The 115,343-nt window shown below is 67.8% G+C and carries 99 protein-coding genes (2 of these 99 cut by a window edge); 48 read left to right on the forward strand and 51 right to left on the reverse strand.

The genetic code is table 11. The features are described 5' to 3' along the window. Together KXD98_RS00875 and KXD98_RS00880 are read left to right on the forward strand one after the other, a co-directional pair. Positions 1–410, forward strand: the 3' portion of a protein-coding gene (locus KXD98_RS00875; RefSeq protein WP_260761434.1) for a hypothetical protein. Its footprint begins 175 nt before the window's first position; only the last 410 of its 585 coding nucleotides appear in the window; the start codon falls outside the window, past its left edge; it ends in the stop codon at positions 408–410. Continuing rightward, on the forward strand, positions 407–1,096 hold the full coding sequence (locus KXD98_RS00880) for a hypothetical protein (protein ID WP_260761435.1): 690 nt from the start codon (positions 407–409) through the stop codon (positions 1,094–1,096). The genes KXD98_RS00875 and KXD98_RS00880 overlap by 4 nt, the downstream gene beginning before the upstream one ends. Before the next feature lie 10 nt (positions 1,097–1,106). Here KXD98_RS00880 and KXD98_RS00885 read toward each other — a convergent pair whose 3' ends face one another. After that, the gene (locus tag KXD98_RS00885; RefSeq protein ID WP_260765472.1) at positions 1,107–1,538 is read right to left on the reverse strand and encodes an XRE family transcriptional regulator; all 432 of its coding nucleotides are present in this window, start codon (positions 1,536–1,538) and stop codon (positions 1,107–1,109) included. 92 nt (positions 1,539–1,630) lie between these two features. Further along, complete coding sequence (locus KXD98_RS00890) at positions 1,631–4,543, reverse strand: MMPL family transporter (protein WP_260761436.1); 2,913 nt, start codon at positions 4,541–4,543, stop codon at positions 1,631–1,633. A gap of 257 nt (positions 4,544–4,800) precedes the next feature. Here KXD98_RS00890 and KXD98_RS00895 point away from each other — a divergent pair, with 257 nt between their 5' ends. The 4 genes from KXD98_RS00895 to KXD98_RS00910 all read left to right on the forward strand — a co-directional run bounded on the left by KXD98_RS00895 (position 4,801) and on the right by KXD98_RS00910 (position 7,928). Continuing rightward, a complete protein-coding gene (locus tag KXD98_RS00895; RefSeq protein ID WP_260761437.1) occupies positions 4,801–5,283 on the forward strand; it encodes a hemophore in 483 nt (160 codons plus the stop codon). A 125-nt stretch (positions 5,284–5,408) separates the two neighbouring features. After that, entirely contained in the window at positions 5,409–5,801 is a 393-nt protein-coding gene (locus KXD98_RS00900) for a heme-binding protein (protein WP_260761438.1), read from the forward strand. Positions 5,802–5,887: 86 nt separating this feature from the next. Next, entirely contained in the window at positions 5,888–6,556 is a 669-nt protein-coding gene (locus tag KXD98_RS00905) for a response regulator transcription factor (protein ID WP_260761439.1), read from the forward strand. A gap of 22 nt (positions 6,557–6,578) precedes the next feature. After that, entirely contained in the window at positions 6,579–7,928 is a 1,350-nt protein-coding gene (locus tag KXD98_RS00910) for a HAMP domain-containing sensor histidine kinase (RefSeq protein ID WP_260761440.1), read from the forward strand. Here the strand turns inward: KXD98_RS00910 and KXD98_RS00915 are convergent. Further along, positions 7,905–8,291, reverse strand: coding sequence for a DUF3054 domain-containing protein (locus KXD98_RS00915; protein ID WP_260761441.1), 387 nt, complete (start codon positions 8,289–8,291; stop codon positions 7,905–7,907). The genes KXD98_RS00910 and KXD98_RS00915 overlap by 24 nt on opposite strands. 10 nt (positions 8,292–8,301) lie before the next feature. Then, on the reverse strand, positions 8,302–9,432 hold the full coding sequence (locus tag KXD98_RS00920) for a YbhN family protein (RefSeq protein WP_260761442.1): 1,131 nt from the start codon (positions 9,430–9,432) through the stop codon (positions 8,302–8,304). Positions 9,433–9,509: 77 nt separating this feature from the next. Here KXD98_RS00920 and KXD98_RS00925 point away from each other — a divergent pair, with 77 nt between their 5' ends. Continuing rightward, a complete protein-coding gene (locus KXD98_RS00925) occupies positions 9,510–10,667 on the forward strand; it encodes an AI-2E family transporter (protein WP_260761443.1) in 1,158 nt (385 codons plus the stop codon). 18 nt (positions 10,668–10,685) lie between these two features. Here KXD98_RS00925 and KXD98_RS00930 read toward each other — a convergent pair whose 3' ends face one another. From KXD98_RS00930 to trmB, 3 genes are all read right to left on the reverse strand, one after another. Then, on the reverse strand, positions 10,686–13,655 hold the full coding sequence (locus tag KXD98_RS00930; protein ID WP_260761444.1) for an MMPL family transporter: 2,970 nt from the start codon (positions 13,653–13,655) through the stop codon (positions 10,686–10,688). Positions 13,656–13,728: 73 nt separating this feature from the next. Then, positions 13,729–14,478, reverse strand: a complete 750-nt coding sequence (locus KXD98_RS00935; RefSeq protein WP_260761445.1) for an NYN domain-containing protein — start codon at positions 14,476–14,478, stop codon at positions 13,729–13,731. Then, positions 14,475–15,245 carry a tRNA (guanosine(46)-N7)-methyltransferase TrmB gene (gene trmB / locus KXD98_RS00940; RefSeq protein WP_260761446.1) on the reverse strand — a complete coding sequence of 257 codons (771 nt, stop codon included), beginning with the start codon at positions 15,243–15,245 and terminating at the stop codon, positions 14,475–14,477. The genes KXD98_RS00935 and trmB overlap by 4 nt, the downstream gene beginning before the upstream one ends. 111 nt (positions 15,246–15,356) lie before the next feature. Here trmB and KXD98_RS00945 point away from each other — a divergent pair, with 111 nt between their 5' ends. From KXD98_RS00945 to KXD98_RS00955, 3 genes are all read left to right on the forward strand, one after another. After that, positions 15,357–16,397 (forward strand): hypothetical protein, encoded by a 1,041-nt coding sequence (locus KXD98_RS00945; protein WP_260761447.1) that lies wholly within the window; start codon positions 15,357–15,359, stop codon positions 16,395–16,397. After that, positions 16,394–17,773 (forward strand): hypothetical protein, encoded by a 1,380-nt coding sequence (locus KXD98_RS00950; RefSeq protein WP_260761448.1) that lies wholly within the window; start codon positions 16,394–16,396, stop codon positions 17,771–17,773. Before KXD98_RS00945 ends, KXD98_RS00950 begins: the two co-directional genes overlap by 4 nt. Before the next feature lie 212 nt (positions 17,774–17,985). Then, positions 17,986–19,806, forward strand: coding sequence for a phosphoenolpyruvate carboxykinase (GTP) (locus tag KXD98_RS00955; RefSeq protein WP_260761449.1), 1,821 nt, complete (start codon positions 17,986–17,988; stop codon positions 19,804–19,806). 16 nt (positions 19,807–19,822) lie between these two features. Here KXD98_RS00955 and KXD98_RS00960 read toward each other — a convergent pair whose 3' ends face one another. Continuing rightward, complete coding sequence (locus tag KXD98_RS00960) at positions 19,823–20,371, reverse strand: TetR/AcrR family transcriptional regulator (protein WP_260761450.1); 549 nt, start codon at positions 20,369–20,371, stop codon at positions 19,823–19,825. Between the two features lie 99 nt (positions 20,372–20,470). On the opposite strand from KXD98_RS00960, the gene KXD98_RS00965 reads away from it, so the two are divergent. Genes KXD98_RS00965 through KXD98_RS00975 form a run of 3 tightly spaced genes read left to right on the forward strand, consistent with a single transcriptional unit; the run spans position 20,471 to position 24,423 of the window. Continuing rightward, complete coding sequence (locus KXD98_RS00965; RefSeq protein ID WP_260761451.1) at positions 20,471–21,988, forward strand: carotenoid oxygenase family protein; 1,518 nt, start codon at positions 20,471–20,473, stop codon at positions 21,986–21,988. 33 nt (positions 21,989–22,021) lie between these two features. After that, positions 22,022–23,542, forward strand: a complete 1,521-nt coding sequence (gene fadD4, locus KXD98_RS00970) for a fatty-acid--CoA ligase FadD4 (RefSeq protein WP_260761452.1) — start codon at positions 22,022–22,024, stop codon at positions 23,540–23,542. Beyond that, positions 23,539–24,423 carry an enoyl-CoA hydratase/isomerase family protein gene (locus KXD98_RS00975; protein ID WP_260761453.1) on the forward strand — a complete coding sequence of 295 codons (885 nt, stop codon included), beginning with the start codon at positions 23,539–23,541 and terminating at the stop codon, positions 24,421–24,423. The genes fadD4 and KXD98_RS00975 overlap by 4 nt, the downstream gene beginning before the upstream one ends. A 56-nt stretch (positions 24,424–24,479) precedes the next feature. On the opposite strand, the gene KXD98_RS00980 is transcribed toward KXD98_RS00975, so the two are convergent. Continuing rightward, positions 24,480–25,208 carry an SDR family oxidoreductase gene (locus KXD98_RS00980; protein WP_260761454.1) on the reverse strand — a complete coding sequence of 243 codons (729 nt, stop codon included), beginning with the start codon at positions 25,206–25,208 and terminating at the stop codon, positions 24,480–24,482. 84 nt (positions 25,209–25,292) lie between these two features. Between KXD98_RS00980 and KXD98_RS00985 the strand changes: the two genes are divergently transcribed. Next, complete coding sequence (locus tag KXD98_RS00985; protein ID WP_260761455.1) at positions 25,293–26,135, forward strand: helix-turn-helix transcriptional regulator; 843 nt, start codon at positions 25,293–25,295, stop codon at positions 26,133–26,135. Here the strand turns inward: KXD98_RS00985 and KXD98_RS00990 are convergent. Together KXD98_RS00990 and KXD98_RS00995 are read right to left on the reverse strand one after the other, a co-directional pair. Further along, on the reverse strand, positions 26,105–26,833 hold the full coding sequence (locus tag KXD98_RS00990) for a GntR family transcriptional regulator (protein WP_260761456.1): 729 nt from the start codon (positions 26,831–26,833) through the stop codon (positions 26,105–26,107). The two genes, KXD98_RS00985 and KXD98_RS00990, sit on opposite strands and share 31 nt — an antisense overlap. Continuing rightward, the gene (locus KXD98_RS00995; RefSeq protein WP_260765473.1) at positions 26,833–27,963 is read right to left on the reverse strand and encodes an acyl-CoA dehydrogenase family protein; all 1,131 of its coding nucleotides are present in this window, start codon (positions 27,961–27,963) and stop codon (positions 26,833–26,835) included. The genes KXD98_RS00990 and KXD98_RS00995 overlap by 1 nt, the downstream gene beginning before the upstream one ends. A gap of 199 nt (positions 27,964–28,162) precedes the next feature. On the opposite strand from KXD98_RS00995, the gene KXD98_RS01000 reads away from it, so the two are divergent. From KXD98_RS01000 to KXD98_RS01010, 3 genes are read left to right on the forward strand one after another with little or no spacing between them, the layout of a single operon-like run. Beyond that, a complete protein-coding gene (locus KXD98_RS01000; protein ID WP_260765474.1) occupies positions 28,163–29,092 on the forward strand; it encodes an acyl dehydratase in 930 nt (309 codons plus the stop codon). A gap of 25 nt (positions 29,093–29,117) precedes the next feature. Beyond that, on the forward strand, positions 29,118–30,227 hold the full coding sequence (locus KXD98_RS01005) for a CoA transferase (RefSeq protein WP_260761457.1): 1,110 nt from the start codon (positions 29,118–29,120) through the stop codon (positions 30,225–30,227). Next, entirely contained in the window at positions 30,221–31,525 is a 1,305-nt protein-coding gene (locus KXD98_RS01010; RefSeq protein ID WP_260761458.1) for an amidohydrolase family protein, read from the forward strand. Before KXD98_RS01005 ends, KXD98_RS01010 begins: the two co-directional genes overlap by 7 nt. 6 nt (positions 31,526–31,531) lie before the next feature. Here KXD98_RS01010 and KXD98_RS01015 read toward each other — a convergent pair whose 3' ends face one another. Both KXD98_RS01015 and KXD98_RS01020 read right to left on the reverse strand, forming a co-directional pair. Further along, positions 31,532–32,434 (reverse strand): alpha/beta hydrolase, encoded by a 903-nt coding sequence (locus tag KXD98_RS01015; protein WP_260761459.1) that lies wholly within the window; start codon positions 32,432–32,434, stop codon positions 31,532–31,534. Positions 32,435–32,469: 35 nt separating this feature from the next. Beyond that, positions 32,470–34,632 carry an acyl-CoA dehydrogenase gene (locus tag KXD98_RS01020; protein ID WP_260761460.1) on the reverse strand — a complete coding sequence of 721 codons (2,163 nt, stop codon included), beginning with the start codon at positions 34,630–34,632 and terminating at the stop codon, positions 32,470–32,472. Positions 34,633–34,801: 169 nt separating this feature from the next. Here KXD98_RS01020 and KXD98_RS01025 point away from each other — a divergent pair, with 169 nt between their 5' ends. Both KXD98_RS01025 and KXD98_RS01030 read left to right on the forward strand, forming a co-directional pair. Further along, positions 34,802–36,025 (forward strand): alpha/beta hydrolase, encoded by a 1,224-nt coding sequence (locus KXD98_RS01025; protein ID WP_260761461.1) that lies wholly within the window; start codon positions 34,802–34,804, stop codon positions 36,023–36,025. Between the two features lie 26 nt (positions 36,026–36,051). Next, positions 36,052–37,470 carry a wax ester/triacylglycerol synthase family O-acyltransferase gene (locus KXD98_RS01030; RefSeq protein ID WP_260761462.1) on the forward strand — a complete coding sequence of 473 codons (1,419 nt, stop codon included), beginning with the start codon at positions 36,052–36,054 and terminating at the stop codon, positions 37,468–37,470. Between the two features lie 65 nt (positions 37,471–37,535). Here the strand turns inward: KXD98_RS01030 and KXD98_RS01035 are convergent, their stop codons facing one another. After that, on the reverse strand, positions 37,536–37,898 hold the full coding sequence (locus tag KXD98_RS01035; RefSeq protein WP_260761463.1) for a hypothetical protein: 363 nt from the start codon (positions 37,896–37,898) through the stop codon (positions 37,536–37,538). Positions 37,899–38,005: 107 nt separating this feature from the next. Here KXD98_RS01035 and KXD98_RS01040 point away from each other — a divergent pair, with 107 nt between their 5' ends. Further along, positions 38,006–38,536, forward strand: a complete 531-nt coding sequence (locus KXD98_RS01040; RefSeq protein ID WP_260761464.1) for a TetR/AcrR family transcriptional regulator — start codon at positions 38,006–38,008, stop codon at positions 38,534–38,536. Here the strand turns inward: KXD98_RS01040 and KXD98_RS01045 are convergent. Genes KXD98_RS01045 through KXD98_RS01055 form a run of 3 tightly spaced genes read right to left on the reverse strand, consistent with a single transcriptional unit; the run spans position 38,522 to position 42,158 of the window. Next, positions 38,522–39,796 (reverse strand): alpha/beta hydrolase, encoded by a 1,275-nt coding sequence (locus KXD98_RS01045; RefSeq protein ID WP_260765475.1) that lies wholly within the window; start codon positions 39,794–39,796, stop codon positions 38,522–38,524. The genes KXD98_RS01040 and KXD98_RS01045 overlap by 15 nt on opposite strands. Beyond that, positions 39,777–41,411: an acyl-CoA ligase FadD12 gene (fadD12, locus tag KXD98_RS01050; RefSeq protein WP_260761465.1), complete on the reverse strand. Its 1,635-nt coding sequence runs from the start codon at positions 41,409–41,411 to the stop codon at positions 39,777–39,779. Before fadD12 ends, KXD98_RS01045 begins: the two co-directional genes overlap by 20 nt. A gap of 3 nt (positions 41,412–41,414) precedes the next feature. Further along, positions 41,415–42,158 (reverse strand): 1-acyl-sn-glycerol-3-phosphate acyltransferase, encoded by a 744-nt coding sequence (locus KXD98_RS01055; protein WP_396883325.1) that lies wholly within the window; start codon positions 42,156–42,158, stop codon positions 41,415–41,417. Positions 42,159–42,316: 158 nt separating this feature from the next. On the opposite strand from KXD98_RS01055, the gene KXD98_RS01060 reads away from it, so the two are divergent. The 5 genes from KXD98_RS01060 to KXD98_RS01080 all read left to right on the forward strand — a co-directional run bounded on the left by KXD98_RS01060 (position 42,317) and on the right by KXD98_RS01080 (position 46,362). After that, on the forward strand, positions 42,317–42,466 hold the full coding sequence (locus KXD98_RS01060; RefSeq protein WP_260761467.1) for a hypothetical protein: 150 nt from the start codon (positions 42,317–42,319) through the stop codon (positions 42,464–42,466). A gap of 132 nt (positions 42,467–42,598) precedes the next feature. Then, entirely contained in the window at positions 42,599–43,516 is a 918-nt protein-coding gene (locus KXD98_RS01065; protein ID WP_260761468.1) for a helix-turn-helix domain-containing protein, read from the forward strand. A 1-nt stretch (position 43,517) separates the two neighbouring features. Further along, on the forward strand, positions 43,518–44,048 hold the full coding sequence (locus KXD98_RS01070) for a dihydrofolate reductase family protein (RefSeq protein WP_260761469.1): 531 nt from the start codon (positions 43,518–43,520) through the stop codon (positions 44,046–44,048). 35 nt (positions 44,049–44,083) lie between these two features. Next, positions 44,084–45,919, forward strand: coding sequence for an acyl-CoA dehydrogenase (locus KXD98_RS01075; protein WP_260761470.1), 1,836 nt, complete (start codon positions 44,084–44,086; stop codon positions 45,917–45,919). A gap of 47 nt (positions 45,920–45,966) precedes the next feature. Beyond that, positions 45,967–46,362 carry an SgcJ/EcaC family oxidoreductase gene (locus KXD98_RS01080; RefSeq protein ID WP_260761471.1) on the forward strand — a complete coding sequence of 132 codons (396 nt, stop codon included), beginning with the start codon at positions 45,967–45,969 and terminating at the stop codon, positions 46,360–46,362. An 80-nt stretch (positions 46,363–46,442) separates the two neighbouring features. On the opposite strand, the gene KXD98_RS01085 is transcribed toward KXD98_RS01080, so the two are convergent. Together KXD98_RS01085 and KXD98_RS01090 are read right to left on the reverse strand one after the other, a co-directional pair. After that, positions 46,443–47,921, reverse strand: coding sequence for an aldehyde dehydrogenase (locus KXD98_RS01085; protein ID WP_260761472.1), 1,479 nt, complete (start codon positions 47,919–47,921; stop codon positions 46,443–46,445). 54 nt (positions 47,922–47,975) lie between these two features. Beyond that, the gene (locus KXD98_RS01090) at positions 47,976–48,743 is read right to left on the reverse strand and encodes a class I SAM-dependent methyltransferase (protein ID WP_260761473.1); all 768 of its coding nucleotides are present in this window, start codon (positions 48,741–48,743) and stop codon (positions 47,976–47,978) included. Positions 48,744–48,779: 36 nt separating this feature from the next. Here KXD98_RS01090 and KXD98_RS01095 point away from each other — a divergent pair, with 36 nt between their 5' ends. The 4 genes from KXD98_RS01095 to KXD98_RS01110 are packed head-to-tail and all read left to right on the forward strand — an operon-like array spanning position 48,780 to position 51,345. Next, on the forward strand, positions 48,780–49,955 hold the full coding sequence (locus tag KXD98_RS01095) for a glycosyltransferase family 4 protein (protein WP_260761474.1): 1,176 nt from the start codon (positions 48,780–48,782) through the stop codon (positions 49,953–49,955). A 51-nt stretch (positions 49,956–50,006) separates the two neighbouring features. Beyond that, entirely contained in the window at positions 50,007–50,231 is a 225-nt protein-coding gene (locus tag KXD98_RS01100; protein WP_260761475.1) for a hypothetical protein, read from the forward strand. After that, entirely contained in the window at positions 50,228–51,088 is an 861-nt protein-coding gene (locus KXD98_RS01105) for an oxygenase MpaB family protein (RefSeq protein ID WP_260761476.1), read from the forward strand. The genes KXD98_RS01100 and KXD98_RS01105 overlap by 4 nt, the downstream gene beginning before the upstream one ends. A gap of 11 nt (positions 51,089–51,099) precedes the next feature. Then, positions 51,100–51,345, forward strand: coding sequence for a hypothetical protein (locus tag KXD98_RS01110; protein ID WP_260761477.1), 246 nt, complete (start codon positions 51,100–51,102; stop codon positions 51,343–51,345). Here the strand turns inward: KXD98_RS01110 and KXD98_RS01115 are convergent. Continuing rightward, positions 51,256–52,989 (reverse strand): hypothetical protein, encoded by a 1,734-nt coding sequence (locus KXD98_RS01115; RefSeq protein WP_260765476.1) that lies wholly within the window; start codon positions 52,987–52,989, stop codon positions 51,256–51,258. The two genes, KXD98_RS01110 and KXD98_RS01115, sit on opposite strands and share 90 nt — an antisense overlap. Before the next feature lie 14 nt (positions 52,990–53,003). After that, entirely contained in the window at positions 53,004–54,209 is a 1,206-nt protein-coding gene (locus KXD98_RS01120; protein WP_260761478.1) for a DUF3068 domain-containing protein, read from the reverse strand. Positions 54,210–54,428: 219 nt separating this feature from the next. Between KXD98_RS01120 and KXD98_RS01125 the strand changes: the two genes are divergently transcribed. After that, on the forward strand, positions 54,429–55,601 hold the full coding sequence (locus KXD98_RS01125; protein WP_260761479.1) for an acyltransferase: 1,173 nt from the start codon (positions 54,429–54,431) through the stop codon (positions 55,599–55,601). Here the strand turns inward: KXD98_RS01125 and KXD98_RS01130 are convergent. Both KXD98_RS01130 and KXD98_RS01135 read right to left on the reverse strand, forming a co-directional pair. Next, positions 55,484–59,818, reverse strand: a complete 4,335-nt coding sequence (locus KXD98_RS01130) for a DUF3367 domain-containing protein (protein WP_260761480.1) — start codon at positions 59,816–59,818, stop codon at positions 55,484–55,486. The two genes, KXD98_RS01125 and KXD98_RS01130, sit on opposite strands and share 118 nt — an antisense overlap. Next, positions 59,796–59,969 carry a DUF2613 domain-containing protein gene (locus KXD98_RS01135; protein ID WP_260761481.1) on the reverse strand — a complete coding sequence of 58 codons (174 nt, stop codon included), beginning with the start codon at positions 59,967–59,969 and terminating at the stop codon, positions 59,796–59,798. The genes KXD98_RS01130 and KXD98_RS01135 overlap by 23 nt, the downstream gene beginning before the upstream one ends. 205 nt (positions 59,970–60,174) lie before the next feature. Here KXD98_RS01135 and KXD98_RS01140 point away from each other — a divergent pair, with 205 nt between their 5' ends. Together KXD98_RS01140 and KXD98_RS01145 are read left to right on the forward strand one after the other, a co-directional pair. After that, positions 60,175–61,377: a glycoside hydrolase family 3 N-terminal domain-containing protein gene (locus tag KXD98_RS01140; RefSeq protein ID WP_260761482.1), complete on the forward strand. Its 1,203-nt coding sequence runs from the start codon at positions 60,175–60,177 to the stop codon at positions 61,375–61,377. A gap of 76 nt (positions 61,378–61,453) precedes the next feature. Next, positions 61,454–62,083 (forward strand): TetR/AcrR family transcriptional regulator, encoded by a 630-nt coding sequence (locus tag KXD98_RS01145; RefSeq protein ID WP_260761483.1) that lies wholly within the window; start codon positions 61,454–61,456, stop codon positions 62,081–62,083. A gap of 76 nt (positions 62,084–62,159) precedes the next feature. Here the strand turns inward: KXD98_RS01145 and KXD98_RS01150 are convergent, their stop codons facing one another. Then, on the reverse strand, positions 62,160–63,017 hold the full coding sequence (locus tag KXD98_RS01150; protein WP_260761484.1) for a MaoC/PaaZ C-terminal domain-containing protein: 858 nt from the start codon (positions 63,015–63,017) through the stop codon (positions 62,160–62,162). 95 nt (positions 63,018–63,112) lie between these two features. Then, positions 63,113–64,465 (reverse strand): 3-oxoacyl-ACP reductase, encoded by a 1,353-nt coding sequence (locus KXD98_RS01155; RefSeq protein ID WP_260761485.1) that lies wholly within the window; start codon positions 64,463–64,465, stop codon positions 63,113–63,115. A 162-nt stretch (positions 64,466–64,627) separates the two neighbouring features. Here KXD98_RS01155 and KXD98_RS01160 point away from each other — a divergent pair, with 162 nt between their 5' ends. After that, entirely contained in the window at positions 64,628–65,929 is a 1,302-nt protein-coding gene (locus KXD98_RS01160; protein WP_260761486.1) for an acetyl-CoA C-acetyltransferase, read from the forward strand. A 259-nt stretch (positions 65,930–66,188) separates the two neighbouring features. Continuing rightward, complete coding sequence (locus KXD98_RS01165; RefSeq protein WP_260761487.1) at positions 66,189–67,115, forward strand: TIGR03564 family F420-dependent LLM class oxidoreductase; 927 nt, start codon at positions 66,189–66,191, stop codon at positions 67,113–67,115. A gap of 318 nt (positions 67,116–67,433) precedes the next feature. On the opposite strand, the gene KXD98_RS01170 is transcribed toward KXD98_RS01165, so the two are convergent. Beyond that, positions 67,434–69,269, reverse strand: coding sequence for an acyl-CoA dehydrogenase (locus KXD98_RS01170; RefSeq protein WP_260765477.1), 1,836 nt, complete (start codon positions 69,267–69,269; stop codon positions 67,434–67,436). Positions 69,270–69,513: 244 nt separating this feature from the next. On the opposite strand from KXD98_RS01170, the gene KXD98_RS01175 reads away from it, so the two are divergent. Continuing rightward, on the forward strand, positions 69,514–70,602 hold the full coding sequence (locus KXD98_RS01175) for a dihydrodipicolinate reductase (RefSeq protein WP_260761488.1): 1,089 nt from the start codon (positions 69,514–69,516) through the stop codon (positions 70,600–70,602). Here KXD98_RS01175 and KXD98_RS01180 read toward each other — a convergent pair. Genes KXD98_RS01180 through KXD98_RS01190 form a run of 3 tightly spaced genes read right to left on the reverse strand, consistent with a single transcriptional unit; the run spans position 70,599 to position 83,035 of the window. After that, entirely contained in the window at positions 70,599–71,390 is a 792-nt protein-coding gene (locus KXD98_RS01180) for an SDR family oxidoreductase (RefSeq protein ID WP_260761489.1), read from the reverse strand. The two genes, KXD98_RS01175 and KXD98_RS01180, sit on opposite strands and share 4 nt — an antisense overlap. Before the next feature lie 19 nt (positions 71,391–71,409). Continuing rightward, a complete protein-coding gene (locus tag KXD98_RS01185; RefSeq protein WP_260761490.1) occupies positions 71,410–71,901 on the reverse strand; it encodes a TspO/MBR family protein in 492 nt (163 codons plus the stop codon). A gap of 10 nt (positions 71,902–71,911) precedes the next feature. Next, a complete protein-coding gene (locus KXD98_RS01190; protein WP_260761491.1) occupies positions 71,912–83,035 on the reverse strand; it encodes a type I polyketide synthase in 11,124 nt (3,707 codons plus the stop codon). A 262-nt stretch (positions 83,036–83,297) separates the two neighbouring features. Here KXD98_RS01190 and KXD98_RS01195 point away from each other — a divergent pair, with 262 nt between their 5' ends. From KXD98_RS01195 to pe, 4 genes are all read left to right on the forward strand, one after another. Next, positions 83,298–84,719: a condensation domain-containing protein gene (locus KXD98_RS01195; RefSeq protein WP_260761492.1), complete on the forward strand. Its 1,422-nt coding sequence runs from the start codon at positions 83,298–83,300 to the stop codon at positions 84,717–84,719. Between the two features lie 62 nt (positions 84,720–84,781). Further along, positions 84,782–87,820 carry an RND family transporter gene (locus KXD98_RS01200; RefSeq protein ID WP_260761493.1) on the forward strand — a complete coding sequence of 1,013 codons (3,039 nt, stop codon included), beginning with the start codon at positions 84,782–84,784 and terminating at the stop codon, positions 87,818–87,820. Between the two features lie 109 nt (positions 87,821–87,929). Further along, positions 87,930–89,669 carry an AMP-binding protein gene (locus KXD98_RS01205; RefSeq protein ID WP_260765478.1) on the forward strand — a complete coding sequence of 580 codons (1,740 nt, stop codon included), beginning with the start codon at positions 87,930–87,932 and terminating at the stop codon, positions 89,667–89,669. A gap of 87 nt (positions 89,670–89,756) precedes the next feature. Continuing rightward, entirely contained in the window at positions 89,757–90,884 is a 1,128-nt protein-coding gene (gene pe, locus KXD98_RS01210; protein WP_260765479.1) for an acyltransferase PE, read from the forward strand. Between the two features lie 10 nt (positions 90,885–90,894). Here pe and KXD98_RS01215 read toward each other — a convergent pair whose 3' ends face one another. Continuing rightward, entirely contained in the window at positions 90,895–91,569 is a 675-nt protein-coding gene (locus tag KXD98_RS01215; protein ID WP_260761494.1) for a GAP family protein, read from the reverse strand. A gap of 232 nt (positions 91,570–91,801) precedes the next feature. On the opposite strand from KXD98_RS01215, the gene KXD98_RS01220 reads away from it, so the two are divergent. After that, positions 91,802–92,293, forward strand: a complete 492-nt coding sequence (locus KXD98_RS01220; RefSeq protein WP_260761495.1) for a flavin reductase family protein — start codon at positions 91,802–91,804, stop codon at positions 92,291–92,293. A gap of 3 nt (positions 92,294–92,296) precedes the next feature. Here KXD98_RS01220 and KXD98_RS01225 read toward each other — a convergent pair whose 3' ends face one another. The 5 genes from KXD98_RS01225 to KXD98_RS01245 all read right to left on the reverse strand — a co-directional run bounded on the left by KXD98_RS01225 (position 92,297) and on the right by KXD98_RS01245 (position 96,530). Next, positions 92,297–92,443: a hypothetical protein gene (locus tag KXD98_RS01225; RefSeq protein ID WP_260765509.1), complete on the reverse strand. Its 147-nt coding sequence runs from the start codon at positions 92,441–92,443 to the stop codon at positions 92,297–92,299. A 153-nt stretch (positions 92,444–92,596) separates the two neighbouring features. Then, on the reverse strand, positions 92,597–93,352 hold the full coding sequence (locus KXD98_RS01230) for a succinate dehydrogenase/fumarate reductase iron-sulfur subunit (RefSeq protein ID WP_260761496.1): 756 nt from the start codon (positions 93,350–93,352) through the stop codon (positions 92,597–92,599). A gap of 4 nt (positions 93,353–93,356) precedes the next feature. Continuing rightward, positions 93,357–95,276 (reverse strand): fumarate reductase/succinate dehydrogenase flavoprotein subunit, encoded by a 1,920-nt coding sequence (locus tag KXD98_RS01235; RefSeq protein ID WP_260761497.1) that lies wholly within the window; start codon positions 95,274–95,276, stop codon positions 93,357–93,359. Positions 95,277–95,332: 56 nt separating this feature from the next. After that, positions 95,333–96,172, reverse strand: a complete 840-nt coding sequence (locus KXD98_RS01240) for a hypothetical protein (RefSeq protein WP_260761498.1) — start codon at positions 96,170–96,172, stop codon at positions 95,333–95,335. Between the two features lie 61 nt (positions 96,173–96,233). Further along, positions 96,234–96,530 carry a hypothetical protein gene (locus KXD98_RS01245; RefSeq protein ID WP_098000397.1) on the reverse strand — a complete coding sequence of 99 codons (297 nt, stop codon included), beginning with the start codon at positions 96,528–96,530 and terminating at the stop codon, positions 96,234–96,236. Between the two features lie 107 nt (positions 96,531–96,637). Here KXD98_RS01245 and KXD98_RS01250 point away from each other — a divergent pair, with 107 nt between their 5' ends. Further along, the gene (locus tag KXD98_RS01250; RefSeq protein WP_260761499.1) at positions 96,638–97,396 is read left to right on the forward strand and encodes an isocitrate lyase/phosphoenolpyruvate mutase family protein; all 759 of its coding nucleotides are present in this window, start codon (positions 96,638–96,640) and stop codon (positions 97,394–97,396) included. A 12-nt stretch (positions 97,397–97,408) separates the two neighbouring features. Here KXD98_RS01250 and KXD98_RS01255 read toward each other — a convergent pair whose 3' ends face one another. Then, positions 97,409–97,840: a hypothetical protein gene (locus KXD98_RS01255; protein WP_260761500.1), complete on the reverse strand. Its 432-nt coding sequence runs from the start codon at positions 97,838–97,840 to the stop codon at positions 97,409–97,411. Between the two features lie 51 nt (positions 97,841–97,891). Continuing rightward, positions 97,892–98,332, reverse strand: a complete 441-nt coding sequence (locus KXD98_RS01260) for an Hsp20/alpha crystallin family protein (RefSeq protein WP_260761501.1) — start codon at positions 98,330–98,332, stop codon at positions 97,892–97,894. Positions 98,333–98,537: 205 nt separating this feature from the next. On the opposite strand from KXD98_RS01260, the gene nirB reads away from it, so the two are divergent. The 3 genes from nirB to fdxA all read left to right on the forward strand — a co-directional run bounded on the left by nirB (position 98,538) and on the right by fdxA (position 101,945). Then, positions 98,538–101,120, forward strand: a complete 2,583-nt coding sequence (gene nirB, locus KXD98_RS01265) for a nitrite reductase large subunit NirB (RefSeq protein ID WP_260761502.1) — start codon at positions 98,538–98,540, stop codon at positions 101,118–101,120. Beyond that, positions 101,117–101,464, forward strand: a complete 348-nt coding sequence (nirD, locus tag KXD98_RS01270; RefSeq protein ID WP_260761503.1) for a nitrite reductase small subunit NirD — start codon at positions 101,117–101,119, stop codon at positions 101,462–101,464. The genes nirB and nirD overlap by 4 nt, the downstream gene beginning before the upstream one ends. 127 nt (positions 101,465–101,591) lie before the next feature. After that, positions 101,592–101,945 (forward strand): ferredoxin, encoded by a 354-nt coding sequence (gene fdxA / locus KXD98_RS01275; protein ID WP_260761504.1) that lies wholly within the window; start codon positions 101,592–101,594, stop codon positions 101,943–101,945. Here fdxA and KXD98_RS01280 read toward each other — a convergent pair. From KXD98_RS01280 to KXD98_RS01320, 9 genes are all read right to left on the reverse strand, one after another. Next, positions 101,925–102,620: a sirohydrochlorin chelatase gene (locus KXD98_RS01280; protein WP_260761505.1), complete on the reverse strand. Its 696-nt coding sequence runs from the start codon at positions 102,618–102,620 to the stop codon at positions 101,925–101,927. The genes fdxA and KXD98_RS01280 overlap by 21 nt on opposite strands. After that, positions 102,617–103,759, reverse strand: a complete 1,143-nt coding sequence (locus KXD98_RS01285; protein WP_260761506.1) for a uroporphyrinogen-III synthase — start codon at positions 103,757–103,759, stop codon at positions 102,617–102,619. The genes KXD98_RS01280 and KXD98_RS01285 overlap by 4 nt, the downstream gene beginning before the upstream one ends. Before the next feature lie 115 nt (positions 103,760–103,874). Beyond that, the gene (locus tag KXD98_RS01290) at positions 103,875–104,417 is read right to left on the reverse strand and encodes a GNAT family N-acetyltransferase (RefSeq protein ID WP_260761507.1); all 543 of its coding nucleotides are present in this window, start codon (positions 104,415–104,417) and stop codon (positions 103,875–103,877) included. 10 nt (positions 104,418–104,427) lie between these two features. Further along, positions 104,428–105,345 (reverse strand): 5-oxoprolinase/urea amidolyase family protein, encoded by a 918-nt coding sequence (locus KXD98_RS01295; protein ID WP_260761508.1) that lies wholly within the window; start codon positions 105,343–105,345, stop codon positions 104,428–104,430. Continuing rightward, entirely contained in the window at positions 105,342–106,019 is a 678-nt protein-coding gene (locus KXD98_RS01300) for an allophanate hydrolase subunit 1 (RefSeq protein WP_260761509.1), read from the reverse strand. The genes KXD98_RS01295 and KXD98_RS01300 overlap by 4 nt, the downstream gene beginning before the upstream one ends. 119 nt (positions 106,020–106,138) lie before the next feature. After that, positions 106,139–106,810 (reverse strand): queuosine precursor transporter, encoded by a 672-nt coding sequence (locus KXD98_RS01305; protein WP_396883328.1) that lies wholly within the window; start codon positions 106,808–106,810, stop codon positions 106,139–106,141. Positions 106,811–106,866: 56 nt separating this feature from the next. Beyond that, positions 106,867–107,370: a hypothetical protein gene (locus KXD98_RS01310; RefSeq protein WP_260761511.1), complete on the reverse strand. Its 504-nt coding sequence runs from the start codon at positions 107,368–107,370 to the stop codon at positions 106,867–106,869. Next, the gene (locus tag KXD98_RS01315; RefSeq protein ID WP_260761512.1) at positions 107,370–108,014 is read right to left on the reverse strand and encodes a TetR/AcrR family transcriptional regulator; all 645 of its coding nucleotides are present in this window, start codon (positions 108,012–108,014) and stop codon (positions 107,370–107,372) included. Before KXD98_RS01315 ends, KXD98_RS01310 begins: the two co-directional genes overlap by 1 nt. A 72-nt stretch (positions 108,015–108,086) precedes the next feature. After that, positions 108,087–108,695 (reverse strand): LysE/ArgO family amino acid transporter, encoded by a 609-nt coding sequence (locus tag KXD98_RS01320; RefSeq protein ID WP_260761513.1) that lies wholly within the window; start codon positions 108,693–108,695, stop codon positions 108,087–108,089. 145 nt (positions 108,696–108,840) lie between these two features. Here KXD98_RS01320 and KXD98_RS01325 point away from each other — a divergent pair, with 145 nt between their 5' ends. Beyond that, positions 108,841–109,434, forward strand: coding sequence for a TetR/AcrR family transcriptional regulator (locus tag KXD98_RS01325; RefSeq protein ID WP_260761514.1), 594 nt, complete (start codon positions 108,841–108,843; stop codon positions 109,432–109,434). 5 nt (positions 109,435–109,439) lie between these two features. On the opposite strand, the gene KXD98_RS01330 is transcribed toward KXD98_RS01325, so the two are convergent. Genes KXD98_RS01330 through KXD98_RS01340 form a run of 3 tightly spaced genes read right to left on the reverse strand, consistent with a single transcriptional unit; the run spans position 109,440 to position 111,687 of the window. Next, complete coding sequence (locus tag KXD98_RS01330) at positions 109,440–110,369, reverse strand: NAD(P)/FAD-dependent oxidoreductase (protein ID WP_260761515.1); 930 nt, start codon at positions 110,367–110,369, stop codon at positions 109,440–109,442. Positions 110,370–110,408: 39 nt separating this feature from the next. Beyond that, complete coding sequence (locus tag KXD98_RS01335) at positions 110,409–111,482, reverse strand: NAD-dependent epimerase/dehydratase family protein (RefSeq protein WP_260761516.1); 1,074 nt, start codon at positions 111,480–111,482, stop codon at positions 110,409–110,411. Between the two features lie 10 nt (positions 111,483–111,492). Continuing rightward, positions 111,493–111,687 (reverse strand): hypothetical protein, encoded by a 195-nt coding sequence (locus KXD98_RS01340; RefSeq protein WP_260761517.1) that lies wholly within the window; start codon positions 111,685–111,687, stop codon positions 111,493–111,495. Between the two features lie 136 nt (positions 111,688–111,823). On the opposite strand from KXD98_RS01340, the gene KXD98_RS01345 reads away from it, so the two are divergent. The 3 genes from KXD98_RS01345 (at position 111,824) to KXD98_RS01355 (ending at position 113,367) form a co-directional block, all read left to right on the forward strand. After that, positions 111,824–112,249: a phage holin family protein gene (locus KXD98_RS01345; RefSeq protein WP_260761518.1), complete on the forward strand. Its 426-nt coding sequence runs from the start codon at positions 111,824–111,826 to the stop codon at positions 112,247–112,249. After that, positions 112,236–112,526, forward strand: a complete 291-nt coding sequence (locus KXD98_RS01350; protein WP_260761519.1) for a DUF3618 domain-containing protein — start codon at positions 112,236–112,238, stop codon at positions 112,524–112,526. The genes KXD98_RS01345 and KXD98_RS01350 overlap by 14 nt, the downstream gene beginning before the upstream one ends. 64 nt (positions 112,527–112,590) lie before the next feature. Then, positions 112,591–113,367 carry a MerR family transcriptional regulator gene (locus KXD98_RS01355; protein WP_260765480.1) on the forward strand — a complete coding sequence of 259 codons (777 nt, stop codon included), beginning with the start codon at positions 112,591–112,593 and terminating at the stop codon, positions 113,365–113,367. Here the strand turns inward: KXD98_RS01355 and KXD98_RS01360 are convergent. Both KXD98_RS01360 and KXD98_RS01365 read right to left on the reverse strand, forming a co-directional pair. Continuing rightward, positions 113,364–113,498: a hypothetical protein gene (locus KXD98_RS01360; protein WP_260761520.1), complete on the reverse strand. Its 135-nt coding sequence runs from the start codon at positions 113,496–113,498 to the stop codon at positions 113,364–113,366. The genes KXD98_RS01355 and KXD98_RS01360 overlap by 4 nt on opposite strands. A 49-nt stretch (positions 113,499–113,547) precedes the next feature. Further along, positions 113,548–115,343 carry the 3' portion of an RNA helicase gene (locus KXD98_RS01365; protein ID WP_260761521.1) on the reverse strand. The gene runs 724 nt beyond the window's last position, so 1,796 of the gene's 2,520 nt are visible here — the last part of the coding sequence; its start codon lies beyond the right edge, outside the window; the stop codon is at positions 113,548–113,550.

Below are 115,343 nucleotides of genomic sequence, written 5' to 3' on the forward strand. Positions count from 1 at the left end.
CCGCGGCCGAATGGACCGGCGTGCTGATCAACATGAACCAGGACAGCATCGCCTCCGACCTGAGCACCTTGCACGAGGGCACGGTCGGCCAGCTCAACGTCGACTTCGAAGCGTCGGTCGAACCGTTCCGCAGGCTGGTGCAGACGTTGCAATCGCGCACCACCGGCCAGGTCAACTCGGTCTCGCTGGAGGAAATCCATCACCAGCAGCCTGAGGACCGCGCCCGCGCCGAGGACGACGAGGAGCTCACCGGCTTCGCCACCCGCACCGACACCGTGCTGGTGGTCGCGACGTCGATCAGCGAGAACGTCGGCTCCGAGGCTCCGCGGACGGTGCGGTGGTCGCTGCGCCTCGACGTCGCCGACGTCGACGGCAGGCTCTTGATCTCGCGGCTGGAGCCGATTCGATGAGGAACCGGTTGCGGGTGCTGGCCTTCGACGTGCTCGCCCCGGCGGCCACCGTCGCCGCGCTGATCTACATCGGCCTCGCGCTGGCCTGGCCGCTGTGGTGGGTGGCGCTGTTCTCGGTGCTGTGCGTGCTGATCGTCGAGGGTGTCGTTGTCAACTTCGTGCTGGCTCGCCGTGACGCGGTGACGATGGGAACCGACGACGACGGTCCCGGCTTGCGGCTGGCAGTGGTCGGCACCGCCACCACAGCGCTGGTCGCCGCCGTCGTGGTCGGCTACACCCAGTGGACGGTGCCCGGCCGCGCGCTGGACGCCGATTCCGCCGAGGTCGCCGGAATCGCCAGCAGCGTCGCCGAAGCGTCGGCCACCTTCACACCGCAGAGCCCCACCGCGTCCATCGACCGGGCCGCCGGCCTGATGTCCGCGGACAGCGCCGAACGATTCCGGGCCGACTTCGCCGGCGTAGCGCAGGACTTGGCCAGCCGCAACGTGTCGGCGCAGGCGCGCACAGTGTCAGCCGGTGTCGAGGCGATCGGTCCGGCGGCGGCCAGCGTCGCGGTGGTGCTGCGCAGCACGCAGAATTCTCCGGGTAATCCAGCTGACACCGCGGTGCTGGCGTTGCGGGTGACGCTGACCAAGAGCGACGGCCGCTGGCTGGTGGTCGACGTGAGCCCGCTGCACTCCCGCTAGAGCCGAGGGTCTACTGGCGCTGCTGGCGCATTTTGGCGAAGCGCTCGGAAAGCCGGCCCATCCGGATCATCAGCGACGCCGGCGGGCTGATGCTTCCCCGCAGGAAAGCGGCGAACTGATCGGGGGGCACGCCGATGCGCGACGCGAACTCCTGCTCGCCCAGCCCGGAGCGCTCCAGCAACAGGTGCACATGACGGGCGACCTCGCCACGTTCGTTGGCCTCGAGATGTTCGCGGGTGCGCACCAGCACCTCGGCCATGGCGCGGGAGACCCCGTACGGCTGGGAGGTCTCCAGCACCTCCTCCACCTGGCGCGCAGTACGGCCGAACGGGTCGCGCTTGATGGCCACCACGATGCGCTGCCACACCGACAGATCGTCGTTCTCCAGTGCGGCCCGAATCGCAGCAGTCGGCCAGAACTCGACCGGGCGGTCATGGGGCATCGACGCATCGGACACCTCGCCGCGGCCAGCCGCAGCGAAGGCTTTGTCGGGGTCTGCGCCTCGTATGTCCCCCGTCACCTCAGGGGCCACCGTCACCTCGCTTCCTCCAGCATTGCCACCGCCACCGACAAGCAGCGCTGCCTGACCTTCGCCCACTGCGCTTCCGCGTCGGCGCCCGATGTTGCCAGGTCGGGCCCGTCGGCAGGGGCCGGGTCGGCCAGCCGGCGCACCATCTGGGTGGCCACCCAGTGGTCGCGTGCCGGTTGCCCACAGTAGTACCGGTCCATGCCCGCGAGCACTTCCGCCGCGGTCTGGACGTCCATCGAGTCGATCAAATCGGAGAACTCGGCGTAGTCGCGACTGCTGTTGCGCTGCATCATCAGGAAGCCTTTCAGCCGCAGGGTTTCCGCGCCGGTGGGAATCTGCAGGCGGTCGCCGGTGGGCAGCAGCACATGGGTGGTCTCCAGCGGGGCTCTGCGGGTCAGCAGGCGATCGGCATCGGTCGTGGTGTCGGCCACCCGCAGCGCGTCGAGCGCGACATCGAGCCGCCCGCGCCACATCGTGACCGGGTGTTTGGGCAACTTCACCGCGACGGTCTTGCCGTGGGCCCGGTTGCCGATCGTCGCCGGCACCCGGCCCTCGCTGCGCAACCGGCCGGGGACCAGCTTGCCGCACGGCTGGCAGCCGCTGAAGGCCAGCGGGTCGGCAACGGTGATTGCCTGCGGCACAAGTGTTTTGAGCTTGGCTGCGGATTTCACCACGGTACGCAGGTCGGCACCAGACGGTGCCAGGGCAGAGATGTCGTCGGGAATGATGATCAGATCGCCGATGTCGGCCTTGGGCAGCGGCTTCTCGAAATCGACCGACGGAAGTATGCGGTCCAGCCAGCGCGGCAGCCACCAGTTCCACTCGTCGAACATCGCCATCAGGGCGGGCACCAGCACCAGTCGCACCACCGTGGCGTCCACCGCGATCGCGACCGCCGAGGCCACGCCCATCTGGGCGACCAGCGGCATTCCGGCGAACGCGAACCCGACGAACACCGCGATCATGATCAGCGCCGCACTGGTGATGGTCCGCGCACTGGTCGACACGCCGTAGGCGACGGCGTCGCGGGTGTTTCCGGTCTGCAGGAACCGCTCCCGGATTCGGGTGAGCAGGAAGATCTCGTAGTCCATCGACAGCCCGAAGGTCAGCGCCAGCACCAGCGGCGGGATCGTGCTGTCCAGCGACGACAGCGGTTCGAACCCGAGGCCCGACAGCCAGCCCCACTGGAAGACGACGACCAGGCTGCCGTAGGCCGCGGCCACCGACAGCACGGTCATCAACACGCCCTTGAGCGCCAGGAACACCGACCGGATGGCGATCAGCAGCATCACGAATGCGATCAGCGCCACGAAGACGAACACCATCGGCTGGGTGGTGGAGACCCGGTCGTCGAAGTCCTTGATCAGCGCGGTCGGTCCGCCGACGTCGATCTCGGCCCGCTCACCGGCCACCGGCGGCAACTGTTCGCGCAGCCACGCCACGGTCTCGCGGGCACCCATGTCCTCCGGATCGACCGACAGCACCACCGACAGCAGCGCGATCCGGTAGTCGGTCCCGAACACCGGCGGGCTCACCGACACCGCGTTGGGGGCCTGGGCCATCCGCTGCCGGATCTCATCGAGAAGCGGCTGCTTGGCCGGCGCCGACGCTTCAGTGCCCTCCGGGAACGTCACGAGCACCCGCACCGGCCCCAGCGCGCCGGGGCCCAGCGCGTCGGCTGCCGCGTTGACACCACCGCGGATCTCATGGGTCGGCTCGAACTGCCGCTGCATGCTGTTGCCGAGTTCCATCGAGAACGCCGGTGCGGCGAACATCAGCAGCAGCGTGGTGGCGGCCAGCGCCGAAGCCCACGGCCGGCGCATCACCCAGCCGATCCAGCGGGTCCAGAACCGGGACTGGGTCGCCTCGCCGCGGCGGCTCCATTGCAGATACGACGACCGGCGGGCGGCCCGGCGGCCGAACGTGGCCAGCACCGCCGGCGTCAGCGTCGTCGAGGTCAGCACGGCGACCGCGACCGCCAGGATCGCGCCGGTGGCCATCGACTCCAGCACCGGGGTGTTGATCAGGTACAGCCCGGTGACCGACGCGATCACCGTCAGACCGGACAGTACGACAGCCAGTCCGGAGGTCGCCATCGCCGCGTCGGCGGCGTCGTCGGGTTCTCGGCCGGCGCGCAACTCCTCCCGATAGCGCATCAGGATGAACAGCGAATAGTCGATCGCCACAGCAATGCCGAACATCGAGACCGTCGACGTGACGAACACCGACATGGTCATGTACATCGACAACACGAACACCATGCCCATCGTCACCACGACGGTGCAGATGCCCAGCAGCAGCGGCATCGCCGCCGCGGCCAGCGAACCGAACACCGCCAGCAGGATCAGCAGGACGATCGGGAAGTTCCACTTCTCGGCCTGTGCGATGTCGTGTTTGGTGGCCAGCGATGCGGCGGCGCCGAGCGCTCCCTGGCCGATGACGTAGAGCCGCACCTTGCCGTTCGCGGTCTCGCCGGGCTCGTCGCCGTCGATGCCCACGCGTTCCCGCAACTGGTTGGCGATGTCGACCGCACCGGTGTTCTCGAAATCCAGCTGCAACATCACGACGTAGGGGCGGTCCGGCTGCGGCGGGGGTTGCTGAGGACTCGGCATCACGGCGACGCTGGGCACTTCCGCGGCGATGCGCTCCAGGTGCGCAACGGCGCTGTTCATGTCGTCGAACGACGCGTCGGGTCGCGGCGCCGCCACCAGGGCCAGCGCCGACGCGCCCTCTTCGGGGAATTGCGCTTCCAGCTGGTGCTGCACGTACAGCGACTGCGAACCCGCGACCTCGAACCCACCGCCGGTCAGATGACCGGAGTGGTTCATCGCCAGGTACACCGACGGCACCAGCAGCAACACCCACACCGCGAACACCGCCCAGCGGAATCTGCGCAGAGTGCTGCTCACGCGAATCATGAACTGCTGGATGGAAGGCCCCGCTTTCTGCCTGGCGATTCGTAGCGAGAGCGTACAGCAGCTTCCGGTAGGGTGTCGGCCCCCTTGAGGGCTCCCGGAATTGCCTCACCGCGCTCTGGCGAAAGACCGTCCGGCGGCCGCGCTGGTGCACTGTGCTGTGTCGATGGCAGGATGGCAACCACGGTCGGGGAGGCTTTGCTGCTGATCGCAACGGGTTCGCCGGGCAGCGTGTGTTGGCGAACCGTGAGGAGTTCGTCATGAAATCGATTCGACCTGCCCGCCGGTTGCTCTCGCGCGCGGGATTGGCCGCCGGCTGTGGTGCGGTGGTGGTGGCCGGATCGGCACTGCCGACCGCGGTGGCCGCACCGGATCCCTGCGCGGCCAGTTCGATCGCCAAGACCGTCGGCATGGTGGCCGTGCACACCGGCAACTACCTCGACGCCAACCCCGAAACCGATCAGACGTTGACTGCGATCTCGCAGCAACAGAGCGGACCGGAGTCGGTTGCCGCGCTGAAGGCCTACTTCGACGCGAACCCTGCGGTGGCCTCCGACCTGCAGAAACTGCAGCAGCCGCTGACGTCGCTGTCGGGCCGCTGCGGGCTGCCGATCAACGTGCCGCAGGTCCTGGGCCTGCTCCAGACCGCTGCGCAGAACCCCGCCGCAGGCGCGCCGGCCGAGGCGGTAGCCCACCCGGTGAGCCCGGTGACACCGCCCGGGCCGGTGGTATCGGGGCGCTGACCGGCACCGGCATTCCGGCGCAAGCCGAGAAAGTTCACTGTCGTTCTGCTTAGCTTCCCTAGGATGGTCTCGACCGGTGACCGTTCCAGGTGCCCGGCTGCCATTCCGTCGATAAAGGAGCGTGAATGTTGTTTCCGGCCTCTACTGCACGTCGACTTGCCGTTGGGGCGCTGAGCGCAGGCGCATGCGCCGGCGCCATGCTGTTCGGTGCGCTGCCCACCGCCGTCGCCCAGCCTGACCCGCCCAACTGCACGGCCGCCGACTTCTCCGGGGTCGCCGCTGGGGTGTCCGCATCTTCGTCGGCCTACCTGTTCACCCATCCTGAGGTCAACGCGTTCTTCACCGACCTGCACGGTCTGCCGCGCAACGAGATCCACGAGAAGGTCGTCGATTACATGAATGCCAACCCGCAGGTGCGGGACGAGCTGACGGCCATCCGTGCGCCCTTGCACGATCTCAAGCACCGCTGCGGCTTCACTCCCGAGACGCTTGACACGCCGGACGATTACACGTCCTAAGTCCGGTGCGAGACAGGGTGGACACTCCGCCCGCTCGCAGGGGGGAGTCGTCCACCGCTGACGGCAGTGCGAGTCGGACGGTGTTGATGGTTGACGACGACCCCGACGTTCGGACCTCGGTGGCGCGCGGTCTGCGCTTGTCGGGGTTCGACGTCCGGGTCGCCGCCACAGGTAAGGAAGCGCTGCGCCTGCTGGCCGGCGAAACCCATGACGCGTTGGTGCTCGACGTGCAGATGCCCGAACTCGACGGTGTCGCGGTGGTGACCGCGCTGCGCGCGCTGGGCAACGACATTCCGATCTGCGTGCTGTCGGCTCGCGACACCGTCAACGACCGCATCGCCGGGTTGGAAGCCGGGGCCGACGACTACCTGACCAAGCCGTTCGACCTCGGTGAGTTGGTGGCCCGGCTGCATGCACTGCTGCGCCGGGCCCACCATTCCTCTCCGAGTTCGGACAGCATCACGGTGGGTTCGTTGACCATCGACACCGCGCGGCGCCTGGTTTTCATGGCCGGGGAGCGGGTGGACCTGACCAAGCGCGAGTTCGACCTGCTGGCTGCGCTGGCCGACAATGCCGGGGTGGTGCTGTCCCGGCAGCGGCTGCTGGAGCTGGTGTGGGGCTACGACTTCGACGTCGACACCAACGTCGCCGATGTGTTCGTGTCCTATCTGCGGCGCAAACTCGAGCGCGACGGTCAGCCTCGGGTGATCCACACCGTGCGCGGTATCGGCTACGTGCTGCGCGCAGAGCCGTGACGGTCGCCTCCAGGCGGCACCGGTGAGGCTGCCGCAGTTGCTGCGCTCGGCCTCGTTGCGAACCCGCGTCGCCGTTGCCTCAGCTGCGGCGGCCGCTGCGGTGGTCGCCGCATTCACCATCCTCACCTCGGTGGTGTTGGCCAGCAACGACGCAGCGCAGCTGGACCGGCGTCTCGACGCCATCGTCGACGCCAGCATGTTCCCCGATCAGCTGGCGGATCCGCGCCGTGGCGTGCTGCAGACCGGCCGCTCGGAATCGTCGGGTCAGGTGGTGTTCCAGCGAGGTTTCCAGCTGCCGCCGCTACCGCCGGGCACCGAGAACGTGATGGTCAACGACGTCGAGTACCGGGTGCGCACCATCGAGGTCGACCGCAACGAGGGCGTGCTGATCTCGATCGGAATCCGCGCCGACAGCATCCTGCTCAACCCGGCCCGGGTTCCGCTCTACATCGGAGTCGGCGTGCTGACCGTGTTGTTCGCCGCGTTGCTGGGCTGGCTGCTGGCCGGACCGGCGATCCGGCCGCTGCGGCGGCTGACCGAACACACCAAACGACTCGGCAAGGGCGCCGAACAGATCCCGGCGGTGCACGGGGTGCGCGAGGCCGAGGAACTGTCCGAGGCGATGAGCGCGATGCTGGAACGGCTGGCCGCCGCGCAGCAGGCGACGACGAACTCGTTGCAGGCCGCGCAGGACTTCGCCGCCAATGCCGCGCACGAGCTGCGTACACCGCTGACCGCGATGCGCGCCGACCTCGACACCTTGCGCATCCACGATCTGCCCGACGACGAACGGGCCGAGGTGGTGGCTGATCTGGGGCGCGCCCAGCGCCGGGTCGAAGCCATCATCACCGCACTCGGTCAGCTGGCCTCTGGCCAGCTCGCGCAGCTCGAAGACCGTGAAGTTATCGACGTGACCGACATGCTCGACCGGGTGGCGCGGGAGAACATGAGGGTCAACCGCGACGTCGACATCGAGATCCACGCCGCCGAGGATCTCGGGACCGTCCTGGGCTGGCCCGGCGGGTTGCGCCTGGCGGTGGACAACCTGGTCCGCAACGCGATCACCCACGGACAGGCGACCCGCATCGTGCTGACCGCCCGGCGCCAGGACGTGGTGACCATCGTCGTCGACGACAACGGGCGGGGGCTGCCGGCCGACGAACACCGCACCGTGCTGGGCCGGTTCGCCCGCGGGAGCAACGCCGCCCCGGGCGGATCAGGTCTGGGGCTTGCGTTGGTCGCTCAGCAAGCCGAACTGCATGGCGGCACCGTGGAGCTCTCCGACGGCCCCCTCGGCGGCCTCAGGGTCACTCTGACCGTCACGACAAACCCTGCACCCCAACAGGATTCAGGCGCCGACTGGCCGGCGTGACCGGCGCGCGAGCAACTGTGCCACCGCCCGCCACCCCAGTAGCAGCAGCGCGGTGGACAGCGACGCCACGACGATGAAGCTCACCGCGGTGCCCGCCGAGGTGGCCTTGCGCAGCAGCATGCCCACGGCCACGGTGGCCACCCACACCACGATCCCGGTGGGGGCCAACGAGGTTGGTCGTCGCCAGCCGCGGGCGAGCAGCCATCCCACCGCGGTCCCGCACAGGAATGGCCACGCCGTTTCGGCGATGCCGCCGATACTGAGCCCTTCGGCATGGCTGCGGCGACCGATGGTGCAGAACACCACCACGCAGACCACGTCAGCGGCGAAGGCGGCAGCCGCGCTACGGCGTACAGACGACATGAGCCCGAGGCTATCGCCTCACCGGTTGGTCCGGCGGGTGCGGTGCCTCCGGGTCCGGGCTGAACAACACCGACACCGCAGTCGGCGGCGCGGCCGAACCCGAATCGGGGTCGATGGTGCTTTCGGTCCGGAACATGAAGAAGAACATCACCCAGCCGATGAGGGAGATGAAGATCCAGCTGATCAGGCGGTAGACCAGCATCGCCGAGATCGCCGCGGCCAGCGACATACCGCTGGACACCAGCCCGGGCACCAGCACTGCTTCGACCACCAGCAGACCGCCGGGCATCAACGGGATCGAGCCCACTGCGCGAGCCGCGGCGTAGGCGACTGTCACGCCGGCCAGCGAGGGGTGACCGCCGACCGCGTAGCAGGCGAACAGCAGGCATGCCACGTCGGCGACCCAGTTGAACAACGACCAACTGAACGCCTCACCGAGGTCGCGTCGGCCCAGTTGCACCGACTTGATCTGGGTCAGGATCTCCCGCCACTTCGCCAGCCCGGTGTCGGTGGCCTTGCCGCGGGCCCAATTGACCCATGCCAACACCCGCGCCCCGATACCGTCGATGAGCTCCGGGCGGCCGGCCACGGCCTGGGCAAGCAGGATCAGCGCGAGGAAACCGCCGAGCGAGAAGATCAGCGACAGCGGGTTCTCACCGGCGCCGAGCAGGAAAGCACCGCCGAGGCCGAGCAACGCCAGACCGATGATCTGCAGCACACCCGACATCACCAGCTGCCAGGACGCCACCAGCGGTGAGGCGCCCCAGAGGCGCTGCTGACGGTAGATGAACGTCGCCGAGAGCACCGGTCCGCCGGGCAGCGTCGTCGACAGTGCGTTACCGGCGTAAAACGCTGCCTCCGAACGCCATTGGCGCACCGGTACGCCTGCCGAACGCAACAGGGTCCGCTGGATCTGCGCGAAGCTGTGCATCGACGCCAGCGCGGCCAGTGCCGCAGCCAACACCCACAGCGGGTCCGCGGTGTAGAGGCTGCGCCAGGCCTTGGCGAGTTGGTCCCGCACCAGCGCGATCTCGACGGTCAGCACGATGACTGCGACCGCTATCAGAGCCCAGCGCACCCACCAGTACTTGCCCCGGGCGGGGCGGCTGGCGGTCGGCGCGACGCCGGCGTGGTCGGACACGCCCCACAGGATAAAACGCCGACGGTCCGATTCCGCGGTTACGAATCAGGATCTGAGCAGGCCGTTACGCTACCGGAATGTCTGCCGGCGCCTCGTCCGATACCCGCCGCCCCGAGGAGTCGGTGAGTCCTCTGGTGCGCAAAGCCGCGGCCTGGTCGTGGCGGCTGTTGGTGATCCTCGGTGCTGTCGTCGCACTGCTGTGGCTGATCCTGCGGCTGGAGGTGCTGACGGTTCCGTTGGTGCTGGCCACCATCCTGGCCGCGCTGTTGATGCCGGTGGTGGACTTCCTCGACCGCCGGGGCGCCCCGCGCGGCGCGGCAGTGGCGCTGGTGCTGCTCACCGGGTTCGCCGTGTTCGGCGGGCTACTGACCTTCGTGGTCAACCAGTTCATTCAAGGCGTGCCGGACCTGTTCGCCAAGGTCAGCACCAGCATCGATGGCCTGGGCGCCTGGTTGACCGACGGCCCACTCGGTGTCAGCCCGCAACAGATCAATCAGGCGCGCGAATCTGCCATCGAAGCGTTGAGCAACAACCAGGAGCGACTCACCACCGGCGCGCTGTCGACCGCAGGCACCATCACCGAGATCGTCACCGGCGCGCTGCTGATGCTGTTCACCCTGATCTTCCTGCTCCACGGCGGGCGCAACATCTTTGCCTACGTCACCCAGGTCTTTCCGGTCCACGTTCGGGCCCGGGTCCGCGACGCCGGTCGTGCCGGCTTCCGGTCACTGATCGGCTATGTGCGAGCAACATTCCTCGTCGCGCTCGTCGATGCCGTGGGCATCGGAGTCGGCCTGGCCATCATGGGGATTCCGCTGGCGCTCCCGCTGGCGTCGCTGGTGTTCCTGGGTGCGTTCGTGCCACTGGTCGGCGCGGTGGTCACCGGGTTCCTCGCGGTCATCGTCGCGTTGATCGCCAAAGGCTGGATCTATGCGCTGATCACGTTCGGGCTGATCATCGCGGTACAGCAGCTCGAGGGCCATGTCCTGCAGCCGCTGGTGATGGGCCGGGCCACGTCGATCCACCCGCTGGCGATCGTGCTGGCGATCGCCGGTGGCGCGGTGCTCGCCGGCATCGTCGGCGCGTTGCTGGCGGTGCCGGCGCTGGCCTTCATCAACAGTGTCACCCGGGTGCTGATCGCCGACGATCCGGCGCAGGAGGAAGCCGAGCAGGAAGCCGACGACGGACCCATCGTCGCAGCCGAACCCGACGTCGTGGACAAGCCCGCCGAATAGCGCTGCGCAACAGCGCCGCTACAGCCGACCTTCCCGGCGCAGCAGTTCCTGAGCGCTCAGCCCGTTACTGCCGCGGTCCTCCGAACGCGTGTTGAGCTTCTCGGTCGCGGCGTCGGCGTCGCCCTTGCGCTGGGTCGGGATGGCCCGGGTTTCCTCGGCGTCGTCGTCGGACTCACCGGGACGCGCCACCGGCATCGCGGTGGTGGGCTCGTTGGCCCCCGGCTCCGGCATGGACCGGGTGGGCTCGGCCGACGGCCGCGGCGGTGGGCTCTGGGAACCCTGCGAACCCGAGCCCCGCAGGTCACCCAACCAGGATTCGATCTCACGCTGCTCGCGCTGTTGGCGCGGCGGCGCCGGCGGTGCCGGCGCCTCGGGCGGCGTCGACTTCTGTGCCCGCTGGGAGACGCTGCTGACGGCGTTGCGCACGGTGTTGAGCGCGGCGGTCTTGGCCGCCGACAGCCGGGTCGTCTGCGGCTCCTCCTCGGCAGTCGGGCCGGGGCGAGCGGGGTCGCGGGAGATACGGGTGGTGCCGGCCGCCGACGGATCACCGCCGCCTTGGGGGATCCGGGTGGTCACCCCGCCCGGCGGCACCCGTTGGGGCATCGGCCGACCAGGGTCGTGCGGAGGTCGCGGCGGCCGCATCGCCGGCGGACCGCCGACACCGACCAGCGCCTCGGCCGGCGCCGTCTCGCGGACCGTCGGACGTTTGCGCTCGTCGGGCAGTTCGGTCTCGCCGAGGCCCAGCTTGTCCTGGACGCGCTTCATCCAGCGCGGCGCCCACCAGCAGTCGTCGCCGAGCAGGCGCATGACCGACGGCACCAGGAACATACGCACGATCGTGGCGTCCAGCAGCAGGGCGATCAGCAGACCGAACGCCAGGTACTTCATCATCACCAGGTCGGAGAACACGAACGCGCCCGCAACCACGGCCAGCACCAGCGCGGCTCCGGTGATGAGCCGGCCGGTGGTGGCGGTACCGATGCGAATGGCTTCCGCCGTCGACATCCCACGTTCGCGCGCCTCGACCATGCGAGAGACCAGGAACACCTCGTAGTCGGTCGACAGACCCCAGATCACCGCGATGATCAGGCCGATCATCGGTGCCATCAGCGGCTGGGGCGTGTAGTTCATGACCCCGGACCCGTGACCCACCACGAACATGAAGGTCAAGATGCCCATGGTCGAGCCCAAGGTCAGAGCGCTCATCAGGGCGGCCTTGATCGGCAACACGATCGACCCGAACGCCAGGAACATCAGGATTGTGGTGGTGATGATCAGCACGACCACCATCAGCGGCAGCTTGTCGAACAGGCTGTGAATACTGTCCTGTTCCAACGCGGGGGTGCCACCGACGGAGATCTCGACACCCCGGGGCGGCTGGATAGATCGGAGCTCCTCGATCTTCTGGGATGCCTCGTTGCGGTTCTCCAAGCCGTTCTGGATCACCCGGACCGCCGGATCCTCGGTGCCCCCCTCCTGGACGGAACGTTCCTGCCACATCTCGTTGGGGTCGTTGTCGGGCACGATGAACCCGGTCACCGTCATGGCCTTGGCGCGGATCTCGGCGAGCTGCTGGTCGGTGACCGGCTCACCGTCCGGGCGTTCGACCACCAGGGTCAACGGTTCGGTGCGGAACGTCGGGAAGGTGCTGTCGAATTCCTCCTGCGCGAGTCGGACGCCGTTGTCGGGCGGTAGATATTTCTCGCTGATGCCACCCAGGGACAGCTGACCCAACGGGATGATCAGCAGGATCATCAACACCAGAATCGGGGTGGCGAACGCTATCGGTCGCTTCATCACGACGTTGACGAGCTTGCCCCAGAAGCCCTTCTCGACCTCGGCACGGGTCTTGGTCTTCTGGGTCTTCTCGGCCAGCCACTCCAGGTAGACCCGCATCGGCTTCCAGTTGCGGAAGAACGGCACCCGCAGCAGCGTGCGCACCCCGAGTGCGTCGACGTTGCGGCCGAGGATGCCCAGCGCCGCGGGCAGTACGGTGACCGACAGGATCGCCGCGAGCATGACCGAGGCGATGATCGCGTAGGTGATCGACTTCAGGAAGCCCTGCGGGAACAGCAGCAGCGGAACCGAGGACGCCACCAGGATGACGGCCGAGAACATGATCGTCCGGCCCGACGTCATCACCGCCCGTCTGACCGCGGTTTCGGTGTCGTAGCCCTCGGCGATCTCCTCCCGGAAGCGGCTCACCATGAACAAGCCGTAGTCGACCGCGATGCCCAGCCCCATCAGCGTCACCACCGGCTGGGCGAAGAAGTGCACCGGCATGAACTCAGCGGTGAAACGCATGATGCCCAGCGCGCCGGCGATGGTCAGGCCGCCGATCAGGCCCGGCAACGCGGCCGCGACCACACCGCCGAACACGAAGAACAACACGACGCAGACCAGCGGGATGGCCGCCACCTCCGCACGCCGCTGGTCTTCCCCGATGGTGCCGGTGAGTTCGCTGGCCAGCGGGTTGAGCCCGGCCAATGCGATGTTGCCGTCGTTGATCTGTTTCAGGTCGGGCTCGATGGCCTGATAGTTCCTCAGGATCTCGTCGTCGCCGTCGCCCTGCAGCGGGATGCTGATGAAGGTCTTGGAACCGTCAGCAGTCTTCATCTGCTGCACTGTCTCGATCGTGCTGTCGGGTGCACGCAGCCAACCGACCCAGCTGACGATCTCGTCTTCATGGTTGGTGACCAGGGTGTTCAGCTCGTCGGTGACCTCGGCGATCCACTCCGGGTCTTCGACCGTCTGACCTTCCGGCGGCGTGAGGATCGCCACGACGTGACTCGTGCGATCGCGGCCGTAGACCTCGTCGGAAATCACTGACGCGTGGACTGACTCACTGCCGTCGTCGTAGAAACCGCTCTGCGTGACGTGCTGTCCCAGACTGATGCCGTAGACGCCGCCGCCCAGGCACAGTGCGACCATGACACCGATGACGATGTATCGGTACTGGTACACCGTTCGACCCCACCAGGCGAACACGTTTTAACTCCTAACCATCTTCGACACTTCGTGCCATCGGCCCGCGCATGTCGGGAAACCAGGCTTCACTTTTCTAGACACGCGAGGCCAATAGCGAGGACAGCGGCCGGAATGGCTGCAGCCAAGCGCCCTGCTCGGGTAGTGAGTCAAGGCCGATCCGCGGTAGCGGTTCCCGGAAGACGCCTTCGATGTCCTCCAGGTCGACGAACTCCAAGGTATCCGACGCTAACGCCCAACTGGCATGTTCACGAAATCCGAGGACCGCAACCGCGACGTCGTCGCGGGCGATGTCTTCCAGCGTCGTTCGGAAGGCCTGACCATCGGCCGAGGCCACCAGCAGCCCGGCCAGCCCCTCGCTGTAGCGCAGCGCAATGTGGTCGAGCATGTCGGAGTCGACGTCGCTGTCCTCGTCGATCTTGGGTTTGGCGAACACCGCGAAGCCGACGTTGCGCAAGGCCTCCACCCACGGACGGACCACTTCGGCACTGCCCGGCGCGATGTTGGTGAACACACACGCCTCGGGTTCCAGCGAGACGGCTTGGCCGTCGGCGCGGCGTTGCGCCGACAGTTCGGCGGTTCGGGCGAGCAGCCAGCGGCCCAGGGCGTCGAACCGCGGCCGGTGTGCGGCAGTGGGTCGTCCGCCCAGAATCGAGCCGAGACCCATGTCCAGGTTGGGGGCGTCCCAGATGAGCAGGACACGGTGCACGTGCGCGGGTGGTGGCGAGGCGCCGGTGTCGTCGACCGCACCGGGACTGGTGGACTCGTCGGGGGTCGGCAGGTCATCGACGTCGGAGATGGCCGAAAGGTTCTCGGTGATGCTCATGTTCTCTCCCAGAGCAGTTCGGCCACGGTGGGACCGGCGAGGGCCTTGCGCTCGTACTTGGTCACCGGCCGGGCCACCGAGATGGGAAGGTCCGCGATGGCTGGATCGTCCACGCTGATCCGGCGCAGCCGCGGTTCGCTGTCTCCGACCTCGGCGATGTGCTCGGCGTAACCGAGGTGATCGGTGGCCGCGTGCAGGATGCCGCCTGGCTTGAGTCGATCGGCGATCAACGCGACGGTGTCGGGCTGCAGCAACCGACGCTTGTGGTGGCGGGCCTTGGGCCACGGGTCGGGGAAGTACACGCGCACCCCGGCCAGCGACGCCGTGGTGAACATGTGGGTGAGGACATCGACCCCGTCGCCGCGGATCAGCCGGATATTGGAGGTGGAGGTCCGGTCGATCGCGCCGAGCAGCTGTGCCAGTCCCCGCCGGTACACCTCGACGGCGACCACGTCGATGTGGGGTTCAGCCTGTGCCATGGCCAACGTCGACGTGCCCGTTCCGCATCCGATCTCCAGCACCACCGGGGCGTGGCGGCCGAACCAGGCGTCGGTGTCGAGCAGACTCGCCGGCTGGTCCCCGTCGCGTGCCTGGGCGCCCAGGCTGGGCCAGAGCCGGTCCCAGGTCGCCTGCTGGTTGTCCGAGATGGTGGAACGCCGGGCACGGAAGCTGGTGACCCGGCGCGGGAAACGCGGAGAAGATTCCGACGGTGCCGGCGCAGCGGCCACCTCAGAATCCCTCACATGCATCCGTCCATCGTCGCTCATCAACGCGTCGCTCCCCGCATCGTGTTACAGATTGATACCCAACAGTTGCCTACTGCCCCTTGACCACCGGATACCCGCGGCACAACAAGTGTCGGGAGCGGTCCCGAACAGGTGTCAGGATCACAGTGGGGGACCGGGTCGGCCGGTCCCGCCCGGTCGGGTCGGAGGGCACTCATCTTCTTCGAGGTATTGGCGGAGTTCGCCGCGACGACGCAGGATCCGCGCGTCGCGGCCGTCCACCGGCGCTACGACGTTCCCGCCAGGGTAGCCGTGCGGGGACGGCCGGGGGTCGGTCGTCACACCGTCGCGGCGGCATTGGCTGCCGCGGGTGTGACGGTGGCCGGCCCGGGCCCCGCCGAGGACCCACCCGATGTGACCGTGGTGGTGGTCGCCGAAACCGCCAAACCGGAGGACCTCGCGCTGCTGCGGGACGGCGGTCCGGCGCTGATGGTGCTCAACAAGGCCGACCTCGGCGGGGCCGGGGCGGGTGGACCGGTCACTGCCGCGCAGCACCACGCTGCCGAGCTGGCCGCGCGGCTGCGGTGCGACGTCGTGGCGATGGTGGCCCATCTGGCGGTTGTCGATCTCGACGAGACGCTTCTCGCGGCGCTGCGGTCACTGATCGACGAGCCCGCTGACATGACGTCGGTCGACGCCTTCGTCGCCTCGGATCATCGGCTGGCTCCCGCCGTGCGTGCGCAGCTGCTGGCCGCGCTGGACCGGTTCGGACTCGCCCATGCCGTGCTCGGGGTGGCCGACGGCGCCACGGCGCCGACGCTCACGACCCGGCTGCGCGCACTCAGCGGTGTGCAGCAGGTTGTCGCTGCGCTGGAAACGGCTACCGCGCCGCTGCGCTACCACGCGATCTGTGCCGCGCAGCGCGAGCTGCGACTGCTCGCGGCGCGCACCGGCGACGAGGACCTCGAGCAATTCCTGCGCGGTGACGATGTCGTCATCGCGGCGATGGCAGCGGCCGTCGACGTGGTGCACGCGGCCGGAATCGACGTCGACCGGGGTACCGACCGGGCAGCGCACCTGCGCCGCGCCGTGTACTGGCGGCGCTACGCGCGCGGGCCTGTCGACCGGCTCCACGCCGCGTGCGCCGCCGACATCAGCCGCGGCTCGCTGCGTCTGCTGGCCGGGACATCATGACCGGATTCGACATGTCCGGATTCGATGACGAACCACCCAGCGTGGTGCGCCGCGATGTGGTGCTGGTGGCGGGTCCGCCACGGGCCGGGTCCAGTGCGGTGCTGAGTCGGCTGCGGGAGCGGCTACCCGGGCACCGGTTCGTCGGCGCAGCCGAGGTCGAGGCCCACCAGGCGCCCGTCGCTGTGGTGTTCGTCGTCTCGGCCGTCGCACCGGCCACCGAATCCGACCGCGCGCTGGCACGTCGCCTCACCCGGCACACCGCCGCCGTCCTCGCCGTTGTTGCCAAGATCGACGACCATCGGCACTGGGCCGCGGTGCTCGGGGCCGCTCGCGATGCGTTCCCCGACCATGTCGCGTGGGTCGGCGCGGCCGCCGCGCCCCGCCTCGGCCCGCCCCGGGTCGACGAACTGGTCGCGGCGGTGTCCGAGATGCTCGCCGACCCGGCGCTGGCCACCCGCAACCGTCTGCAGGCCTGGCATTCTCACCTCGCCGAGGAGCTGTCCCGGGGCCGGACCACAGCCGCGCAGCGGTATGCGGGTATCGAGGCGTTGCAGCAGCTGCGCCGGGATCTGGTGCGGGAGCACCGACGGGCGCGTGCTCAGCAGGTGATCAGCCATCGGGAGCAGGTGGCTCAGGCCCGGCTGACGCTGATGGCCGTCGCGCGGGCCCGGTGCGCGTCGATGCACGCCGAACTGTCCGCCCGTGCGGGGCAGGCCGCCCGGCGCGACGTCGGTGAGATCGTCGGCTGCGTCCCCGCTGCCTGCGCAGTCGTCCTCGCCGACATCGACGAACAGATCAGTGCCGAGCTGGCCGACTTAGCCGCGGCGCAGACCGACACGATGCCGCCTCCGGGGCTGGAGCTGCCCGCACCGCTGATGCAGTGCCGGCAGCTGGAAACCCGGTTGATGACGGTGCTGGGTGCCGGTTTCGGACTGGGCGTGGCCTTGGCGCTGAGTCGGCTGCTGACCGGCCTGGCCCCGCAGGCGACGGCCGCGGCACTGGTGGCCGGTCTGGTCGCGGGCGGTGCGGTCACCGTATGGGTGGTGCGCACCCGGGCCCTGCTGCACGACCGCGTGGTGCTGCAACGTTGGGTTCAGCAGGCCGCGCATGCGCTGCGCGGCGCGTCCGAGGAACGGGTGGCGGCCCGCGTGCTGGCCGTCGACACCGCGGTCGCGACGGCACTGGCTCGCCAGGATGTCGAGCGGGCCGCCCGGTGCTCCGAGATCGATGCGCAACTGCGCGACCATCGGCGCCGAGCGGAGCGGGCCGAGGCGCAAGAGCAGCGCGCGGCCGCCGCGCTGCAGTCCCGGCTGAACACGGTCGCTGGGCTGCGGTCGCGGGCCGATGCGACCACCCCACCGGTTACCCGTCGGTAGCTGTGGCCTACGCCAGGCAACTGTCGGGCATCTGAATCGGTCCTGTGAGTGATCGGACACGGTCCTGGTTTACCGCGGGTGTGTCACCCGCGTTAACCTCGTAGTCAGGGGACAGTTCGCCGATGCCGCCGATGTCGGTGTTTTCCGAAATCAATCCGGTTTCCGGCGTTCTGTCAGATGCTTCGCAGGAAAGTGCAGGGAGACGAGACAGCATGACCGCAGCGACCATTCCGGGATTGGATTCCGCACCGACCAAGCACGAAGGCCTGCTGGCCTGGGTTCGCGAAGTGGCCGAGCTGACGCAGCCCGAGCGCGTGGTGTTCACCGACGGCTCCGAGCAGGAGTGTGCCCGGCTGACCCAGCAGCTCGTCGACGCCGGCACCTTCCAGAAGCTCAACGAGGACAAGCAGCCGAACTCGTACCTGGCGTTGTCAGACCCGTCCGACGTCGCCCGCGTCGAATCGCGCACCTTCATCTGCAGCGAGCGTGAGATCGACGCCGGGCCCACCAACAACTGGATGGACCCCGCCGAGATGCGCAGCCTCATGACCGAGCTCTACCGCGGCTGTATGCGTGGCCGCACCATGTATGTGGTGCCGTTCTGCATGGGCCCGCTGGAAGCCGAGGACCCCAAGCTCGGTGTCGAGATCACCGACTCCGAGTACGTCGTGATCTCGATGCGCACCATGACCCGGATGGGTAAGGCTGCGCTGGACAAGATGGGTACCGACGGCTTCTTCGTCAAAGCCCTGCACTCGCTTGGCGCGCCCCTTGAGGACGGTGAGCAGGACGTCCCGTGGCCGTGCAACGACACCAAGTACATCACCCACTTCCCGGAGACCCGCGAGATCTGGAGTTACGGCTCCGGCTACGGCGGCAACGCGCTGCTGGGTAAGAAGTGCTACTCGCTACGCATCGCCTCGGCGATGGCCCACGACGAGGGCTGGCTGGCCGAGCACATGCTGATCCTCAAGCTGATCTCGCCGGAGAACAAGGCCTACTACATTGCCGCGGCGTTCCCGTCGGCGTGTGGCAAGACCAACCTGGCGATGCTGCAGCCGACCATCCCCGGCTGGCGCGCCGAAACCGTCGGTGACGACATCGCCTGGATGCGGTTCGGCAAGGACGGCCGGCTCTACGCGACCAACCCGGAGTTCGGGTTCTTCGGCGTCGCGCCGGGCACCAACTGGGACTCGAACCCGAACGCGATGAAGACCATCGCCAAGGGCAACACCGTGTTCACCAATGTCGCCAAGACCGATGACGGTGACGTGTGGTGGGAGGGCCTGGAGGGCGAACCCGATCACCTGATCGACTGGAAGGGCCAGGACTGGGTCCTGCGTGAGACCGAAACCAAAGCCGCACACCCGAACTCGCGCTACTGCACGCCGATCTCGCAGTGCCCGACGCTGGCTCCGGAGTGGGACGACCCGCAAGGAGTGCCGATCTCGGCGATCCTGTTCGGCGCGCGTCGCAAGACCACCGTTCCGCTGGTCACCCAGGCCAACGACTGGCAGCACGGTGTGTTTATCGGCGCCACCATGGGTTCGGAGCAGACCGCGGCCGCCGAGGGCAAGGTCGGCACCGTGCGCCGTGACCCGATGGCCATGCTGCCGTTCCTGGGCTACAACGTCGGCGACTACTTCCAGCACTGGATCGACATCGGCAAGAACGCCGACGAGTCGAAGATGCCGAAGATCTTCTTCGTCAACTGGTTCCGCCGCGGCGACGACGGCCGCTTCCTGTGGCCGGGCTTCGGCGAGAACAGCCGGGTGCTCAAGTGGGTCATCGAACGGATCGAGGGCAAAGCCAACGGCAATTCCACCCCGATCGGTGTGGTGCCCGGGGCCGCCGACCTCGACCTGGAGGGCCTGGATGTGGACTCGGCCGATGTCGACGCCGCGCTGGCGGTCAACGCTGAGGAATGGCGTCAGGAGATCCCGCAGATCGAGGAGTGGTTCGAGTTCGTCGGCGAGAAGCTGCCGACCGGAATCAAGGACGAGTTCGACGCCCTCAAGGAACGCCTGGGCTGAGGTTCTCTGGGCCCCGTCACGCGATGATCGCGCGCGCCACCGTGGCCCCGACCTCCTCGTCGCTGAGGTTGCTGAACTCGATCAAGGTGTGCGACAGCACCGTTCGTACCATCACCTCGGCGGCTTGAGCCGCGCTCACCCGCAACCGGGTCACGGCGACGGCCGGTGCGACCAGCGATGCCACGGTCTGGACGAGATCCATCCGGGAACCCCCGACCGCAAGGACAGCCTGCAGCAGCCAGTGCGGTTCGTGATCGCGGACATAACGGAACGCGGCGTGGTCGCGCAGATACCGCATCGCTGAGACCACGATCGCTGCGATCACCTCGAGCGGGTCGGCGGTCACGTCCACGCCGGACTGCACTGCGGCCAGCATCAACTCGATCTCGTGCTGGGCCAGGGCGCCGATCAACCCGTCCTTGTCGCCGAACTCCCGATACACCGTGGCGCGCGAGACACCCGCGTGTGCGGCCACCTGGCTGAGCGTCAATGCATCGACACCGCCCTCGCAGACCAGGACCAGCGCGGAGCGCAGCAGCGCGTCGAACGACCGGGTCGTAGGCATCACCGGCATTTTTACCTCAGCGGACCCGGTGAGGGCCCATTGACGGACCGGCCGGGCTGAGACTAACTTTGAATTCAGTCTCAGTAGTGGAGGAGGGTCGTGCCTGCGTCAGTCGAACCGGCGGTGGACCTGACGAGGTTGCCTGCTCTGCGCCGTTACCTCGGATCCCTGCCCGCCGCGGAGCGCAGGTCAGCCGATGCGCAGTTGTCCCGGCTGGGACCGGACGATGTGCGCAGTCTCGGTGTCAGTGAGCCGCAACCCGCCGAACACGACTACCGCGTGCAACAGATCGACGGGACGATCCCGGCCGACCTGCGCGGCACGCTCTACCGCAACGGCCCCGGGCGCTGGGAGGACCACACCGGTCGGCCGCTACGGCATCTGTTCGACGGTGACGGCCTGCTCTCGGCGTTCACGATCGACGACTTCCAGAACGGGGCCGGCGTGGGTTTCCGCAGCCGCTATGTGCGCACCCGGCATTTCCGTGGCCGCGGCACCGTCAGTCACATGGGAACCGCGGCGCCGGGTGGTTGGCGGTCCAACATCGCTCGGGTGCCACCGAACCTGGCCAACACCAACGTCGTCAAGCACGCCGGTCACCTCTACGCGCTGTGGGAGGGCGGCCCGCCCTACGAGGTCGACCCCGAAACCCTCCAGACCTTGGGCGCTCGTCGCTTCGGGGGTGAATTACGTTGGCTGGGTTCCTATTCGGCACATCCGAGTATCTGCCCCAGCAGCGGGGCGATGTTCAATTTCGGCGTCGAGTTGGCACCGCGCCCGCATCTGCGCATCTACCGCACCGACCCGACCGGACGGCTGCGGCACCTGCGCTCCGCCCGGCTGCCGTATGCGGCGATGGTCCACGATTTCGCGATCACGGAGCGGTATCTGGTGTTCATCGTCTCGCCGATCATCCCCGATGCGATGTCGGTGGCGTTGGGTCGCGCGCCCATCGGAGACACGTTGCGCTACCGCCCCGAGCGAGGCAGCGTCTTTCTGCTGGTGCCGCGCGACGGCGGCGAGATCCGACGGATCGAGGGTGAGGCGGTCCTGCACTTTCACCTGAGCAACGCCTACGAGGACGGCGACGACGTCGTCGTCGATGCGATCACCTACACCGACGGACGGCTACTCGAACGCATCGCCCGATTCCATACCAGCTCGCTGGCCGACACTCCCGGGCAGTTGTCCCGATTTCGGATCACCGGCGCGGGCCGGGTCAGCGTGCAGCCCCTCAGTGACAGTCCATGTGAGTTCCCGCGCCACCATCCGGCCCGGGAAGGCCGGCGCTACCGGTATGCATTCCTCAACACCCGCCGCACGCTCGGCGCGTTCTACGACACGGTCAGCAAGCTCGATCTGGACACGCAAACCGAGCTCAGCTACCCGGCTCCGGAGGCCGGCAACAGCTTCTGCGAACCGGTCTTCACCCCGCGACCCGGGGCCACCGCCGAGGACGACGGTTGGCTGCTCACCGTGGAATATCAGGCTTCGCAACAGGTTTCGCGACTGGTCATCCTCGACGCGAAGGACCCGTCAGCGGGACCGCTTGCGACCGCGCAGTTGACCCATCACATCCCGCAGGGCTTCCACGGGAACTTCGCACCGGCTTCTTGACACCTGTCAAGTATGGCCAAGTAAAGTCGGGCCATGCAGATCCGCGACACCGCCGTTGCCACGCCCGACAAGCCCGCCATCATCATGTATCCGTCCGGCACGGTCGTGACATTCGGCGAACTCGAAGCACGGGCGAACCGGTTGGCGCATCTGTTCCGCGAAGCCGGCCTGGTCGAGGGCGACGCCGTCGCGATCCTGATGGAAAACAACGAGCACATGCACGCGGTCATGTGGGCCGCCCGCCGCGCCGGCCTGTACTACGTGCCGATCAACACCCACCTGACCGCCGCCGAAGCTGCCTACATCATCGACAACAGCAGCGCCAAGGCCATCGTCGGCTCGGCCAAGCTCGCCGACACCCTCGCCGGGCTGTCCGCCGAGCTGCCCAACGGTCTACCCGGTCTGTTGGTGATCACTTCCGGCACTCTGGACGGCTGGCGCAGCTACCCCGACTGCGTCGCCGACCTGCCCGACACCCCGATCGCCGACGAGATCGAAGGCGACCTGCTGCAGTACTCGTCGGGCACCACCGGCCGGCCCAAGGGGATCAAACGCGAATTGCCGCATGTACCGCCGTCCGAGTCACCCGGCATGATGGCTGCGCTGGTGGAGTTCTGGATGCACCCCGATGCGGTCTATCTCAGTCCGTCCCCGCTGTATCACACCGCACCGTCGGTGTGGTCGATGCAGACCCAGGCCGGCGGCATCACCACGGTGGTCATGGAGAAGTTCGACGCCGAAGGCGCATTGGACGCGATCGCCAAACACAAAGTCACACACGGTCAATTCGTGCCGGTGATGTTCACCCGCATGCTCAAGCTGCCCGAGGACGTCCGGCTGTCCTACGATGTGTCCAGCCTCGAGCGCGTGATGCACGCCGCCGCGCCGTGTCCGGTCGAGATCAAGAATCAGATGATCGACTGGTGGGGACCGATCGTCGACGAGTACTACGCCTCCTCGGAGGCCCACGGCTCGACGCTGATCACCGCCGAGGAGTGGCTCACCCACCCGGGCTCGGTGGGCCGCCCGCTGACCGGTGCCCTGCACATCTGCGACGAAGAGGGCAATGAGGTGCCGGTCGGTCAGGCCGGCGAGATCTACTTCGAAGGCGGCTACGACTTCGAATACCTCAACGACCCGACCAAGACGCAGTCCTCGCGGCACTCCAGCGGCTGGAAGACCGTCGGCGACATCGGGTATGTCGACGAGGAGGGCTACCTGTACCTCACCGACCGCCGGCACCACATGATCATCTCCGGCGGGGTGAACATCTATCCCCAGGAAGCCGAGAACCTGCTGGTCACTCACCCCAAGGTGATGGATGCGGCGGTGTTCGGTGTGCCCGACGACGAGATGGGCCAGCAGGTCAAGGGCGTCGTGCAGACCGTGGACCCCGCCGACGCCACACCCGATTTCGCCGAGGAGCTCATCGGCTGGCTGCGTGACCGGCTTGCACACTACAAATGCCCCCGGTCGATCGCTTTCGAGGCGCAGCTGCCACGCACCGACACGGGCAAGCTCTACAAGCAGGAGCTGATAAAGAAGTACGGGTGAAACCCTTCCGAGTCGCCGAGGGTGCGCTGGTCCCGGCCGAGACCGCCGAGGACGCCACCTTCACGTTGACCGAGCAGCCCACCGACGACCCGCGCGCGGTGACCGTGGCGTCGGTGGATGCGGCGGCAACCGACATCGCGGCCCGGGTGGCGCACTGGCCACAGGCTGCTGCCGTCTGCGACGACGTGCTACGCGCCTTCGACCCGGCGGCTCCGGCCTTCGCCGGACTCATCACCGAGTCACTGGCCTATTCGACATTGCAGTCCGGCACTGAATTCGCGCGGTGGCTGGCCGATCGTGGTCCTGCGCAGGTGCCCGTGTCGGTGGAACCGGTGCTGGTGCACCGCGTCGACGACTGCCTGCGTATCACGTTCAACCGCCCGCGACGACACAACGCGTTCTCCACCGATGCCCGCGCCGCGCTGCTCGAAGCCCTTGAGATCGCGCGGGTGGATCCCTCGGTGTGTGAGGTCGTCCTCGACGGCAATGGTCCATCGTTTTGCAGTGGAGGCGATCTCGCCGAGTTCGGCACCTTCGCCGATCCGGCCAGCGCGCACCTGGCCCGCACCCGCCACAGCCCGGCCCTGGTGCTCGACGAGATCACCGGTCGGCTGGGCCGCGCCTGCCGTGCGGTGATCCACGGTCAGGTGCAGGGCAGCGGGCTGGAGATGGCGGCGTTCTGCGGCTGGGTGCAGAGTCACCCCGACGCGGTGCTCGGCCTGCCCGAGCTGGTCCTCGGCCTCATTCCGGGGGCGGGCGGCACGGTCAGCATCACCCGCCGGATCGGGCGCTGGCGCACCGCGTATCTGGTGCTTTCCGGGCAGTCGATCGACGCCGCCACCGCTGTGCAGTGGGGCCTCGTCGACGCCCTCCTCTCGTGATTTCGGCGCGGTTTTGCACCCCGGGCGTCGTCGAGCGCGCCGAAATCGCGCGAGGGTCAGCGTTGTCGGGCCGGGCGGACGATGACCTCGTTGACGTCGACGTCGTCGGGCTCGCCGAGGGCGTAGGCGATCGCCCGGGCGATGGCGTCGGGCGAGATGGCCGCGGCGCGGTAGTCGCGCATGGCAGCGGCCGCTGACGGGTCTGTGATCGTCTCGGCCAGTTCGCTTTCGACGACTCCGGGGGAGATCGTGGTGACGCGGATCGACGGATCGGCCTCCTGGCGCAGACCCTCGGTGATCGCCCACGCCGCGAACTTGGTGGCGCAGTAGACCGCGCCGGTGGGCACCACTTCGTGCGCACCGATCGACGCGACGGTGACGACGTGTCCAGCGCCCTGACGCTGGAAATGCGGCAGCGTAGCCGCGATACCGTGCAGCAGGCCGCGGACGTTGACGTCGATCATCTGGTCCCATTCGTCGACCAGCAGTGCGTCCAGTGGCGACAACGGCATCACGCCGGCGTTGTTGACGATCACGTCGACGCGGCCGTGCGCCGCCGCCGCGGCGTCGACGAACGCGGTCATGTCGGCTCGATCGGTCACGTCCAGACGGTGGACGTCGATGCTGCCGCCGTCGCGCTCGATCCGGCGGGCCAGCTCTTGGAGCCGGTCGAGCCGACGTGCGCCCGCGACCACATGGTGTCCGTCAGCGGCCAGGCGTTCGGCGGTGGCTTCTCCGATGCCGCTGCTGGCCCCGGTGATGAGAATGATCTTCGATTCGCTCATGACTCCAGCGTCGATCGGTGTCGGCGGGACAGCCAGGGTGCAGTACACCCAGGCACTGCGCTGCGATGTGCCTACGCTGAACGTATGGCTGAACTGGGGGAGTACCTCAAGAGCAGGCGCGCGGCGCTACGGCCCGCTGATGTCGGACTGTCCAGCAGCGGAGTGCGTCGGGTTCCCGGTTTGCGCCGCGAGGAGGTGGCCATGCTGGCCGGGGTGAGCGTCGACTATTACGGGCGGTTGGAGCAGGGACGCGAGCGCACCCCGTCGGTTCAGGTGCTCGACGCGCTCGCCGCGACGCTGCGCCTCGACGACGACGGCCGCGCGCACCTGTTCCGGCTGGCCGGCCTGGCGCCGCGAGCGGCGAACAACCACGTGTCCGACCGCGTCGACCCGGCGTTGCTGCGGCTGATGCAGGCATGGCCGGACAACCCCGCGCTGGTCTACAACCGCGCCTACGACATCCTGGCTGTGAATCCGTTGGCGCGGGCGCTGTTCGGCGATCTCGGTGCCGTCGGCAACCTGATGCTGATGTTGTTCACCGAGCCGCGGGCCCGCGAGTTCTACGCTGACTGGCCGACGGTGGCCCAGGACGCGGTCGCCGGATTGCGGATGGCCTACAGCGCCGCACCGGACGATCCTCGCACCCGCGCCGTGCTGACCGAACTCCTCAACGCCGGCGAGGGCTTCCGCTCACTGTGGGAGCGCGGCGATGCCCGCCGTAAATCGCTGGCCACCAAGACGTTCCGGCATCCCGAGGTCGGTACCCTGACGCTGGGCATGCAGACCTTCGATGTGCGCTCCGCACCGGGGCAGGAGCTGATCGTCTATGCCGCCGAGCCCGCCACCCCGAGCGCAGATGCGCTCACACTGCTCGGCAGCATCGCTGCCACCGGGCCTCAGCCCGAGCGTCGTAACGTCACCCGGTAGGTGTACTGCTCAGGCAGGAAATGGCTGACCGCCAACTCGACCGCGCGGCCCCGCTCGTCGGAGTACAGCCGGTCCACCCGCAGCATCGGGTGGCCTTCGGTGGTGTCGACCGCGTGCGCCGTCGCGGAGTCTGCGAAGGCCACCGTGATCGACTGGGCCGCCTCGGCGATCGGAGTGCCCAAATGGGGTTCGAGCAGCGAGATCACCGTGTGCGTGCTCGCGGCCCCGGTGCGCAGCTCGGCGCACTCGGCCAGCGAACCGGCCACCGTGGGTGGTAGATGGATAACCGTGTGGCCGAACGGTATCCCGTCGTGCAGCCGGCGCAGCACGAGGGTGTGGACGATGTCATCGTCGAGCCGTAGCCGGCTGGCGGCATCGACGTCGACGCGTCGGCGCAACCCGTCGATCACCTCCATGGTGGTGTCGTCGGACAGACTCATCAGGTCCTCGACCGACCCGAGTTGACGTAGGTAGCGTCGCGCCTGCTCGCTGGCATAGCTGCCCCGGCCGGGGATGCGGTAGACGACACCCTCGGCGACGAGGTCCTGGAAGGCCCGTCGGACGGTTTGACGGGAAAGTCGGTGCTGGGCCACGAGTTCCGACTCGGTGGGCAGTCGCCGACCGTCGGCGTAGCGGCCCTGGGTGATTTCGTCGCGAAGCCGTTCCCGCAGCACCTGGTATGCGGGTTCGGGCTTCATCAGATGCCGCCCCTGGCCACGAGTTGGGCGGCGATGACGTTGCGCTGGATCTCGTTGGTGCCCTCGCCGACGATCATCAGCGGTGCGTCGCGGAAGTAGCGTTCGACGTCGTACTCGGTGGAATACCCGTAACCGCCGTGGATGCGCACCGCATTGAGCGCGATCTCCATCGCAACCTCCGAGGCGAACAGCTTGGCCATGCCGGCCTCCATGTCGGCGCGCTGCCCGCTGTCATAGCGATCCGCTGCATACAACGTGAGTTGCCGCGCGGCAGTCAGTTTCGTCGCCATATCGGCCAGGTAGTGCCCGACCGCCTGGTGCTGCCAGATCGGCCGGCCGAAGCTTTCCCGGTCCTGGGCGTAGCGCAGCGCGTCGTCGAGAGCGGCGGTGGCGACCCCGAGTGCGCGGGAGGCCACCTGGATACGGCCGGTCTCCAGGCCTTTCATCATCTGGGCGAAGCCGCTGCCGGGCTCGCCGCCGAGGATGGCCGAGGCCGGCACCCGGCAATCCTCGAACACCAACTCGCAGCTCTCGACGCCCTTGTAGCCGAGCTTGGGCAGGTCGCGCGACACCGACATGCCGGTCATTCCCTGCTCGACCAGCACCACCGAGATCCCGCGGTGGCGCGGTGTTGCCGACGGGTCGGTCTTGCACAACAGTGCGATCAGCCCGGAGCGGCGGGCGTTGCTGATCCATGTCTTGGCGCCGTTGATGGCCAGTCCGCCGCCGTCGGACGGCAACGCGGTGGTCGTCATGTTCTGCAGATCCGATCCGCCACCCGGCTCGGTCAGCGCCATGGTCGCCCGGATCTCGCCGGTTGCCATCTGCGGCAGGAAGCGTTGCTTCTGCTCGTCACTGCCGAACAGGTCGAGCAGTTTGGCCACCACGGTGTGCCCGCCCATCGCGCCGGCCAGACTCATCCAGCCCCGGGCCAGCTCTTGGGTGACCAACACGTAGCAGCGCGTGGACACCGGAGTGCCGCCGAACTCCTCCGGAACGGCCAGACCGTAGATGCCGAGGCGCTTCATCTGGTCGATCCAGGCCTCGGGGTAGGTGTTGGCGTGTTCGACCTCGCGTACCTTCGGCCGAACGTCGCGGTCGATGAACGTCCGCACGGTGGCCACCAGCATGGCCTCTTCGTCGGTCAGCCGGTCCTCCACGACGCCTCCTCGCTGCACAGTTGAAAAGTACGGCCAAATAGACCACCACGTTGACATACTCCAGGGCCCAGTGCCAGCATGGCCCACTGTGACTTTGTACGGCCAATTCGACGGTGGCCCGCATTTCGAGGACCTGCATGTGGGACAGGTGTTCGACTCGGCGCCGTCGATGACGCTCACCCCGGGGGTCGCCGCAGCCCATCAGGCGATCCTCGGCGACCGGCTGCGTCTGCCGCTGGACGCCGAACTGACCGCAGCGGTCACCGGGGCCACCGCACCGCTGGCCCACCCGGGCCTGGTCTGCGACGTCGCGATCGGGCAGTCGACACTGGTGACCCAGCGGGTCAAAGCCAACCTCTTCTACCGGGGATTGCGGTTCCACCGCTTCCCGGTCCTCGGTGACACCCTGTTCACCCGTACCGAAGTCGTGGGTTTGAAGCAGAACGCGGCCAAACCGGGCAGAGCTCCCACCGGTTTGGCCGCGTTGCGGATGACGACGATCGACGGCCTGGGCCGGCTGGTCCTCGACTTCTACCGGTGCGCGATGCTGCCGCTGCGTTCTGCCGACCTCGACACCGGTCACCGCGATGACCTGTCCAGGATCGGCACCGACCTCGGCCCCGACCCGGACCCGACCGCCGACTGGAACTCCGATGCCTACCGGGCGCGGGTGGCCGGCCCGCATTTCGATCCGGCCCTGCTCGGTGCAGTGGGCCACAGCACCGCCGATGTGGTCACCAGTGCACCGGAGCTGGCCAGGTTGTCGCTGAACATTGCTGCCACCCATCATGATTCGCGGGTCGCCGGGCAGCGGCTGGTGTACGGCGGGCACACCATCGGTCTGGCGCTGGCACAAGCCAGCCGGCTACTGCCGAACCTGGTCACGGTGCTGGGGTGGGAGTCGTGCGAGCACACCGGTCCGGTGCATGAGGGCGACACGCTCTACAGCGAGCTGACCATCGACGGCGCCGAGCCGCTGGCGCAGAGCCGCGGTGGTGTGCTGCGGCTGCGGTCGGTGGTGCACGCCGCCGGCCGCGATCCTGCCGACGGGGCCGACCGTGCAGTGCTGGACTGGCGGTTCACCGCGCTGATGTTCTGAGCTGCCGGTCACCCACAATGGTTCTGTGACTCCCGTGGCCGTCCCTGCCGCCGTGCTTGAGCGTGCCCGCGGCGTCGCGGGGGACGTCGCCGCGATGGCCGGGATCGACATCGACGCCGCCGAGTTGCTGACCGGCCGGGCGGCATTGTTGGGCCTGCACCGCAGGGGCCGGATCTCGGCCGGAGGAGCGACACGGCTGCTCGAAGGACCGGGCGGGTGGTGTGCTGTGACGCTGTCTCGGCCCGACGACGTCGAGGCGGTACCCGCTCTGGTGGAGGCACACCGGGTCACCGACCCGTGGTGCGCGGTGGCTCAGCGGGTGGGCGACATCGGCGTCGCCGCGTTCGCACACCGGGCCCGGCTGTTGGGTCTGCCGGTCGGTGTGCACGGGGAAGCCGCAGCCGAGGACCCGGTCGTGCAGCAGACCGGTCAGCGCGCGCGTCGTCTGCTCACCGAGGCGCTCGTGGTCGATCTGTCGTCGATGTGGGCCGGCCCGTTGTGCGGTGCTCTGCTGGCCCGCGCCGGAGCCACTGTCGTCAAGGTCGAGACCAGCAACCGCCCCGACGGCACCCGCGCCGGATCCCCGGCGTTCTTCGACTGGATGAACGGTCACAAGCTCTCCTACCGCGTGGATCTCACCCATCCAGCCGTGCTGCACGCACTGTTGTCGGTGGCCGACGTCGTCATCGAGTCATCCCGTCCCCGGGCGCTGGCGCACCGCGGACTCGGCCCGCACCAGGTACCGGGCCGCCCCGGGCGGATCTGGGTGCGCATCACCGGGCACGGCGCCCGCGGACCGCAGGCGGACTGGGTGGCCTTCGGCGACGACGCCGCCGTCGCCGGCGGACTCACCTGCGGCCCAGACGATGCGCCGGAGTTCTGCGGCGACGCCATCGCCGACCCGTTGACCGGGCTGCACGCGGCGCACGCGGTGCTGATGGGGTGGCAGCGAGGCGGCGGTGAGCTCATCGACGTGGCGATGGCCGCCATCGCGGCCGGCTACGCGGATGCGCCCCGCGACGGCGATTCGGTCAGTACTGCTGCGCCGACGATTTCGCAGACCGCCGCACAGCTGGGCGCCGACAACGATGTCGTTGACCGCATCGTGGCCCGACGGTTGGCCGAGGCATGCTGATCAAAGGAGCCACCCTGCTCGACGGTGCCCGCGCCGACATCCGGCTGGCCGCGCACATCGTCGAGATCTCCACCGAGATCACGCCCGCACCAAAGGAATTCGTCCTTGATGTGGCGGGCGGCACCGTGTTGCCCGGTCTGCACGACCACCACCTGCATGTGCGTGCGGCGGCGACGGCGCGGGTGTCGGTGCGGGTCGGACCCGAGGACGTCGACGATCGTCTGACGCTGGGCCGGCGGCTGAGCGCCGCGACGCCCGACCGCGACGGGTGGGTGCGCGCCGTCGGCTACCACGAAGCGGTGGCGGGACCACTGAACCGTGTCGTGCTCGACGAGCTCTGCCCACAGACGCCGGTGCGCGTCCAGCATCGCAGCGGTGTGCTGTGGTTTCTGAACTCGGCCGGGCTGGCCAGGCTGGGTCTGACCGGCCACCCCGACGGCGCGTTGGCCAGCGCGGATGCCCGCTGGTCGGAGGCGCTGCGCCGCGCAGAGCCGGATCTGAGCGCCTTCAGCACGCTGCTGTGTTCCTACGGGATCACCGGAATCACCGATGCCACACCGGATCTCGATGACCAGGGCATTGCCGCCCTGCAGGAGGCGCAGCGCCGCGGCGAGCTGCGTCAGCGACTGCGGGTGCTGGCGCCGGGCAAACGCATCCTGCACGACGATGCGCTGGATCTCGACGAGTTGACCGAGTGGATCGCCGACCGCCACACCGACGCCGCGCCGGTCGCGCTGCACTGCGTGACCGCCGCCCAACTCGTCGTGGCGCTGGAAGCGTTGCGTGCTGCGGGCGGCAATCCCCTCGACCGGATCGAGCACGCCGCGGTGGTTCCCGATGACAGTCTGGCGCTCCTGGCGGCGCGCACGGTCACCGTGGTGACCCAGCCCAACTTCGTCGCCGAACGCGGCGACCAGTACCTGACCGATGTGCCCGCCGCCGAACTGCACGAGTTGTGGCGGGTCGCGTCCCTGCGGCGGGCAGGAGTTGGCGTCGCGTTGTCGACCGACGCGCCGTTCGGTCGGCCCGACCCGTGGGCCGCGATGCGCGCGGCCGTGCAGCGCCGTACCCCTTCCGGAGCGATTATCGGTGCTGCCGAACGGGTTTCGCCGATCGACGCGCTGACGATGTTCCTCGGCGAACCCACCCGCCCCGCCGCGGCGCGGACGGTGACCGTCGGCGCGCCGGCCGACCTGTGCATCCTGTCCAGCACGCCGCAGCAGACACTTGCCGAACTGGACGCCGGCATGGTCGCGGCCACCGTCATCGCCGGTGAGGTGGTCTACCGGCGCGACTGATCCCGTTCAGGCCGCGGCGGGTGCGAACGCGGTGCGCAGCAGCGCGCACTGGCCGGCGAAAAATTCCCGCGAGACCGAGGCTTTTGGGGCGATGCCGTCAAAGCCGTGGAACGCGCCGTGGACGATCTTGACCTCACACGGCACCCCGGCGTCACGCAGTCGTTGCGCGTAGGCCAGGTCCTCGTCGTGGAACAAGTCCAACGTCCCGACGCCGATCCAGGCAGGCCGCAACCCGGCCAGGTCGGTGCGCCGGGCCGGTACCGCGATATCGCGGTCGGCGTCCTTGAGATAGGCCGACCAGCCGAACCGGTTGCTGGACTGATTCCACAGCCGGTGGCCTGGGTTGTCGAGGTCGGCGCGGTCGACGGTGCGGTCATCGAGCATCGGGTACACCAGAATCTGTGCGGCAAGGTCGATTTCACCGCGGTCACGGGTCAGCAGGGCCAATGCGGCGGCCAGCCCGCCCCCGGCGCTGGCACCTCCGATCGCCACTCGCGCCGGATCGACGGACGGCAACGCCTGCATCCACTGCAACGCGGTGTAGCAGTCTTCCAGCGGGGTCGGATAGGGGTGTTCGGGCGCCAGCCGGTAGTTGACCGCGACGACGGTGGCGGCGAGTTCGTCGGCGAAGCGGCGGCACAGCACGTCGTCCTGCGCGGCATCACCGATCACGTAACCCCCACCGTGGATCCACAGCAGTGCCGGACCGGTTGCGGTCGCACGGGACGGTCGGTGCAGGCGCACTTCCACCCCGGACGACAACGTCAACGCCTCGGGGTCGTGACGGGCGTTGCGCCACATCAGTCTGCTGGCGGCCCGCACCAACGGCAGGGTCGTCGGGTTGATCATCTGCTTGGGCAGCACGCGCGCGCTGCGGCGCAATTCGGGATGGAACTCCACTTTGGGCACCCGCCCAGTATGCGCACCGCCGGTGGCCGCGCGGATCACTTCAGCAGAGGGTCGCGCGGCAGGCCGAGGATGCGTTCGGCGATGGTGTTGCGGGTGATCTCGGAGGTGCCACCGGCGATCGTCATCGCCCGGTTCCCCAGGTAGGCGCGCATGAGGTACTCGTTGCGGCCGGTCACCGCGGCGGTGCCGGTCAGGTCGAACGCCAGCTCGGTGAGCCGCTGGCCCGCCTCGGCGACCAACAGCTTGGTCACGTTGCCCTCCGGCCCGGGTTCGGCCCCGGCAATGGCCCGGGTGGCCCGGCGAAGGTTCAACAGCCGCAAGGTGTGCAGCTCGGCCAAGACCTCCCCGGCCCGGCGCAGCTCGGTGTCCGGGCCCGGGGCGGCGTCGAGCAGGGCGACCAGATCGTCGGGCGTTACCGCGGTGGGTGCGCCGGACCCGCCACCGATCGACACCCGCTCGTTGCCCAAGGTCGCGCGCGCCACCAGCCAGCCCTTGTTCACGTCGCCGACGACGTCGGCGTCGGGCACGAACACGTCGTCGAAGAACACTTCGTTGAAGTGCGAGTCGCCGGTGATGCCGCGCAGCGGATTGACCGTCACGCCGTCGGCCGTCATGTCGATGGCCATCATCGTGACCCCGGCGTGCTTGGGGGCGTCGGGATCGGTGCGCACCGTGGCCAGACCCCACTGACACAGGTGGGCGAGGCTGGTCCACACCTTCTGCCCGGTGATGCGCCACCCCCCGTCGACCTTCTTGGCCGACGTGCGCACCGCAGCGGCGTCCGAACCTGCGCCCGGCTCGGAGAACAACTGGCACCACATGACCTGGCCGCGCAGCACCGGTTCGACCCACCGCTCGCGCTGTTCGGCGGTGCCGGCCTGCGCGATGGTCAGCGCCACCCACCCGGTGATGCCCATGTCGGCCCGCTCGATCTCGGCGAACTCTTCCTCGATCACCAGTTGTTCGAGCACATCGGCCCCGCGGCCCCACGGCTTGGGCCAGTGCGGGACGAAGTATCCCGAGTCGACCAGCGCGTCGCGCCGCTGTTCGGCCGGCAGTGCAGCGATGCGTTGCGCCGCCTCGCGGGCCTGACTGCGGTACTCGTCGGCCTCCGCAGGCAGCGAGAACGACGCCCCGCGCGCGTGGCCGTGCCGCTGCAGGTCGACGATATCGAGCGTCGGGTCGGCACCGGCGGCCAGCAGCGCCGAGAGGGTACGGGCGCGCCGCAGGTACAGATGCGCATCGTGCTCCCAGGTGAACCCGATGCCGCCGTGCAACTGAATATTGTTCTGCGCGTTGAAGATCTGCGCGCGAGATGCCAGCGTCGCGGCCACCGCGGCGGCGAAATGCGCGCCGTCGAGGTCATCGGAGCGGGCCGCGTCCCAGGTGGCGGCGGTGGCGGTCTCGGCATGCACCAGCATGTTGGCCGCGTGGTGCTTGACCGCCTGGAATGTGCCGATGGTGCGGCCGAACTGCTCGCGGACCTTGGCGTATTCGACCGACATCTCCAACGCGGCCCAGCTGACGCCCACCGCCTCGGCCGCGGCCAGGATCCGGAACACCGCCCGGGCCCGCGGGGCGGCTCCACGAAGCACCCGCTCGGCCGCCACGCCGACGCCGGTCAGGTCGACCGCGCCGAGGCCACGGGTGGTGTCCAGCGCGTCCAGCGCGGTCACCGACACACCGTCGGCGCCGCGGTCTACCACCACCACGTCGTCTCCAGCGATCAGGACCAGCACCTCGGCGTCGGGTGCGCCCAGGACCGCCGCGGCCGAACCGCTGACCCGCAGGTCGTCCCCGGCGGTCACGGCCCCGGAGGCTCCGAAGCCGGCGACGATGTCGCCGCTGGTCAACCGGGGCAGCAGCGTGGCGCGCAACTCGTGGCCGCCGCATCGGTCGATGACCACCGCGGCGATGACGGTGGACAGGAACGGGCCCGGGCACAACCGGCGGCCCTGGCATTCCAGCACCACGGCCAGTTCGGCCAGCCCGAAGCCGGAGCCGCCATGCTCCTCGGCGATCGCCAGCCCCAGCCACCCGAGATCCGCGGCCGCAGCCCACATCTGGGCGGGGTGCGCTGACCCGTCGGCCAATGTGGCCCGGGCCCGGCCCAGTGCGTCGAGCCGGTCGAGCTGGCCGGCCGCGGCGTCGGCCAGGGCCTGGTGATCGTCGGTGATGGCGAGCGCTGACTTACTCACGAAGAAGTACCTTTTCGGCTTTGGGGGATGTTGCGACTGAACCTACCGAGGGGCCGCACCGCCGCGTGCAATGTGACGGGGATCACAAATCGGCTACATCCGCGGAATGAGTAGACAACTTCGGCCGGATTGTCCGTTTGGGTTCTGGTCGCGGGGGTACGCTCGCGCAATGACGGAACGACCGGACATCCGGTACCCCGGCCCCACCCTGACCACCCGCCTGCAATGGCTGCGAGAGGCCGGACCGTCGGATTACATCCTGGCAGCGGCCCTGGCATCGGCCTCGCTACCGGTCATCGGCAAACATCTCGAGCCTTTCGGCGGCTTGGCCGCGGCCGCGGTGTGGGGGTCGCGTCACGCGCCGGACTTCGTCGGCTCGATCACGAAGGCACTGACAACGCCCGGCGACGCCAAGCTCAAGCAGGCGGAGAGGGACTGCACGAACTCCGTCACCGCGGCAGCCCTACGGGGCATCGTCAACCCTAAGGACCTCGACATCGAGTGGCCCGTGGCCGACCGTATGCCTCCGCTGTGGCGGATGCGGGACCACCGCCGTCATGTGCACAAGACCTCGGTGCGCTATGGACCACGCCCCACCCAACTGCTCGACGTGTGGCGACGTGACGATCTGCCCGCCCATCCCGCTCCGGTGATGATCTTCGTTCCGGGCGGCGCCTGGGTGCACGGTAGTCGCATGCTGCAGGGGTATGCGCTGATGTCCTACCTGGCTCAGCAGGGCTGGGTGTGCCTGTCGATCGACTACCGAGTCGCGCCGCACAACCGCTGGCCCGCCCATATGACCGACGTCAAGACCGCCATCGCCTGGGCGCGCGCCAACGTCGACCGCTTCGGTGGAGACCGCAACTTCGTCACCGTGTCCGGATGTTCGGCCGGTGGGCATCTCGCGGCGCTGGCCGGCCTGACGGCCAACGACCCCGAGTTCCAAGAAGAACTCCCCGAGGGTTCGGACACCTCGGTCGACGCGGTGGTGGGTATCTACGGACGTTATGACTGGGAGGACCGGTCGACGGTGGAGCGGGTCCGCTTCGTCGACTTCCTGGAACGTGTCGTGGTGCGGCGGAAGATCGACCGGCATCCCGAAGTGTTCCGCAAGGCGTCGCCGATCGCCCGGGTGCATCCGGATGCGCCGCCGTTCCTGGTGGTGCACGGAACCGGGGACAGCGTGATCCCGGTTGCTCAGGCGCGCAGCTTCGTCGAACGGATGCGCGACGTGTCCCGCGCGACGGTCGGCTACGTCGAACTACCCGGGGCCGGCCACGGCTTCGACATGACCGACGGTGCCCGCACCGGCGCGACGTCCACTGCAATCGGGTTGTTCCTCAATCACATTCACCGAAACTACAGCCTCGTCGGGAACAAAGAGGTTATATAGACGCCTGCGGTACGGAAGGTGTTCGGGTGAAGAGGCTTCGCGGTTGGGACGCTGTGCTGCTCTACAGCGAAACACCGAACGTGCACATGCACACGCTGAAGCTGGCCGTCGTCGAGCTCTCCGGTCTGGGTGGCGCCACCTTCGGTGTCGAGGAGCTTCGCAAGGTCATCCACAGCAGGCTCTACAAGCTCGATCCGTTCCGCTGGGAGCTGGTCGACATCCCGTTCAAGTTTCACCACCCGATGTGGCGGGAGAACGCCGAAGTCGACCTCGAGTACCACGTCCGTCCGTACCGCGTCGACTCCCCGGGTGGGCGACGCCAGCTCGACGAGGCGGTCGGCCGGATCGCCAGCACCCCGCTGGACCGCAGCCGTCCGCTGTGGGAGATGTATCTGATCGAGGGCCTGGCCAACGACCGCATCGCGGTGCTCGGAAAAATCCACCATGCCCTCGCCGACGGCGTCGCGTCAGCGAACCTGCTGGCCCGCGGCATGGACCTGCAAGCCGGTCCCGAAGGTGACCGGGATTCCTATTTCACCGAACCCCCGCCGTCCCGGGGCGAACTGGTACGCACGGCGTTCACCGACCACCTCCGCCAGATCGCGAAGATCCCGTCGACGATGCGCTACACCGCCCAGGGCGTGCGGCGGGTACGGCAGAGCCCGCACAAATTCTCACCCGAGCTGACCCGTCCGTTCACGCCGCCACCGTCGTTCATGAACCACATGCTCGACTCGACACGCAAATTCGCCACTGCCACATTGGCTTTGGCCGATGTCAAACAGACCGGCAAACATCTGGGCGTGACGATCAACGATATGGTGCTGTCGATGTCAGCCGGTGCGCTGCGCAACCTGTTGCTACGCCATGACGGTCGCGCCGATCATCCGCTGCTGGCCTCGGTGCCGGTCAGCTTCGACTTCTCACCCGACCGCATCTCCGGCAACTACTTCACCGGGGTGTTGGTCAGCCTGCCCGTCGACGTCGAAGACCCGCTCGAACGGGTCCGCGCCGCGCACGCGGCAGCCGAAGTGGGCAAGGAAAGCAACAATCTGATCGGCCCTGAACTGGTCAGCCGTTGGTCTGCCTACCTGCCGCAGGCCCCGGCCGAGGCGTTGTTCCGTTGGCTGTCCAGCCGCGACGGCCAGAACAAGGTGATGAACCTGCCGATCTCCAACGTGCCCGGGCCGCGGGAGCGGGCCCGGGTCGGCGGTGCTCTAGTCACCGAGATCTATTCGGTCGGCCCGCTCACCGCGGGCAGCGGCCTGAACATCACGGTGTGGAGTTACGTCGATCAGCTCAACATCTCGGTGCTCTCCGACGGCAAGACATTGGACGACCCGCACGAGCTCACCGACGCGATGGTCGATGCGTTCCGTGAAATACGCACTGCAGCAGGGCTTTCCGCTGATCTGACGGTCGTCGAATCCGCTATGGCCCCATAGTCGGCTCAGCCGACGTGGCCCCATAGTCGGCTCAGCCGACGTGGCCCCATAGTCGGCTCGGCTGCTCAGGCGGCCAGCTGCTCATCCACCCGCGCCTGCCGAGCGGCGTTGGCGGCTGCATCATCCGCGGGCGCACCCTGGTCGCGGTAGCGCCGCAGATAACGCTCGAACGCCCGCCGGTCGGTGTCGCCGCGAATCGGGTCCAGGCTCAATACGACGTGGCTGCCGGGGGCAGCCGTAGCGATCTGGCGCCGGCGCAGCCACACGGATCCGACGGCCATCAGCCACGACGCAGCCATGGCCGCACCGAGCGCGGGGGCGAACCCGACCCCGTAGGCCAGGGCCGCGACGAACAGGCCCAGGAAGACGAAACCGATCAGTGTCAACAGGTAGGCAAACACCGGCCACGGGGCCCTCTGCACGAACATCCGCATCTCCAACCTCCTCAGAACAACGCTACGCGTAGCGTAGCGATACGCATAGTGTAGCGTCACGGTCGCCGGATTTGTTCCGTCACCTGCCCAGGAGGACACCGATGGCCCCGCCGGAAGCACGCGACGGGATCGGCGAGCGGATTCATGCCGCGGCCCTCGACCTGCTGCGCGCGCGAGGACCCCGGGCGGTCACCATGCAGGCTGTCACCGAAGCGACCGGAATAGCCAAGACCACGCTCTACCGCCGCCACCCCAATCGACGCGCGCTCCTGGCCTCGGCGCTGAAGTCATTGACACTGCGGGCGTCTCTGCCGGCGGGCGCCGACACCGAGCAGCGCATGCGCTGGGCAGTCGAGCAATCAGTCGAGGTGATCACTCACGGCATCGGTGTCGGCGGATTCGCCGCGCTGCTGACCAACGAGGATCCCGAATTCAGCGACGCGTTCCGGACCATCCTCGGCGCACACCGCGCCCAGGCCATCGAGGCGCTGGGCTGCGATGGCACTGACGGAGACACCGTGATCGACATGATCGTCGGCAGCTACGTGGCCGAGTTGGCGCGTGCCGCACAGGTCGATGAGAACTGGGGTGAGCGGGTCGCTTCGATCCTGCGACGACTACCGAACCGCTGAGTCGGGTTGGCCGAGCACCGCCTGGCGCTTGGCCTGCACCCAGGACAGAAACTCCTCGACGGCCTGGGCGGTGTAGTGCGCGCGCGGAGATCCGTAGTAGAAGTCGAACGCGTGTTGGGCGTGCGGTATCTCGGCGTACACCACGGGCGCGGTCGAGATCTTCTGCAGCGCTTCAGCGAACTCGCGTCCTTCCGGGACCGGAATGATCGAGTCGTCCTGACCGTGCAGGATGAAGAACGGCGGGGCGTCCGGACGCACCCGGTGCAGCGGTGAGGCATCGGTGTAGATCTGCCGGTGACCGGAGATCGGCTTCTTGACCACCAGACGCTGCAGGAACGCGATGAACTCTTTGCGCCCGCTGCCTCGCGCCGACACCCAGTCGTAGCGGCCGTAGATCGGCACCGCGGCCACCACGGAGGTGTCGATGTCCTCGAATCCTGGCTGGTACTGCGGGTCATCGGCGGTCAGCGCCACCAATGACGTGAGATGGCCGCCCGCGGACCCGCCCGAGACGGCGACGAAGTCAGGATCGCCACCGTAGTCGGCGATGTTGTCCTTGATCCACGCCAACGCGCGTTTGACGTCGACGATGTGGTCGGGCCAGGTGTGACGCGGGCTGACCCGGTAGTCGATCGACACGCACACCCAGCCGTGCTCGGCCAGGTGGCTCAGCAATGGATAGGCCTGGGGGCGACGCATCCCGATCGCCCATGCGCCGCCCGGGATCTGCAGAAGCACAGGCGCTTTGCCATCGCGGGGCAGATCGGACCGACGCCAGATGTCGGCGTGGTTGACCGACGGATGCGGCCCATAGCGAACGGTGCCGGCCTTCTCGACGTAGCGCCGGCGGATCAGTTCGTTGGGCCATACACCGATCAGGCGGCGCCGGCCGGACTTCGCGGCTTCGGAGATCGCCTGGTAGTTCTCACCGAGTGCGTCACGCAGCGGGTCCTCGAAGTGTGGTTGCGACGCCACGTTGCGCCGGTGGATCAGATACAGCAGCGCCCAGCCGACGGCATGCAGCAGGAGCGCAAGTCGCCCTCGTTTACCGTTGAAATCGCCGCGCAGCCCGCGTCTCCCGGCGTCGAGCATCGATCCGGCCATGTACAGCGGCGACATCTCCGAGGTCGGCCAGCCGAACGCGAACACCGGAATGGTCAGGTAGCCCTCGCGGGCCAGCGGGCGTACCCCGTTGGCGGCGTTGAGCAGTTCGACTCCGGCGCGCAGCAGCGGCCGGGGCTTACGTAGTCTGAACGCGATCGTGCAGGTCCTTCCGTGAGATCTTGCCGGTGACGCCACGGGGCAGTTCGTCGAGCACCGTGATCGCCCGCGGCACTTTGTAACTGGCCAAGTTGTCGCGGACGTAATCCTTCAGCACGTCCGGGGTCGCCGAGGCGTCGACGACCAGCACGACGAAGGCCTCCAGACGCTGGCCGAATCTGTCGTCCTCGACACCGAGGACAGTTGCCTCGACGACGTCGGGATGCGCGGCCAGCAACTTCTCCACCTCGATCGGATAGATGTTCTCGCCGCCGGAGACAATCATCTCGTCGTCGCGGCCCACCACGAATAACCGCCCCGAGTCGTCGACAAACCCGACGTCGCCCGAACACATGAACCCGTCGTGGAACTTCTTGGTCGCACCCGAGGTGTAGCCGTCGAATCCGGTGTTGTTGCGCACGTAGATGCTGCCCACCTCGCCGGCGGGCACCTCGCGCAGGCCCGCGTCCAGGATGCGGATCTCGGTGCCCTCGGCGGGACGGCCCGCAGTGTCGGGGGCGGCCCGCAGGTCCCGCGGCGTCGCGGTGGCGATCATGCCGGCCTCGGTGGCGTTGTAGTTGTTGTAGATCACGTCGCCGAAGCGGTCCATGAACGAGACCACGACGTCGGGACGCATCCGCGAACCCGACGCTGCCGCGAATCGCAGTGACCGCCCGCTGTACCCGTCGAGCACCTCGTCGGGCAGCTCCATGATCCGGTCGAACATCACCGGCACCAGACACAGTCCGGTGGCTCGGTATTTGTCGACGAGCTCCAGAGTGGCCTCCGGATCGAATCTGCGGCGGGTGATGACCGTGCACGCCATCGACGCCGCGAAGACCAGCTGGGAGAACCCCCAGGCGTGAAACATCGGAGCGACGACCACCACGGGTTGCTCCGCGCGCCACGGGGTGCGATCCAGGATCGCCTTGAGCACCGTCGGGTCTCCACCGGAATGGCCGGCGCCTTTCGGAGTGCCGGTGGTGCCGGAGGTCAGCAGGATCACCCGGCTCTTGGCCAACGCCCGCTGTGGCTGCACCCCGTCATACTCGGTGATCAGTCGCTCGACGGTCGGTGTGGTGGTCGGGGTGTCGGTCCAGGCCAGGATGCGCGTGGTGGCGGGCTCATCGGCCAGGGCCTCGTCGACGGTGTCGGTGAACTCCTCGTCGTGGACGACGACGAGGTTTTTGCCCTCGCCTTCGCCGCGGATCACCTCACCCAGTGCCGGGCCCGCGAACGAGGTGTTGAGCAGCAGCACCTCGCTGCCGATCCGGTTCGCGGCGATCAACGTGTCGACGAAGCCACGGTGGTTGCGCGCCATCAGCGCGATCACTTCCGGCGCACCATCCGGCAGCGCCTGCAGCGCGGCGGCCAGCGCGTCGGCACGCCGGTCGATCTGGCGCCAGGTGAGGATCCCGAGTTCGTCGATCAGGCCGGCGCTGTCGCCGCAGCGCTGCGCGGCTGCCGCGAAACCCGAAGTGACCGCCATGTTCTCGCGCTGCATGGCCGAGGCGATGCGCAGATACTTGTCGGGCCGCATCGGTGCGATCACCCCGGCCCGCGCCATCGTCGCGACCAGGCCGACGCTGTGGTTCAGCCGACGCAGGACATCCATCCGCTAACCCAGTACGGGCAGTCGGCGCTCGCCGGCCAGGTCGTCGAGGGCACGCTGCATCACCCGCCGGACGTGGGCGTCGACCTCGTCGATGTCAGGGTTTTCACCGAACTCGGCGATGACGTCAATGGGTGGCAGGGCCTGCATGGTGATCTTGGTCGGCAGCGGCACGTTGACCGGCAGCACCACCGACAACCCGAACGGGAAGCCGAAGGAGACGGGCAGGATCTTGGTGCGGAACATCCGCGCCACCGGGCCGAGTGCCTTGGCGATCCCGGTGCCCCGGCTCAGGAACAGCTGGCTTTCCTGTCCTCCGATGCCGACGGTCGGGACGATCGGCACACCGTTGTTGATCGCCGCGCGCACATATCCGGTGCGGCCGCCGAAGTCGATCTTGTTCGCGCTCAATGTCGGGCGATAGACGTCGTAGTCGCCACCGGGAAAGACCACGACCACCCCGCCGGAGCGCAGTGCCTCGTCGGCGTTCTCGTGGTTGGCCGGGATGAACCCGGTCTTCTTGAAGAACGTGCCGGTCGGACCCACCATCAGCATGTCGTGGCTGAGGGTGTAAACCGGCCGGTCGTAGCCGAACTTCTCGTAGAAGCCACTGGCGAACACCGGTACGTCCATCGCGAACAAGCCGCCGGAGTGGTTTGCCACCACCAGGGCGCCGCCGGCCGGGAAGTGTTCCAGGCCGCGCACCTCGGCACGGTGGTAGCCCTTGAGTAGCGGGCGCAACACTCCCATCACCCGTTCGGTGAGCTCGGGGTCCCACTTGGTGATCTCGGACGGCTCGATGTCGTCGGTCACGGCGACCCCCTCATCCATACAAAGTGGAACGTGTTCTAGTTTTCCAAACTTACCCGCTGCTCACGGGCAGCATGAACCGCTGAGAGCAGCATCACGTGACCCGAAGAATCCAGCACCGGCGGGTCGGCGTCAAGTTCGGGCACCCGATCGCAACGTTGATCGTGATCAGCCGGGCCTGGCCGTCGGCTGTGCCGCGAGCGGGTTGCTTCGGCGAAACCGCCGCGCAGTGCCGCCGCGTCACCTAGGTTTTGGAATGGCTATGGCGGGACCCGGTCGGGGGATTCCGCCATAGCTGCACGGGGCTTCGACAGCGACGGCAAGACGACAGCAAGAAAAGTCATGTCGTGCCCGGCGGTGCGCGACGATACTCAATTTCCGTGAGTGACCCGTCCCGCCGCGACCGGCTCCGCGAACTGCTCGACGCGGTCACCGATGCAGCCAACACCGACGTCGCTGAGATGGCGCGGAGCAGTTACGCATCGGAATTCCATTTCTCCCGCGAGGTCCGCAGACTGACCGGCGAGTCGCCGGCGGCGCTACGACGGCGCATCACACTCGAGCGTGCCGCGTGGCGGCTGCAGCGCGGTGAGGCGGTGTCCGCGGTCGCCGCCGATGAGGGCTGGTCCTCGGCCGAGGTGTTCTCCCGCGCGTTCCGCCGCACGTACGGATGTCCACCCTCGCAGGCCGGGCAGGTGCACTTTCGTCTGCCCGCGCCGAACGGTTTGCACTTTCATCCGCCGCAATCGCTCTGGCTTGACGATCAGCACAGGGTCCCGGTGCCCGACGTCACCGACCTGATGGTCGCCCACGACATCGACGACACCGCCTACCTCCTCGAGCGCGCCACGAGCCTGACGGCCCAGCAGTGGGTCGCCGAGGTCCGCCCCGGCCAGACGGTGCTCGACTGGGACGGTGCCGAACCGAGCGTCGGCGCGGTGCTGGGTGCGATCGTGTGGACGAAAGAGGTGTGGCTGGCAACGATCGCCGGGCAGGACTTTCCGGCGCGCACCGCCACGCAGCCCGAGCTGGTCGCTGCCTCGGAACTGGCCGCCCATCACGACGAGATCGGGAAACGCTGGCGGACCGCGGTTTCCGATCACACCGCGGCCGGCCGGCTCGGCGACACCGTCATCGATGCGCTGTGTGACCCGCCGGAGTCCTTTCCGCTGTACGGCATCGTCGCGCACGTGCTGACCTACTCCGCGCATCGGCGTGAGCTGGCCCGCGCGATGCTGGCCGGCCACGGTGTGGACACCCGCCGCGGCGACCCGTTGGACTGGATGCGAAGGAGCTGACATGGCCTGCGTGTACTACACCGCCTCGAGCTTGGATGGGTTCATCGTCGACAACGACGACAGCCTGGAGTGGCTGACGTCGCGCACCGTCGAATCCGACGGGCCGTTCGCGATCGAACCGTTCGTCGCCGCGGCGGGTGCGCTGGTGATGGGAGCGGCCACCTACGAGTGGATCGCCGCGAACCATCCCGGTGAGTGGATGTACTGCCAGCCGTCCTGGGTGATGACGCACCGCAGCGACCTCGTGGTCGACGGACACCCGGTGCACACCTTCGCCGGCAGCGCCGAAGAGCTGTTCCCCCAACTTGTCGCTGCGGCCGGCGAGAAGAACGTGTGGGTGGTCGGCGGCGGCAACATCGCCGCCCAGTTCATCGCGGCCGGTCTGGTCGACGAGATGGTGGTCGCGTACGCGCCGTGCTCCCTGGGGGCGGGAGCGCGGCTCTTGCCGATGCGTTCGGAGTGGCGGCTGGCCGAATCGGCGGTCAACGGTGACTTCGTCATCGCCCGGTGGTGTCGCGCCATGCCGTCGTAACCTGGCAGCACGGTGACGATCGGAGGCACCCTGCCATGGGCCACTACCAGAGCAACATCCGTGACCTCGAGTTCAACCTGTTCGAGACGCTGGCGCTGGAGAAGGTCCTGGCCACCGGCGAGTTCGGTGACCTCGACCCCGATGCGGTGCGCCAGATGCTCGACGAAGCCGCCAAGCTGGCCGAAGGGCCGGTGGCCGAGGCGTTCGCCGAGTCCGACCGGCACCCACCGACGTTCGACCCGGCCACCCACACGGTGACCATCCCCGAACCGTTCAAGAAGTCCTACCGCGCCTGGTACCGCGGCGAGTGGTTTCGCGTCGGGATGGCCGAAGAGATCGGCGGCGTTGCTGCCCCGGCGGTGCTGGAGTGGGCGATCAACGAGTTCGTGCTCGGGGCGCAGCCTGCGGCGTTCATCTACGCGGCCGGACCGAAGATGGCCGACATCCTGTTCGGCATCGGCAACGAGCAGCAGCGGCACTGGGCCGCGTTGATGGTCGAGCGCAATTGGGGGGCCACCATGGTGCTCACCGAACCCGACGCCGGCTCTGACGTCGGCGCGGGCCGCACCAAGGCCATCCCGCAGCCCGACGGCACCTGGCACCTCGACGGCGTCAAACGCTTCATCACCAACGGCGACGCCGATGACCTGTACGAGAACATCATGCACGTGGTGCTGGCCCGCCCGGAGGGCGCCGGCCCGGGCACCAAGGGCCTGAGCCTGTTCCTGGTCCCCAAGTTCCACTTCGACCCGCAGACCGGCGACCTGGGCGAGCGCAACGGCGTCTTCGTCACCGGACTGGAACACAAGATGGGACTGAAGGTCTCGTCAACCTGTGAGCTGACCTTCGGTCAGCACGGGGTGCCCGCGGTCGGCTGGCTGGTCAACGACACCCACGACGGCATCGCCCAGATGTTCCGGGTCATCGAATACGCACGGATGATGGTGGGCACCAAAGCGATTGCGACGTTGTCCACCGGGTACCTGAACGCGCTGGAGTATGCCAAGACCCGGGTGCAGGGCGCGGACATGACACAGATGACCGACAAGAGCGCTCCGCGGGTGACGATCATCCACCATCCAGATGTGCGACGGGCACTGCTGACTCAGAAGGCCTACGCCGAAGGGCTGCGGGCGCTGTATCTCTACACCGCGGCACACCAGGACGTGGAGGTGGCCGCGATCGTGTCCGGTGCCGACGCGTCGATGGCGGTGCGCGTCAACGACCTGCTGCTGCCGATCGTCAAGGGCGTGGGCTCCGAACGCGCCTACCAGTGCCTCACCGAGTCGCTGCAGACCTTCGGCGGTTCGGGCTTCCTGCAGGACTACCCGATCGAGCAGTACATCCGCGATGCCAAGATCGACTCGCTCTACGAGGGCACCACCGCCATTCAGGCGCAGGACTTCTTCTTCCGCAAGATCGCGCGCGACCGCGGCGGAGCGCTGCTGCACGTGGTCACCCAGATCATGACATTCCTCGACGACGCCTCGGCGCATCCGCAGCTGGCCGGTGAGCGCACACTGCTCGCGACCGCGGTCGACGATGTGCAGGCGATGGTCGCGACCATGACGTCGTTCCTGGTGGAGTCTCAGCAGAAACCGAGCGAGCTGTATCGGCTGGGACTGCAATCGGTGCCGCTGCTGCTGGCGGTGGGCGACGCGCTGTTGGGTTGGTTGCTGTTGCACCAGGCCGAGGTCGCGCTGACCGCGCTGGACAGCGAGGTCGGGGAGCGCGACCGGGCGTTCTACACCGGCAAGGTGGCCACGGCGCGGTTCTTCGCCAAGAACATGCTGCCGATGCTCTCGGCGCAGCGGGCCATTCTCGAGGCGGTCGACCTGACCGCGATGGAACTGTCCGAAGCGGGGTTCTGATTGCGTTCGTGCGACGAGTTCTGGCCGCCGGGACAGTCTCTACCGCTATGAACGACGAGAGTGAGATCCGGCAGACCATCACGCGGTGGGTCGATGCGATCCGTGCCTGCGACCTCGACGGCGTGCTGGCCGCGCACACCGACGACATCGTGATGTTCGACGTGCCCCCGCCCTACGACGGGATCCGCGGCCTGGCCGCCTACCGCGACAGCTGGCCGCCGTTCTTCGAGTTCATCTCCGCGGGGGCGACGTTCGAGGTGGTCGAGCTCGACGTGGTCGCGGGACAGTCAGCCGGGTACGCGCACGGGCTGCTGCGCTGCGGCCGGCCGGAGGATTTCGCGGCCAAACCCGGCGTGCGGCTGCGGATCACCCTGGGCCTGCGCAAGGTGGATGGGCGATGGCTGATCGCCCATGAGCACCATTCGTTCCCGACCCAAGCCTGATACGCCGCCGAGTGCACGCTTTCTGACGGATCGAGGCGGATTTGTCGTCAGAAAGCGTGCACTCGCGGCGACAGGGGCGCCTAGCTCGCCGGCGGGGTGTAGCCGAACGGCAGCAGGATGCTCTTGGGCTCGCAGTAGGCCTCGATGCCCTCCCAGCCGTTCTCCCGGCCGATGCCGGAATTCTTGAAGCCGCCGAACGGCGCGCACGGGTCGAACGCGTACATGTTCACCGCGTAGGTCCCGGTGCGGATCCGCCGCGCGATCTTCAGCGCCCGGTCGTTGTCGGTGGTGTACACCGACCCGGCCAGGCCGTAGACCGAGTCGTTGGCGATGCGCACGGCGTCGTCCTCGTCCTCGTAGGGAATCACCGCCAGCACCGGACCGAAGATCTCCTCCTGGGCGATGGTCATCGAGTTGTTCACATCGGCGAACACCGTGGGCTGCACGTACCAGCCGTTGTCCAGGCCCTCCGGACGGCCACCGCCGGTGACCACGCGCGCACCTTCGTCGATGCCCTTCTTGATGTAGCCCTCGACCCGGTCGCGCTGCTTCTCGCTGATCAGCGGCCCGATCATGGCGCCCGGATCGTCCGGCAGCCCGGGCAGCATGCCTGCCACAGCCGCCGACAATTTCTCGACGACCTCGTCGTAGCGCGAGCGCGGCGCCAGGATCCGGGTCTGGCCTACACACGCCTGACCGGAGTTCATCAAGCCGGAGAACACCAGCATCGGCAGGGTGGAATCCAGGTCGGCGTCCTCCAGGATGATCGCCGCGGATTTGCCGCCGAGCTCCAGGGTGCACGGTTTGAGGTTGTCGGCGGCGATCTTGGCGATCTCGCGGCCCACACCGGAGGAGCCGGTGAAGGTGTACTTGTCCAGGTTGGGGTTCGCGGTCAGCGCCTGACCGGTCTCCGGACCGCCCGGCACGATCGACAGCACCCCTTCGGGCAGGCCGGCTTCGACGAACGTCTCGGCCATGGCGAACACCGACAACGGCGTCTCCGAGGCGGGCTTGAGCACCACCGTGCAACCGGCCAGCAGCGCCGGACCGAGCTTGTTGGCCGCCAGGAAGAACGGCACGTTCCACGCGGTCACCGCGCCGACGACGCCGACCGGCTCGCGCACCACCAGCGTCTGCCCGTACACCCCGTCACGGATGTCCTGCCAGGTGAACTTGTCGGCAGCGCCGGCGTAGTACTGGAAGGACGACATCGCGGCGCCGTACTGCATCATGTCGACGATGGTCGGCGGCTGGCCGGTCTCGGCGGCCAGCAGGAACTTCAGCTCGTCGGCGCGCTCCTCCATCAGCTTCACCGCGCGCTGCAGCACCTCGCCGCGCTGCTGTGGTGTCATCTGCGGCCACGGGCCGTTGTCGAAGGCCTCGCGGGCCGCCGCGCACGCGGCGTCGACGTCGGCGACAGACGCCAGCGGCACCTTGCCGACCAGTTCGCCGGTGGCGGGGGAGTGCACCTCGATCACGTCGGAGGTGGCCGGCTCGACCCACTTGCCGCCGATGAACAGCTTGTCCCATTCGGTCTTGAACGCGGTGGTCTGTGTCATGACCGTCACACTACCGAGCGATCGACGAAACGAGAACCTGTTGCAAGACGACCGTCAAGACGGCCGTAACACCAGCACCAGATTGCTCACCAGAAATTCCCGAAGGCCCGGCACACGGGTGAGGCCCCAGGCCCATCGCGGGTGGTAGCGGGGAAAAGCGGCGACCAGCGCGCCGGTCTCATGAGCCCAGCGCAACCCGTCGGCCGCCGACACCGCGAACAACGACGAACCGTAGTCGTTCTTCGGTCGACGGCCGTGTTTGCGGGCATAGCGGTCGGCCGCCCGCCGTCCGCCCAGGTAGTGCGTCAGCCCCATCTCGTGCCCGCCGAACGGTCCCAGCCACACGGTGTAGGACAACACCACCAGTCCGCCCGGCCGCGTCACGCGCAGCATCTCGTCGCCCAGGAGCCAGGGCTGCCGCACGTGCTCGGCGACGTTGGACGACAGGCAGATGTCGACGCTGGAATCGGCGAACGGTAACGCCATCCCGGAGGCCCGCACGAATGCCCCGCGGCGACCGGCCGGGGTGTGCGGCGCGGCGTGCATCTCCTCGGGGTCGGGCTCGACCCCGAGGTAGTGGACTCCGGCGTCGGCGAACGCCGTCGCAAAGTAGCCGGGCCCGCCGCCGACATCGAGCAGGGTCAGACCCGCGATCGGTCTCCCGGACACCGACCGCCACAGATCCCCGACCAGCGCGACGGTGTCGGCGGCCAGCGCGCCGTAGAACCGGTCGGGCTCGCTGCGCTCGAACCGGAACGCCGCGAGCAGACGGACCGAGCGCGCGAACGTCGCCCGTCGCGCGAACAGAGCGGTAGCGACCACCCGGTCACCCTACGCACGCAGTTACGCTGAGTGGCGATGTCTGACAGCCCCGGTGCGACCGCACACGTCTCCTCTGTGCTGCTGCTGTGCTGGCGGGACATCGGCCACCCCCAGGGCGGCGGTAGTGAGACATACCTGCAGCGCATCGGCGCGCAGCTTGCCGACGCCGGCGTCCGGGTGACGCTGCGCACCGCGCGCTACCGTGGCGCCCCCCGTCGCGAGGTGGTCGACGGGGTGCGGGTCCAGCGCGCCGGGGGCCGGTACTCGGTCTACGTGTGGGCACTGGTGGCGATGGCGTTGGCTCGCCTCCGTGTCGGACCGCTGCGACGCGTGCGCCCCGACGTCGTGATCGACACCCAAAACGGGCTGCCGTTCCTGGCGCGGCTGATCTACCGGCGGCGGGTGGTCGTGCTGGTGCACCACTGCCACCGCGACCAATGGCCGGTCGCGGGTCCGGTCATGGGCCGGATCGGCTGGTTCGTCGAGTCGCGGGTGTCGCCGCGGGCACACCGCGGCAACCAGTACGTCACCGTGTCGCTGCCGTCGGCCCGCGACCTGACCGCGCTCGGGGTCCACACCGGCCACATCGCGGTGGTGCGCAACGGCCTGGACGCCGCCCCGGCCGACACGCTGACCGCTCCGCGGTCGCCCACCCCGCGGGTGGTGGTGTTGTCGCGGCTGGTGCCGCATAAGCAGATCGAGGACGCGCTGGAGGCCGTCGCCCTGCTGCGCGACCGCATCCCGCAGCTGCACCTGGACGTGTTGGGCAGCGGCTGGTGGGCCGACCGGCTGGTCGACCACGCCTCCCGGTTGGGTATCCGCGATGCCGTGACCTTCCATGGCCACGTCGACGACAACACCAAACACGCTGTGCTGCAACGCAGCTGGGTTCACGTACTGCCCTCTCGCAAAGAGGGTTGGGGTCTGGCGGTGGTGGAGGCCGCTCAGCACGCCGTGCCGACCGTCGGCTACCGCGCCTCCGGTGGGTTGACCGACTCGATCGTCGACGGTGTGACCGGGACCCTCGTCGACGATCTCGTTGGCCTGGTGGAGGGGCTGGACACGCTGCTGACCGACCGGGTGTTGCGCGAACAGCTCGGCATGAAGGCCCAGTTGCGCAGCGACGAGTTCTCCTGGGCGCAGAGCGCCGAGGCCATGCACGCGGTACTGGAGTCGGTGCGCCGCGGAGAACGAGTCAGCGGCATCATCTGAGCGTCGGCGAATTCGCGTACATCCGCTCGAATGCTCATTAACATAGCTGCCATGCAGGACGTGCTGCGCCGGGTGCTCGACTACCGCATGACCGTCGCCGAATGGATTGGCGCAGCCGTACTGCTGGGCACGCCGTACCTGATGCTCGGCGTCATATGGGCGGTCTCGCGATCCGAGACGTTCGCGCACGTCGAGGGACTGGACAAACCCGTCGCGATCGTCGGCTCGGTAGTGTTCTGGCCCGTGCTCATCGCCGCCCAGTTGTGCGCACTATGAGCCGTACGCGCATTCACATCAGCCGCCGCACCGCCCGCTGGGACCCCGACCAGACCGTCACTGTCGCCGACGCGATGGACTTCTGGTCGTTCGCCGCCGGGGCGGCCAACGTGGTCATGCAGCTGTCGTTGCCCGGGGTCGGACACGGCGTGGTGGAGAGCAAGGTCGACTCCGGCAGCCTGATGAAGCACCCTTGGAAGCGGGCACGGACCACCTTCCAGTATCTGGCGGTTGCGGTGCTCGGATCCGACGACGACCGCGCGGCGTTCCGGGACGCCGTCGACGAATCGCATCGACACGTCAAGTCCGATGCGACCAGCCCGGTGCGCTACAACGCGTTCGACCGGGACCTGCAGATGTGGGTGGCCGCCTGCCTGTTCGTCGGTCTGGAGGACACCTACCAGCTGTTGCGCGGAAAGCTGACCGCGCAACAGGCCGAGCAGTTCTACCGGTCGGCCTGGCCGCTGGGCACCACCCTGCAGGTCACCGAGGACCAATGGCCGCCGACCCGGGCCGACTTCGACCGATTCTGGGATGACGCATGCGATCGCATCGTCGTCGACGAGGTCGTCGGCAGCTTCCTGTCCGATTTGGTGAACCTGAGGATGATCAACCCTGTGCTGGCGCTGCCCTTTCGGCCGCTGCTGAAGTTCCTCACCATCGGGTTCTTGGCGCCGGTGTTCCGGGACGCGGTCGGACTGTCGTGGGGCCGGTCGCGTCAGTGGCTCTTCGAGCAACTCTTCCTGTCCGTCGCGCTCGTCAACCGGTTCCTGCCCGGGTTCGTCCGCCAGGGCAGCACCCATGTGCTGCTGGCCGACGTCCGCAGGCGGGTCCGACAGGGCCGGCGCCTGGTATGAGAGGGCCACGGATGTTCCTCCGCCGGGTGCTGAGCCGGCGGCTCAGCGTCGCCGACGTCATCGAGATCGGTATGTGGTCGGCAATCCCGTACCTGATGGTCGGCCTAACCTGGGCATTCTTCGGGGTCGAGGACGTCCGGGCGCTGGAAGATCTGCTGCAGCCACAATTACCCGCCGGGGCCGACCTGGCCGCCTACCTGCTGGTCACCGCGCTGTGGCCGGTCTATGTGATGGTGCCCTCGGTGTGCACCGCGTGACCCGACCAGCATCGCGATCAGACCCGCCAGCAGTTGCCCGAGCCACCCGGTGTGCGCGGCGATCATGACGGCGCGGTGCGGCGAACCGGGTGCGGCGCCACCGATCTCGTACACCGCGAGGTCGTCGTCGCGATAGGCCACCGGCAGGTCCAGGTACGGGCCGGGCTCGTGCACCACCACCCACCCCACGCCCGCAGCCGCCAATTCGGCCCGGTCGGCGCCGGCCAGCAGCAGACCCTGTATCTCGCGCGCCCGGGCCCCTTCACCGGGTACCGTCTTCCCGGCGATGGTCAGGTCACCTGTGCTCAACACATCGGCGCGCAACCATCGCGGCAGCGGGTCCAGCACCGGCGCCTCCCCGGCCCACGCGAACCGGCGCATGCTGTCGGCCGGCAACACGGCCACCGGCGCCGGATCGGCGTTGATCAGCGCTGCCGCGGCCGACCAGCCCGGCGGATAGTGCACCGGCACCACCCGGCCACCGACACCCCAGGCGAGGTCCGGCAGCGCCGCGATCATCGCCGCACTACACACCGCGGCCACCGCGACCGCGGGCAGTCGCCGCCGCAGCATGAGCACGGTCGCGGCTCCGGCCAGCGCGTAGGCCGGCATCGCCAGCGCCACCCACTTCTGAGCGTCGCGGATCACCCCCAACCCCGGCACGGCGCGAATCACGTTGTCGGCGAGACTCAGTCCTGAGTCGGTGCCCAGCAGCGCGGGAATGACGATCGCAGCGGCGGCGATCACCAGCAGCGGCATCGCGATCCGGCGGCGCACCAGCAGGGGTACACCCAGCGCCACCACAGCCAGCAGCACCCCCGTCGAGACCAGCGCGAACAGGGAAGAGCGTGACGCCGGCACCGCCTCGGCGTTCCAGATGCCACCCAGGCCGGCCAGACTGCCGAACGTGCCCAGCCCCGGTTCGGCACGCGCCGCGAACGCCGCGACCCCGGTGTCGCTCACCGGGCGCGCGGCCCAGCCGTTGGACACCATCGACGCGACCAGCCACGGCAGCGCCGCGCAGACAGACACCGCCGCGCTGACCGCCAGGCACCACAGCCGCGAGCGGCCCTGACCCGGCGCCAGCGCGCAACCCATCGCGACGATGCCGGCCAACAGGAGGCCGGTCGGCGTCAATCCGGCCAGCGCGACCCAGAAGGCCAATGCGCCGACGCCGCCGAGGACCGGCACGGTGACAGGGTCGCTGAGATTGCCACGCAGACCGAGCACCACAACCGCGACCCACGGCAGGCAGCCGTACCCGACCAACAGGCTCCAGTGGCCCTGCAACAGTCGCTCGGCCACATAGGGATTCCAGATCGCGACCGTCACCGCGACGCACTGACCGGCGATCCCGGCCTCGGGCAGCAGGCGCGCGACCAGACGTGCCGCACCCCAACCCGCCGCCCACAGCCCGGCGATCAGCAGCAGCTTGACCACGATGCCGCCGTCGAACACCGCCGAGGCCAGCGCGATCGCGAAGTCCTGGGGCAGCGCCCGCGGCGCCGCTTCGGAGAGTCCCAGCGCGGTGTCGGACAGGTACGAGCGCGGTGTCGACACCGCGTCGCGCAGCAGGAGATAGCCGGGGGCCGCCAGCGGCGCGGTCACCGCCAGGGTCAGCGCCAGCGCATACCCCGGCGCCACCACCGACCGGGCGGTCAGACCGGTCGGTCCGGCGGTAGGTCGGACGGCCGCTGCGCCGGGAGTTTCTCGGTCTTGGCTTCAGCACCCGGCACCGGCTCACCCTCGTCGCCCCGACCGCCGAAGAAACGGTTACCGGTGTCGTCGAGTCCGGGATCGAGCAGCATCGACTCGGCGCGCAGGCTGAACGTTCCCAGCAGGGCACCGCCGATCAACGCCACCAAGCCCAGCGCGGTGAAGGTGATGGGCAAGATGCGACCCCACAACGCCACCCGGTCGCGTTCGTCGAACGCGGCCGCGACCTGAGACTCGACCGACTCCTCGTTGGTGGTCACGGTGTAGTCGACGAACGTCACCTCGGGCTCGAGCGCTTCCCGCGCGTAGTAGTGGAAGCCACGATCGGTCTGCTTGACGATCGTGCCCGACACCGGATCGACCCAAAAGGTGCGCTGCGCGGCGTAATACCGCGTCATCGTGATCATTTCCTCGGGGTCACCTTCGAGTCCCCACAGCGCGGCGCGCGCGGTGACCTGGCTGTCGGCGTCGTCATCGTAGAGCGAGGCGTACCGCACCGGTTCGACCAGCGCGCCGTCGGAGTCCAGACCCACGTTCTGGGTGAAGCGGAAGGTCGTCAACCCATTGACGTCCTCCTCACCGGAGTAATTGGCGTCGAACGGTTGCTGCGCGATCGGATCGAACAGCGGATACGTCTTCTTCTCGGTGTCGAACGGGAACCGGTAGGTCAACCCCTCGTGCGGTAGCGCGACGTTGGTCGGCGGCGCCTCGTCCTCCAGCGCGCGCGGCCGCTGCACCGCGCCACCCGGGTTGTTCTCGGTGGACACCGCCTCGGCGTCGCTGCGGTCGACGGTGACGGTGTCGACCATCGCCAGCAGCAGACCGTTGTCCTGCTGCTGGTCGGTACGGCGCAGCGAGCTACCCACCTGCAGGGTGACCACTTCGGCGTTGGCCGGCGACTCGACGCTGATCTGACGCTGCAGGACCAGCGGAACGTCTTCGTTGACGACGAACCGCTCACCCAACAGCGACGCGGGGTCGAATGCGGTTCCGGTGCCGTCGCTGACCAGCGTGGAGTCGATGTCGAGCGGAATCTTGGAGATCTGGCTGCGGGTGTAGGTGCTCAGCAGCAGGGCCGCGATGAGAAGGGCGGCGCCCAGACCCATGATTCCGCACGCGGCGATCCTCAGCGCAACTGCGCGGTTCAATACCGTGTCTCCCTTCGCGCCCCGCCATGGTGGGTCCGGTGATCGTCAGGTGCCTGTGTGTGACGGCAAACCCGTTCGACCCTAACAGCACAGATTAAGGTCGGCGCTCACTACGACCCGTAGTGCAGGGTCGTCGTCCCGCGCTCTCTGACTACCCGTTTCGCAGTCTTTTCCTGCGCCGTTTTCTGCGCCGACGGATTGCGCGGCACACTGTGGGTCATGACCGCAACCGGCGCCGACGCCGTCGGCGGGACCCGCAGCTTCCTGCCGGCCGTGGAAGGGATGCGCGCGTGCGCGGCCATCGGGGTCGTCGTCACCCACGTGGCGTTCCAGACCGGGTACAGCAGCGGGGTCGTCGGACGCATTCTCGGCCGCTTCGATCTGGCGGTCGCGGTGTTCTTCGCGTTGTCGGGTTTCCTGTTGTGGCGCGGTCACGCCGCGGCGGCGCGCGGTCTGCGGGAGCGGCCCGCCACCGGTCACTACCTGCGCTCTCGGCTGGTGCGGATCATGCCCGGCTACCTGGTCGCCGTGGTCGTGATCATGGCGCTGATGCCCGACACCAGCGGTGATATCACCGTGTGGCTGGCCAATCTCACGTTGACGCAGATCTACGTGCCGTTGACGCTGACCTCAGGGCTGACCCAGATGTGGAGCCTGTCGGTGGAGATGAGCTTCTATCTGGTGCTGCCGTTTCTGGCGCTGCTGGCCCGGCGGCTTCCGGTTCGGGCGCGGATCCCGGTGCTCATCACCGTGGCGGTGGTCAGTCTGTTCTGGGTGGTCATCCCGTTCGACGGCGCATCGGGTCACAACCTGTGGAACTGGCCGCCGGCCTTCTTCTCCTGGTTCGCCGCGGGCATGGTGCTCGCCGAGCTGACCGTGAGCCCGGTCGGGTGGCCGCACCGCCTGGCGCGACGGCGGATCCTGATGGCCGGGTTGGCCCTGGTGGCGTTCGGCATCGCCGCCTCCCCGCTGGCCGGGATGGAGGGACTGCACCCCGGCTCGATCGGCCAGGTCATGCTCAAGAACGCGATGGGTGCCGTGGTGGCCGGGGCATTGCTGGCCCCGCTGGTGCTGGACCGTCCCGACACCGCGCACCGACTGCTGGGCAGCGCGCCGATGGTGACGTTGGGCCGGTGGTCCTACGGGTTGTTCGTATGGCACCTGGCCGCGTTGGCGATGGTGTTTCCGATGATCGGCGAGTTTCCGTTCAACGGCCACTTCACCATCGTGCTGACGCTGACGCTGCTGTTCGGCACCGCGATCGCCGCGGTCAGTTACGGGCTGATCGAGTCGCCGTCGCGCAACGCGTTGCGACGCTGGGAGTTGCGCCACGACCCGACCCCGCTGGACAGTTCGGTCGACGAGTCCGTCGCAGCCACGGTGCCGCGCTGACGGTGCGGGATCGCCGAGGCCGCGACCACCAGCACCGAGATCAACGCGAGCAGCTGCACACCGGCGGAGTGGCCGACGTAGCCGTCGACGGACCGCCACGGGTTCTGGCTGAGCACCGCCCCGGCGAGCAGCAGTCCGCCGGCCGCTGACGTGACGGTCACCGCGTCGAACACCTTCTCGCGTCGGCCCAGTAGGTGGGCCAGGCCGACGACGACCAGCGCTGTGGCCACCCCGGCGAGTCCGGAGACCACGGCGCCCACTGCGGTGACCGCCGCGGTTGCCGCCACCGGACCCGGTTGCCACACCTGGCCCACCCCGCCGACTGTGCCGCGGCGCCGGATCGGCACGAACGCCAGCGCGATCAGGACCGGCAGCAGGCCCAGGCCGGCGACCAGCCCGACCCGGTAGCTGGTGTTGGACTCGAACGTCATCGTCACGGTGGCATCCGGTCCGGCCGGCAGCACCCAGCCCTGTTGCCAGCCGTTGACGGTGATCGGTGTCAGATCGGTGCCGGCGGTGGTACGGGCGACCCAGCCGGGATTGATGCTCTCCGGTATGACCAACAGCCGATCCGCATCGGACGCCTCGACGCGCACCTCACGCCGGTTGTTGTCCCACTGTTCGACGGCCACCGATGTCGTTGTCGCCGAGGAAATCCGGTCAGCGTGCGGGGTGTGCAGCCGGATTCCGTCGACGATGAAGGTGGGTCCCGGGCTGACCAGCAGCTCCTGCTCGCCGGCGGGCAGAGCGATGGGTTCGCTGCTGCAGGGTTGCGCTGCGATGGGTCGGTTGTCCAGCAGGTCAGCGACCGTCGCGCTCACCGACGTCTGCACGAACTGGCCCGCCACTCCGATGATCGGTCCACGTCCACAGGGAATTGTGATGCGGCGCAGGCGATTCGCCGAGGCGTCGGCGGCGTCCAGTGTCGCCCCACGCGAATCCAGTGCGACGATCTCTGCCAGCCCGGGTGGTTTGAGTTGGTCGAATCCCAATGCGGTGCGGTCGATCACGTCGTCCCAGTCCAGCAGGGACACCCGGACGGTGTCGGTGAGGCGGGGCTTGAGCCGCAGGGTTTCGGTACCGGCGGTCAGGCGACGCACTTGCGGACCGTCCCCAAGGTCGATGGCGATCAGTCTGGGACGCGCCGGCAGCGCGGACTCGCTCGGTGTCACGCGCACCGCAGCGACGTTGCGCGGGCCCGGCAGGCTGATCGACAGGGTCGGCGGAGTGCGGGGCTGGACGACGCGCTGCGGCGCGGTCCACGAGGTGTCGGGGTCACCGTCGGTGGCAGCGTACGCCGAACCCAGCACGTCGAGCAGATCGGAATCACCGTATGCGCGAGCAGTTTCCGGTTGCGCGATCACGTCGGCGAGATTGGGGCCCTGCCGGGCACGCACCCATACGGTCGGGGTCACCTCGGTCTGTTCGGGCACCGTGAGCATGCGGCTGAGGTTCACCGGCTCCTCGGAGGCCAGCGCCATCGCAGCCGAACAGCGGGTCCCGGTCGGGCTGTCGGCGCAGCCGGATCGTCCCAGCAGTTCGGTGCCGAGATCCCATTGCGCCACTGTGCTTTGCTGCCGCGGGCCGGGAACATCGACGGTGTGGCGCAGGCTCACGGGGTGGGCGAAACCGTTCGCGTCGTACTGGGTGAGGCTGAGCTCGGTGATACCGAACTGCACTCCGGGGGAACCGTCGTCGGTGCCGACCGCGGTGATCCGTACCCAGGGCGACTCACCGTAAGGCAGTGCGACGGTCAACGGCTCGCCCGGGTCTTCGAACCGTACGGTGCTGGTGCCGTTGACCGTCGAGACCTCCAGTCGGCGTACCTGCGCGCCGACGGCGGTCGCGCTGGGAGTGATGGTCAGCGTCGCGTTGGTGAGCGGCCGGTCGAAGTCGACCTGCAGCCACTGTCCGACGGCGTTCTGCAGCGAATTCGACACCCAACTGGTCGCGGCGTCGGCATCGATCGCTGCCGGGGCCGCCGAGGCGGGGGAGACATCGGGCAGCGCGGTGGAATCGGCGGCCGAGCTCGACACCGTGATCCGGCCGCCCGACCACCGCCCGGATACCGGCTCGGCCCCTTCGGAGGGGTAGTCGGGGACCCGGTTGTAGGTGTTGCGCGGGTCCCCGGGGGCGCGTACGGCCGACGAATGGTCGTCGACGCGCCCATAATCGGTTTCGCGGGCCACCGGGGTGTCGGTGACCGTGGTCAGCGGCGCCGGCAGTCCGGCGCGCAGCGCATCCTGGGTGAGCAAGGCGGGACCCAGCGCAGACTCTCCGGTCAGCCGCCGACGTTCGTCGAGGCGCAGCAGCGCTTCTGGGGCGCCGTCGATCCGCGGCAGTGCGTCGGCGTCGACGACGTAGGGCGCCATCGGCGCGTCGGCGTCGTCGACCCGGTAGATCTCCACGGCGGGGTAGCGGGGTCGCAGGCCGCTGTCGGCCACGAAACCCTCCAGGGTGCCCGGTCCGACCGGAGCGCCGAATTCGGCGACCTTCGTCAGCCCCGGTGAACCGTCGATGGCCCGGTGCACCAGGATGGGCCGCGCCGAGCGCGACGAGTCGGGGTCGAGGTCGTTGCGCACCACCACATAGGAAATGCCTTGCCGGGTCAGGGTGTCGGCCAGCCCGTCGGACGGCCGGCCGGCGGCGAACAGCCGCTGCACCGAGTCGAGGGCGCGGATGGTCTCCGGCGGGGTCAGCGGTATGGAATCCCGCACGCCCCATGCGCTGTCGCCGAGCACCTGGAGCGGCTCGTCGCGGGAGTTACCCCACGTCTGGGTGGCGAACGGTGCGCCGGGTGCCACCAGAACCCGTCCATCGGCGTTGTGGTCGTCCAGCCACGCCGCGGCGTCGTGCCAGTACTGCGGGATTGCGTCGAATGCCCCCGGCGGGGTGAGGCGGCCGGTCCAGGCCAGCGAGCTGGCGGCCAGCACTCCGGAGATCACCACCAGGGCGACGGCGACTCGCTTGTCGTCTTCGGGATGGGCGATGGCCTGGCGCCACACCGGCCGCGGCACGCTTCCGGGCAGCGGCACCCGGCCCAGCAGGTGGGCCAGCCCCAGCACCAGCGGCAACCGCAGCAGTGGTTCGAGTTTGTGCAGGTTGCGCAGCGGTGTGCCGTCAGCGTCGAGGAAAGCCTGAACCGACTGCGCCACCGGGGACCCCAGGCCGCCCGCGTAGCCGGCAGCCAACAACACCACGCCGACCATGAGCATGGTGATCAGCCGGCCCTTGGCCGGCATGCTGCGCAGTGCCAGCCCGGCCAGCCCGGCCGCGGTGACCAGCGTCGTCGCCAGTACCGCCACCGTTCCGGTGACCAGCGGCGCCCCGGCCGTGGCGGTCGGCGCGACATAAGGCGTCCAGGCGCCGGTGCCGCGCAGCATCTCTGTCAGCGACATCCACCGGGTGGTCACGCCCGAGGACTCGATGAAATCCAGGAACGGTGGGCTGATCCGGCCGAGATGCAACAGCGCGACGACCCACCACACGGTCGCCAGCGCGACGCACGGCAGCCACCAGGCGACGAAGCGTCGCCACACCTTGTTGGGGCGGTGGCAGCACAGCCACACCACCGCGCACAGACACGCTGACAGCGTCGCCATCGCGTTGACCGCGCCCATCAGGGCGATCGCCAGCGCCGAGCGGGCCGCCAGTAGCCGAATCCGTGCATCGCCCTGGTCTTCTCCCACCCCTCCGGTCCTGCCCTGAAGCACCAGCACGATCGGCAACAGCACCCACGGTGCGAGCATCATCGGCAGCGTCTCCGACGAGATCGCACCCAATGTGGTGAGCACCCGCGGCGACAGGGCGTAGGCCAGCGCGGCGATCATCCGGGAGGTGCGACTGCCGATACCGAGAGCTTCGGCAAGGCGCAGCACTCCCCAGAAGCCGATGACCAGCAGTACCGCCCACCACAGCCGCTGGATCACCCAGCCGGGCAGGCCCAGCACATCGCCGGCCAGGAAGAATGTTCCGTGCGGGAACAGGTAGCCATAAGCCTGGTTCTGCGCCTGTCCGAACGGCAACTCGCTGTTCCACAGCGTGAAGGCGCGCGTCAGGAAGCGCAGCGGATTAGCTGTCAGATCCAGCTTGGTGTCGGGTGAGATCTGTCCGGGCGACTGGGCGAAGGTCAGGATCAGCGCCGCCGCAGCGGCCACCCACAGCCAGCGCCGCGAGAGCGGCTCGGTGGACGGGCTAGCGCCGGTCGCCGTATTCAACCCGATTGAGTACCGACGACGCCGGATCGCCGGCTTGCAACGGAGGCCGGGTGTCCTGCTGCACCATCAGTGTCACCCCGAAGACGGCGGCCGCGCCCAGCAGCAGGCCGACGACCAGGCTGGCAGCAGCGGGCACGAGAAACCGATCCATGAGCCACAAACTACACGAGGGCCGGCAGCGGTCCGGCTCGTACATCGACGCGTCGGCGCCGCGATCAGCACTGGTCGGCGGCCCGCATAGCCCATGTCCGACGACGCTGAGCAGGCTCGACGGGCACCGACCCAAGGTGCACCCGTCGACGCCGGCACGGCCCGGGTCGTGGATACCGGCTGCGGTTTTCACTAGGGTCAGGACGATGGTTGTGCCGCCGACACTGCAGATGGTGCCGAAAGTCCTGATAGGTGCGTTGAGCACGGTTGCGTTGCTGGTCTCCTGCTCCTCGGCTGGAGAGGTTCCGGCGCCTCCGCGAGCCAATGCTGCACCCGTGACGGCCGCGGGACCGGCCGCGCCGCCGCCGCAGGCTCCCGTCCCCGCCGCGCCCGTGTGTGGGGATCCGGCTGCCGTGGTGGCCGCGATGTCGACCCGAGACAAGTTGGCCCAACTGTTGATGGTCGGGGTCAATGGAGCCGCCGACGCGCGTGCTGTCGTCGACGGCCATCATGTCGGCGGCATCATGGTCGGCAGCTGGACCGATCTGTCGATGCTGACCAGTGGCGCGCTGGCCGAGATCGCCGCGTCGGCCGGACCACTGCCGCTGGCAGTGAGCGTCGACGAGGAAGGCGGCCGGGTGTCGCGGCTGTCGTCGATCATCGGTACCCAGCCGGCGCCCCGGGTCCTGGCCCAGAGCATGTCCGCCGACGAGGTCTACCAGATCGCGTTGGACCGCGGCCGGCAGATGCGCGGGCTGGGGATCACGATCGACTTCGCGCCGGTGGTCGACATCACCGACGCGGCGCCGAACTCGGTGATCGGGGACCGCTCGTTCGGCTCGGATCCCACCACCGTCACTGAATATGCCGGTGCCTACGCCCGCGGGCTGCGCGACGGCGGGGTGTTGCCGGTGCTCAAGCACTTCCCCGGCCACGGCAGCGCCTCAGGTGACTCGCACACCGCCGGGGTGACGACCCCGCCGATCGAGCAGCTCCAGGATGCTGATCTGGTGCCATACCGCACCTTGACCACGCAGGCGCCGGTCGGCGTGATGGTCGGTCACATGGAAGTTCCGGGCCTGACCGGCAGTGAACCGGCGAGCCTGAGCCCGCAGGCCTACGGGCTGTTGCGGTCCGGCGACTACGGTGGCCCACCGTTCAACGGACTGGTGTTCACCGATGACCTGTCGGGCATGCGAGCGATCACCGATCGCTTGGGTGTGGTCGATGCGGTGCTACGAAGCCTGCAGGCCGGCGCCGACGTGGCGCTGTGGCTGACGACCGCGGAGGTGCCGGCGGTGCTCGACCGGCTGGAGCAGGCCGTCGACTCCGGTGAGCTGGCGATGTCGGGCGTCGACGCGGCGGTGATGCGCATCGCGGCCATGAAGGGGCCATCTCCGCGCTGCTGATCGGCCCGGTTGCTTACCCTGGGTGGGAAAACCGGTGCCCGCTCGGTCGGGGCACCCAGCGAGGAAGGCACGATCAATGGCGGGTGGAACCAAGCGCTTGCCGCGTGCTGTCCGCGAGCAGCAGATGCTCGACGCCGCGGTGCAGATCTTCTCGGTGAACGGATTCCACGAGACATCGATGGACGCGATCGCCGCCGAGGCGCAGATCAGCAAGCCGATGCTCTACCTGTATTACGGGTCGAAAGAGGAGTTGTTCGGGGCGTGCCTGGACCGCGAGCTGCGCCGGTTCGTCGACGAGGTACGCAGCAAGATCGACTTTGCCGACCCGCCCAAAGAACTGCTGCGTAGCGCGGTGCTGGCGTTCCTGAAGTACATCGACGAGCACCGGGCGTCGTGGATGGTGCTCTACACGCAGGCGACCAGTTCGCAACGGTTCGCCCATACCGTGCGGGAAGGGCGTGAACGCATCATCGAGTTGGTCGGCGGGTTGCTGCGGTCGGGCACCCGGTTTCCCGGCCCGGACACCGACTTCGACATGATGGCAGTTGCTCTCGTGGGCGCCGGCGAAGCCGTGGCCTCACGGGTCAGCACCGGCGATGCCGACGCCGACGAGGCCGCCGAGCTGATGATCAACCTGATGTGGCGGGGTCTGAAGGGTTCGCCCAGCGACGCTGGCGTCACGCCGTCTGCGGTGGAGCAGTCCTAGCAGCATCGGCGAAAGTGCCCTCACTGTCGCGCCGATGGGCGCGACTACGACGGTGAGGGCACCCTCGTCGAGCCGTCTACAGCGGATCGACCGTGCCGGTCAGGTGCGGATGGCCCTTGGTCAGATGCCGCAAGGTCAACTCCCAGCCCTCCCCGTGACGCCGGGTGTACAGCCCAGCGCGGGCCGGCAGTACCACCGGTTTGGCGAAACGCACCGAGTAACGCATCGAATCGGGCAGTTGGCCCTCGATATTGGCCAGCACCGCAGCAGCGCTGAACATGCCGTGCGCGATCACGGTCGGGAAGCCGAACAGTTTGGCCGCAAGTGCGTTGGTGTGGATCGGGTTGTGGTCCCCGCCCACCGATGCGTAACGGCGAATCTGGCCCGGCGTGATGCGCACTACCGCATTCGGCGGTCCAAGCTTGGGCTGCTTCTGCGGCGGCGGCTTGGGCTCGTCGGACAGACTGGTGCGCTGCTGATGCAGGAACGTGGTGACCTGCTGCCACGCCGTCTCGTTGCCGACGTTGACATCGGTCAGGATGTCGACCAGCAGACCGCGGCGGTGCTCGCGCATGTTCTCCGCACGCACCGAAGCGGACACGGTGTCAGACACCGTGATCGGTCGATGCTGGGTAATGTGGTTTTCCAGGTGGACCGAACCCATTGCTGCGAAGGGGAAGTCGAAGCCGGTGATCAACGCCATCAACGTCGGGAAGGTCAGCGCAAACGGATAGGTCAGCGGCACGTTGTCACCGAACCGTAAACCGGTCACGTGGCAGTAGTCGGCGACATTGGCCGCGTCTATCTTCAGGTCCCGCACAGTCAGGGTGCGCTGGGGCAGGGTGTCGCTGCGCGGCACCAGCGGAAGCGCGCCGGCCACCGCCAGCGCAAGGTTGCGTGCCGCCGACGGCTGCTGGTCGCCCTCGCCGCTCATGGCCGGTCGATTCGCTCCGCGAGCTCCGCTCATGGCCGGTCGATTCGCTCCGCGAGCTCCGCTCATGGCCGGTCGATTCGCTCCGCGAGCTCCGCTCATGCGCCCAACCATGCCTGTCCGCACACCCGAATCGTGTTGCCCGTCACCGCATTGGACGCCGGACTGGCAAAGTACGCGATGGCTTCCGCGACGTCGACCGGCTGTCCGCCCTGGAACAGCGAGTTCAGTCGTCGGCCGACCTCGCGCGTCGCCAACGGGATGGCGTCGGTCATCTTGGTCTCGATGAAGCCGGGCGCCACGGCGTTGATGGTGATGTTCTTCGCGGCGAATTCCGGTGCCAACGCGTCGGTCAGGCCGATCATGCCGGCCTTGGTCGCGGCGTAGTTGGTCTGGCCACGGTTGCCGGCGATACCTGCCATCGAGGACAAGCCGATGATCCGGCCGTTCTCGGCGAGCGTTCCGTTGTTCACCAATCCCTCCGAAAGACGGAGCGGTGCAATCAGATTGACAGCCAGTACGGAATCCCAGCGGCTTTCGTCCATGTTGGCCAGCAGCTTGTCGCGAGTGATGCCGGCGTTGTTGACCAGCACGTCGAGCCGGCCCCCATGATGTTCCTTGACGTGCGCGGTGATCTGCTCGACAGCATCGGCCGCGGTGACATCGAGGGGCAGGGCGGTGCCACCGACCTTCTGGGCCACGTCGGCCAGTGCGTCCGCGGCGCTCTCGATGTCCACCGCGATCACCTTCGCGCCGTCGCGGGCGAACACCTCGGCGATGGTCGCACCGATTCCGCGAGCGGCGCCGGTGACGAGCGCGACCTTGCCGTCGAGCGGCTTGTCCCAGTCCTCCGGCGCGGTGGAATCGGCCGCGCCGACCCGGAACACCTGCGCGTCGACGTAGGCCGATTTGGCGGACAGGATGAAGCGCAGGGTGGACTCCAGGCCGCTGGCGCCCGGTTTCGCGTCCGGATGCAGGTAGACCAGCGCGACGGTCGCCCCGTTGCGCAGTTCCTTGCCCAGTGACCGGGTGAAACCCTCCAAGGCCCGCTGCACGGTGCGTTCGTGGGCGGTACCGATCTCGTCGGGTGTGGTGCCGACGACGACGACTCGGGCCGACCGGCCGAGGTTGCGCAGCACGGGGGTGAAGAATTCGTAGAGCGCCTTGAGGCCCTCGGGCTCGGTGATGCCGGTCGCATCGAAGACCAGACCGCCGAACTTATCGGCCCAGCGGCCGCCCAAATTGTTGGCCACGACGTCGTAGTCCTCGGTGAACGCCTCCCGCAACGGTTCGACGACACGGCCTTGTCCGCCGATCAGCAGCGAACCCTCCAAGGGTGGCTGACCGGGCCGATAGCGCCGCAGGGGCTCGGGCTGAGGGACACCGAGTTGTTTGGCCAGGAATGAGCCCGGTCCGGAGTTGACGACCTGGGAGAGAAGATCGGAAGCCACAACGCTGCCTTTCTGATGACCTGGGGGAAATACCGGGTATGTCTTCATGACGACTGTGAAGGGGTTACCCGCACTGTCGCATCCCTCACGAACTTACTCCAGAGTAAGAACAGTGGGTAGTATGACCCTCGACACTGACGAGCAAGCCGGGAGGCAATAGACGTGGCCGACAGCAACTCCACCCGCCGGGTGGCCGTCCTCGGAGGCAACCGAATCCCCTTCGCGCGCTCCGACGGCGCGTACGCGAAGGCGTCCAACCAGGACATGTTCACCGCCGTCCTCGACGGGCTGGCCGACCGGTTCAATCTGGGCGGCGAGAGACTCGACGCGGTGATCGGCGGTGCGGTCCTCAAGCACAGCGCGGACTTCAACCTGATGCGCGAATGCGTGCTGGGCAGCTCGCTGTCGTCCTACACTCCGGCGTTCGACCTCCAACAGGCCTGCGGGACCGGGCTGCAGGCGGCCATCTCGGCCGCGGACGGCATCGCCGGAGGCCGCTACGAGGTGGCGGCGGCGGGCGGCGTCGACACTGCCTCGGACGCCCCGATCGCGATCGGTAACGACCTGCGCCGGGTGCTGCTCGGGCTGCGTCGCGCCAAGTCGAACCTCGAGCGGCTCAAACTCGTGGGCAGACTTCCCGCGTCGCTGGGCATCGAGATTCCGGTCAACAGCGAGCCGCGCACCGGTATGTCGATGGGTGAGCACGCCGCGGTGACCGCCAAGGAGATGGGGGTCAAGCGAGTCGATCAGGATGAGCTGGCTGCGGCCAGCCACCGCAACATGGCCGCCGCCTACGACCGCGGTTTCTTCGACGACCTGGTGACGCCGTTCCTCGGGCTCTACCGGGACAACAACCTGCGGCCGGACTCGTCACCGGAGAAGCTGGCCAAGCTCAAGCCGGTGTTCGGTGTGCGCAATGGCGACGCGACCATGACCGCCGGCAACTCCACACCGCTCACCGACGGTGCATCGGTGGCGCTGCTGTCCTCCGAGGAGTGGGCCGCCGAGCACTCGATCCCGGTGCTGGCCTACTTCGTCGACAGCCAGACCGCGGCTGTGGACTACGTCAACGGTCGCGACGGGCTGCTGATGGCCCCGACCTACGCGGTGCCGCGGATGCTCGAGCGCAACGGCATGAAGTTGCAGGACTTCGACTTCTACGAGATCCACGAGGCCTTCGCCTCGGTGGTGCTGGCCACGCTGGCGGCGTGGGAGTCTGAGGAGTACTGCACGCAGCGGCTGGGCCTGGACAGTGCGCTGGGCTCGATCGATCGGTCCAAGCTCAACGTCAACGGGTCCTCGCTGGCGGCCGGACATCCGTTCGCCGCCACCGGTGGACGCATCGTGGCCCAGATGGCCAAACAGCTCGCGGAGAAGAAGGCCGAGACTGGGCAACCGGTGCGGGGGTTGATCTCGGTGTGCGCGGCCGGCGGGCAGGGCGTCACCGCGATTCTGGAAGCCTGACGATCCACGGGGGTGATGTGAGCCACACCACCTCCCGGCGACGGGTGACCCCAGACCCGCCGCGGCGACGTTTGCGCACGTCGGAGGCCGGGCGCGGGGTCCTGCGGAATCCGGCGAAAAAATTGTCCGAAACCGTGTAACGCCCCTCGGCCAGCCGCCGATACATGGGATAGCTCCGTGTTGCCGTCTGACCCCCCGACCCGACGGCAACACGGGGCTCTTATTTTTTTGTTCGCCGGTGATGAGTACGTTCGGAACCATGCAGATCAGCATGTTCGGACAGCTCAGCGGTTTCGACAGGCCGGTTGACGCCACGGTGGACTATCTGGCCCAGTTGCGCGACGAGGGGTTCGGGCGGGTCTGGTTGAGCCAGATGCCCTACGAGCCGGACCTGCTGACTGTGCTGGCGGTCGCGCTGCGAGAGGTCGACGGCATCGAGGCGGCCAGCGGTGTGGTGCCGATCCAGAATCAGCACCCGATGTTGCTGGCCCAGCGTGCCCTGACGCTCAGCCTGATCTCCGGCGGGCGCTTCATCCTGGGGTTGGGGATGACGCACGCCGCCGTGACCGAGGGCATGTGGGGTATCCCGTGGGACAAACCGGTACGGCGGCTCAACGAGTTCCTCGACGGGCTGCTGCCGCTGCTGGCCGGTGAATCCGCGGACGCGTCCGGCGAGACGGTCACCACGCGCGGCGCGCTTCTGATTCCCGGTGCGCCCCGTCCCGACGTCTACATCGCCGCGCTCGGTCCGCAGCTGCTGCGGCTGGCGGGCCGCCGCACGACCGGCACCTGCACATGGATGACGGGCCCGGTGACCCTGCGCGACCACATCGGCCCGACCCTGCGGCAGGCAGCCGCCGACGCCGGACGCAAGGAAAGCGAGGTGCGCGTCGTCGCGGCGCTGCCGGTGGCCGTCACCGACGACGTCGACGGTGCGCGCAAGCAGGCCGCCGAACAGTTCGCGATGTATGGAGCCTTGCCGTCATACCGCGCGATGCTGGACCGGGAGGGGTTCGCCGGGCCCGAGGACGCCGCCATCATCGGCGACGAGGCGACGGTGCGCGATCAGGTCGCCGGGTTGCGCGCGGCCGGCGTGGATGAGTTCGTCGGCGCGACGTTCGACAGCTCGGCCGAGGGCCGGGCGCACACTCGCGCGGTGCTGCGGTCGGTCGCCGCCACCGACTGAAGATTCGGTGGAGTCTCTGACTGTTATCTCCGTCACAGTCGGCGTAGTATTACCAGTACGACGGGTTCGGGAGTGACTGATCCAAAGAGCCGATGAGGGATGAAAGTCGGCCGCGCGAGACTAAGGTGACGCGCCCAGTGTCCTCCCGAACCCGCCCTTTTTACCTCCGTCCCTGTGCCGAGCAGACGCACATCCACTAAATCGGCCTGAATTGGGGGCTTGCGCGACTGCTCGCGGGCAGACCGGACCCGGACATGCAAGACGCCCCCGGGAAGAGTCCGGGGGCGTCTTGGGCGTTGATGGACGGGCAGCGCGGGTCTAGAAGGCCGCCTCGTCCAGCTCCATCACCTCGTTGTCGAGGTTGTCCAAAACGGAGCGCGTGCTGGTCAGCAGCGGCAGGAAGTTCTTGGCGAAGAACGACGCCACCGCGACCTTGCCTTCGTAGAAGGCACGGTCATCTCCCTGCGCACCGGCGTCGAGCTTCTCGATCGCCACGGCTGCCTGCTGCTGCAACAGCCAGCCGATGACCAGATCGCCGACGCTCATCAGGAAGCGCACCGAGCCCAGGCCCACCTTGTAGATCTCGGCGGGGTTCTCCTGCGCCGACACCAGGTAGCCGGTCAGCGTCGCGGCCATGCCCTGCACGTCCTGCAGCGCGGTAGCCAGCAGCGCACGCTCGGCCTTGAGCCGGCCGTTACCCGACTCGTTCTTCACGAACTGCTCGATCAGGCCGGACACGTGGGCCAGCGCGACACCCTTGTCGCGGACAATCTTGCGGAAGAAGAAGTCCTGGGCCTGGATCGCGGTGGTGCCCTCGTAGAGCGAGTCGATCTTGGCGTCGCGGATGTACTGCTCGATCGGGTAGTCCTGCAGGAACCCCGAACCGCCGAGGGTCTGCAGGCTTTCGGTCAGCTTGGCGTACGCCTGCTCCGAACCCACGCCCTTGACGATCGGCAGCATCAGGTCGTTGACCTTGACCGCCAACTCGGGCTCGATGCCGTGCAGCATCTTGGCGACCTCGGCGTCCTGGTGGGTCGCGGTGAACAGGTACAGCGCGCGCAGCCCCTCGGCGTAGGCCTTCTGCGTCATCAGCGACCGTCGGACGTCGGGGTGGTGGGTGATGGTCACCCGCGGCGCGGTTTTGTCGGTCATCTGGGTCAGGTCGGCACCCTGGACGCGGTCCTTGGCGTACTCGAGAGCATTCAGGTAGCCGGTGGACAACGTCGCAATCGCCTTGGTGCCCACCATCATCCGGGCCTGCTCGATCACGTCGAACATCTGCGCGATGCCCTCGTGCACCTCGCCGACGAGCCAGCCCACCGCCGGGGTGCCGTGCTGGCCGAGCGAGAGCTCACAGGTGGCCGAGACCTTCAGGCCCATCTTGTGCTCGACGTTGGTGACGAACACGCCGTTGCGCTCGCCGGGCTCACCGGTCTCCGGGTCGAAGAGGAACTTCGGCACGAAGAACAGGGACAGCCCCTTGGTGCCGGGGCCGGCGCCCTCGGGGCGGGCCAGCACCAGGTGCATGATGTTCTCGAACAGGTCGTCGGAATCGGCCGAGGTGATGAACCGCTTCACGCCGTCGATGTGCCAGGTGCCGTCGGGCTGCTGGACCGCCTTGGTGCGGCCCGCGCCGACATCGGAGCCGGCGTCCGGCTCGGTGAGCACCATGGTCGAGCCCCAGCCCCGATCGGCGGCCAGCTGAGCCCACTTCTTCTGCTCGTCGGTGGCCAGGTGGTAGAAGATGTCGGCGAATCCGGCGCCCATCGCGTACATGTACACCGCGGGGTTGGCGCCGAGGATGTGCTCCTGCAATGCCCACGACAGCGCGCGCGGCATCGGGGTCCCGCCCAGTTCCTCACTGACCGACAGCTTGTCCCAGCCGCCGTCGACGACGGCGCGCACCGACTTCTTGAAGCCTTCGGGCAGCGTCACGGTGTGGGTCTTGGGGTCGAAGACCGGCGGGGTGCGGTCGCCCTCGGCGAACGACTCGGCGACGGGACCCTCGGCGAGGCGGGCGATCTCGCCCAGCATTTCGGTGGCAGTTTCGACGTCGAGGTCGGTGAAGCTGCCTTGGCCGAGAGCCTTGTCGACTCCGAGGACCTCGAACAGGTTGAATACCTGGTCACGAACATTGCTCTTGTAGTGGCCCATGGCCATTCCTCCTCATTGAGTGCGCGCCACCTGATGGTTGGGTACTCGTGCGATAAGTTACCCACCAGTAACTGCCCTTAACTATACCGCCGGGTAACTTGAGTGCAAAGCGGCCGCGGGCGATTTGGCTCAGATCACCAACCAGGCGGTTGGCCGATGGCGGATTTTCGACCAAAAAACGGTTCTGAGCTGGTCTGATGAGCCCTTGTGATGATCATCACGTTTAGCTCGATAGGGTGTCAAGATGGCGGATTCTCTACGCGTGGCGGTCTGGGGGACGGGCAATATGGGCGCCACTGCGATCCGTTCGCTGACCGCGTTCCCGGGCCTACGGCTGGCCGCTGTGGTGACGTCTTCGGCGGACAAGGCCGGTCGCGACGCCGCAACGCTTGCCGGCCTGGCCGAACCGACCGGGATCACCGCCACCACCGACGTCGATGCGGTGCTGGCCGGATGTGACGCGGTGGCCTACATGGCCTCCGGTGACATCCGGCCCGACGATGCGGTCACCGATATCGAACGATGCCTGCGAGCCGGGGTCCACGTCGTCACCCCGTCGCTGTACTCGCTCTACGACCCGCGCTCGGCACCACCGGACTGGGTGGAGCGCCTCACTGCGGCCGCCGAGCACGGTCGATCGACGCTGCTGGTCAGCGGTGTCGATCCGGGGTGGGCCAACGACGCGCTCGCGGTCACCGCGGCCGGGTTGTGCACCCGCATCAACACCATCACCTGCCAGGAGATCTTCGACTACTCGACCTATGACCAACCCTTCGCGGTGCGCGTCTCCTGCGGTTTCGGCGGCCCGATGGACGAAACCCCGATGATGCTGCTGCCGACCATCCCGACGATGGTGTGGGGCGGCAATATCCGCCTCATCGGTCGCGGGCTGGGCCTCGACATCGACGAGATCACCGAGGAGGTCGAGCGACTCCCGCTCGAAGAGTCCGTCGACACGGTGATGGGCCGGTTCGAGAAGGGCACCCAGGGCGCGTTCTTCCTGCGGGTGATCGGATGGTCCGGCGGCCGACAGCGGATCATCATCGAGCACATCACCCGGATCGACCCGGCCTGCGCGCCGCAGTGGCCTCAGCCCGACGAAGGGGTGGGCGACCACCGCGTCATCGTCGACGGCGACCCACAGCTGACGATCACCACCCGCGCCGACGTGGCGGGCGGCACCCGCGCCGACGGCGGCAATACGACCGCGGCCAACCGCCTGCTCGGCGCGATCAGTTGGCTGGCGGTCCAGAAGCCGGGGATCTACGACGGCCTGGACGTGCCGCTGCACCCGCCGCTGCCGCCGCAGGTGGAAGCGACGCGCTGGACCTAGCTGCCGGCGAGCCCTTTGTTGACCAGTCGGGTCAACCACGCCGGAGAGAACCTCGCGCCCAGTGCCAGCGCCTTGGCCTGGATGCCGACCGGGAAATGCACCTGCGACACCAGCCGGCGCGGCCAGGTGGCGTCGACGGCGGCCACGATGTCCTCGGCGATGTCCTGCGCGGTCAGCCGGATTCCGAGCGACTGGGTGGTGCCTGTCTTGACGTCCTTGGTCATTGCGGTGTTGACGTACAACGGCCACATGTCGATGACCCGGATGCCGTACTGCCCCCATTCCAGGTTGAGCGCTTCGGTGATCGCCCGCACGAAGAACTTGGTGGCGCTGTAGTTGGCCAGCTCCGCCTGGCCGTAGATCGCCGAGGCCGACGCCAGGTTCACCACCACCGCGTCGCGGGTCTTCTGCAGATACGGGAAGGCCGCGTGTAGCCCGTTGACCACTCCCTTGACGTTGACATCGATCTCGCGGTGATGCACCTCCAGCGCGATCTGCTCGAACCTTCCGGCGTTGAGCAGGCCGGCGTTGTTGATCAGCACGTCGAGCCGGCCTCCGGCGGCGTCGACGAAATCGGCAAGGCATCGGGCGACGTTGTCGGCGTCGGTGACGTTGAGGTGCCCCACGACCGGCGTGCCGCCCACGGCGCTGATGTCGGCCGCCAGGACGCGCAGACCGTCCTCGTCGAGGTCGTAGCCGCCGACGACGTATCCGCGTTGCGCGAACAGCATCGCGGTGGCCCGACCGATCCCGGTTGCCGCCCCGGTGATGAAAACCGACTTCGTCATCGCCATCCTTTCGTCAGAGTCAATTCAATTGCCACACTGCGAAATTCAGACACAAGGCGAACCCCGACCACGCGAGGTAGGGCAGCAAGAGGGCTCCCGCGAGTACGCTGCGTTGCCAGAACAGGATCACGGTGGCGATCAACACCACCAGCAGTGCGCTGAGTTCGAAGAATGCGACGCCACGCCAGCCGAGACCGAAGAACAACGGCGTCCACGCGGCGTTGAGCACCAACTGCACGCCGTACAGCGTCAGGGCCCGACGGGTCTGCCGGGACGGGCCGGTACGCCACACCAACCACGCCGCGATCGCCATCAGCGCGTACAACACCGTCCACACCGGACCGAAGACCCACGACGGAGGAGCGAAGTCCGGCTGCTGGAGACGGCCGTAGTCCTCGGCCGAACTACCGCCCGCCAGACCGCCGATGACCGACACCGCGGCGACAGCGCCGAACGAGACGGCCAGCACCAGCCATGACTTCGGGCGGGTACTGGACGTCTCGGCCACCATGGACGGCAGGTTACCCGCTCGCGTCAGCCTCCTGATCGGCCCGGCTGTGGCCATTCGGTGACGACTGCTCGGCGGCGTCGGTCGCCTGCGCAGGCTGGTCTGCCTGCTCGGCGTGTTCTGCCGGCGCAGCAGGCTCGGCCGCTGCATCGGCGTCGGGCAGCTGTGCCACCAGGTACTCGGCAAGCCCGCCGATGGTCGGGTAATCGAACACCGCCGTCGCGTTGAGGGTGAACTTGCCGCCGAACTGGCTGTGCAACCGGTTACGCAACTCGATCGCCATCAGCGAATCGGTACCCAGATCCAGGAACCGGCTGGTGGCTGCCGGCGGCTGAGCCAGCCGCAGGAAGTTCTGCACCTCACGCTGCAGGAACTCCGTCACGAACGCCGCACGCTGCGGCACCGGGATTTCCAGCAGTTGCTTGAGAACTTCGCTGTCCTCGGTGGCCACGCCGGCAGCGTTGGGCAACACCAGGTCCAGGATCGGCGGCCGGGAACCGCCCAACACCTTGGCTGCGCGCTGCCAGTTCGCCTTGAGGATGGTGGCTTGAGCGGTGCCGTGGGCGACGGTCTCGCCCAGCGCCGCCAGCGCCGCCGACGGCTCCAGTGGGATCAGGCCCTGAGCGCTGATGTTGGCTGTCGCCGCCTCCGAAGACGCCATCCCGCCTTGACCCCAGGGACCGAAGTTGATGCCGGTGGCCGGCAGTCCCTGCGATCGCCGCGCGGCGACCAACCCGTCGAGGAACGCGTTGGCTGTCGCATAGTTGGACTGGCCGGGCGAACCGAACAGACTGGACACCGACGACGACACGATGAAGAAGTCGAGATCGTCGGCCTTGGTCATGCGGTCCAGGTACGCAGCGCCGTAGGCCTTGGCGGCCAACGATGTCCGGAACCGGTCCAGACTCTGCTGGGACAGCAGGGCATCGTCGAGCACACCGGCCAGGTGCACGACCCCGGCCAGCGGTGGCAGCTCCGCGCGGATCTGATCCAGCAACGCGGCCACCGCGGCCTCGTCGCCGACATCGGCGGTGCGGACGTGGATGCGGCACTTCGATCGCTCGACGATCTCGTCGATCTGCCGTTGAGCGTCGGCGTCGGGGGCTCGCCGGCTGGTGAGCACGATGTCGCCGGCTCCCAGTTGGGCGAGGTAGGACGCCGTGTGCAGGCCGATCGCGCCCAGGCCGCCGGTGATCAGGTAACTCCGGTCGGGCCGTGGCTGCAGCGCCGTGGGGATCTGCACGACGATCTTTCCGATGTGCCGTGCGGTCTGCATGCGCCGGAACGCGGCCCGGGCCTCGGTCACCGGGTAGATCTCGGCCGGCAGTGGTGTCCACTCGCCGTCGGCCAACCCCTGCGAGACCTCGGTGAGCAGGTCGCGTATGCGGTCGGGCTCGGTGAACATCACGGTGTCCAGCGCGACGATCTCGTAGGCGATGTCGGGCCGGGCCTGCGACATCTGCTCCGGGGACCAGATGTCGCGCTTGGCGATCTCGGCGAAGCGGCCGTGGGTGGCGGTGGCGCGCAGCGTCGCGTCGATGAAACCTTCGCTGGTCAGCGAGTTGAGCACCACGTCGACACCGGCACCGTCGGTGTCGGCCAGGATCTGATCCGCGAAATCGGTTGTGCGCGAGTCGTAGACGTACTTGACGCCCAGCTTGCGCAAGGTGGCGCGCTTGAAGGTACTGGCGGTGGCGAACACCTCGGCGCCGCACCGTTGGGCCATCTGGATGGCCGCCAGCCCCACCCCACCGCTTGCCGCGTGGATGAGCACCTTGTCGCCCGGCTTGATCTGAGCCCAGTCGAACGCCAGCCGGACCGTCAGCGCCGCAGCGGGGATGGTCGCGGCGTCCACCGCGCTCACCCCGTCCGGGATCGGTGCCAGGAACTGGGCGGGCACGTTGAAGCGGGTGGCGAACGCACCCTGCATGGAGCCGTAAACCCGCTGCCCCACCTCAAGTCCGGTCACACCGTCACCGAGCTGGGTCACCACGCCGGCGAAGTCACCGCCGATCGGCCCCGGGTCACCCGGGTAGAGACCCAGCACGTTGAGCACGTCACGGAAGTTCAGCCCAGCGGCCTCCACCCGGACCTGCACGTAACCCTCGGCCGGTGTCGACACTTCGGTCTCGACCAGGCGAAGGTTGTCGATCGCCCCGCGCTCGGTGGGTGCCAGCACGAAGTCACCTCCGCGCGGGACCGCGAGGTTGCCGCTGCGCGCCCACGGCAGAAGCCGGGAGGCCAGCAGCTTTCCTTGCCGAATCGCCAGTTCCGGCTCGTCGACCGGAGCGGCCATCAGCCCGGCCAATGCGCGGACCGCCTCCGGCGAACCGTCGCTGTCGACCAGTCGGCACCGCAGCGCGGGTTCCTCGTTGATCGTGGTGCGCCCGAACCCCCACAGCGCGGCTTGTGCGGCGTCGACCGGCTCACCGGATTCGGTGGCCACCGCACGTTCGGTGACGATCCACAGACCGCCGGGTAGTTTCACCTCCCCACCCTGCGTGGTGTGCACCGCGCTGAGCAGGTGGGCGACCTCGGCCTCGACGCGTGCTGCGAGCTCGGCGCTCGACTCGTCCGGGCTTGCGGCCTTGCTTCGCCAGACCACCCCGGCGAAGGGCATCCCCTTCTCGTGGGCCTGCGCCAGCACCTGGCCCAGGGGCTCGGAATCGGCGGACCGATCGAACGGTATACAGCCGGCGATCGTGCTTGCCAGCTCGTCGAAGCCGGCGATCAGCCAGGTGCCCTGCGGCCCCGCATCTTCCTGCTCGGTGGGGGGCAGCGGCACCTCATGCCAACCCAGGGTGTAGAGCAGCCGGGTGGCGTTGCCACCGAGGCCGCGCAGCAGAGCTTCGCGGGGTGCGCGCTTGACGGTGAACTCGCGGATGCCGCCGAGCAGGCGACCGTCCCGGTCGAGGAAATCGAGGTCGAACGCCTGGGTCTCGTTGCTGAGCTCGGTGGCATGCCACCTGGTGCGGCAGTAGAACCGGCGCGGCATCTTCTCCTTGAGCATGACCTGCCCGTAGCGCAGCGGCAGGTAGAGGTCGTTCATGCCCTGCTCGGCAGCCAACGCCGCCGGGATGGCGGCGGCCGCGACGCCGGTGCACAGATCCATCAGCACCGGGTGCATCGGCTCGGTGCCGAGGTGCTCGGAGAGTTCCGCACCCACGAGGAGGTCGCCGATCGCTTCGCCCTCGCCCAACCACAGCGACTTCAGAGAGCCCGACCAGTTCGGTCCCCAGGACAGTTCCATATCGGAGAACAGGTCGAACAACTCCTGTGGCCGCATACGGTTCAGCCGTTCGATCACGTCGTCGATCGGTTCGGACTCCTCGACGGTGAACTCCTCGTCGGCCGCCCCGGCCAGCACCGTGCCTTCGGCGTTGAGCGCCCAGTCGGCGGTGCGGTCGCCGAAGGGCCGGCTGTGCACCTGGAACTTCCACTCTCCGTCGGTCTGCGCTGTCTGCAGCGTCAGCTGCACCTCGCGGGAGGTCTTCTCGGGCAGGATGATCGGCTCGTAGAAGAAGACTTCCTTGGCCCGCGCCGGGGTGCCGACGGCCGCCAGTGCCATTGCCGCGTAGGTCGCCCCGGGGACGACCACGGTGCCGTAGATGACGTGGTCAGACAGCCATGGCTGGGTCTTGACCGACAACCTGCTCGTGTAGATGGTGTCGCCGGAGGCCAGGTCCTTGGCTGCTCCCAACAGCCCGGACTGGGTGGGACCGTCGATGGTGATTCCGGTGGTCCTGGGCCAGAAGCGACGACGCTGGAACGGGTAGGTAGGCAACTCCACCCGGCGCCGGTACTGGCGGTGCAGCGCGGCAAAGTCGGGTCGATGCCCGCTGACGTAGGCCGCGGCCAGTGCGTCGGCGATCTGCTGCCGGTCGGCAACACCTTTTCGCAGCGACACGATCGCCCGCGGAGCCGCCAGATGCTCGGGCCAGACCTGCACCGCGGCGCCGGTCAACACCGGCTGCGGACCGATCTCCATCAGCACCGAGCAACCCAGCGCTGCGACCGTGCGCACGCTTTCGGCGAACTGCACCGGCTGACGGGAGTGCCGGCGCCAGTACGCAGCGTCGAGCTGGGTCTGGCCGGCCAGGACGGCGCCGGTGCGGTTGCACACCAGCGGCAGCGTCGGCGCCGCGAACTGCAATTGTGCTGCCAGCGACTCGAACTCGTCGAGGACGGGATCGAGCAGTTCCGAATGGAAGGCGTGGCTGGTTTCCAACCAGGTGCAGCGAATGGCGTCTTCGCTGAACTTCGCGACGATCTGCTCGAGGTCCTCGCCGGGGCCGGAGAGCACGGTGTTGGGTCCGTTGTAGGCGCCGACCGAAACCCGGCCGAACTCGGCGGAAACCACCTCGACCTGCTTGGGGTCGGTGAAGATCGCCACCATCCGTCCACCCTCGGGAAGACTGCCGAACAGTCGCCCGCGATGCGCCATCAGCCGGGCGCCATCCTCGAGGCTGAACACCCCGGCCACGCAGGCCGCCGCGTACTGGCCGACACTGTGGCCGAGCACCACATCGGGGACGATCCCCCACGACTGCCACAGCCGGGCCAGACCCATCTCGACGGCGAACAACGCGGGCTGGGCAAACGAGGTGTGCCGCAACAGCTCCGCAGTCTCACGGTCGGTGGCGAAGAGCACGTCCAGTAGCGGACGGGGCAGGATATCGCCTACCGCTTCGGCGCACTGGGTCACGGTCTCGGCGAACACCGGTTCGGTGTCGAACAGTTCGCGTGCCATACCCGGGTACTGGCTGCCCTGTCCGGTGAACAACCAGGCCGTCGTCGGGTGGTGGGTGTGCTCACCGCGAACGACGCCGGGACGCAACCGGTTCTCGGACAGATCCGACAATGCGTGGCGCGCACTGTCCACCGAATCGACGACCATCGCCGCCCGGTGATCGAAATGCGAGCGTCCGGTACCGGCGGTCAGGCACACGTCGGCCAGATCGGCGTCCGGACGGGCGCTCAACCACGCCTGATAGCGCTGGGCCAACTCGATCAGAGCCTCCGGTGACTTGGCCGAGAGCGCGAGCACGTTGATCGGGTTGTCCGGGGCTTCGGGTTGAACGGCCGCTGCCGCGGCGTCCTCGTCCGGCGTCTGCGGGTCGTCGCCGACCACAGGCCCGGCCGGTGCCTCCTCGATCAGCACGTGGGCGTTTGTCCCGGTGAACCCGAACGAGCTGACACCGGCACGCCGCGGCCGGCCGTTGGGCTGCCACGGTGTCGGCTTGTCCACGACCTGCACCGGCAGGGTATCCCACGGGATGTGCGGTGAGGGGTTCTCGAAGTGCAGGCTCTGCGGCAGCATCTCATGCTGCAGCGACAGCACGACCTTGATCAAACCCGCTGCGCCCGAGGCTGACTCGGTATGACCGATGTTCGATTTCACCGACCCCATCAGCAGCGGACGGTCCGCGCCTCGCGAGTCGCCGTACGCGGCGGCGGCGGCCTGGACCTCGATCGGATCACCGAGCGGGGTGCCGGTGCCGTGCGCCTCGAGGTAGTCGACATCGGCGCCGGTCAGCCCGGCACGGGCCAACGCGTTTCCGATGAGCCGTTGCTGGGCACCGCCGTTGGGGACCGTCAGACCGCTGGAGGCGCCATCCTGGTTCACCGCGGTGCCGGGAATGACCGCGCAAATGCGATCCCCGTCTCGTTGGGCGTCACTGAGCCGCTTGAGCACCAGCATGCCGCAGCCTTCGCTGCGCACGTAGCCGTCGGCGGAGGCGTCGAAGGTCTTGCACTGTCCGACCGGCGAGAGCATCCGGGCCCGAGAGGCGGCGACGACGGTGACCGGGCTGAGCAACACGTTCACCCCACCGGCCACGGCCAGGTCGCAGTCACCGGAATGCAGCGCCTGACAGGCTTGGTGCACGGCCACCAGCGACGAGCTGCAGGCGGTGTCGACCGCCACCGCCGGTCCCTCGAATCCGAGGGCGAACGCCACTCGTCCGGAAATCGCGTTGAGCGCGTTGCCGGTGATGAAGTGCGGTTCGATCTTCTCGATCGGTTCGGCCGACAGCAGGTGCGCGTACTCATTGGCGGCCACACCGGTAAAGATTCCGGTCCGGCTGCCGCGCAGTGCCGCCGGCGAACACCCGGCGCGTTCCAGTGCTTCCCAGACGGTTTCGAGCACCAATCGCTGCTGGGGCTCGATCCAGACCGCCTCGCGCGGAGAGATGCCGAAGAACTCAGGGTCGAATCCGTCGATACCGTCCAGGAATCCGCCGAATCGGGTGTAGGTCTTGCCGGGCACATCGGGGTCGGAGTCGAAGAACTCTTCGATGTCGAAGCGGTCCTCGGGGACTTCCCCGATCGCATTGAGCCCTTCGGAGAGCAGGTCCCAGAACGCTTCTGGGTTCGGAGCACCCGGGAACCGGCATGACACCGCGATGATCGCGACCGGCTCGTCGGTGCGCGCGGACAGCACCGTCTGGGCCGGCCGAGATGCGGCTTCGCTGAGTCCGAGCACGTCGCCGAGCAAGTAGTCGGCGACATCGGAGAGTCGTGGATGGTCCATCGCCAGCGTGGCCGGAATCTCGTGGCCGACGCCTTGTTCGATGCGACGGCGCAGTTCGACGGCCATCAACGAATCCATGCCGATGTCGAAGAAGCCGGTATCTTCGCGGATCTCCGCGGCGTCGACCCGTGTGATGTCGGCGACCGATTCGCGCAGGTAATCGGTCAACAGCTTCTTGCGTTGTTGCACTGGGGCATTGGTGAGCTTCTCGACGAGCTCGGTCTTGCCCGAAGCAGTGAGAACGGCTCCGGCCACCGCGCTGACGTCGGGAAGCTCGCGTTGCATCTCCGAGAAGATGGGCCGTCGCCCAGCCTGCTGGTACAACGGCAGGAATCGCGTCCAGTCGACCCGGGCCACCATGCCCTGGGCCGATCCCGGTGCCGACGCTGTGGCCACCACGTCGGCCAGACCGGCCAGAGCGTGGATCGGTGAGAGGGTCTTGATGCCGCGTTGTTCCAGCTTGGCGCGGGACTCGGCGTCTGCCATACCCGCTGACCACGGCCCGAAATTGACGCTGACCCCGGCGATGCCGCGTTCGCGCAGTCGCCAGGCAAGAGCATCGAGGAAGGCGTTGGCCGCGCCGTAGGTGGTCTGGCCGAAGCCGCCCCACACCGAGGCGATCGAAGAGGTGCTGATGAAGAAATCGAGTTCGCGGTCGGCCACAGCCTCACTCAGATGCCATGCACCCCAGACCTTTCCGGCGAAGACGCGGGCAACTTCGGCGTCGTCGAGGTCGGCCAGCGCGGTGGTGCTGATCTCCCCGGCTGCGTGCACGACGCCGCGCAGTGCCGGCAATTCGGTCCCCGCCAACCCCAGCAGCCGTGCCACGTCCTGGGCGTCGGAGACATCAGCGGTGACGACCCGGAACTCGCAACCGTGCTGCCGGCCCAGCTCGTCGATCCGTGCCTGGGTGGCCTCGGTGGGTGCCCGCCGACTGGTCAGCATCAGGTGCTTGGCACCCTGTGCGGCCAAGTGTCCGGCGATCTCGAGTCCGATGGCGCCCAGGCCACCGGTGACGAGGTAGCTCGCGTCCTCGCGGATCGGCAGCGAAGCGCCGGTGGGCAGTTCGGTGCGCCGCACCAGGCGTGGGACATAAGCCGTCTGACCGCGCAGTGCGATCTGGTCCTCCCGGCCAACTGCATCGCGGGCGACCGCGATCGCGTCGATCAGCGACGACCAGTCCTCGGCTGCGAGTGCACCGCTGGCCGGCAGGTCGGCCAGCCCGCCCCACAGGTGGGGCATTTCCAGGGCCGCCGCGCGGCCGAATCCCCACAGGCAGGCCTGATCTGGGAACACCGAGTCGGACTCGGTGACCCGCTGGGCGCCGCGCGTCACCAGCCAGACGGGGCTGCGCAGCCCGGCGCTGTTGGCGGCGCGGAAAAGCCGGCGCGTCCCGCCCATGATCCGGTCCTGCATCTGCTGCACGGCCTGCGCCGCGGGCGCGTCCTGCGCCGCGGAGTCCACCGCGCCGACACCCACGATGCGCAGGGAGGCATTCTCGGCGGCCGCTGAACGCAGCGTCTCGACAAGTCGCTCGGCTTCGTCGTCGGATGCCGGCAGCGAGACACTCCGATGCTGCAGGCCGCGCGCGTCGAGGGCCTCGGCCAGCGACCTGACGGCACCGTCCTGCTCACCGACCAGGATCCACAGCGAGGCCACGTCGGCAGTCCCGGCCGGCGTCGGGGCTGCGGTATCCCATCGGATCTCGTAGCGGTCGTCGGCGATCGACTGGGTGCTGCGCTGCTGGTTGTGCTGCTGGGCGAGCCTGGTCAACACCCGCAGGGTTTGCGGGTCGGTGTCGGCACCGTCCAGCAGTGCGGCCAGTTCCTCGACGCGTCCATCTTCGAGTAGCCGCATGGACTGCGTCTGTGCCGAACCCTTGCGGTGGTGGCTGGGCCGGCGCGCGTCGGCGCGGTTGTCCCAGAACCAGTACTCGCGATGCTCGAAGGGGTAGGTCGGCAGGTCCACCTTGCGTGCCGACGGGCGCCCGGAAGCGGCGAAGTCGGGCAGGTGGCCCAGCACGTAGGCGTCGGCGACCGCTTCGGTGATCTGCCGATGATCGGCGGTGGTGCGCCGCATCGAGGCGATGGCGCGGGGCGTGGTCGACTGATCGGGCCAGGCGCTCAGCGCAGCGGCGGTGAGGATCGGCCGCGGACCGATCTCGACCAGCACCCGGCAGTTCAGATCCGCCAGGGTGCGCACGCTCTTGGCGAACTCGACCGGTTGGCGCGCATGACGACGCCAGTAGACCCCGTCGATGGTGACACTGCGACCCAGTGCCGCGCCGGTGCGGTTGTCGATCAGCAGGCGCTGCGGGGTCTGATAGCTGAAGCTCTGCGCAAAGGCCTCGAACTCGTCGAGGATCGGGTCGAGCAGCGCGGAATGGAACGCGTGGCTGGTCTCCAGCCAGTCACACCGGACTCCGTCGCGCTCCAGCGGGGCCACGGCGGCTTCGAGGTCGGCAGCCGGGCCGGAAAGCACGGTGTTGGCGCCGTTGTACGCCGCGACCGACAGGTTCGGGAACTCATCGGTCAGTCTTTCCACCCGATCGGCGGCAGCGAACACCGCGACCATCCGGCCGCCGGCGGGCAGGCTGCCGAAGAGCCGTCCACGCTCGGCCATCAGCCGGGCGCCATCTTCGAGGCTGAACACGCCGGCAACACAGGCGGCGGCGTACTGGCCGACGCTGTGTCCGAGAACGATGTCGGGTTCGAAGCCCCAGGACTGCCACAAGCGGGCCAGGCCCATCTCGACGGCGAACAGTGCGGGCTGCGCATACGAGGTCTGCCGCAACCGCTCCTCACTGTCGGGGCCCTCGTCGTCGAAAATCACACTGAGCAAAGGCTGGTCGAGCATGTCGCCAACGGCCGCGGCGCATCGGTCCACGGTTTGCGCGAATACCGGCTCGGTCTGGTAGAGCTCCCGGGCCATGCCGGGGTACTGGCTGCCCTGGCCGGTGAACAGCCAGGCAGTCTTCGGGGTGTCGTGGGATTCTCCACGGACCAGGCCGGGGGCGGGCCGGTCCTCGGCCAGCGCCCCGAGAAGCTCCAGTGCGTTGTCTCGGGAGTTGACCACCAGCGCGGCGCGGTGCTCCAGATGCGCCCGCGCGGTTCCGGCGGTGAAGCTGACATCGGCCAACCCGGCCTCCGGGTGCTGTTCCCACCACTGGCGGTACTGCTCGGCGATCCGAACCAGGGCTGACGGCGTCCGGGCCGACAGCGGCACGATGCTGAAGCGCTCGTCGGCGGGTTCGTCGGCGGCGGCAACCGAGGTCAGATGTGGCTGTTCGGGCGCCTCTTCGAGGATGACGTGGGCGTTCGTGCCGGCAAAGCCGAACGAGCTGACGCCGGCGATGCGGGGCCGGCCGTTGCGCTCCCACGCCATGGGTTCCTTGACGACCTGCACCGGCAGTCGGTCCCAGGGAATGTGGGGCGAAGGATTTTCGAAGTGCAAGTGCTTGGGCAGCAAACTGTTTTCGAGGGCGAGGACGACCTTGATGACGCCGGCGATACCGGCGGCCGCTTCCAGGTGCCCGATGTTGGTCTTGACCGAGCCGATCAACAGCGGCTGCTCGGGGTCACGCCCCACTCCGAAGGCCGCACCGGCGGCCTGGGCCTCGATGGGGTCACCCAGTGACGTACCGGTGCCGTGGGCTTCGAGGTATCCCACCTCGCTCGGCGCCAGGCCGGCGCGGTTGAGCGCATCGGTGATAACCCTTTGCTGGGCAACACCATTGGGCACGGTCAAGCCACCGGATGCACCGTCCTGATTGATTGCGCTGCCCCGGATCACCGCGCGGATGTGGTCGCCGTCGCGCTGGGCGTCTTCGAGTCTCTTGATGACGATCACGCCGCAACCCTCACCGCGGACATAACCGTCGGCGGCCGCATCGAAGGTTTTGCAGCGCCCGTCCGGTGCGAGCATGTGCGCGTTGGAGAAGGTGATCATGGTCGCCGGAGTCAGCAGAACGTTCGCGCCGCCGGCCAGGGCAAGGTCGCATTCACCGAGCTGCAGCGCCTGGCATGCCTGGTGGATGGCCACCAGCGACGAGCTGCACGCGGTGTCGACCGCGACCGACGGACCCTGCAGGCCGAGCCGATAACTGATCCGGCCGGCCGCTGCCGCGTTGGAGGTACCGATGGCCAGGTAGGCCTCGATTTCGTGATAGTCCAATTCCCCGGACGCCATCCCGAGGTAGTCATGAGTGGCCAAACCGACGAAGACGCCGGTATTGGTGTTGGCCAGTGCCGACGGGGCGGTACCCGAATGTTCCACGGCACGCCACGCGGTCTCCAGCAGCAGTCGGTGCTGCGGATCCATCAACCGGACCTCGCGCGCGGACATCCCGAAGAACGGGGCATCGAATCCTGTTGGATCCTCGACGAATCCGGCGCGGCGAGTCACGATCTTGCCGGCCGTGCCGGGGTCGGGATCGAAGAAGTCGTCGACATCCCAGCGGTTCTTGGGCACCTCCGAAATCGCGTCGCGCCCGTCGCGAAGCATGCGCCAGAACCGGTCCGCGTCGGGTGCGCCGGGCAACTGGGCGGCGTAACCGACGATGGCGAATCGCTGGCCTGGTGCGTTCTGGTGCTCGGTCGTGGACATGACCGTAGCCCCCCCTCCCTACTCGGCAGTAAGATACCATCTGAGGCGGTAAGCGTAACTTACCGTCTCGTAAATACAACTGTTACCGGAGTCTTAGCTGAAATCGACCCGCGGCACACTATTGCAGAACCGGCCGAGGGGTGCGAGGTCTCCGAATATTGCGTCCAGTCTCAGCCGGACCAGCCCGCGGGCTCTCCGGTAGTTTGATGCCGCCACGAGATTGGCCAGGCCGCAGATCGGCCTCAAACGGAGGGATTAGAACATGCGCATAGGCAAGATAACTGTTGGCGCACTTGATGAATGGACTCTGCGTCCGGGCACGGTCACGTCGTGGCATCCGACTTCGGCCGCCCAGGAAAAGGCGAGCCGGGCGCCGGTGAGCAACGTTCCGGTTAGCTACATGCAAGGTCAGCATCTGCGTAACTACTGCGACCGCGAGGCCGCCGGTCTGAACTTCTCACGTCAGATCATCGGTAGCTGTGAGGTTGCTGGAACATGCGATATCGACGCGATGAACGAGGCACTTAATAGCTACATCCGGCGCCACGACACCTTCCGCAGCTGGTTTCGGCAGGGGGCCGACGGAGAGTTCATCCGACATTCCATCGAGGACCCCGCCGACATCGAGTTCGTGCCGGTCGACCACGGCGAGATGACCGTCGAGCAGATTCGCGAACACGTGACCAACATCCCCAGCCCGATGGAATGGGGATGCTTCACCTTCGGCGTCGTGCAGGGCGACGGATACTTCAGCTTCTTTGCCGCGATGGATCACGTGCACGGTGACGCGACGCTGATCGGCACGACGATGATGGAAGCCAACGGCATGTACTCGGCGTTGACCACCAGTGGCGAGGCACTGGAGTTGCCCGCCGCCGGCAGCTTCGACGACTTCTGCGTCCGGGAACGCGAGCACGCCGCCGCGCTGACGCTGGATTCCCCGGGCGTCCGCGCCTGGCTGGACTTCGCCGAGAACAACAACGGTGGGTTTCCGGAATTCCCTCTGCCGCTTGGGGATCCGAACGAGTCGACACGCAGTGTGATGAGCGCGGCGATGCTGATGGACCCGGCACAGACCGAGCGGTTCGAGTCGGCCTGCTCGGCAGCGGGTGCCCGGTTCGTCGGCGGGCTGTTCGCCTGTCTGGGTCTGGTCGAGCACGAGTTCACCGGGGCGCTCACCTACTACGGGCTCACGCCGCGAGACTCCCGCACCGCCGGTGACAACTTCATGACCCAGGGCTGGTTCACCGGCCTGATCCCGATCACCGTCCCGGTAGCTGCGACATCGTTCAACGAGGCCGCGTGGGCCGCACAATCCTGTTTCGACTCGAGCTTGGACATGGCTCGTGTGCCCTACTACCGCGTCTTGGAATTGGCGCCGGACCTGAACTGGCCGCGACCGAATTTTCCGGTGTCGAACTTCTTCCACGGTGCCGCGGCACCGATGAACGCCATCCTCGCGGCCACCGAGTTGGGCCTGGCCGAGAACATCGGAATCTTCCCGGACGGCCGGTTCTCTTATCAATTGACCATTTACATCTTCCGTTACCACGAGGGCACTCAGATGGCGATCATGCACCCCGACAACCCAATTGCGTTGAAGTCGGCCAACCGCTACATGGAGGCGATGAGCTCGGTGTGCACCAGAGTTGCTGACCGCGGCAACTGGGGTCGCGTCGCGTAGCGTGGAGCAAATCACAGTGGGGGTCCCCGTGGTGACTTCTTCCGGGCGATGGTGAGGGTGGTATGCGGCGGCTTGCCGATTTCGTAGTGCGGTGGCCGTGGGCCGTGATCGGGGTGTGGATGGCGTTGGCCGTCGCGCTGCCCTTGAGCCTGCCGTCGCTGGGCGAGATGGCAGCCCGCAACCCGCTGGTGATCCTGCCGTCCGACGCACCGTCGAACGTCACCGCCAGGATGATGGCCGAGGCCTTCGAGGAGCCGGCTTCGGACAACCTGCTGGTCGTGGCGTTCATCGACGAAACCGGGCTCACCTCTGCCGACGAGCAGTCCTACCGCAAGCTGGTCGACGCGCTGCGCGCGGATGACCTCGATGTGGTGGCGGTGCAGGATTTCTACACCACACCGCAACTGCGGGACTTCTTGACCAGCGAAGACAACACCACCTGGGTGTTGCCGGTCAGCTTGGAAGGGGAGCTGGGCACCCCGCGGGGCTATGAATCCTTCACCCGGGTGGCCGACATCATCCGGCACAACGTCCCCGACACTGCTGCGGACGGTCCGCTGGAGGTGCACGTCACCGGTCCGGCCGCCACCGTCGCGGACCTGACCGTCGCCGGTGAGCAGGATCGACTGCCGATCGAACTCGCCATCGCGGTGATGGTCCTGACCGTGTTACTGATCGTGTACCGAAATCCGATCACGATGATGTTGCCGCTGGTCACGATCGGAACCTCGCTGCTGATCGCTCAAGCGCTGGCGGCCGGATACTCGCTGCTGACCGGCGCGGGGGTCTCCAACCAGTCGGTGGTGTTCCTCAGCGCCATCATGGCCGGCGCCGGGACAGATTATGCGGTGTTCCTGATCAGCCGATACCACGACTGTCTGCGCGCCGGCTTGGACTACACCGAGGCGGTGAAGGTGGCGATGCCGGCGATCGGGAAGGTCATCATCGCCTCTGCCAGCATGGTGGGCATCACCTTCATCATGATGAGCTTCGCCCAGATGGGGGTCTTCAGAACCGTCGGGGTGGTGTCGGCGATCGGCATCGGGGTGGCCTTCATCGCCGCGGTGACGCTGCTCCCGGCGATCCTGGTCCTGGCCGGACCGCGCGGCTGGATCAAGCCCAGGCGCGAGGTGACCGCCCGGCTCTGGCGTCGTTCAGGCATTCGCATCGTGCGCCGACCGGTGATACACCTGGTGGCCAGCGTGCTGGTGCTGGGCGTACTGGCCAGCTTTTCGGCGTTCGCCACCTATAACTACGACGACCGTAAGGTCGTCTCGCCGTCGGCGCCGAGTTCGGTGGGGTACGCCGCACTGGAGAATCACTTCCCGATCAACCAGTCCATTCCCGAATACATCGTCGTCCAGTCACCCAACGACCTGCGCAATCCACGGGCAATGGCCGACATGGAGCAGATGGCCTCACGCATCGCGCAGCTGCCGGATATCGAGCTGGTCAGTGGCGTCACCCGGCCGTTGGGCGAAGTGCCTCCTGAGCTGCGGGCGACGTTTCAGGCCGGCATCGTCGGAGAGCGGCTGGCCGACGGCTCCGCGCAGATCACCGAGCGCTTCGGAGATCTCGATCGGCTCGCCGCGGGGGCCGAAGAACTCGCCGACAGCCTCGCCGAGGTCCGCGCGCAGCTCAACAGGATCATCCCGGGCCTGCAAGCGGTGCTCGACACATTCTCTTCTGTGCAATCGCAGTATGGCGGCCAGCAGTTGGTCCGCGACGTCGAGGCAGCTGCCAAGCTGGTGCAGAGCGTCAACGAACTCGGCAATGCCATGGGCCTGAGATTTTCTGCGGTACAGGATTTGTTCGCCTGGATCGGCCCGGTCACACAGGCGCTGGACGGCAACGCCGTCTGCAACGCGAATCCGTCCTGCAGTGCCACCCGCGCGCAGTTCCAGCAGCTGCTGGCCAATCGTGGTGATGGCAACCTCGACCAGATCAATCAGGCGGCCCGTCAGCTGCAAGGAGTCGGTCAGCGCCAGTCGCTCAACGAAACAGCCGCCAGCCTCAATGGCACTCTGACCAGTCTGGTCAAGCTCTCTGAGGAATTGGGACTGAACCGGCCCCGTGGCGCTCAGGGCGCATTGACCGAGCTTCGGCAAGGAGCCGACCAACTCGCTGGGGGGAGCCGGGAGATCGCCGGGGGTGTCGACGAGATGGTCGCCCAGATCAGAGTGATGGCGTCGGGGTTGAACGAGGCGGCGCGTTTTCTGTTGACGATGCGCAATCAGGCCGACAGCCCGGCGATGGCGGGCTTCAACATTCCCGTAGAAGCGCTCAGCGATGCCGATTTCCGCCAGGCCACCAGCACATTCATTTCCCCGGACGGTCGAACGGCGCGCTATCTGGTGCAGACCAAGCTGAACCCGTTCAGCGCTGAGGCCATGGATCAGGTCAATACGATCTCCGAGATCGCTGACAGCGCAAAGCCCAACACGATGTTGGCCGACGCAACCATATCGGTCGGCGGATTTCCGGTGGCTTTGCGCGACACCCGGGATTACTACGAGCAGGACATCCGTCTGATCATCACCGTGACGGTCATTGTGGTCTTGCTGATACTCATCATGCTGTTACGTGCGATCGTGGCCCCGTTGTACCTCGTGGCGTCGGTCGTGATGTCCTACTTCTCCGCGATGGGTATCGGCGTGCTGGTCTTCCAGGTGATTCTGGGACAGCAATTGCATTGGAGCGTGCCGCCTTTGGCGTTCGTGGTGCTGGTCGCCGTGGGTGCCGACTACAACATGCTCTTCGTGTCGCGGTTGCGCGACGAAGGTGCGCGCAGCATCCGCTACGGGGTGATTCGCACGCTTTCCACGACCGGCGGCGTGATCACCGCGGCCGGCTTGATCTTTGCCGCATCGATGACCGGGCTGATGTTCTCCAGCATCGGACTGGTGGTGCAGGGCGGTTTCGTGATCGGTGTCGGGATTTTGCTGGACACCTTCGTCGTTCGCACCATCACGGTGCCGGCGATAGCGGCACTGGTGGGCAAGGCGAACTGGTGGCCGGCGCAGTTCTTGTCGCGATCATCGGCAGCCAGACCTGAACCGACAAAGGTGTCGGTCGGCTCGCAGAGCGCGCAGACGCAATGAATGTAAAACTACGACAAGGAACGGAGCGGTCGGGGACATGAGTGACAGACTGCTTGAGGCGCAGCGACGCTGTTATCCCCACGTCGAGCAAGGTGGACGTGCCATGACGATGAACGAGTCATCAATCCTGTCGATGTTGCACGGGCGCGCCCGCCTGCGTCCCGACGACGTCGCCTTTGTCTACACCGAATACTCCGCGGACCCCACGGGTGTGGCCGAGTCTGTGACATGGTCGCAGCTGTCGCGCCGAACGCTCAATGCAGCACGCGAATTCCGCAACCACGGTTCGATCGGCGACCGGGCGATGATCCTGGCGCCCCAGGGCATGGATTACATCGTCAGCTTTCTGGGGGCGATGCAAGCGGGTCTGATTGCGGTGCCGCTTCCATTGCCCAACCGGGGCTCCAGCCTCGACCGGGTGAGTGCGGTCTTCGACGACACCGACCCGGCGCTGGTCTTGACGACCTCCGCGGTTGCCGAGGATGTCGGCGACTATGTCGATCAGTCACGGATGGTCATCGCCCCCAAGATCCTCGAGGTCGATGTGCTGAACCTCGACACCGATACTGCGGCAGGTGTGGATTTTTCGGCGACGGAGTATCCCAGCACCGCGTACCTGCAGTACAGCTCGGGCTCGACGCGCCGGCCCACCGGGGTGATGATCTCCCACCGCAATCTGCAGGTGAACTTTGAGCAACTGATGGCCGGATTGATTGGGCGTCGTTCGGCAGATCTGGCCTTCGAAGCCACGATCGTGTCCTGGCTGCCCTTCTATCACGACATGGGTCTGGTGCTGGGCGTGTGCGCTCCGATCCTCAGTGGCCACCGCGGAGTGCTGTCGAGCCCGGTGGCATTTCTGGAACACCCGGCCCGGTGGGTGCGGGACCTCGCGCAGCATCCGCACGCGTTTTCGGCGGCACCGAACTTCGCTTTCGGGCTGGCCGCCCGCAAGACCTCCGACCGGGACCTCGACGGACTTGACCTCGGGGGCGTGCTCGGCATCATCAACGGTGCCGAACGTGTCGAACCGGCCACCCTGGAGCGCTTCGCAGACCGGTTCGCCCACTTCAATTTCCGTGAGGACATGCTGCGCCCGTCATACGGCCTGGCCGAGGCGACGGTCTTCGTGGCCGCCGGCACCTGGAATGAGTCGGCAGCGGTCGACTTCGACGCCGACGAACTGTCGGCGGGTCGGGTCGCGCGGTGCCCGTCCGGCACGGGAACCGCGCTGGTCACCTACAAGGTCCCGACCGCTCCGGTGGTGCGGATCGTCGATGTCGACTCCAACCGAGAATGCCCACCGGATGTGGTCGGCGAGATCTGGGTGCACGGCGACAACGTCGCCGCGGGCTACTGGAGCCGGCCGCCCGAAGACCAGCAGTGTTTCGGCGCCACGCTGGCAGACCCGTCGCCCGGCACGCCTGAAGGGCCGTGGCTGCGTACCGGTGACCTGGGCTTCATCTGGGGCGGTGACCTGTTCATCGTCGGCCGGATCAAGGACATGTTGATCATCCGCGGTCGCAACTACTATCCCGAGGACATCGAGGCGACCGTTCAGGAGATCACCCGAGGCCGGGTCGCCGCGATCTCGGTGCCGGTGAGCAGCACCGAGAAGCTGGTCACCGTCGTCGAGCTGAAGAAGCGCACCGATATCGACGACCCGACGGCGTGGCTGGCCCAGGTCAGAAGCGACGTCACCTCAGCCATCTCGAATGCGCACGGGCTCAACGCCGGTGACGTCGTGCTGGTGCCGCCGGGATCGATCCCGACCACCACGAGCGGCAAGATCCGCCGCGTCGCCACCGCCGAGCATTACCGACAGGATCAGCTCGTCCGGCTGGACGCGTGAGTGCCATGGTTCGCCAGAGTTGGGCACCGCAAGCTCGGGGTAAGGTCGAGTCAACCGGACGTCTCGTTGAGGGGGCATGAGATGGCAATGCGTCGACTCGTCACGTCGACCACCGCAGCGATAGCGCTGGCGGTCACCGGATGTTTCGGCGTCGCGTTGGCCACCGCCGACGAGGCCGGGTTCACCCCGAACCCCGGGCCCGCCGGTGATCGCAAGCCCGCGCTGGGTACGCCGGGAAACGCCTACGCGCTCGGTGGCGCCCGGGTGCTGGGAATACCCTACGACGAGTACATCCGCCAGACCGGTGCCCATTGGTTCCCGGGACTCAATCGGCAGAACATCGACTATCCGGCCGGCCAGGTCCAGGGCCACACGCTGGAACGGATCCTCCCCGGCATCGGCGCGTGGGGCGAGGAGATCTACCCGGGCCTCGGACTCGACGGACCCAGCATCGGGGAATCGGTCGACGTCGGTGAGGTCAACCTGGTCAACGCGATCCGCGAAGGCGGACCGGGCACGACCATGGGGCTCTCGGAGGGCGCCATGGTGCTCAACGCGGTCAAAGCCAACCTCGCTCAGGACCCCAACGCCCCGCCACCGGATCAACTCAGTTTCGCCACCTTCGGTGACCCGATTGCCAGGCACCCGTTCGGCGAGAGCTTCCTGACCCAGGTCTTCCCGGTGGGCTCGGTGGTCCCCTCGCTGGACTACCGCATCCCGCCCCCGGTGGAGAGCCAGTACGACACCTACCAGTTCATCGCGCCCTACGACGCCATCGCCGACTGGCCGGACCGACCGGACAACTGGTTGTCGCTGATCAACTCCATGGCGGGACTGGCCACCGGCCACACCGCGGTGGCGTTCACCGACCCGAGCATGGTGCCGGCGCGGAACACCAGGACCGAATTCAACTCTCGCGGCGGCAAGACCACGACGTATCTGATCCCGCAGGAGCACCTTCCGATGGTGCTGCCGTTGAAGTATCTCGGCGTGCCGAAAGAGACCCTCATCGAACTCGATGCGGTGCTCAAACCGATGGTCGACGCCGGCTACTCGCGCCACGACGATCCCGTGACAGCGCCTATCACCGTGGATCCGGTGAACGGCTTCGACCCCGCCGAAATCACGGCGCCCGCGACGCAGGCATCGTTCGGCGGTGACGCTGATCCGCTCTCCCAGCTGCTCTCGGGTCTTCAGGCGGCATTGGGCGGATGAGGCCGGGCGACTAGAGCGCGAGTGCCCCGGCGGCCAGTAGGACGCAGCCCACCACGGCCAGCATCAGGGCGACTCCGCGGCGCCCCTGTTCGCGCATCCAGTTGTACAGCGCCGAAAGCAGTGCCTGAGTTCGCTCCGGTGCGATCAAATAGGACACCAACGGGATCTCCACCAGCGCGAATGCCACGAGGTTGAACACCACCAAGGCGCCGACCTGGACTCCGGCTGCCGCTCCGGAGGCCACGATGAGCGCCAACGCGGCGAGGTAGTCCACCGACGGCAGCGCGATGCCCAGGCCGGCGACGCCGGCCGCCCACAGCGATCGGCCATCGAGAATACGGCGGGCCCGGTCGGTGATCATCTGCCACACACGGTGTGTCCAACGCGGGGGCTCGTCCTCGCGCGGGGTTTTGACCCGGCTGAACGCCAGCAAAGCCGCGTTCACCAAAAGTACTGCGCCGACCGCGATCTGGATCTTGGGCGCACTGACATGGGGCGAGTCCATGGCGGGACGCAGGACGAACAAGATGACCAACCCGACCGAGATACCCATCGTGAATCCGCCGGCCAGGAAGGCAAGCAACTGCAACACCGGTCGGGGCCGGTTCATCATCACGACCGTCATGCCGATGCGAAAGGGTTCCAGGCTGACTGCCACGGCCATCACCAGGAGGGGAATCCACATAGATGCGTCTGCGCCGCCCGCTAGCTGCCGACTCGGAGCAGACGATCCTGCTGGTCGGTGAACGCGAAAGGCGCAGCCATGGGCCATAACCTACCGTCGATCGGCTGCTCCACGTGGCCCGCACGGCCGGTGCGTTTCGCTCACGCTGATTCCGGGCCGAGGTCGAGCATCGGCGGGGTCCTGGCGCCGACGGGCCTGGCAACCGTGCGCCGGTGCATGCGATGATGCGCCGATGAGCGGCGCACAGCATGACCTCGATCCGGCATTCCTGCGCGAGGCGTTCGGGCATTTTCCGTCCGGGGTCATCGCCATCGCGGCCGAGGTCGACGGCGTCCGGGTCGGGCTGGCGGCAAGCACCTTCGTCCCGGTGTCGCTGGACCCGCCGCTGGTGTCGTTCTGTGTACAAAACTCGTCGACGACCTGGCCGAAGCTCAAGGACCTGCCGCATCTGGGCATCAGCGTGCTCGGCGAGGCGCACGACGCGGCCGCGCGCACACTGGCCGCCAAAACCGGAGACCGGTTCGCCGGCCTGGAGACGGCCTCTACCGCGCGCGGCGCGGTATTCATCCGGGGCACCAGCGTCTGGCTGGAGACCAGTATCGATCAGCAGGTGGCCGCCGGCGACCACACGATCGTGGTGCTGCGGGTCAACGATATCTCGGTACACCCGGAGGTCTCACCGATCGTGTTTCACCGCAGCACTTTCCGGCGGCTGGGTGCCTGAGCCTCAGGGGCGCGCGGCGAGTTCCTCGCGGTAGTGGCTGACGCGCCGATCCAACTCGGCGGCGTCATCGGAACGACCCTGTTTGCGGGCCAGTTCGGCCCGGGTGCTCAGTTCGCGGATCGCGGTACGAATGTCATTGATGCTCTTCATCGCACGAACAGACATAGTGCTGACTTTCTTCACAGGTGACTGCAAGGCGTCTGGCGCCTCGCCGGTAGGACGAGCTCTAACAGGAGCCTACCCCCGATGGCAAGCCTTCAACTGTGTGTCGGCTGGGAATTGTCAGCCGATTCCGATGAGGGTCTAGCTGCGACGAAACAGCTTGTTGCCCAGCCACACCACCGGGTCGTATTTACGGTCGGCGACCCGCTCCTTCATCGGGATCAGCGCGTTGTCGGTGATCTTGATGTGCTCGGGGCAGACCTCGGTGCAGCACTTGGTGATGTTGCAGTAGCCGAGGCCATGCTCTTCCTGAGCGTCATCGGCTCGCCGCGAGTGAACGTCGAGCGGGTGCATGTCGAGCTCGGCCTGCCGCATCAGATACCGCGGACCGGCGAACGCCTTCTTGTTCTCCTCGTGGTCGCGGACGACGTGGCAGACGTTCTGGCACAAGAAGCACTCGATGCACTTGCGGAACTCCTGCGATCGGTTGACGTCCTCCTGGGCCATTCGGTACTCGCCGGGCTGCAGATCCTTCGGCGGAGTGAACGACGGGATCTCTCGAGCCTTCTCGTAGTTGAAGCTCACGTCGCAGACCAAGTCACGCATCACCGGGAAGGTACGCAGCGGTGTGACGGTGACGACCTCGTCCTCGCCGAACGTCGACATCCGGGTCATACAGGCCAGCCGGGGACGGCCGTTGATCTCGACCGAGCAGGAACCACATTTGCCGGCCTTGCAGTTCCATCGCACCGCCAGGTCGCCGGTCTGGGTCTGCTGCAACCGGTGGATGATGTCGAGCACGACCTCGCCCTCGTTGACCTCGACGCTGTAGTCCTTGAGTTCGCCGCCGTCGGCATCGCCACGCCAGACCCGCATCTTCGCTTCGTAGGCACCCATGGTCTCAGCCCTTCCGTTGCGGGTGTTCGACGAGTTCTTCGTCGGTGTAGTACTTCTCCAGCTCCGACAGTTCGAAACAGCCGAGCAGGTCGGGGCGCATCGCCGGCTGCTCCTCCCGCACCACGGTCACGTCCGGTACCACCGGATCGTCGCCCGCCGACCGGCACACCAGCAGACTGTTGCGCCATTTGGCGTCCATCGAGGGATAGTCGTCACGGGTGTGCCCGCCGCGGCTTTCGGTCCGGGTGATCGCGGACTTCGCCACTGATTCGCTGACCAGCAGCATGTTGCGCAGATCCATGGCCAGATGCCAGCCGGGATTGAACTTGCGTTCACCCTCGACCTTGACGCGCTTGTAGCGCTCTCGCATCTCGGCCAGCTTGTCCAGCGCCTCCTGCATCTCGTCGGATTTGCGGATGATGCCCACCAGATTGTTCATGGTGTCCTGCATATCCAGCTGCAGCGTGTACGGGTTTTCCGGAGCCGAACCGTCGCTGGGCCCATCGAACACCGACAAGGCCATGTCGGTGGCCGCGGTGACGGCCTCCTCGGTGACCTTCGGCCGGTCCGACAGCGCCCGGACGTAGTCCGAGGCGCCCAGACCCGCGCGGCGACCGAACACCAGCAGGTCCGACAGCGAATTGCCACCCAACCGGTTGCTGCCGTGCATGCCGCCGGCGCACTCGCCGGCGGCGAACAACCCCGGTGTGGCGGCTGCGGCGGTGTCGGGTTCGACCTCGATCCCACCCATCACGTAGTGGCAGGTCGGGCCGACCTCCATCTCGTCGGTGGTGATGTCGACCTCGGCCAGCTCGATGAACTGGTGGTACATCGACGGCAACCGGCGCTTGATCTCCTCAGGCGACATCCGCGAGGCGATGTCGAGGTAGACGCCTCCGTGCGGGGTGCCCCGGCCTTCTTTGACCTCGGTGTTGATCGCGCGGGCCACCTCGTCGCGGGGCAGCAGGTCCGGGGTGCGTCGCGCAGAGTCGTTGTCCTTGAGCCACTGGTCGGCCTCTTCTTCGGATTCGGCGTACTGCCCCTTGAACACGTCGGGGATGTAGTCGAACATGAAGCGCTTGCCCTCGGAGTTCTTCAGAACTCCGCCGTCACCGCGGACCCCCTCGGTGACCAAGATTCCCTTCACCGACAGCGGCCACACCATGCCCGTCGGGTGGAACTGGATGAACTCCATGTTGATCAGCGCTGACCCGGCGCGCAGCGCCAGCGCATGACCGTCGCCGGTGTACTCCCACGAGTTCGACGACACCTTGTAGGACTTGCCGATGCCTCCGGTGGCCAGCACCACCGCGGGCGCTTCGAACAGCACGAAGTCACCGGTCTCGCGGTAGTAGCCGAACGCGCCGGCCACCCGACCGTTGTCGAGAATCAGCTCGGTGATCGAGCATTCGTGGAAGACCTTGATCCGGGCCTCGTAATCACCGAGCTCGGCCTTGTCCTCCTGCTGCAGCGACACGATCTTCTGCTGCAGGGTGCGGATGATCTCCAGACCGGTGCGGTCACCGACGTGGGCCAGCCGCGGGTAGGTGTGCCCGCCGAAGTTGCGCTGGCTGATCCGGCCGTCTTTGGTGCGGTCGAACAACGCGCCGTAGGTTTCCAGCTCCCACACTCGGTCGGGGGCTTCCTGGGCGTGCAGTTCGGCCATCCGCCAGTTGTTCAGGAATTTTCCGCCGCGCATGGTGTCACCGAAGTGCACCTGCCAGGAGTCCTTGGTGTTGACGTTGCGCATCGCCGCAGCGCAGCCGCCCTCGGCCATCACGGTATGGGCCTTGCCGAACAACGACTTGGTCACCACCGCGACGCGCAGGCCGCGCTCGCGCGCCTCGATCACCGCCCGCAAGCCTGCGCCGCCGGCACCGATCACGACCACGTCGTAGGAGTGCCGTTCGACCTCGTCAGCCATGTGTCCTCATTTGCTCAGTCATTCGTCGTGGGTGAATCGGTTGTCGGACTTGAGACTCAGCCGATGAACCGGAGGTCGGTGATGTACCCGCCGGCGACCAGCATGACGTAGAAGTCGGTGATCATCAGCGAGGCCAGGGTGATCCAGGCGAACTGCATGTGCCGGGTGTTGATCTTGGAGACCTGCGTCCAGATCCAGTACCGGACCGGATGCTTGGAGAAATGCTTGAGGCGGCCGCCGGTGACGTGTCGGCAGGAGTGGCACGACAGCGTGTAGCCCCACAGCAAGATCACGTTGGTCACCAGGATGACGTTGCCCAGTCCGAAGCCGAAACCCTCGGGCGATCGGAAGGCCATGATCGCGTCCCACGAGTTGATCAGCGAGATCACCACCGCGATGTAGAAGAAGTAGCGGTGGAAGTTCTGCAGGATCAGCGGAAAGCGGGTCTCGCCAGTGTATTTCGCATGCGGCTCGGCCACCGCGCAGGCCGTCGGCGACTGCCACACCGAGCGGTAGTAGGCCTTGCGGTAGTAGTAGCAGGTGAGCCGGAACAGCAGCAGGAACGGCAGCGAGAACGCTGCGTAGGGCAGCCACCACACGTCGGGCAGGTACTGACCGAAGTGACTCGACTCGGGGATGCAGCCGGATTGCGTCGCCTCGGACCACATGACCACGCAGGGCGAGTAGAACGGTGTCAGGTAGTGGTACTCACCCACCCAGTAGTTGTCCTGCTGGAACGCGCGGAACGTCGCGTAGATGAGGAACGCCGCGAGTCCGAGGTTGGTCAACAGCGGCGCTTGCCACCAGCGATCGGTGCGCAGTGTGCGCTGAGCGATCTGGGCACGGCCGGGGGAGAAGACGCCGGTCGCTTTGCGGTCGGCGGTGGGTGCGCTCACGTTTCCCTCTCGATGTACTTATGGTCTCCGAGCCCGCCGTGCCCAGCAGGGCGGGTCCGGCTCAGCGCGTTCCGCCGAGACCTTCGTCGTCGACACCGCGCCAGAACTCGGTGTCGTACTGGGTGTCCGGGATCGGAATTCGCTCGCCGACATGATGGTGCCGACTGACGCCGCGGGCGAGTTCGAGTTCCTCGGCGTCGATGTCGAGCCTGTCGATGTCGTTGAGAATCCTTTCCGCGTCGTTGACGATGCGCCGGGTGGCAGGGCTGTCCCCGTATCGCGACGCCAGCGATGTCACGCATCGCCGTAGGCTTCCTATCAGATCGTGAAGCTCGGCGAGTTCGGTGGTACTGGACAAGTGACCTCCTTGGGCTGAAGGGTGTCTTGGATCACATTACGCAACCGATGCTAGCGACATCACCCCTGGTGTGGGTGAGACAAATCACTTTGACGAGCGGAGGAACCATGGCCGACGACGTGCTCAAGCAGCGGGCCGAGGAGTTACTGAGGTTGCACCAACCGGGCAATCCGGTGGTCCTGCCGACGGTGTGGGATGCCTGGTCAGCCCAGCTGGCGGTAGGCGCCGGGTTCTCCGCGCTGACGGTGGGCAGTCACCCGGTGGCCGACTCGGTCGGTAAGCCCGATAACGAGGGGATGACATTCGACGACCTCACCACCCGCGTGGCGCAGATCACTGCCGCAGTCGATGTCCCGGTATCGGTGGACATCGAGTCCGGTTACGGTCAGGCGCCTACTCGGCTGATCGACGGTCTGCTGGGCGTCGGTGCGGTCGGCCTGAACGTCGAGGACACCGTGCACGGCGAAGGTGGCCGCTTGCGGTCGGCCGGAGAGCATGCCGAGTTGGTCGGTGCACTGCGTGCCGCGGCCGACGCGTCGGGGGTCCATGTGGTGGTCAACGCGCGCACCGATCTGTTCCTGCGCGGCGACGGCGACGAGGGTGACCGCGTCGAGCGCGCGATCGCACGGTTGCGACAAGCCGCCGAGGCCGGCGCCGACGTGCTCTACCCGGTCGGTCGCCACGATCCGGATACGTTGCAGCGGTTGACCTCTGAACTTCCACTGCCGGTCAACGCGATAGCGATCCCGCAGTCCGACGATCCGGCGTCCTTCGGCCCACTCGGGGTGGCCAGGATCAGCTTCGGTCCATTCTGGCAGGCCGCGCTGGCCGAGCGGGCCAAGGAGATTCTGGCGCGCTGGGCCTAGCCGAGCTGGCCGTCAGCCCAGTTGGCCGGCAACGAAGCCGGCGAACAGCACCGAGAAGCCGCCGAGCTCCCCGACGATCAAGGCGGCCATCGCGATTCGCAGTGTGGTGTTGACGTTTTCGAACTGGTTGGTGGTGTCGCGGCGGGTGCCGTGGAGCACGTAACTGGCGATGGCCAGGACGAAGAACGCCACCACCACCGCGGCCGCGGCCAGGTTGACCGCCGTCGGCCACGCACTCAACTCGACGAACACGGCGAGCAGCATGGTCGCGAACGCGTACAACAGCGCCGCCCGGTGGGCGATGTCGACGTACGGGTGTGCCAGGTGGTCGGGACTGGTGGCCATCTGACGGTACTTCCAGATGCCGAGTATCAGTGCCCAGGCGAAGATCAGGCCTGCGGCGCCGATGGTCAGGACGGTGTCGATGCCCAGCGGTACGCCCATGGACCAAGAACCATACCGGTGGGAGCAGGGCTCCCACCGGTAGCTGTGCGGTTATTTGGCTTCGATGGCGATCCGCTGCGCCTGCGCGCCCCGGTGGGCACCGGCGACGCGCACCGTCAGTACGCCCGTGTCGTAGGCGGCTGATACCGCGTCACCGGTGACGTGTGACGGCAGCGCGAAGGAACGGCCGAACGCGCCGTAGCGAACCTCGCTGATCCGGCGGACGCGGCCCTCCTCGGCGTGCTCCTCGGAGCGCTCGTCGCGGCGTTCACCGCGGATCGACAGCCGGCCGTTCTCGACCTCGACGGTGACGTCGTTCTCGACGTCCACGCCGGGCAGATCGACCCGGATCACGGCGTCGTCACCGTCCTGGGTGACTTCGACGGCGGGGCTGATCGCGGCACTCGACGCGGGCGCGGCCGGGCCGAAGAAGTCCCGCACCAGGCGGTCGGCGGTCCAGCTCGGGCGGTTCCACAACGTGACGTTGTTCATCTTCTGTACTCCTCATCGGTCAGGACCGGTTCGACTACCGGCTCTCCTGCCGATAGAACTTGAGTCCCCTACGCTCATGTTCCCGGCCGGCGTTCGCTGTGAGCGATCACGCTCACAGCCCGCCCCCGACGGCGGTGAGCACACCGTGATGGGCGCTTCACACGGCGCGACACAGCGGCAATATCGGCTTCCTAGCCTGACCGGTATGGCGTCAACAACACACGTCGTGGTCGTCGGCCACGGCATGGTCGGACACCGCTTCGTCGAGGCTTTGCGGGCACGGGACACCGAGGGCAGGTGGCGGGTGACCGTGCTGGCCGAGGAGCTCGACGCGGCCTACGACCGGGTGGGGCTGACCGGCTACACCGAACACTGGGAGCGGCCCCGTTTGGCGCTGGCGGGCAACGACTACTCCGGAGACCGGTTGGTCGAGGTCCGGCTGGGCCGGCGGGTGACCGCCATCGATCGCGTCAACAAGACAGTCACCACCGAGGACGGCACCAGCGTCGATTACGACGCGCTGGTGCTGGCCACCGGTTCCTACGCATTCGTCCCGCCGGTACCGGGCCGCGATCTGCCGTCGTGTCACGTCTACCGCACCCTCGACGATCTCGACGCGATCCGCGCCGATGCCACCCGCACTGTGCGCAGCAGCACTGCCCCGGTCGGAGTGGTGATCGGCGGCGGCCTGCTGGGCCTGGAGGCCGCCAACGCACTGCGCGGATTCGGGCTGGCGGCCCATGTCGTGGAGCGGTCGCCGCGGCTGATGAGCGCGCAGCTCGACGAAGCCGGCGGGGCGCTGCTGGCCCGGATGATCGCCGATCTGGGCATCGCGGTACACACCGACGTCGGCACCGAATCCATCAGTCCGGCCCAGCGCAACCGGCCGTTACGTCGCACAGCCGACGACGACTCGGTGCGGGTGACGCTCAGCGACGGCACCTTCATCGATGCGGGTCTGGTGGTGTTCGCCGCCGGTGTGCGTCCCCGCGACGAACTGGCCCGCGACGCCGGACTCGCGCTCGCCGAACGTGGCGGAGTGCTCACCGACCTCTCCTGTGTGACAAGCGATCCTGACATCTACGCGATCGGTGAGGTCGCCGCGATCGAGGGACGGTGTTACGGGCTGGTGGGGCCCGGTTACACCAGCGCGGAGGTCGCGGCCGACCGCCTGCTGGGCGGGGCCGCGGAGTTCCCCGAGGCGGACTTGTCCACCAAACTCAAGCTTCTCGGTGTAGACGTCGCCAGCTTCGGTGATGCCATGGCCACCACACCAGATTGCCTGGAGGTGGTGGTCAACGATGCCGTCAATCAGACCTACGCCAAGCTGGTGCTCTCCGACGACGCGAAGACGCTGCTCGGCGGCATCCTGGTCGGCGATGCGTCGGCCTACGGCATTCTGCGCCCGATGGTCGGCGAGCCGCTGCCGGGTGACCCGCTCGCGCTCATCGCACCCGCCGGAGCAGACGGCGGCGGTGCGGGTCTGGGCGTCGGGGCACTGCCTTCCGCCGCGCAGATCTGTTCCTGCAACAACGTCACCAAGGGTGATCTCACCGCGGCAATCGGTTCGGGCTGCTGCGATGTCGCCGATCTGAAGAAGTGCACGCTGGCCGGTACATCCTGTGGCTCCTGCATCCCGCTGCTCAAACAGCTGCTGGAGGCCGAGGGTGTGGAACAGTCCAAGGCGCTGTGTGAGCACTTCACTCAGTCGCGGGCCGAGTTGTTCGAGATCGTCAGCGCCACCGACATCCGCACCTTCTCCGGACTGATCGAGCGCTTCGGCACCGGAAAAGGTTGTGACATCTGCAAACCCGTCGTCGCATCGATCCTTGCGTCGACCAGCTCGGCGCACATCCTCGACGGGGAGCAAGCTTCGCTGCAGGATTCCAACGACCACTTTCTGGCCAACATCCAACGCAACGGCAGCTATTCGGTGGTGCCCCGGGTGCCGGGCGGGGACATCACCCCTGAGCATCTGATCCTGATCGGTGAAATCGCCCGCGATTTCGGGCTGTACACCAAGATCACCGGAGGCCAGCGCATCGACATGTTCGGTGCCCGGGTCGAACAACTGCCCGAGATCTGGCGCCGTTTGGTCGACGGTGGGATGGAGTCCGGCCACGCGTACGGCAAGTCGTTGCGCACGGTGAAGAGCTGCGTCGGCAGTGACTGGTGCCGCTACGGGCAACAGGATTCGGTGCAGATGGCGATCAACCTGGAGTTGCGCTATCGAGGTCTGCGCGCGCCGCACAAGATCAAGATGGGTGTCTCGGGATGTGCCCGGGAGTGCGCCGAGGCGCGCGGCAAGGACGTCGGGGTCATCGCCACCGAGAACGGCTGGAACCTCTACGTCGGCGGCAACGGCGGGATGACCCCGCGGCACGCCGAACTACTGGCCGGCGACCTCGACGACGACACCCTGATCCGCTACATCGACCGGTTCCTGATGTTCTACATCCGCACCGCCGACCGGCTGCAGCGCACCGCGCCCTGGGTGGAACAGGTCGGACTCGAGCACCTCCGCGAGGTGGTCTGTGACGACTCGCTGGGGCTGGCGGCCGAGTTCGAGGCCGCCATCGCACGCCATGTCGATGGCTATGCCTGCGAGTGGAAAGGGGTGCTGGAGGATCCCGACAAGCTGGCGCGCTTCGTGTCGTTCGTCAACGCCCCGGACATGCCCGACCCGACCATCGAGTTCGTCGAACAGCACGGGCGCAAGGTTCCCGCACCGGTATCCGGCGCGCACAGTAGAACCGACATCGGCATGCCCACGGTGGTGCAGCGATGACCGTGCTCGACGAAACCACCGTCTGGACCACGGCGTGCGCCTACGAGTTCCTCATTCCCAACCGCGGCGTGGGGGTGCTGTTACCCGACGGTGCGCAGGCCGCCCTGTTCAGGCTCGATGACGGCAGCCTGCACGCGGTCGGCAATGTCGACCCGTTCTCGGGTGCGGCGGTGATGTCGCGAGGCATCGTCGGCGACCGCGGCGGCCGAGTGACCGTGCAGTCACCGATCAAGAAGCAGGCCTTCGCGCTCGACGACGGCAGTTGTCTGGACGACCCGGCATATTCGCTGGCCGTCTACGCGACGCGGATCACCCCCGAGGGCACCGTCCAGGTCGGCACCTGAACCGCGGAATAGCGTTCCTGGTTGCTCTCCGGCCCGTCATCACAGCCAGGAACGCTATCCCGTCGTGACCCAAATAGGGACTTTCGGCCCGTGACCCGGGACGTGGGAGCTTTCTAGCCTCTATGCCATGACCTATGTGATCGGCAGTGCGTGTGTGGACATCGTCGACAAGTCCTGTGTGCAGGAGTGCCCCGCCGACTGCATCTACGAGGGCGACCGGGCGATGTACATCAACCCCGACGAGTGCGTCGACTGCGGTGCGTGCCGCATCGCGTGCCGGGTGGATGCGATCTACTACGAAACCGACCTGCCCGATGAGGAATCGGTGTTTCTGGGGGACAATGCCGACTTCTTCACGAAGGTCCTGCCTGGCCGTGACGCCCCACTGGGAAACCCGGGCGGTGCGGCCAGGCTGGGCCGGGTCGGAGTCGACACGCCGCTGGTCGCGGCATTGCCGGCGTCAACGGCTCCGCATCCCTGACGGTTCGCCGACCCGCGCGCGCAGGAACCGGTTGGCGATCAACCGGGTGACCCCGGGGTGGGTGCCCAGCGGATCGGTCACCAGATCGGCCCCGCAGGCCCGCAGTCGGTCCTGAAAAAGCCCCTCCGACAGCAAGTAAGAAGCCACCACCACGCGCTGTCCGGTGCCTCGGGCAGCGCGGACCGCGTCGGCGATACGAGGTTCTCCGGTCGCGGCGAACGCGAGTTCGACTCGGGAGCCGATGGTCGCCGACAACCATGCCGCGGTGGTGTGCAGATCGCGCATCGCCGCCGGATCGGAGGTGCCCGCCGCGGCCAGGATCACGGCATCATCGGGATGCCAGCCGGTATCGACGAGGCGGTCGAGCAGAGCGCGGACCAGTTGCGGATCGGGACCCAGCGCTGCGGTGACCGTGACGGCGCAGTGACCGCTGGCCTCGACATGGCCGGGAATGTCCACGCTGACGTGGTAACCGCGCGCCAGAAACGCCGGCACCAGCACGGCCGGTTCTGCGCGTTGCCGGCCGAGCACCTCGGCCGGGGTCGGGCCCAGCACATCGACGAAAGCCACGTGTACGGCCCGGTCCAGAGTCGTCGAGACGGCCGCGGCGATATCGGCGATCAGCGACACTCCGCGCTGTTTTCGGGTGCCGTGGGCGACCAGAATGTAGCTCATGACGCACACGCCTCGTCGACGGGCAACCGGTAGCCTCGTTTGACCACGGTGGTCACCATCTTCTTGTCGCCCAACGCACTTCGCAGCCGCAGCACCGCGGTGTCCACAGCGTGGGTGTCGGTGCCGCTGCCCGGCAGAGCCCGCAACAGGTCGGCCCGCGACACCACCGCCCCGGGGCGGTGCGCCAGCGCGCGCATCGTGGCCATCGCCGCGGGAGACATCGGCCGGACAGCACCGTCGACCAGGACACAGGTGCCCCGGATCTCCAGCAGGTGGCCGGCGACGCGCACCGTCCGCGACTGCAACAACGGAAGCTCGTCGGTGATGTGGCGGGCCAACGCACCCAGCCGCATCCGTTCCGGCGCCGAGGTCGGGACACCGAGCCGCACCAGCGGCCGCGCCGTCACCGGCCCCACGCACATCGCGTGCACGCTGGTGCGCAGTGCGGACAGGACCGGCGCTTCCAGGCCCATCTCGGTGGCTCGCATCAGCACCGACGCCACCGCCGGCGCCGAGGTGAAACTGACCGCGTCGAATTTCTCCTCAGCGATGCCGGCGACCAGCTGGTCGAAATCGCCGTTGCGCGGCGCCGGATGCCAGCGATAGACCCGAATCGGCACGACTTCGGCTCCCGCGGCGCGTAATTCGTCGAGAAACTCCGGGAACGGATCCCAGTCGTCGGTGGCCCCGTGCAATTGCACCGCGATCCGGGCGCCGGCAATGCCGCCCTCGACGAGGTAGTGCAGCACCTCGCGGGAGGACTCGGATTCCGGGGACCACTCCTCGGGCAGCCCGGCAGCCCGCAGCGCTCCGGTGGCCTTGGGGCCGCGCGAGACGACCCGCGCCTGGCCGAGCGCGGCGGTGAGTTCGGTGGCCATCCCCCAGCCGTCGGCGGCGGCCATCCAACCGCGTAGTCCGATGCCGGTGGTGGCGATCACGATGTCAGGGGGGCTGTCGATCAGCGCGTGGGTGTGCTGGCGCAGTTCGTCGTCATCGGGTAGCGGCACCATCTCGATAGCCGGTGCGCTGGTCACACTCGCACCGCGGCGGCGTAGCAGCGCGGCCAACTCGTCGGCGCGCCGCGCCGATGTCACCGCGACTCGAAACCCGGTGAGCGGCGCCCATTCCGGCTCACTCATGCCCCATGTCTATGCACCGCGTGTTTCGGCCTGATTAACCAGGGATTGCTCGGTCGTATCGTCGCCGCTCAGGCTGTGAATTTCCGCTCACCCGAGCTCGGCCGGGACTGTGAGCTCACCACACGTCGCCGTTACGCCAGTCGCAGGCGATCGGCGCGCACGGGTCGAGCACCATGCCCGGGGGTAGTGCGCACGGCAAGACGTAGAGCGCTCCGTCGTCATCGGCGGTGCGGGCGGGGCCGTCAGGTCCCCACACCGAGGTCGGGCCCGTCCAGGGTGTCCAGCCGCGCCCCTGGTAGACCGGCTTGCCCAATTCGGTCGTGCTCAGCGCCCCGAGGTGAAAGGCCCCGCGCAGCACCTGCTCGACCCCCTCCATCAACGCGGTGGCCAGCCCCTGGCCGCGGTGGTCTTCGCGGACGGCGAGCGCCTCCACATAACCGCAGCGCAGCGCGACATCACCGAGGTAGACCCTGCGCTGCACGACGGCGGCATGGGCGATCAGCGCTCCGTGGTGGCAGATGATCGCGTGCATTCCGCCCAGCGCGTGTTCCCAGTCGGCTTCGGTGAACTCGCCGCCGAACGCGTCGATGACCATTACGCGGGCGTCGTCGCGGGTTTCGGCGTCCAGATCAGAGGTGTGGACCAGACGTGCGCGCACACTCTCGGTTCTACCAGTGCCCGTCTGCGCGGTCCATGCCGAACGGCCGACGGGGGCGCGACCAGTGCAGCCGGACGGTCTGGCCGGGTCGGGCCTGCGCCAACGTGTCGACGTCGTCGTCGGTGACCACACCGATGACGGGGTAACCACCGGTGACGGGGTGATCGGGACCCAGGATCACCGGAAATCCGTTGGGCGGAACTTGGATTGCCCCGCGGGTGGCGCCCTCGCTGGGCAGTTGCCGATCCGGCCGGCGGTACTCCAGCGGCATCCCGACCAGCCGCATGCCGACCCGGTCACTGCGGTTGGTGACCTGCCAGTTGGTGCGGACCAGGATGTCGGGGTCGACGAACCAATCGTCGCGTGGGCCGGGTACCACCTTCACCTCCAGGACGTCGCCGGCGATGGCGGCCACCGGCGCCTGTTCGAGTTCGGGGAAGTCGTCGCTGTGGTCACCCACCGGCAGCACATCACCGTTGCGCAGCGGCGCGGGACCGATCGCCGACATCACGTCATAGCTGCGCGAACCGAGGACGGGTTGGACGTCGAATCCGCCGCGTACGGCCAGGTAGGACCGCAGCCCACTGCGCGGAATGCCCAGGGAGATCACCTCGCCATCGTGGACGTGATGAATACTGTTGCTGCCGAACGGGATTCCGTTGACTGCCGGGTCGGCGTCGGCGCCGGTGACGGCGATGGCCACGCCTTCATCACCGCCCCCGTGGACGCGGGCGGTGAATCCACCCAGCGTCACCTCCACGGTGGCGCGGTCCCCGGGGTTGGCGAGCAGCCGATTGGCCAGCGAGTGCGCGCGCCGGTCGGCAGCACCGGAGCCGGTGACTCCGAGGTGGGACAGTCCCGGCCGACCGAGATCCTCGACCAGGGCCAACGGGCCGGTCTGCAGAACTTCCAGTGTCACCGCGCTCATGGCCGGACCCCGTCGACGGCGTGGAACTGCACCCACATGCCGGGGGTGAGCAGTGCGGGATCGTCGCGTTCGATGTCCCAGAGCACCGCCGAGGTGCGGCCGATGAGTTGCCACCCGCCCGGGGACTCGCGGGGGTAGATACCGCTGAACCCGTCGGCCAGCCCGACAGATCCGACCGGCACCTTGGTGCGTGGTTCGGATCTGCGGGGTACGACGAGACGCTGCGGTGCGCCGACCAGATAGGCGAACCCCGGCGCGAATCCGCTGAAGCCCACGCGCCAGGGCGCTTCGGTGTGGGCGGCGACGACCTGCTGTGGCGTCCGGTCGGTCAGGCGGGCCACCTCGTCGAGATCTTCGCCGTCGTAGCAGACCTCGATGACGACGTCGGCTTGGCCGGCGGGCGGGGTGGCGGTGTCCCCGCCGGGCTCGACGGCCAGGCATGCCAGCCGCTGCCGGGTAGGTGCCAGGTAGCAGTGTCCGGCCAGCTTGACCAGGACGGTCGTCGCGGCGGGGACGACGTCGACCACGCCCGGTAGCTCGGCACAGCGCAGCGCCTCGTGGAAAGCGAGCACCTCGGAGGTGTCGGCGAGTTCGAGGAGCAGCGCCCGGTCTCCGTAGTCACGGATGGTGTGCCCGGCGTGGGTCACGCAAAGGGAATCGGCAGTCACGCTCATCTTCTGAAGCTACCCCTGGGTAGCTTTCCTCGAAACACCGCCTGACCAGCTCTATGAGCCTTGCCAGAAGTGCCTTACCGAAGGCTCAAACTGCTGGCCGCACAGCCCCCGGGAGGCGCTCACGCATAGGTCGGCTCGCGGCGTTTGATGAACGCGATGACTCGGTAGGTCAGCGGCAGCACCACCACCTCGATGGCGGTTTTGTACAGCCAACCCAGCGCGGCGTAGGTGAAGAAGTCGGCGAAACTGGTGATCCCGATGGCTCCGGCGGCGATGGCGCAGAACACCAGCGTGTCCCCCAGTTGGCCGACGAACGTCGATCCGATCAACCGAGCCCACAGGTGCTTTTCCAGCGTGCGTTCCTTGATGCGCACCATCGTCCAGGCGTTGAGCGTCTGCCCGACCAGGAACCCGGCCAGCCCCGCCACGATCAGCTGGGTGTAGGCCCCGACGACGTTCTCGAGGTGCTCCTGGTTGACGTAAAAATCCGCGGCGGGAAGATAGATGGTGACCCAGAATGCCAGCGCGGCAAGGGCATTCATCGCGAAGCCGGTGAAGATCGCGCGCCGGGCGGCGCGGAACCCGTACACCTCGGACAGTACATCGCCGATCACATAGGTCAGCGGGAAGACGATGAACCCGCCGTCGGTGATGATCGGCCCGAACGCGACACCCTTGGTGGCGGTGAAGTTGGAGATGATCACCAGCGCGGTGAACACCGCCACCAGCACCGGATAGTAGGCCGAACCGACTCGGGCGAACGCGGCGTGGCGGTCCTCGGCGTGGGTCAGTTCGGTCACGCGCCCATTAGATCAGCCTGTCCCAGCCGCGGCGGGGCGAGGAATCGCTACGGGATGGGGCCGGGCACCATACCGGCGGGGGGCCACACCGGCGGCGGGGCCGGCGCGGGGGCCGGCGGAGCGTCCGGCGGCGGTGGGGGTGATCCGTACGGCGCCGGGGGCACCCAGGTCGCCGGGTCCATGGTGCCGGGGCCCATGGACTGGAAGAAATCTGCGGAATTACGCATGTTCCACAGCTCTCGCAGGAAGTCGAGCTGCCCGGTGTTGCCGAAGTTCGCGTTCGGCACCGGCGGGATGTAGGGCGCCCCAGCCGGAGGTGGAGCAGGCGGTGGCAGCTCGCCGGCGGCCGACGGGGTGAAGGCGAACACCGGCGTTGGCTCCGGTGCCGGCTCACCGGGAGGCGCGGCAGGTGCACCGGGCGGGGCCGGTGGCAGTATCGGTTCGGGCTGTGCGCCGGCGGTGGCTGCGGCGCCGACGGCCAGCACGCCGAGTGCCGCCACGGTGACGGTCGTCCGGGTGAGGACGCCGACGGTACGGGACGAGATGGCCATTACTGCAGGGTAGTGCCAAACGGATCGACGTGAAGGCTTTCGGCATCGCCGGCCGGAGGCAGCGGGAGGCCGGCGTCGAGGAAGTCCATGCCCTCAAACAGCAGCTGCGGTGACATCGGAGTGCCGTGTAGTGCCGCGATCATCACTCCGGTCATCGCGCCGGCGGTGATGCGCAGCTTCGGGTCGTCGGCGGGGCGGTTCAGGCGTTGGCCCAGGGCGTCGGTGATCAGTTCGATGACGTGCAGATACTCGTTGTAGAGCGCCCCTGCGGCTTCGGGCAACGTGTAGAGCAGCTGTTGACGAGCCATCTCGTCGGTCCACTCATAACCGGCCATTCCGCTGAACACCTGCTGAAGTGCATATCGGTATGCCGCGAACGGGGAGAGCTCGACGGGAGCGGCGAGGAACAGGTCGATGATCGGATCGATCAGGTGATCCGGCGACAGCAGGGCGGCCTTGTTGGGGAAGTAGCGGAAGAAGGTGCGGGGGGACACCTCGGCCGCCTCGGCGATCTGCTCGACGGTGGTGCAGGCGTAGCCGTTGCGCTCGAAGAGTCGAAATGCCGCCAAGCGCACGGCCTCACGGGTGCGCCGTTTTTTGCGCTCCCGCAGGCCCATCTCGTCGGAGCCCGGGTGAGGGGACATAGCCGCCGATTGTGGCGCACCGGGCGGCCCATTCCCGGCATATTGACGAGAACGATAGAAAGATTTCACATCTCAATACAGAAGCAGCAAACAAGCCAGGGTAAGCATCGTGACGGCGATGACGCTGTCGAGCATCCGCCAGGTGCGGGGGGAGGTGACGCGGGCGCTCAGTCGGGTTGCGCCGAAGCCGAGCACGGCGAACCAGACCACGCTGGCGGTGCCAGCGCCGACGCCGAACAGCCACCGGTGTTCGGCGTGCTCGCTGGCCAGCGCGCCCAGCAGCACCACAGTGTCAAGGTAGACATGAGGATTGAGAAAGGTCATCGCCAGACAGGTCAGGAGTACACCTCTCAGTCGGGTGGGCCCGTCACCGGCTGCGGTCAGCGCGGCGGGGCGCAGTGCCCGCCGCGCAGCGAGTAGGGCGTAGCCGGTCAGGAACGCTGCACCGCCGTACCGGATGGCGGTGATGGCGTCGGGATGATCGGCCACCAGCGCTCCGACCCCAGCAACTCCAATAGTTATCAGTACAAGATCAGATGTGGCACACACGGCGACCACCGCAGCGATGTGCTCGCGACGAATTCCCTGGCGGAGAACGAAAGCGTTCTGGGCGCCGATTGCCGCGATCAACGCCAGGCATGCGAGGAATCCGCTGGCCAGTGCGATGGTCTGAGTGGGCACCCGTCTCACGGTAAAGACGATCGATGGATCAGGACAACTAATTATTCTTCATACTCATTAGTGACACTAATCCATTCTGAGCGCCGATAAGACAAATTCGAGAAAATGTCCGATCGGTTTTCGGTGGTCAGTGGATACTGCGTCTGTGGCGACGCACGCGACCGTCGTGGGCGACGGAGCTCGGCAGAAGCTGCTCGATGCCGGGGAGAGGTGCATCGTGCGTCGGGGCGACGCGAAGGTCCGGATGGTCGAGGTGGCCGACGAGGCGTCCGTCGCACGCTCGACGCTGTATCGGTACTACCCGACCCGCGAGGATCTGCTGCTCGACATGGTGCTGCGGCGCATCGAACGCGCGACGATCCGCTGGGTGGCCGGGTTGCGCCGGCCCGACGACGCGGCCCACAGCATCCGTGAGCTGGTGCTCAAGCCAGTCGCCGCGGTCGACGACGGCGACCCGGTCAACGTGGCGCTGTATTCCGGTGACCGGGGCGTGCTGGCGTCGGTGCTCGACGATGGGGCCGAGGCGATCACGGGCGTGCTCGCGACCCACATCGGCCCGCTGTTCAAGAGGTGGCGAGACGGCGGACAACTGCATCCCGATCTCAACCTTCGAGAAACGGTGCAGTGGATGTCGGCGACCACGTCTTTCCTGCTGAGCAGTCAGTGGCGGCACCGACCGGCGTCGGCGCATCGCAGATTCGTCGATCGCTATGTGCTGCGGGCCCTCATTCTGAACTGAGCGGATCACGGCGGGTAAGGCAGGCCGAACTCGTCAGCGAGCAGGCTCTGCACGATGATCATGGCGGCCTGCGCGCCCGCGGCGGCAGCTCCGGCGACGTAGGGCTGTTCGGTGCACACGTCACCGGCCGCGAACACCGTGGCCGCGCTGGTGCGGTGCAGCGCATCGACGCTGATGGTGTCGGCCGCCAACGGGCCGGGTGTGCACATCGCACCGAGCTGCTCGGCCAGACGCGACCGCTGCCGCAGCGGTGCTTCCACCAACAGTCCGTCGCGCGGCAGGCGCGTGCCGTCGGCAAGCGCGATCTCGGACAGTCTGCCGTCGCGGCCGATCAACTCGGTGACCCGCCGCTCCTCGACCGGCACCCCTGCGGCGGCCAGAAGCCGGAGCTGATCGCCGTCCAGACCCGCGGGACCGTCGGTCAGCAGAAGCACGTCGTCGCTCCAGCCACGCAGCATCAGCGCGGCATGCACACCCTCGGCTCCGGCAGCCAGCGCTGCCAGCCGAGAATCACGCAGCTCCCAGCCGTGGCAGAACGGGCACTGGAACACCGTCGTGCCCCACAGCTCGGCCAGCCCGGGAAGGCGAGGCGGGTGGTACTGCATGCCGGTGGTCAGCAGCACCCGGCGTCCGTAGACGGTCTGCCCGTCGTCGAGTTCGAGGGCATGGCCACCATCGACCAGCGCGCCGCGCAGCGCGATCTGGCGGCGGTATTCGACGCTGGGGTAGGCCGCCAGCTCCTGCCGACCTCGGGCATACAGATCGGTCGGCGCCAGCCCGTCATGACCCAGCAGACCGCCGATCCCGGCGGCGGGTCGGTTGCTCTGCTGGTCGGCGTCGACGACCAGTGTGCGCCGTCGGGCCCGCCCGAGGACCAACGCCCCGGACAGACCTGCGGCGCCCCCGCCGACGACGATGCACTCCCATTCGTTCACCGGCGTTGCATTTCCCGTCAGGGCCGCCGCAAACCTGCGTCACGGCAGGCGTCGTGTGGTCAACTGCCCGTCGGTGATCTCGCGTCGCAGGTGATCGAGAAGCGACCGCCGACGCAGCGGCGGACTGTCGGTGTGGGCCTGCTCCGCCACTCCGGTCAGCACATCGGACAGTGCCGCCACCGAGGACCACCGGGGTCGCCACCCGAGTTCGGCGTGCGCCCGCGCGCAATTGAGCAACGGCACGGTGAATGCCATGTCCAGCCACCCGCGGTCGACGGGCTGTAGCCGAGCCCGCCAGCTCAGGTCGGCCAGCCGACCCAGCAGACCCGACGGTACGTGAATATGCTTGGCGTGCATGGCTTCTGCGATGCCATCGGGGGTCAGCGGTGGCTCGGCGGCGAGGTTGAACGGCCCGGCCGCTTTGCGTTCGATCGCGGTGGCGAATGCGGCGGCGACGTCGTCGGCGTGCACGAGGGGGATGCACAGCGCGCGATCCACCGGCAGCACAGGCATCAGCGGGACGGCCAACATCGGCACATAGCCCGGAAGGGCGTAGCGCATCAATCCACTGGCCGCAGCGCGCTGGACGATGAATCCGGGGCGCATTCGGGTGATCAGCACACCGTTGTCCTGGGTGTTCTCGTACTCGTCGAGCAACACCTCGGCGGCGGACTTGTGGCGGCTGTAAGGCGAGGACGGGATACCCGAGGTGAGCCACGATTCGTCGACGCGCTGACCGTAGCGACCAGCCGCGTAGGTGCCGACCGACGACATGTGCAGAAGTTGCCCGACGTGTGCGCTGTGGGCCGCCTCCAGCACCGTCGTGGTGCCGCCCACCCCGACCCGTTCCAGGTAGGCCGTGTTGCGGGTGGGTTGAAAGCCCCAGGCGAGGTGCACGACGGCGTCGGCACCGTCGAAGATCGGCCGCAATGCCGCGCCGGCGTGGTCCTCGGCGAGATCCACGCTGTGCCACCGCACGTGTTGGTACACACCGACCGGTTGCGGCGGTCGACGCACCACCCCCGCGACGTGATGGACTCCCGGCTGCTGGGTCAGTCGGCGCAGCAGCGCCGTGCCGACATTGCCCGACGCGCCGGTGACGACGATGCGCATCGCTGCCGGCTCAGTCGACCGGTACGGCTGTGCCGGGGGCCGGTCTTTCTGCGGCGGCGCGACGCCGTGCCCGCACAATGCCTGCACCGGCCACTGCAGCGGTGACCAGCACCGACGGCCAGAACAGCAGCTGGGCCAGCGCGACCCGGCGTTGGACCTTCAGCCCGGTTCGGGTCAGGGAACGGGCTCGTCCGGCGACACTCACCCCGGTGCTCCTTTCGATGCGCTGCAGGGTCGGTACCCGGGTGCTGTTGGCACCAAACGGGTTAGCGGATCGGTTTGCCGCGGTGGGGAACAGGCACCCGTCCACTGAAGACCTGCCGAGCAGGAGGGACGCAACCATGGCAGATCAGATGGCAACTCAGGTCCCCGACCAGCAGCGCGAAGCCAGCATCGGGGAGTTGATGACCCAACTTTCCACCCAGACTTCCCGGCTCGTTCGTGACGAGATGAGGTTGGCCCAGCAAGAACTGCGCCAGTCGGGCAAGCATGCCCGGGCCGGCGCCGGCCTGATCGGCGCGGCCGGATTGCTGGCGGTACTTGGGCTGGCGACATTGATCGCCGCGGCGGTGGCCGCGCTGGCGCTGGTGCTGCCGGTGTGGGCGGCGGCGTTGATCGTCGCGGCCGTGCTGTTGGCCGCCGCCGGTATCGCGGCTTTGGTCAGCAAGAAACAGGCCGAAAAGGTGTCGCCACCGGCCGGTGAAACCGTGGACAGCGTCAAGCGCGACATCACCGAGATCAAGGAGGCCCGTCATGGCCGGACCTGACCAGCGGCCCGAACCCGGTCCTGATGCCGGGATCGACGAGCTGCAGTCCGACATCGAGCAGACCCGCGACGAACTGTCCGACACGGTCAGCGCACTGTCGGACAAGTTCGACGTGAAGGGTCGCGCCCAGCAGAAGGTCACCGACACCAAAGAGACGGTGGCCCAGCGCAGTCACGACGCGGTCGAGACCGCCAAGCACAAGCCCGCGATCCCGGTGGGTGCGGTGCTCGCCGCAGCCGCGGCCGTTGCCTTGGTCATCTGGCTGCGCCGACGCTGAAGACCGGCTTGACCCTCACCCCACGTGAGGCGCCACCCTGATCGGTGTGACGCAAGATATTCAGGTGGACGAACTCACCGTGGGCGACGTCGCGCGTCGATTCGCCATCACGGTCAGGACGTTGCACCACTACGACGACATCGGGTTGCTGACCCCCAGCCGCCGTGCGGCCTCCGGGTACCGCGTCTACACGACGGCCGATCTGACGCGGCTCTCCCAGATCATCGTCTACCGCCGGCTGCGGTTTTCGCTTGACGAGATCGCGAGCCTGCTGGACGACGGCAACGAGGTCAGCCACCTGAGACGTCAGCGCGAACGCGTCATGTCCCAACTCGGCGAGATGAACGAACTCCTCGAGGCCATCGATCAGGCATTGGAGAAAGCGATGACCAAGACACCCATGACCGACGACGACATGCGCGACCTCTTCGGTACGGGCTTCGACGACTACCAGGCCGAGGCCGAACAGAGGTGGGGCGACACCGACGCGTGGAAGGAATCGCAGCGCCGCGCGAAGGCGTACGGCAAAGAGGACTGGTTGCAGATCAAGGCCGAGGGCGAAGCCGTCGAGAAGGCGCTGGCCGACGCCTTCCGCGCGGGTCTACCGCCCGATTCCGAAGCGGCCATGGATGCCGCCGAAGCGCACCGACTGCAGGTGAACCGCTGGTTCTACGACTGTCCGCCGGCTTTTCACCGCAACCTCGGCGACATGTACGTCAGCGACCCGCGCTACATCGCGACCTACGACGAAACCTTCGGGTTGCCAGGCCTGGCGGCCTATTGCCGCGACGCGATCCACGCCAACGCCGACCGGGCCGACGCCGACCGGCGCGAAGGCTAACTGTCGGGTTCGGTGATCTCGGGAGCGATTTCCCGGGTGGCCATGCCACCCTCACGGCCGTGGTCCTCGGGGCCTGGGCGCCCGCCCTCGGGCTCCTCGGTCCGGTTCTCGTCCTGACTCCTGCCGCTCATCATCGCTCCTTCGCCGGTGTCAGCACGGGTTACCCGGTGCGGCCCGGAGTCAGTCCATCCGGCCGGCGTCGACCAACCGAACCATGGCGACGCCGGCCTCGTCGGACGCGGCGAGGTCGATCTCGACGGCGAAGCCCCAGTCGTGGTCGCCCGCGGGATCATCGAGGATCTGGCGCACCCGCCAGGTGTCGGGCGCGCGGTCGAAGATCAGCATCGCCGGGCCGCGGGCGTCGGCCCCGGTGCCGACGTCGGCGTGCTGGCCGAAATAGGCCTCTCCCAACTGCTGCCAACGCTGCGCCGACCAGCCGGAGTCCGCGTCGAGTTCGCCCAGCTCGATCCAGCGTCGGCGGGCGAAAAGCTCGACTCGCCGGAACAACGCGTTGCGGACCATGGCGGTGAAAGCCCGCTCGTTGCCGGTCAGTGGACGAGGCCGAGCCGGGACGGTGACCTCGGTATATCGGCCGTCGGCGTCCGGTTGCGGGCTGGTCAGTGCTTCCCATTCGTCGAGGAGGCTGGAGTCCACCTGACGCACCAGTTCGCCGAGCCACTCGACGATGTCGGCCAATTCCTCGGTTCGTGCGCTCGCTGGAACGCCGGACCGCAGCGCCTTGACGGCGTCGGACAGGTAGCGCAGCACCGCGCCCTCCGACCGTGTCAACCCGTAGAGGCTTACGTACTCCTGGAAAGTGCTTGCGCGTTCCCACATTTCCCGCACCACAGACTTCGGTGACGGAGACGTGTCACCCGCCCAGGGGTTGCTGCGGCGATATATGTCGAAGGCGTGCTCGAGCAACTCCGCCAGCGGTTGCGGGTAGGTAATGTCGTCGAGCAACTCGATGCGCTCGTCGTACTCGATCCCGTCGGCCTTCATCTGTGCGACGGCCTCGCCGCGGGCTTTCTTCAGTTGTGCGGCCAGGATCTGACGAGGATCCTCCAGCGTCGACTCGATCACTGACACCACGTCGAGCGCGTAGGACTCCGCGGCCGGATCGAGTAACTCGATCGCCGCCAGCGCGAAGGTCGAAAGAGGTTGATAAAGCGCGAAATCAGCGGGTAGATCCACCGTCAGCCGGTAATGCCTGCCGTCCGGGCCATCAACACGCTCCATCACCCCGGCTTGCAGGAGCGAGCGGGCGATGCCCACCGCTTCGCGGATCATGGCCAGCTGACGCTTGCGGGGTTCGTGGTTGTCGGTCAGCAGTCGGCGCATCGCGATGCATGGATCACCCGCGCGGTAACGGTCGACCACGTCGAGGATCATCGCCGTGGACACCCGCATCCGGTTGACCAACGGCTCGGGGGTGGCGTCCACCAGCTTGGTCATGGTGGCTTCGCCCCACGGCACCATCCCTTCGGGTACCTTGCGCCGCAACAGTTTTCGGCGCTTCTTGGGATCATCGGCGACCTTGGCGAATTGTTTGAGATTCTCCACCTCGTGGTCGGGTGCCTGGACGACCACGGTCCCGGCGGTGTCGAAACCGGCCCGGCCCGCCCGGCCGGCGATCTGATGGAACTCCCGCGCGTTGAGCAGGCGCATCCGGACACCGTCGTACTTGGACAGTGCCGAGAACACCACCGTGCGGATCGGCACGTTGATCCCGACGCCCAGCGTGTCGGTTCCGCAGATGACCTTGAGCAGGCCGGCCTGCGCCAGCTGCTCGACCAACCGACGGTACTTGGGCAGCATGCCGGCATGGTGGACGCCGATGCCGTGACGAACCAAGCGCGACAACGTGTTACCGAACGCTGAGGAGAACCGGAAGTCACCGATCGCGTCGCGGATCGCGATCTTGTCCTGCTTGCTGCTGACGTTGACGCTCATCAGTGCCTGCGCGCGCTCCAGGG

Origin of the sequence: Mycobacterium sp. SMC-4, from assembly GCF_025263265.1 — a bacterium.
Taxonomy (GTDB): Bacteria; Actinomycetota; Actinomycetes; order Mycobacteriales; family Mycobacteriaceae; genus Mycobacterium.

Coding starts and splice junctions, on each gene's coding strand:
- KXD98_RS00880 (WP_260761435.1), top strand. CDS start 407: ATGAGGAACCGGTTGCGGGTGCTGGCCTTCGACGTGCTCGCCCCGGCG.
- KXD98_RS00885 (WP_260765472.1), bottom strand. CDS start 1,538: ATGCCCCATGACCGCCCGGTCGAGTTCTGGCCGACTGCTGCGATTCGG.
- KXD98_RS00890 (WP_260761436.1), bottom strand. CDS start 4,543: ATGATTCGCGTGAGCAGCACTCTGCGCAGATTCCGCTGGGCGGTGTTC.
- KXD98_RS00895 (WP_260761437.1), top strand. CDS start 4,801: ATGAAATCGATTCGACCTGCCCGCCGGTTGCTCTCGCGCGCGGGATTG.
- KXD98_RS00900 (WP_260761438.1), top strand. CDS start 5,409: ATGTTGTTTCCGGCCTCTACTGCACGTCGACTTGCCGTTGGGGCGCTG.
- KXD98_RS00905 (WP_260761439.1), top strand. CDS start 5,888: ATGGTTGACGACGACCCCGACGTTCGGACCTCGGTGGCGCGCGGTCTG.
- KXD98_RS00915 (WP_260761441.1), bottom strand. CDS start 8,291: ATGTCGTCTGTACGCCGTAGCGCGGCTGCCGCCTTCGCCGCTGACGTG.
- KXD98_RS00925 (WP_260761443.1), top strand. CDS start 9,510: ATGTCTGCCGGCGCCTCGTCCGATACCCGCCGCCCCGAGGAGTCGGTG.
- KXD98_RS00935 (WP_260761445.1), bottom strand. CDS start 14,478: ATGAGCATCACCGAGAACCTTTCGGCCATCTCCGACGTCGATGACCTG.
- trmB (WP_260761446.1), bottom strand. CDS start 15,245: ATGAGCGACGATGGACGGATGCATGTGAGGGATTCTGAGGTGGCCGCT.
- KXD98_RS00950 (WP_260761448.1), top strand. CDS start 16,394: ATGACCGGATTCGACATGTCCGGATTCGATGACGAACCACCCAGCGTG.
- KXD98_RS00955 (WP_260761449.1), top strand. CDS start 17,986: ATGACCGCAGCGACCATTCCGGGATTGGATTCCGCACCGACCAAGCAC.
- KXD98_RS00960 (WP_260761450.1), bottom strand. CDS start 20,371: ATGCCTACGACCCGGTCGTTCGACGCGCTGCTGCGCTCCGCGCTGGTC.
- fadD4 (WP_260761452.1), top strand. CDS start 22,022: ATGCAGATCCGCGACACCGCCGTTGCCACGCCCGACAAGCCCGCCATC.
- KXD98_RS00980 (WP_260761454.1), bottom strand. CDS start 25,208: ATGAGCGAATCGAAGATCATTCTCATCACCGGGGCCAGCAGCGGCATC.
- KXD98_RS00985 (WP_260761455.1), top strand. CDS start 25,293: ATGGCTGAACTGGGGGAGTACCTCAAGAGCAGGCGCGCGGCGCTACGG.
- KXD98_RS00990 (WP_260761456.1), bottom strand. CDS start 26,833: ATGAAGCCCGAACCCGCATACCAGGTGCTGCGGGAACGGCTTCGCGAC.
- KXD98_RS00995 (WP_260765473.1), bottom strand. CDS start 27,963: ATGCTGGTGGCCACCGTGCGGACGTTCATCGACCGCGACGTTCGGCCG.
- KXD98_RS01000 (WP_260765474.1), top strand. CDS start 28,163: ATGACGCTCACCCCGGGGGTCGCCGCAGCCCATCAGGCGATCCTCGGC.
- KXD98_RS01010 (WP_260761458.1), top strand. CDS start 30,221: ATGCTGATCAAAGGAGCCACCCTGCTCGACGGTGCCCGCGCCGACATC.
- KXD98_RS01025 (WP_260761461.1), top strand. CDS start 34,802: ATGACGGAACGACCGGACATCCGGTACCCCGGCCCCACCCTGACCACC.
- KXD98_RS01035 (WP_260761463.1), bottom strand. CDS start 37,898: ATGTTCGTGCAGAGGGCCCCGTGGCCGGTGTTTGCCTACCTGTTGACA.
- KXD98_RS01040 (WP_260761464.1), top strand. CDS start 38,006: ATGGCCCCGCCGGAAGCACGCGACGGGATCGGCGAGCGGATTCATGCC.
- fadD12 (WP_260761465.1), bottom strand. CDS start 41,411: ATGGATGTCCTGCGTCGGCTGAACCACAGCGTCGGCCTGGTCGCGACG.
- KXD98_RS01055 (WP_396883325.1), bottom strand. CDS start 42,158: ATGGGAGTGTTGCGCCCGCTACTCAAGGGCTACCACCGTGCCGAGGTG.
- KXD98_RS01070 (WP_260761469.1), top strand. CDS start 43,518: ATGGCCTGCGTGTACTACACCGCCTCGAGCTTGGATGGGTTCATCGTC.
- KXD98_RS01075 (WP_260761470.1), top strand. CDS start 44,084: ATGGGCCACTACCAGAGCAACATCCGTGACCTCGAGTTCAACCTGTTC.
- KXD98_RS01080 (WP_260761471.1), top strand. CDS start 45,967: ATGAACGACGAGAGTGAGATCCGGCAGACCATCACGCGGTGGGTCGAT.
- KXD98_RS01085 (WP_260761472.1), bottom strand. CDS start 47,921: ATGACACAGACCACCGCGTTCAAGACCGAATGGGACAAGCTGTTCATC.
- KXD98_RS01095 (WP_260761474.1), top strand. CDS start 48,780: ATGTCTGACAGCCCCGGTGCGACCGCACACGTCTCCTCTGTGCTGCTG.
- KXD98_RS01100 (WP_260761475.1), top strand. CDS start 50,007: ATGCAGGACGTGCTGCGCCGGGTGCTCGACTACCGCATGACCGTCGCC.
- KXD98_RS01105 (WP_260761476.1), top strand. CDS start 50,228: ATGAGCCGTACGCGCATTCACATCAGCCGCCGCACCGCCCGCTGGGAC.
- KXD98_RS01110 (WP_260761477.1), top strand. CDS start 51,100: ATGTTCCTCCGCCGGGTGCTGAGCCGGCGGCTCAGCGTCGCCGACGTC.
- KXD98_RS01125 (WP_260761479.1), top strand. CDS start 54,429: ATGACCGCAACCGGCGCCGACGCCGTCGGCGGGACCCGCAGCTTCCTG.
- KXD98_RS01135 (WP_260761481.1), bottom strand. CDS start 59,969: ATGGATCGGTTTCTCGTGCCCGCTGCTGCCAGCCTGGTCGTCGGCCTG.
- KXD98_RS01140 (WP_260761482.1), top strand. CDS start 60,175: ATGGTTGTGCCGCCGACACTGCAGATGGTGCCGAAAGTCCTGATAGGT.
- KXD98_RS01145 (WP_260761483.1), top strand. CDS start 61,454: ATGGCGGGTGGAACCAAGCGCTTGCCGCGTGCTGTCCGCGAGCAGCAG.
- KXD98_RS01150 (WP_260761484.1), bottom strand. CDS start 63,017: ATGAGCGGCGAGGGCGACCAGCAGCCGTCGGCGGCACGCAACCTTGCG.
- KXD98_RS01165 (WP_260761487.1), top strand. CDS start 66,189: ATGCAGATCAGCATGTTCGGACAGCTCAGCGGTTTCGACAGGCCGGTT.
- KXD98_RS01170 (WP_260765477.1), bottom strand. CDS start 69,269: ATGGGCCACTACAAGAGCAATGTTCGTGACCAGGTATTCAACCTGTTC.
- KXD98_RS01175 (WP_260761488.1), top strand. CDS start 69,514: ATGGCGGATTCTCTACGCGTGGCGGTCTGGGGGACGGGCAATATGGGC.
- KXD98_RS01180 (WP_260761489.1), bottom strand. CDS start 71,390: ATGACGAAGTCGGTTTTCATCACCGGGGCGGCAACCGGGATCGGTCGG.
- KXD98_RS01185 (WP_260761490.1), bottom strand. CDS start 71,901: ATGGTGGCCGAGACGTCCAGTACCCGCCCGAAGTCATGGCTGGTGCTG.
- KXD98_RS01190 (WP_260761491.1), bottom strand. CDS start 83,035: ATGTCCACGACCGAGCACCAGAACGCACCAGGCCAGCGATTCGCCATC.
- KXD98_RS01195 (WP_260761492.1), top strand. CDS start 83,298: ATGCGCATAGGCAAGATAACTGTTGGCGCACTTGATGAATGGACTCTG.
- KXD98_RS01200 (WP_260761493.1), top strand. CDS start 84,782: ATGCGGCGGCTTGCCGATTTCGTAGTGCGGTGGCCGTGGGCCGTGATC.
- KXD98_RS01205 (WP_260765478.1), top strand. CDS start 87,930: ATGAACGAGTCATCAATCCTGTCGATGTTGCACGGGCGCGCCCGCCTG.
- pe (WP_260765479.1), top strand. CDS start 89,757: ATGCGTCGACTCGTCACGTCGACCACCGCAGCGATAGCGCTGGCGGTC.
- KXD98_RS01215 (WP_260761494.1), bottom strand. CDS start 91,569: ATGTGGATTCCCCTCCTGGTGATGGCCGTGGCAGTCAGCCTGGAACCC.
- KXD98_RS01220 (WP_260761495.1), top strand. CDS start 91,802: ATGAGCGGCGCACAGCATGACCTCGATCCGGCATTCCTGCGCGAGGCG.
- KXD98_RS01225 (WP_260765509.1), bottom strand. CDS start 92,443: ATGAAGAGCATCAATGACATTCGTACCGCGATCCGCGAACTGAGCACC.
- KXD98_RS01230 (WP_260761496.1), bottom strand. CDS start 93,352: ATGGGTGCCTACGAAGCGAAGATGCGGGTCTGGCGTGGCGATGCCGAC.
- KXD98_RS01235 (WP_260761497.1), bottom strand. CDS start 95,276: ATGGCTGACGAGGTCGAACGGCACTCCTACGACGTGGTCGTGATCGGT.
- KXD98_RS01250 (WP_260761499.1), top strand. CDS start 96,638: ATGGCCGACGACGTGCTCAAGCAGCGGGCCGAGGAGTTACTGAGGTTG.
- KXD98_RS01255 (WP_260761500.1), bottom strand. CDS start 97,840: ATGGGCGTACCGCTGGGCATCGACACCGTCCTGACCATCGGCGCCGCA.
- KXD98_RS01260 (WP_260761501.1), bottom strand. CDS start 98,332: ATGAACAACGTCACGTTGTGGAACCGCCCGAGCTGGACCGCCGACCGC.
- nirB (WP_260761502.1), top strand. CDS start 98,538: ATGGCGTCAACAACACACGTCGTGGTCGTCGGCCACGGCATGGTCGGA.
- nirD (WP_260761503.1), top strand. CDS start 101,117: ATGACCGTGCTCGACGAAACCACCGTCTGGACCACGGCGTGCGCCTAC.
- fdxA (WP_260761504.1), top strand. CDS start 101,592: ATGACCTATGTGATCGGCAGTGCGTGTGTGGACATCGTCGACAAGTCC.
- KXD98_RS01280 (WP_260761505.1), bottom strand. CDS start 102,620: ATGAGCTACATTCTGGTCGCCCACGGCACCCGAAAACAGCGCGGAGTG.
- KXD98_RS01285 (WP_260761506.1), bottom strand. CDS start 103,759: ATGAGTGAGCCGGAATGGGCGCCGCTCACCGGGTTTCGAGTCGCGGTG.
- KXD98_RS01295 (WP_260761508.1), bottom strand. CDS start 105,345: ATGAGCGCGGTGACACTGGAAGTTCTGCAGACCGGCCCGTTGGCCCTG.
- KXD98_RS01300 (WP_260761509.1), bottom strand. CDS start 106,019: ATGAGCGTGACTGCCGATTCCCTTTGCGTGACCCACGCCGGGCACACC.
- KXD98_RS01310 (WP_260761511.1), bottom strand. CDS start 107,370: ATGGCCATCTCGTCCCGTACCGTCGGCGTCCTCACCCGGACGACCGTC.
- KXD98_RS01315 (WP_260761512.1), bottom strand. CDS start 108,014: ATGTCCCCTCACCCGGGCTCCGACGAGATGGGCCTGCGGGAGCGCAAA.
- KXD98_RS01335 (WP_260761516.1), bottom strand. CDS start 111,482: ATGCGCATCGTCGTCACCGGCGCGTCGGGCAATGTCGGCACGGCGCTG.
- KXD98_RS01345 (WP_260761518.1), top strand. CDS start 111,824: ATGGCAGATCAGATGGCAACTCAGGTCCCCGACCAGCAGCGCGAAGCC.
- KXD98_RS01350 (WP_260761519.1), top strand. CDS start 112,236: ATGGCCGGACCTGACCAGCGGCCCGAACCCGGTCCTGATGCCGGGATC.
- KXD98_RS01360 (WP_260761520.1), bottom strand. CDS start 113,498: ATGAGCGGCAGGAGTCAGGACGAGAACCGGACCGAGGAGCCCGAGGGC.